This is a genomic window from Gordonia gummivorans (assembly GCF_022513585.1).
Lineage (GTDB): Bacteria > Actinomycetota > Actinomycetes > Mycobacteriales > Mycobacteriaceae > Gordonia.
In genome coordinates this window covers 1-102,619 of the sequence record NZ_JAKWBF010000020.1, presented here as the reverse complement: position 1 = coordinate 102,619, position 102,619 = coordinate 1, and the positions used below count along the sequence as shown (strand labels likewise).

Genomic DNA, 102,619 nt, shown 5'->3' with positions numbered 1-102,619 from the left:
GGCGCGGGATTCGGAGAGGTCGCCGGCCAGGAACGCTGCCCGTACTTGTGGGAGGTCTTGGAGCAGCCCGCCCAGGGTCATCCACCGTCCGGCGGTGGCCGGTGGGACGGCGAAGTGCAACGCCACTTCGCGGAGGGCGGCTTTGTCGGGCATGCGTTTGCGGTAGCGGTCGGAGTCGGCGGCCTGGACGCGGTCGAACACTTTGCGGCCCAGATGGTAGGCGGCCAGGATTCTGCGGGCCATCGCTTCGAACTCGATGCGGGTGAACGCCGAAGCTGCTGTGGCCAGGTCGGTTTCACCCGCGTCGGCCAGTGTGGCCTCGCTGGTGTCCCGCCCCGGTTCGAACATGTGTCCACTATCGCAGAGGGGTACGACAAGAAGTGTTGTCGGCGGTTCTGGTTATCAACAGTGATCTCGACACGGTGCCTCGCCCCAGGGGGCTCGGTACCGGCTCGATCCGGCGGATCTCGACACGGTGCCTCGCCCCAGGGGGCTCGGTACCGGCTCGATCCGGCGGATCTCGACACGGTGCCTCGCCCCAGGGGGCTCGGTACCGGCTCGATCAGCGTGACGAGGCCAGCGGTGGGCTCGACCAGCGTGGGGTTCGGTGTCGGCTCGATCAGCGTGACGGGGGGCTCGGAGTCGGCTCGATCAGCGGAAGGCGGCGGCGGAAGCTGGGCTCAGTCCCGATCTCCCGCTTCCATGTCCGCACGGTCCATCAGGCCGTCCCGTGCGCGTTGTTCCTGGTATACGAGGCGGCCGATGCGATGTGCGACCACCGGCGCGGTCATCAGGGCGAAAAGGCTTGCGAGGATGAGCATTCCGACGTCGACGTTGTGGCCGAGACGGAGCATCGCACCGAGGAGCAAAAGGAGCAGGCCCAAGGTTTGCGGCTTGGTGGCGGCGTGCATGCGGCTGAGTGTGTCGGGGAAGCGGAGGATGCCGATGGCGGCGGTGAGCGCCAGCGCGCTTCCGAGGAACATCAGTACGCCGCTGACGATGTCGATGATCATGTCTGGTCGTCCCGGACTCGGAAACGGGCGATGGCCACCGAACCGGTGAAGCTCAGCAGCGAGAGCGCGACGATCGCCGGGACCACCGTCGAATCAAGGCTGTAGGCAGCCCACAGGCCGAGGCCGCACATGCACAGGGCGATGATGACGTCGAGCGCCACCAGCCGGTCGAGGGTGGTGGGACCGCGGAGGACGCGGATCGTCGTCAGTACCGCCGAGATCAGCAGCATGCCCGCGCACAACAACCAGACAACCGTCACGATTCACCTCGCTTCACATCCATGACCCGTTCCCGGTCGGCGAACCGAACGCCGTGGAAATCGTCGTCGATGCCGTGATACGGGCTCGGATGCCACTCGCTGTCGCGCTCGAACGCCTTGACGAACATGCGCTCGACATAAGCGATCTGGTCGTAGAAGGCGCGCACCTGCTTCTCGGTGCGCACGTCGAAGACGTGGATGTAGAGCATTCGGCGCCGGTGATCGATCTCAACCACCATGGTGCCGGGCACGAGGTTGAGATAGTCGACGGCCAGCGTGAGCACCATGTCGGACTTGATCGCCACCCGCACCCGCATGACCGCACCGAGCGGCGGTGGTCCCGGTCGGATGGCCGTCCAGGCGACCTGCGCGCTGGACACGAAGAAGTCGAAGAACAGGCTGATCAGCAGGCGCAGCAGCGAAAGCGGGTGGATGCGGCCCTCCACCGGTACCCGCGGCAACGGCAGAACGGTGAGGATCAGTACCGCGAGAAGGAGTCCGGCCAGGATGTTGGCCCAGGAAATGGTGCCCCACAACAGGACCCACACAAACGTCAGCCATGCGATGGTCCAGAGCCGCACCGCGACCTCGCGGCTGTCGGTGCCGAACCAGCGCGGTACGCGCACGTGACCGCGAACCCAGACGAGGGCTCCGACGAAGTGCCAGAAGATGAACAGCAGCGAGACGCGCCACGCGTTGATGATGAAAGAGCGCACCGGTCCCTTCGTGGAGACCACCGGCGCGCGTGGCCGCGATTCTGAACTCATCTCGCGGCACCTTCTCCCAGCACGGCTTCGACGTACACATTGCGATCGACGATGTCGGTGGCCGCGCGATCGGTGAAGCCCAGGATGGGACCGGCCCACAGGGTGAGGACCAATCCGGCGGCGACCATGAGTGCGGTGGGGACCACCATGGTGATCGGCATGCGGCCGACGTCGGGACGGTCGTCGAAGGCGATGTCGGAGCTCTCGTCGATCAGCGCAGACGGCCCGCGATCGGCCATGTCACCCTCGGGGGCGTCGGCGCGCGGTCGCCAGAAGCCCTTGGTCCAGACGCGGGCCACCACATACAGGGTGAGCAGGCTGGTGACCACCGACCCGGCGACGAGCGCCCAGGCCAGCACCGAACCGTCCTGCACGCCCGCCTCGAGCAACGCGACCTTGCCGATGAACCCGGAGAACGGCGGAATACCACCCAGATTCAGCGCCGGGATGAGGAACAGGGCCGCCAGCACCGGGCTGGCGATCAGGCCACCGAGCCGTCGCAGCGACGCCGACCCGGCCTGCCGCTCGATCAGCCCGACCACCAGGAACAGCGTCGTCTGCACGAGGATGTGGTGTGCCACGTAGAAGATGGCCGCCGACATCCCGATCTCCGACGACAATGCGATACCGAAGATCATGTAGCCGATGTGACTGACCAGGGTGAACGACAACAGACGTTTGATGTCGGACTGGGCGATGGCACCGAAGATGCCCACCAGCATGGTCAGCAGCCCGGCTACGAGGAGCATGTTGTCCATTGACCCGCCAGGGAACAGCAGCGAATGCGCGCGGATGATCGCGTACACACCGACCTTGGTCAGCAAACCGGCGAACACCGCGGTCACCGGGGCCGGCGCGGTCGGGTAGGAGTCGGGCAGCCACGTCGAGAGCGGGAACACCGCCGCCTTGATGCCGAAGGCGACCAGCAGGACCGCGTAGAGCGCGTTGCGGGTGCCGCTGGGAACGTCGTCGAGCCGTAGGGCCATCTCCGCGAGATTCAGCGTGCCGGTGGTCGCGTACGCGAAGGCTATGCCTGCCAGGAAGATCAGCGACGACACCATCGAGACCATCACGTACGACGCCCCGGCCCGCACGCGTTCGGCGCTGGCACCCAGGGTGAGCAGTACGAAGCTAGCGGCCAGCAGCACCTCGAAGGAGACGTAGAGGTTGAACAGGTCGCCGGCGAGGAAGGCGTTGCACACACCCGCGGTCAGGATCAGGTAGGTGGGCAGGAAGATCGACACCGGCTGTTGCTCGGTCCCGTCCCGGATACCCTGCCCGATCGCGTACACGACGACGCACAGCAGCACGCTCGTCGACACCACCAGCATCAGCGCGGCGAGCTGATCGACCACCAGGGTGATGCCCAGCGGTCCGTTGGGATAACCCTTATCTCCCCACCCGCCGATGGTGAGCGACCACGTGCCGTAGCGGTTGGTGAGGTAGAGCAGCAGGCACGACGCGACGAACGCGGTGCCGATCGCGCCGGTCGTCACCGCACGCTGGAAGCGCGGGCTACGGCTCTGCAGCAGCGTCAGTGCCGCCGCGATCATCGGGACCAGTGTCGGGAGGACGATCAGGACCGGGAACCAGGACTCCTGCGGTGTCATCGACCATCACCTCCCGTGGTCACCGGGTTGGCATCGTCGGAGTCGTCGTCACCGATCTCGTCGATGACGTCGGCGTCCTCCGGCATGATGTCGGTCTCCAGCAGTTCCCGGTGCCGTGCGGCCGCTTCTTCTGCGGTGAGTGGGTTGCCGTCGTCGTCGAAGAAGTCGCCGGCCTTCGTGTCGGCGTGGGTGACCGGGTCGTCGGTGCGGTCGCGGTCGGGTGCGGTGTCGAGCGTGGTCGACTGGATCTTGACGTCCTCGGTGTCGTCATCGAGGTCGTCGTCGTCGCGGTTGAGGACGAACAGTCGGTACACCATGGCGAGCACGAAAGCGGCCACACCCATGGTGATCACGATGGCGGTCAGCACCATCGCCTGGGCGAGGGGGTCGGCGTCGGCGGGCCGGTTGTCCGACGACCGTCCCATGATGGGCGGATTGCCCATGCCACCCGAGATCGTGATGATCAGCAGGTTGATGGCGTTGCCGCAGAGCAGCAGCCCGAGCAGCATCCGGACCACGCTGCGTTCCATCAGCAGGTACGCACCACAGGCCGCCATCGAGCCGACGACGATCAGCAGGAACAGGTTGACGCTCATCGGCTCACCCGCTGATCCGATAGCGGTTGATTCGCCTCGACGGCGGTCTCGACATCCAGGCGTGCGCCCAGGCTGCGCAGCACGTCGAGCACCAGACCGACGACGATGAGGTAGATGCCCAGGTCGAAGAACAGGGCGGTGACCAGCTTGATGTCGCCGAGTACGGGGAGCGTGATGGTGAAGACCGCCGACGAGAGCGCGGGCGCACCCAGGAACAGCGAGACGACCGCGGTGGTCGCCGAGATCGCGAGACCGGCACCCAGGATGCGGCCCGGCTCCACGGGCAGCGCCTCGCCGAGTTCGTAGCGTCCGCCGGCGAGGTAGCGCAGCACCAGCGCCAACCCCATGGTGAGGCCGCCGGCGAAACCACCGCCCGGCGCGTTGTGGCCGGCATAGAAGAAGTAGACCGACAGCACCACCATGGTCGGGAAGATCAGGCGGGTGGTGGCCTCGAGCACCATCGACCGGTGTCGCGGATCGCGCAGGCCGCTGCCGAGCAACCAGGTGGTGCGGTCGGGCGGGATCGGATCGTCGTCCTCGGCGGTGTCGGTGTGTCCGTTGAGGGTGTTGCCGTTGAGTCGGGCGGCGTCGGCGACGCGGGGTGCGGCACCGAACCGGCGGTTGCGGAACACCATCGACGCCACGCCGGTCGCGGCGACGATGAGCACCGACACCTCGCCGAGCGTGTCCCACGCGCGGATGTCGACGAGCAGGACGTTCACCGCGTTCGCGCCGTGGCCGAACTTGTAGGCGGCTTCCGGGATGTCGACGTGCAGTGGCTGCGTGGAACGTGCTGCCGCGGCGAACAGGCCGACGGCCACGAGCATCGCGCCGTAGGCCACGCCGATCAGCGCGCGCAATGGCTTGAAGCCGGTGGCATGCCGCGGTTCGGGTTCGGCGGGCAGCTTGCGCAGCACCAGCACGAAGATGACCAGCGTGAGGGTCTCGACGAGGAACTGGGTGAGTGCGAGGTCGGGTGCGCCGTAGAGCGCGAAGAGCATGCCGCAGCCGTAGCCGGTGACGCCGACGATCAGCGTGCCGGCAAGACGGTTGCGCAAGACGGTCGCTGCCAGCGCCGACGCGATCATGATCCCGCCGATCACCACCTGTGGCGGCGACCCGAGGCCGTCGATGTCCAGACTGTTGCGGGCGCCCAGGAACAGCACCACGACCGGCAGCAGGATCGACGTCGCGAGGATCACACCCTGGGTCACCGGCAGCGATCCGCGCTGGGTGTTGCGGGTCAGCATCAGCGACAGGGTGTCGGCGCCGCGCAGCGTGGCGTCGTAGATGCGGTCGGCGTTGACCGGCTGGCGGTAGCGGAACAGGCGTCCGCGCAGCTGCCGGGCCACCAGGAAGACTCCGGCACCCGCGACGACGACGACGATCGAGAACACCACCGGCAGCCCGAAACCGTGCCACATCGCGAGGTGCTCGAGCTCGTGACCGTAGGTGGGCAGGGTCTCGGCGTACGGTTCGAAGAGGTTGCCGATCTGCGGGCTGACCAGCGCGGCGACGATACCGCCGATGGCAAGCACAACTGGAGACAGGAAGAACAGGGTGGCGGGCGGATGCATCTTGGCGACCGCCGGACTCGGCGTCGCACGGACCTTGCGGCCGAAGGCACCCCACAGGAATCGGCACGTGTAGGCGAAGGTGATGATCGAGCCGACCAGCAGGACGATGTCGATGGTCTCGGCCTGCCACGACGTGAACGATCCGGTGGTCCACACCGAACCGAAGGCCGTCTCCTTGCCGACGAAACCGAAGGTGAACGGGAGTCCGGCCATGCTTGCGCCCGCGATCGCCGCGATCAAGGCCAACGCCGGCAGCCGATGGCCGAGTCGAGCGAGTTTGCGGATGTCGCGCGTACCGGTGGAGTGGTCGATGATGCCGACCACCATGAACAGCGACGCCTTGAACATGGCGTGCGCGACCAGCATCGTCAGACCGGCCATCGCGACGTTCGCGTCGCCGATGCCGACCAGGACGGCCATGAAACCGAGCTGCGACACCGTGCCGAACGCGAGGATCAGCTTCAGGTCGAGTTCACGTAGCGAACGCCAACCGCCCATCACCATCGTCACGCACCCGAGCACGACGACCGCCACGTGCCAGCTCATCGTCGTCGCGAACGCCGGGGCCAGTCGGGCGATGAGGTAGATGCCGGCCTTCACCATCGCGGCCGCGTGCAGATACGCGCTGACGGGGGTGGGCGCCGCCATCGCGCCGGGCAACCAGAAGTGGAACGGGACGATCGCGGATTTGGTCAGGGCGCCGATCAGCAGCAGCACCACCGCGACGTCGACGTAGGACCCCGACGCGGGTGGGTTCGCGATGATCTCGGAGAGCAGGTACGTGCCGCTGCGTTCGCCGAGCATGATGATCCCGACCAGCATCGCCAGGCCGCCCGCGGTGGTCACCAGCAGGGCCTGCGTCGCTGCGCGGCGTGACGTCGCACGTACCGCGTAGAAGCCGACCAGCATGAACGACAGGACGGTCGTGAGCTCCCAGAACACGTAGAGCACGAGCATGTTGTCGGAGACGACCAGACCGAACATCGCGGCGGCGAACGCGATCATCTCGCCACCGAAGATGGCGACCCGCGGACGAGCGTCGTCGAAGTAGTGGGCGCAGTAGCAGAGCACCAGCGCGCCGACGCCGAGGATGAGCACCGACATGATGGCGGCGAGTGTGTCGAACCGGGTGGTGATGTCCATCTGCAGCGACGGAACCCACTCGAGCGTTTCGGTGCGCGCTTGTGCGGGGTCGGCGTCCGGCCATTCGGCGACGACCCAGGCGAGTGCTCCGGCGGGGGCGAGGGCGAGAACGTAGAAACCCTTTGTGCCCATCGCGTGGATCACTGCGGGTGCGACGACAGCACACACTGCCAGCGCGGCCAACACAGAAATCAAAAGGGCACTCCGTCTTCTCGATCGGCGGGGTGTCACGGACGTCTGCCCGCGCGACCTAGCTTACCGTTGCTCCCATGTTCAGGTTCGGGTGGCTCGTTCGTACCGCTCTCGCGATCGCCGCGATGGCCACCGCGATCGGTGTTCTCGGTGCTTGCGGAACCGCCGAGGAGTCGGCGCCCGACGGGGTCGCCCTGCCGGGTGACTTCCCCAAAGACCAGGTGCCCCTCCTCGACGGGACCGTGCTCAGTGCGTCGGGCACCCAGGAGCAGGGCTGGACGGTGACGATCCAGGGCCCGGCCAACGGTGGCAATCAACTCGACGTGGCCGTGAAGAAGCTCACCGACGACGGGTACGTCGAATCGTCGCGCAACTCCGTCGGCGGCCAGATGGTGGTGATCCTGTCCGCGGACAAGGACGGCACCAAGTACGTGGTGACGGTCGGGACCTCGCCGCAGGCCGCTGCAGGGGCGTCGTCGGTGATCTACCAGGTCACCGCTGCCTGACCCCGGCCGCCGGCTTCTGACGCCCGGACTCTGTGCTCACAGCCGATTGGCAGGCGCCCGGCAGTCCGGACATAGCGCCCGCGGGCACCGTGGTCTCACATTCACCGAGCCCGGCGATCGTCGGGCCACTGAGAAAGTGAGATCGACACCGATGTCCGACACCACACCTACGCACGACACCGGCACCGCTGCGACGGCAACGCTGACCGAACCGGCGCCGGTTACACCACAGCCCACCGAACCCGTCGATCGCGGCGGTGTGAATCTGCCGTCGAAGGTCAAGAACGCGATCGTCGCGGGCGGGGTGGGCATCGCCGTGCTCGCCGGCCTGCTCGGATTCGGGGCGGGTTACATCGTCGGCGACAACAGTTCGAGCAACTCGAACCAGATGAACGGACCGGGCGGCCGGGGTGGCATGAATGGCCAGATGGGGCCGGGTGGCATGAACGGTCAGATGGGGCCGGGTCAGATGCCGAATGGTCAGATGGGGCCGGGTCAGATGCCCAACGGGCAACAATCCGGAGGCCAGAACCAGCCGCAGGCGCCGACGGCAGCCAACTAATCAGTTCGCAGTGCGTATTTCCCACGGGTAAAGTGAGGCTTGCCAAAGCAGTTGAGGGCTCGACCTTCGACCACCCACCGGAGGACCGAGCGTGACTCAGACAAGCCCCAACTTCGCCGATACTGACAGCCTCACCGATACCGACAAGCTGGCACGGCACTTCCGCGACGCGATGCGATCGGTCGCGGAGGTGTCGGTGCTGGACGGCGAGTGCAAGCAATGGGAAGTGCGAACCTGGCGGCAGGTACATTCCCGCTCGGCGCAGATCGCAAAGCAACTGCTCGACGATGCGTCGTCGGCAGCGACCGGCCCGGCGCGACCCGGTGCCCTCGGCCTCATCGGCGACCCGACGATTGATCTCATCGCAGCAATTCAGGGCGCCTTCCTCGCGGGGGTCGCGGTGTCGATCCTGCCCGGTCCGGTGCGTGGAGCGGACCGCGACCGTTGGGCGGAAACCACCTACGAGAGGTTCGTCGGCGTGGGGGTGACCACCGTCCTCGGTGGCGGCACCGAACTCGCCCAACTCTCGGAGATCGACGGGACGCTGCGGGTGACCGATGCACGAACCTACGGCGTCGACGCGGATGCCGCCGATTTCGAACCGGTCCCCGCCTCCCCTGAGGATCCCGCGATCCTGCAGGGCACCGCTGGTTCGACCGGCGAGCCCAAGACCGCGGTCATCTCGCGGGCCGCGGCCCTCACCAATGCCGTCGAGATGGGTGAACGGCTGGGACTGAGTGCCGAGCATGACGTCGGGTTCAGCTGGTTGCCGCTCTACCACGACATGGGCCTGATGTTCCTGCTCGGCTCGATGGGGGTCGGCGGACACATCTTCGTCGTCCCCAACACGGCGTTCGCGGCATCGCCGTTCAGTTGGCCGAAATGGCTCACCGAGACCCGCGCAACGGTCACCGGAGCACCCAACTTCGCTTACGACCTGCTCGGCCGCTACGGGCGTCTTCTGCGCGATGCCGACCTGTCGCATCTGCGGGTGGCGATCAGCGGCGGCGAACCCATCGATCCGGACGCCTTCGACAAGTTCCTCGCGGAGGCGGCCAAGGTCGGGTTCGACCCTGCTGCCGCCACTCCCGCGTTCGGGATGGCTGAATCGGCGTGCGCGGTCACCATGCCGTCGGCGGGTGAGGGAGCCAACTACGACGACGTCCTCGTCACACCGCCGGGCGGTGGTGAGGCAATTCGACGACGCTACGCGATCCTCGGTGAGCCCTTGCCCGGCATGGAGATTCGGGTGGTGACGGCGGATGTGGCGGTCCAGGCGATCGCCGGACGCGACGTCGGTTCCGTCGAGATCCGCGGGACATCGATGATGTCGGGGTACCTCGGTCAGCCACCGCTGCGACCGGGCGAGTGGTTCGCGACCGGCGATCTCGGCTATCTGATCGACGGGCGACTGGTGATCTGTGGGCGGTCCAAGGAGATCATCATCGTGGCCGGCCGCAATCTGTATCCGGTGGAGGTCGAACGGGCAGCTGCGACGGTGAAGGGCGTGCGCAGTGGTGGTGTCGTCGCCGTGGCCCGCGCGGAATCATCTTCGCGCCCAGGGCTTGTGGTGATCGCCGAGTTCCGCGGCCGGGATGCCGACGCGGCACGGGCCGACGTCGGTACCGCCGTGGCCGCAGAGTGCGGGGTGCTGCCGACCGACGTGGTGTTCGTCGACCCCGGAACCTTGCCCCGAACCACGTCGGGCAAACTCCGCCGACTCGAGGCCAAGGAATTGCTGGAGTCGGGGACCTGGGGCTGACGCGACCCGCTCGGCGCTGGAGCGCCGCCTACTCCACGCGACGCTCGGCGTAGGCGCGGAGGTTCTCCACCTGGGCGGCGTCCAGCGACGGCCGCACCCGGCTACGGGCCTCGGTGACGTCGTCGGCGGTGACGGTCGCGGTGTCGATGTCGCGGCGCATCGCCGACAGCGCTGCCTCGCGGAGCAATGCCGAACAGTCGGCTGCGGAGTAGCCGTCGAGGTCGGCGGCGAGGTCGTCGATGTCGATGCCGTCGAGCGGGACGTTCTTACCGGTGGCGCGCAGGATGTCGGCGCGCGCCGCGGCATCCGGCGGCGGGACGAACACCAGTCGTTCGAGACGACCCGGCCGCAGCAGCGCCGGGTCGATGAGGTCGGGACGGTTGGTGGCGCCGAGGACCACCACGTCCTGCAGGGGTTCGACACCGTCGAGCTCGGTGAGCAGCGACGCAACCACCCGGTCGGCGACCCCGGAGTCGGTGGACTGACCGCGACGCGGAGCCAGGGCGTCGACCTCGTCGAGGAAGATCAGCGACGGCGCAGATTCCCGTGCGCGCGCGAACAGATCACGAACGGCGTTCTCCGAAGCACCGACCCACTTGTCCATGAGTTCGGCGCCCTTGACCGTGTGCACCGACAGCCGGCCCGACGCGGCGAGGGCCCGCACGACGAAGGTCTTGCCGCACCCGGGTGGGCCGAACAGCAGCACGCCGCGCGGAGGTTCGACACCGAGCCGGGCAAAGGTGTCGGGATGCTGCAACGGCCACAGCACGGCCTCGGTGAGGGCCTGTTTGGTCTCGACCATGTCGCCGACGTCGTCGAGCGTGATGGACCCCAGCGCGACCTCCGGCGAATCGCCGCGCGACACCGGCCGGATCACGGACAGAGCGCCGAGGAGGTCGTCGGTGCGCAGGGCGGGCGACGACTTGTCGTTGCTTGCGCGGGCCGCCGCACGCAACGCGGCCTCGCGGGTGAGCGCCGCGAGATCACCGGCGACGAAGCCGGGGGCGCGGGCGGCGACTGCGGCCAGATCCAGATCGCCGTCGGTGGGAACGCCTTTGAGTATCGCGGACAGCAGACGGGCGCGGGTCGCCGCGTCGGGCAGGCCGACGATGAGTTCGCGGTCGCAGAGGTCGGGGTCGCGGAGTCGGACGTCGAGGCGAGCGGGTTCGGCGGTCGTCGCGATCAGCGCGACCGCCCCGTCGGCGATGCCCGACCGCAACGCGTCGAGGATCAGCGTCGCCACCGGGTCGGGTTCGGCGGGCAGCAGGGCGTCGACGTCGGTGATGAGCAGTACGCCACCGCCGCCGCGGACCTGTGCGAGGGCGTCGGTCACCACACGGAGTCGGGCGTTGGACTCCATGGCGCCGGTCGTCGGACCGTCGACGCTGACGAGCGGGCGGTCGGCGCATACGGAACGCACCATTGTCGCCTTACCTGCGCCGGCCGGCCCGGAGATCAGCACGCCGAGTCGGGGTGCCGCGCCGAGTGTGCGCAGGACCTCGGGCTCGTCGAGGGTGATCTGCAGCCATTCGGTGAGTTTGCCGATCTGGATGTCGACGCCGACGAGTTCGGACACCGGACGCACCGGCACGCGGTCGGCAGGCGCGGTCGCCGCGCGCTGTGTCGAACCCGCTGGAACTATGCCCAGACCCGGGATGCTCGGCGAAAAGCCTTGTGTATCCGGCACTTCCGAACCGGTGGACCACAGCACCGCGGTGTTGGGCTGCACGCTGACGGGCGACGCGGGGTCGGTGCCCGACACCGTCAGCAACTCGTTGGTCCACGTGATGCCGACCGAGCGAGCCAGCGATCGGGTCGCCTCGGTGGCGGCGAGTTCCGGGCCGAGATCGCGCGGCAGCAACGACACCGCGTCGCCGACCGACAGCACCTTGCCCAGTAGCGCCCGGCGCAGCGTCGCCTCGTCGACCGACCGCGTCGCCAGCGCCGAACCGGTGACCACCACGCGACTTGCGCCGTGCACGATCACTCGTGAGAGCACCACGGGAGCGTCTTCTTTGACCCCGGCGTTGGAGAACGTGATGTCGTCGAGGAGCGCGACGCCGGTCGGGGTGCTCGACTCGGTCGCGGCGATCACTGCTGCGGTGACGCGGGCACCGATGATCGACACCGCGTCCCATTCGCGCAGCGCCAGCGCGGTGAGCACTTCGGGGTGTACGCGCACGAGACCGCGGCGGGAATCTGCTGCCGAGGTGTTCAGGCGCGCGGTGAGCGTGAGACCGGTCGGTGCGCTCACGGCGTCTCACCCGCATCGGTCGGCGACTGGGCGGGTGCCGGTGCCGTCGGCCGGTTCAGCCCGAGCCGTGCCTGCGACTTCCGTATCGCCGGCCGACGCCGACGACCGCCGGTCGCGCGGATGGCTCGACGCTGTGCGCGTCGCTCGGCCGGACGGTCCTCCCAGAACTCGGGCCGCGACGCCACCCAGCGTCGGGACCGCCAGGCGAACGGGATGTGTGCGGCGTACCCGGCGATCGCGATCATCATCAGCACGTACGGGAAGGTCAGCAGGAGAGCAGCGCCGATGGCGACCAGGATGAGCACAGCTGCCAGCGCACGCGGAGGAACCGACGCGGCCTTGAGCGATGCGGTCGGGATGCGACTGACCGCGAGGAACGCGACCAGCACCAGCCACCCGCCGACCGCGGGCAGCGAGGTCCACCACCCGTCGCCGAACTGTTGCGCCAGACCGATGGGGAGCAGCGCACAGATGGCCGCGGCGGGCGCCGGAACGCCGACGAAGAAGTCGCGTGTGTAGGCGGGCGCTTCGTCGTCGTCGAGCAGGGTGTTGAACCGGGCCAGCCGCAGCACGATCGCGCAGCAATAGATCAGGGCCAGCGCCCAACCGAGATCTTGCCCGTCCATGAGGTGGAAATACACGATCATGGCCGGTACGACGCCGAAGTTGATCGCGTCGGCCAGCGAGTCGATCTCGGCGCCGATGCGGGTGGTCGCGCCCATCATCCGCGCGACCCGACCGTCGAGTCCGTCGAGCAGTGCAGCCGCGACGACGAGACCCATGGCCGCGTTGATGTCGCCGGTGGTCGCTGCGCGCATCGCGGTCAGGCCTGCGCAGATCGCCAGGATCGTCAGGGCCGACGGCACGAACATGCGGCCGGCCGCGGCCTGTCGTCGTAGCCGGTTGCGTTCGGCCGGGGTCGGCCCGCCGGTGACCTTGGTGGTCGAGCGCGCCGCGCGACCGGCGGAACGGCTGGTCGGCGTGCGGGACGACCGTTTGGTGCGATCCGGCTTGGGGCCCGTCATCGTGAAATCGTCATCGTGTAGTCGCCATCGCGTCCGCGTCATCCCGCCAGGACGGCGAGTGGGGTTTCGCCGCCGACCGCGCGCTGGCCCACCGACACCAGGGGTCGAGTGCCGCGCGGGAAGTAGACGTCGACCCGGGAGCCGAACCGGATCAGGCCGTAGGTCGCACCGATCGCGAGCTGATCCCCGACCCCCGGCTCGCAGACGATCCGACGCGCGATGAGCCCGGCGATCTGCACGACCGCGATCTCCGTTTCACCGCCGGTCGCGTCGGCGCAGCGCAGGGTCATCGTGGTTCGTTCGTTGTCCGAACTCGCCTCCGGGAGGTCCGCGGACAGGAAGGCGCCGGGAGTGTGGGTGACCGACGTGACGGTGCCCGCGATCGGGGCGCGCTGGACATGGACGTCGAAGATCGAGAGGAAGGTCGAGACCCGGGGCAGCGGTTCGGTCCCCAGGTCGGCCTCGGCGGGCGGCACCGCTTCGTCGACCAGCGCTATCGTTCCGTCGGCGGGTGCCACGACGATGCCGTTCCCGGTCGGCGGCACCCGACTCGGATGCCGGAAGAACGCGGCGCACGCCCCCGCGGTCAGGGCGGCGGGCCGAGCGATCCAGGGATGTCGCCGCCCGAGCAGCGCCACCGCAGCGGGTCCGAGAACGAAGGGCAGTCCGGCGCGATGAATCGGCGGGATCGTCTCGCGTGCCAGGTCGAGCAGGTGGGCGAACGGGTTGATCTCACCCGCCGGGCTGTTGGTCGATCCGTCCGGTCGCGGACGTCTGGCCACCACTGCCTCCTGTTGCGTCGATGAATGTGCCAACGGGCACGGCTACAGCTTAGATCCCGTGGGTGTCCGCGGGGCGGGGTGGCATGCTGAGCATCATGCGTTCGGTCGTCGAGCACCAAGCTGTCGTCGCGGCACTGTTTCCGGCTCCGGAAGCGGTCCGCCTGCCCACGCCCGATGCCTTGGGTCTGGTCACGATGGGCGACGTTCATGCGCCCATCTCGCTTCCCGGTTTCGACAACTCCGCGATGGACGGTTACGCCGTCCGTGCTGCAGAGATCGCGTCGGCCACCCCCGAGCATCCTGTCGCACTGCCGGTGGCCCACGACATCCCTGCCGGCCGCACCGACTCGCTGGTCCTCGCGCCCGGCACCGCACATCGGATCATGACCGGTGCGCCGCTGCCCGAGGGGGCGGATGCGGTGGTACCGGTCGAGCTCACCGACGGCTCGACCAGCACGGTGTCGATCACCGCTGCTGTCGAGGTCGGCAAGCACATTCGAGCTGCGGGCTCCGACATCCTGCACGGCGAACGAGCACTGCCGAGCGGCACCGTGATCGGAGCGTCGCAGGTGGGGCTGCTTTCTGCGCTCGGGATCGCCGAGGTGACGGTGGCTCGGCGACTCCGGGTCGTGGTGCTGTCCACCGGGTCCGAACTCGTCGCTCCCGGAACCGAACTCGAGCACGGACAGATCTACGAATCCAACGGCGCGATGCTCACGGCCGCGGTGACCGAGGCGGGGGCCATCGCGCGTCATCTGCATTTCGTCCCGGACGACGTCGACGATTTCCTCGCCCGGCTCGACACCGTCGCCGACGACGCCGACGCGATCATCACCTCCGGTGGCGTCAGTGCGGGCGCGTTCGAGGTGGTCAAGGATGCGCTGTCACGCAACCCGGACGTCGAGTTCGTGAAGGTCGCGATGCAGCCCGGCATGCCCCAGGGCTGTGGTCACATCGCCGCGCCAGGTGGACGTCGGGTGCCGATCGTCACGCTGCCCGGCAACCCGGTCAGCGCGCTCGTGTCGTTCGAGGTGTTCATCCGGCCTCCGCTGCGGGCGGCCGCGGAGATGTCACCACACCGACCGCGCGTGCATGCTCGGCTCGGCTCGGCGGTGCGCTCGACGCCGGGCAAGCGGCAGTTCCTGCGCGGGGTGATCCGCTCGGACGACGGCGCTGCGCCGATCGTCGATCCGATCGGTCCGCCGGCGTCGCATCATCTCCGCTATCTCGCAGCGGCCGACGCGCTGATCGACATTCCTCCCGAGGTGACCGAGCTGGCTCCCGACGACGACGTCGAGGTCCTCCGGCTGGGGTGAGCTCCGTCCGCCGCGCTGCAACTCCCCGGGCGTCGCACTACATTCGGTGCCATGGCTTTGGGCATATTGCTCGACATCGACGGGGTGATGGTCACCTCGTGGAAGGCGCTGCCCGGCGCTGTCGACGCGGTGGCCGAACTCGCCGACCGCGGCATCCCGCGAATGTTCTTGACCAACACCACGTCCCGGTCGCGCGGGGAGATCGCCGAGGCGCTCGGTGAGTGCGGGTTCGAGGTCGACGCGAAGGAGATCCTCACGGCGGCCAAGCTGACCGCCGAATACGTGTCGTCGACCTTTCCCGGCAAACGCGTGTGGGTGCTCAACCAAGGTCCGATCGCCGAGGACATGTCCGACGTCGAACTCACCGACGACCCGTCCGCCGCGGAGGTGATCGTGCTCGGCGGCGCCGGTCCGGTCTTCAGCCACGACGCGTTGTCGAAGGTGCTGGAGATGATGATGGACGGCGTGCCGGCGATCGCCATGCACCGGTCGATGACGTGGTCGACCGCCGACGGCCTCAAGATCGACACCGGCGTGTACCTCGAAGGCCTCGAGAAAGCGGTCGGCCGCAAGATCAAGGCGATCGGCAAACCGTCGCCCCTCGGCTTTCGGGCCGCTGTGGAACTGATGGCGCTCGAACCGACCCAGGTGGTGATGGTCGGCGACGACATGCACAACGACGTCCTCGGCGCCCAGGCGTCGGCGCTGATCGGGGTGCTCGTGAAGACCGGCAAGTTTCGCGAGGAAGCGCTCCGGGCATTGCAGCGCGACGAATTCGGTCCGGTGCCTGACCACATCATCGACTCGCTCGCCGATCTCCCGGCGTTGCTGGACAAGATCAGCGGATAGCCACCGCACCCCGGCCCGCCCACACCCTGTGTCGAATCGGGTCAACTGGGTGCTGCAGCACACAGACTCTCCGACAGGACACAGAGTGTCCGGAGCGCCTCCGCGGCAGACTGCATCTCCCCAGGTCAGCGCGGTGGTCCCGTAACTCTCGAGTCAGCGTCCCTCCGTCGGCGTTGCCGATGTCATGGACGCGGGAAGAGCCACCCCACGCTGCCTGAGGTGCGAGCGGAGCGAGCCTCGAAGGCCAGGCGAACTGACATTGTGGTCTCACCAGCCCTTCGAGGCAGTCGGCTAGCGCCTCGGGCACCTCCGGGAGCGGAGGGCGTCGAAGGCGTTACCGCAGGTCAGGAGGCCCAAGGCAGTACTGTTCGGGTCAGGCCTCTGCGGCCTTCTTGATCTTCCCGAGCGTCTCGGCCATGCCGGCCTTGAGTTCGACGTCGAAGTTGTCGTTGCCGCCCATGAAGCGCTCGACGAGCGTGAACGAGATCTTGCTGGTCTTGCCGCCCGGTGCTTCGCGCCGTTCGGTGAGCTTGACGCCATTCTCCGACGGTGTGATGGAGTAGCTCCACACGGTGTTGTTCTCGGTGATACGCCAGCCGATGGTCTTGTTCGGCTCGAAGCGCACGACCTTCGAGGTGGTCGGCCAGACGAGCGCGCCGCGCCGGTTGATGTTGATCGTCTTGGTGTCGAGGTCGACGTCGCCGCCGCGGATGATCATCTTCACGCACTGCGGGCTCCACTCGCCCATCCGCTTGAGGTCGGAGATCACCGCCCACACCTTCTCCGGCGTGGCGTCGATGTCGACGGATTCCTCGATGAGTTCTGCAGGCATGCTGTTCCCCTCCATTGGGTGCGATTTGTGGTCACCCTATGGGCCTACTGTCTAACCGTCAATAAGCGGGTGACGTCAGACGAGCAGGGTCGCCCCGATGACCGCGCCGATCCCGACGAACACGGCCGCGGTGATCCAGCCGGCCGGATGGTCGTCGCCGCGGTGGGTTCCGCCCTCGAGCAGCAGCGTGCCGAGTTTGCCGGGGGTGAGCCAGTCGATGAGGACGAACGACCACATCATCACGGCGATCGCGAGGACCGCGTAGGCAGCGGTGTAGAGCACGGCCCGCCACAGGATGAGGTCGGCGGTGTCGACCACCGCACAGATCATCACCACCGACACCGAGATCACCATCGACGTCGTCAGGATCACGGCGTTGCGGTTGTGGTCGAGCCACACCAGATTGCGCAGGCGTCCGGGGGTGACGAGATCGAGCGCGAGGAACCCGATGATCAGCGCGACGATGCCCGCGAGGCTGAACGCGGCGGCGTGGCCGAGGTTGTCGCGCAGCAATGCGACCATGTCGATCTCTCCCATGCGGTAGGGCGGACTCTAGAACCCTATCGAGCATGGAACGCCGACGGGATGCTTTGCCGCCGATGGGCGTGCCGCGTCAGGCGAGCAAGGGGAGTTCGAGATTATCCCGCAGCGTCGAACCGGGGTACTCGCGCCGATAGACGCCGAGTTCCTGCAGCACGGGGACGACGTCGGCGACAAATCTGTCGAGTCCGCCGGGCGTGATGTGCGGGACGAGAATGAATCCGTCGCTCGCATCCGCCTGTACGAAGTCGTTGATCGCGTGTGCGACGGTGGTCGGCGACCCGACAAACGCCTGGCGGCCCGTCACCTCGATGATCACCTCGCGGGTGGTGAGGTTCTTGGCGGCGGCGAGATCGCGCCACTCATTGGCGACGTCGCGCGGGTCGCGGTGAATCCGCACGCTCGCACGACCTTTGGCGACGGTGTTCTCGCCCGGTAGCGGGTCGACGGTGGGTAGCGGGCCGTCCGGATCGTGGTCGGAGAGGTCGCGGTTCCACAGCTGCTCGAGGAACTTGATCGCGGTCTGCCCGCTCACCTGCGCGAGGCGCACCTCGTGTGCGAGCTCGGCGGCCTCGGCGTCCGTGTCGCCGAGAACGAAGGTCGCCGCCGGCAGGATCAGCAGATCCGACGGTGCGCGGCCGTACCGGCCGAGGCGCCGCTTGACGTCGGCGTAGAAGCGGGTGCCCGCGTCGAGGGTGGAGTGTCGGGAGAAGATGGCGTCGGCGCGTTGTGCGGCGAATTCGCGGCCCTCGTCGGAGTCGCCGGCCTGGAAGATCACCGGCCGCCCCTGTGGGCTGCGCGGGACGGGGAACCGGCCGGCGATGTCGAACTGGGTGTCGCGGTGGGCGAATGCTCCCGCGTCGGGTCGGGCCACGAACTGGCCCGACGCCTGGTCGCCGACGATGTCGTCGCGCTCCCACGAATCCCATAGTGCAGTGGCCACTTCGAGGAATGCCTTGGCGCGCACGTAGCGCTGGTCTTGCGGCAGGTAACCGCCGCGTCGAAAGTTCTGCCCGGTGAACTCGTCCCAGGAGGTCACCACGTTCCAGGCGGCTCGACCGTCGGAGAGATGGTCGAGTGTCGCGAATTGCCGTGCCACTTCGAAGGGTTCGTTGAACGTCGAGTTGATTGTGCCGGCCAGACCGAGGTGTTCGGTGACCGCGGCAAGGGCGGCGAGGACGGTGAAGGTGTCGGGTCTGCCGACGACGTCGAGGTCGTAGATCCGACCGTTCTGTTCCCGCAGGCGCAGACCTTCGGCGAGGAACAGGAAGTCGAACAGGCCGCGCTCGGCGGTCTGCGCGAAGTGAACAAAGGAATCGAACTCGATGTGACTGCCCGACGCGGGATCGCTCCACACCGTCGTGTTGTTGACGCCGGGGAAGTGTGCGGCGAGGTGGACCTGTTTGGTCATCGGGCAGCCTCCACCAATTCCGAAATGGCATAACGGCTTTCCGGTCGACCGAGTCCGAGTCGGGAACGCAGCGACTCGCCGTCGATGTAGGACTCCCGCAGGCGGTGCCGACGGCGGAGTTCGGGTGCCAAATCGGCGGCGATCCGCTGGAGGTCGTGCGGAATCGCTGCGGGGTGCAGGCGAACTCCGTCGGCTCCCAGATCCAGCAGTTCGGCGATCCGATCGGCGACGTCGGACGCGGTGCCCGCCACCACCGGGATGCCACCCGTGTAGACACTGCCGGCTGACTCGTCGAAGCGTGCGCGCCGGGCGCGGGCTTGCGCAGCGGTGTCGTCGACGACGACGAGCAGGTCGACGAGGATCGCGAGCGGACTGCCGGCACGCTCCGCCCGGGCCTCGGCTGTCCGTGCGGCGGTGATGGTGTCGGCGATCGCCGTGTCGTCGCTGCCGACGGCGAAGCCGATGTCAGCGGTCGTGCCCACGAAGGATGTGGATCGGTTGTCGAGGTCGGCGGCGATGATCGGCTGTCCCTGCGGCGGTCGCGGGGTGATCGACGGTCCGCGCACCGAGAACTGGCTTCCCTCGAAGTCGATGTAGTGCAGCTTGTTTCGGTCGATGAAGCGGCCCGTTGCGGTGTGACGGATCTCCGCGTCGTCCTCCCAGCTGTCCCAGAGTCGACGGAGAACCTCGGCGTAGTCGGCTGCCTCCGCGAGCAGATCGGCATGCGACACCGAATCGAGGGCGCGTCGGCCGAACAGCGCCGCGTGCTCCTGGCGTGGGTCGATGGTCACCACCACTCCGGCACGTCCTCGGCTGATGTAGTCCAGTGTGGCAATCGATTTCGACGCGTGGAAGGGCTCGGTGTGCGTGGTCACCACGGTGGGCAGCAGGCCGACACCAGTGGTGATCGGCGCCAGCCGCGCGGCGAGAAGCTGCGTGTCGAGCTGTCCCGCAACGACATCGGTGCGCGTAATGTCGGTCTCGTCCGTATCGAGTCGGTGCACCGAGAAACCGTCGTCGAACGTGACGAAATCGGCACGTGCGTCTTCGGCGGCGGCGATCACCGAACGCCAGTGTCGGGCCCCGAGTAACGTCGCGGGCGTCACGTCGGGCTCGCGCCAGGCCCCGGGATGGCGACCGGTCGGGGTCAGTGCGATCGCCACCAGCGGTTGCGTCGGCTCGTGAGTGGGTGCGGGCATGTACCGGACAACGTCGGGCATGCACCCGACAACTCCGCCGTGCGGGGAATCGATCACCCTGAGCCAAACCCTCGCGTCGTCGGCCGATCTGCGTCTGACTGGGATGTCGGCGACGGTGAGGAGGTGTTGTGGTGGCGTGGTTGGCGCGTGTTCTCGAACGCGAGCACCGGTGGCTGCTTCGCGGCGCGGAAAGCCTGATGCCGGAAGCCACGGGAGCGACGACGCTGTGTCCGGATTCATCCTGTCGATGCGCAGGCGAACGGGTGTTGCCCGATGTGGCCTACGCGGCACAGCCCGGTGGCGAGAGATGAGTGGGTATTCGCGGATCCCGTTGTCGGTGCTCGATCTTGCTCCGATCGCGGACGGATCCTCGCCGGCCGAGGCGATCCGACGATCGATCGAACTGGCGCGCGTCGCGGAGGGCGCGGGCTATCGCCGATTCTGGTTGGCCGAACACCATTTCGTGTCGGTGGCGTCATCGTCGACGGCAACTCTCATCGCATTGATCGCCGCCGCCACCCAACGCATTCGGGTCGGCAGTGCGGCAGTTCAACTCGGGCACCACACGCCGGCGTCGGTGGTGGAGGCTTTCGGCACCATCGATGCGGTCCATCCCGGTCGGCTCGACCTGGGACTCGGGCGGTCGGGCCAGCGACGGACCGAAGCCATCGCCACGGTACGTACCGGCGGCACCGTCACGCGGTCCGAACCGGAACGCGTGGTCGACGGGCTGTTGATCCCACGTGCCTTCCCGGTCGAGACCCTGTTGGCCTCGCCGCGGATCGCGGCGGCCGCCCAAGCTCTGGAGTTCGAGGGCGCAGCTCCGCAGGATTTCGCCGACGCTGTCGCGGATGTCCTTGCGCTGCTGAGCGGTTCGTACCGTGTCGACGACATCGCACTGCACGCTGTTCCGGGCGAAGGCGCTGATGTCGACGTGTGGGTGTTCGGAAGCAGCAAAGGCCAGAGCGCACAGGTGGCCGGTACCGAGGGGTTACCGTTCGTCGCGAACTATCACGTCAGTCCCGCAACGGTTCTCGAGGCCGTGGAGGCCTACCGTGCGGCATTCCGCCCTTCGGGGCGGCTCGACCGGCCCTACGTCGTGGTGTCGGCCGACGTGGTGGTCGCCGACAACGACGCCGCCGCACGCGAACTCGCGTCGACCTACGGTCACTGGGTGCACAGCATCCGGGCCGGCGGTGGCGCAGCTCCGTATCCCGATCCGGCGTCGACACCCCCGCTCACCACCGAACAGCGTGCCGTGGTGGACGATCGCATTCGGACCCAGTTCGTCGGCTCACCGTCGGCAGTGGCCGATGGGCTCGACACCCTCGCCCACGCCACCGGCGCCGACGAGCTCGTGATCACCAGCGTCACACACGATTTCGAGGCGAGGAAGCGATCGCACCAGCTCCTGGCGGCCGAGTGGGGGATCTCAACCCCCGCTGCCTGAGGTGCGACGAGCGCTAGCCCCTTCCGCTGCCTGAGGTGCGACGAGCGCTAGCGAGGAGCCTCGAAGGCCTGGTGACCGTTGCTCCGTGGTCGCCCAATTGCTTTGTCTCACCAAAGCCCTTCGAGGCTCTCGGCTAGCGCCTCGAGCACCTCAGGGAGCGGAAAAGGGGGCTCTCGGCTAGCGCTCGGCTTGCGCCTCGAGCGCCTCAGGGAGCCGGAGTCAGCCGACCGACACCATCTCGTAGGTGCCCACGTTCGCCGACAACCGGCTCAGGTGCGACGACGCATCGCCCAGGGTGTGCGAGATGCCGGTCAGGCGGCTCACGTAGTGCCCGACAGGGTATTCGGCGGTCATGCCGATACCGCCGTGCATCTGGATCGCTTCCTGGCCGATCGCGCGGCCCGAGGTGCAGATCTGCAGCTTCGCACGGGACGCGACGACCGGGTCGGCGACACCGTCGGCTAGTGAGGTGGTGGCGTACAGGCTCATGCTGCGTGCGAGTTCGAGCTGCACGTACATGTCGGCGGCGCGATGGCTCAGTGCCTGGAAGGTCGACAGGGTGACGCCGAACTGCTTGCGTGTCTTGAGGTATTCGGTGGTGAGTTCCAGCGAACGCTCCATCGCGCCGACCGCCTCGGCGCAGAGCGCGGCCTGGATCCCGACCTCGGCGTCGGCGATGAGGTCCGACGCGTCGCCGCTGCCGAGGCGTCGGGCGGCGGCGTTGGCGAACTCGATCTGGGCGCCACGACGACGGTCGTGCGTGCGGTACGGCGTGCGGGTGACACCCTCGGCGTCGGCGTCGATGAGGTACAGACCCACGCCGTCGGCGTCCTTTGCCGACACGATGAGCTTGTGGGCGCAATCGCCGTGTCCGACAAGACTCTTGAGTCCGGTGAGGTTGCCGTCGGCATCCGCGGTGGTCTCGATGGTGCTTTCCGGCCAGCGGTTTCCGGCCTCGTGATGGGCGAAGGCCATCAGCAACTCGCCCGATGCGAGGCCCTCGCGCAGCTCGACGCGGGTCTCGTCGTCGGCGATCGCGAGCAGCGACCCCGGCACGAGCACCGAATCCAGGTACGGCTCGGGAGCCAGCGCGCGGCCGATCTCGGTCATGACACTGGTGAATTCGACGGGGCCGGCGTCCATGCCGCCCTCGGCCTCGGGGAAGGTCATGCCGAGAATTCCGATGTCGGCCAGCGACTTCCAGACCTTCTCGCTCCAGCCGCGCTCGGTGTCGGTGACCGCGCGCAGGGTTTCCACGTCGTAGCTCTTGGTGAGGACGTCGCGGACGGTGTCGCGCAACATCTGCTGCTCTTCGGACAGCTCGAAATCCATGATGTTCCTTGGGTTGTGGCGGGTAGGGCTCAGAGACCGAGCACGGCTTTGTCGATGATCTGGCGCTGAACCTCGGAGGAACCGCCGTAGATGGTGACCTTGCGGTAGTTGAGGTATGTCGGGACGCTGCGCTGTGCCCATTCGGGGGATTCGATGTCGGCGCTGCCGTTGGCGGCCGCGGCGTCGAGTTCGGCGACGGGGAGGGAGTCGGGGCCGGCGATGTCGGCGATCAGCTCCATGGCGGCCTGCTGCAGTTGGCTGCCCAATAGTTTCAGCAGCGACGACGCCGGGTTGGGTTTGCCGTCGGCCGACGATGCGACCACCCGCAGCTGCGTGAGTTCCAGTGCCAGCAGCTGATTTTCGATCTCGGCGAGACGGGCCGCGAACAACGGGTCATCGAGGAGGGTGCCGTTGGCGGTCGGTGTCTGTGCGGCCAGTTCCTTGGCGCGCGCGAGCTTGGTCTTGGTGTAGCCGACGCGTGCAATACCGCTGCGCTCGTTGCCGAGCAGGAACTTGGCCTGGGTCCAGCCGTCGTTCTCCTCGCCGACGAGATTCTCGACCGGCACCCGGACGTCGTTGAAGAAGACCTCGTTGACCTCGAAACCGCCGTCGATCAGCTGGATCGGCCGCAGTTCCACGCCCGGGGTGTCCATCGGGAACAGGAACATGCTGATGCCGGCCTGCTTCTTGACGTCCGGGTTGGTGCGGGCGAGGCAGAAGATCCAGTCGGCGTACTGACCGAGTGTGGTCCAGGTCTTCTGGCCGTTGATCACGTAGTGGTCGCCATCGCGGACCGCCTTGGTCTTGAGCGACGCGAGGTCGGAGCCGGCTTCGGGTTCGGAGAACCCCTGGCACCACCAGATGTCGGCGTTCGCGGTCTTCGCGAGGAACCGCTCCTTGATCTCCTGCGACCCGAACTGCGCGATGACGGGGCCGATCATGCCGACGTTGAACGGCAGCAGGTCCGGCACGAAGTTGAGGCTCATCTCCTCGCGGTAGATGTGGTGCTGGATCGGGGTCCAGTCCTTGCCGCCCCACTCGACCGGCCACGCGGGCGTCGCGACGCCGTGCTCGTTGAGGATGCGCGTGGTGGTGACGATGTCGTCGGGATAGCTGATCTTGCCGGCCTCGTTGCGTTGCCGGATCTCTTCGGGAACCTTCGAGAAGATGCTGCGCAGCTCCTCGCGGAACGCCTCTTCTTCGGGGCTGTACTTGAGATGCATGGTTCCGTCTTACTCCTCACCGGCGGGTGCTGACGCGCAGACCTCGGAAACGGTTCGCGCGGTCGATCTTTGGGGGTTACCGCAGGCTGTCGCAGTGATTTGGGGGATGCTGTGACTGCCGTCTCGACCATGACGGTACGCGAAACGGGGTCACAAAAGCAACGATCTTTGCAATAATGGCCCGATCATGACCAAACCGACAACAGCGACCGGCATCGCCAAACGTCCCGGCGGCCGCAGCGAGCGTGTGAAGGCGGCCGTCTTCGACGCGGTCGGGCAACTCCTGGATCAGGGGCTGCGGGAGACGATGACCATCCCGCAGGTCGCCGAGTTGGCCGGGGTCAACCCGTCCAGCGTCTACCGGCGCTGGGGGTCGATGGACGTGCTGCTCGAGCAGGTCGCGATCGAGGTGCTCACCGCCGAAGAACCAGTCCCCGATACCGGTGTGTTCGCCGACGATCTGCGCGCATGGGCCCAGCGCATCGCCGCAGACCTCGCCACTCCTCGTCGTCGCAACTATCTGCGGGCCATGGTGTGGGCCCGCACCGACATCGTCGACGCCTACCCGCGCTGGGAAATCCGGCGTGACAAGGTGGAACAGATGCTCGCTCACGCGCGTGAACGCGGCGAATCAGTACCGGCCGTCGACCTCGTCCTCGACCACGTCGTCGCTCCGCTCTACCACCACTGCGCTTTCGGGATGCCGGTCGAGGAGGCGTGGGCAGAGCGGTTGGTGCGCGACGTGTTGTCGATGACGGCGCGCTGAACCGTAGGCGGCGTAACCTGGCGCCATGGCCGACCATGAGTCGGGTCGGGGGAGAACGCAGGCGGGTACACGGGCGCGCGACGTCGACCGGGTGACGTCGATGCAGATCCTCGACGACGCCCTTCTGGACGGGCAGCTCAGTATCGGTGAGCATCGCCAACGTGTCGAGGACGCCAAGTCGGCATCAACACTGGCGAACTCGATTCCATCGTCTCTGACCTGCAGCGTGGCACGGAGTCGCCCGCGGATTCGGCGTCGACGCGGTCGGTGGACCCGCGCGTGATCCTCGGCATCGTGGCGATCCTCGCAGTCGTGGCCCTGCTAGTGGGGGTGGTCGTCGTGACCCGCGCCTCGTCCGACGATGAGGCTGGCGCGCCGGTCCCATCTGATCCGCTGGTGGAGGGTGCAATGTTCACCGCCGGCGGGATACGCGGGATCATCGAGGCCACCCGTCAGCGATTCGGGACGACTGTCGTGCAAGGTGTCCACCTGTACCGCGACGACGCCGTACTGCATGTCCTCGATCCGAAGTCTCCCACCGGCGCTGTGCACTACGACTTCTCGCCCGGCGGTGAGTTCCACAATCCGCAGGTCTACAGCGGACTATCGGTGAACTCGACCGGATCGCCCGACGTGGTCGTCGATCTTGCCGACGTCGACGCCGACAGCGTGGCCGACCTCATCGCATCGGCTCGGCTCGGCTCGGCATCAGCGCAGCCACTGTAGGACAAGCCAAGTTCCGGGTGACGATCGGCGGGGACGACGGCGGCGAGATCTGGATGGGCGTCAACGACATCAGCCTCGATTCGCATCTGGTGGCCGGCCTGGACGGGCACATCAAGGGTGTGCATCGCTGCGGCTGGGGTTGTTGACGCTATGCTCGGCCTGCATGAAGCATGTGCATGCGTTTGGTGATGACTGTCTCGGCGATCTCGACGGTGTCGGCGTCGCACGGGGGATTGTGGCTGGCGAGTTCTCCGCGACCGAGGCCGTGGAGGCCGCGCTGGCCCGCATCGACGCGGTCAATCCGCACCTGAACGCCGTCGTCTACGACGACCGCGAACGTGCCCGCAAACGTGCCGTCGACAACGACTTCCCGGCCGGCTCGTTCGCCGGTGTGCCGTCGATCATCAAGAACAACACCCTGTTCACCGGCTTGCCGACGCGGCACGGGTCCGCTGCCGTGCCGGAGCGTCCGGCCGAGATCAACGAGGCCTTCACCGACCAGTGGCTCTCGACCGGCGTCAACGTCGTCGGGGCGTCGACGCTGCCGGCCTTCGGCCTCACCGCGACCACCGAGTTCGTCGACGGCGACCCTACGCGCAACCCCTGGGACACCGACTTCTCCTCGGGTGCGTCGTCGGGCGGTTCAGCGGCACTCGTTGCCGCCGGAGCACTACCGATCGCGCACGCCAACGACGGCGGAGGTTCGATCCGTATCCCGGCGGCCGCGTGTGGGCTGGTCGGTTTGAAACCGTCCCGCGATCGGGTCGTCGCATCGCGGGAGGGCGAAGCGGCACCGATCGACATCATCTCCAACGGCATCATCAGCCGGTCGGTCCGCGACACCGCGCACTTCATCGCCGACGCCGAGCGGTTCGCGGCCGCGCCGGATCTCGAGCAGGTTGGACTCGTCGAGGGCCCGAGTCAGCGTCGACTGCGGATCGCACTCATCACCGAACCGTTGACCGGCCAGTTGCTCGACAAGGACACCCAGCGAGCGGTGACCGGCGTCGCCGAGCTGCTGGAGAAGCTCGGTCATCGCACCGAGATGGTGCCGATGCCGGTCGATCGCGACTACATCCAGGACTTCACCGATTACTGGGCTCTGCTCGCCTTTTCGCTCGACCACTTCGGAAAACGCGTGATCGACAAGGGTTTCGACCGTTCGCAACTCGACCCCTTCACGCGCGGCCTGTCCCGGATGGCGTTGCGACGGTTCTGGCGGATGCCGTCGGCCATTCGAGGGCTCAAACGTTCGACGGCGGCCTTCCGCGGCATGTTCGACCGCTTCGACCTGGTCCTGACACCGACGCTCGCCCACACCACGCCCAAGATCGGATACCTCGACCCCGCAGGCGATTTCGCCGAGACCTTCGAACGACTCACCCGCTACGTCGCGTTCACCCCGGCCAACAACACCTCGGGCACCCCGGCGATCAGTCTCCCGCTCGGCCAGACCGCCACCGGCCTGCCGATCGGCATCCACTTCATGGCCGACCTCGGCAAGGAACGCTCACTGCTCGAGCTGGCCTTCGAACTCGAAGCGGCGCAACCGTTTGCGCGGATTCAGGATGCGTCAGGCCGCTGACGTCGGGTTCACGCCATACCGACGATGGTGTTGAGGCACTTCACCACAAGCGCCCCCGGCACCGATGTCACATACTGCAGCGGGTCCTCGCAGGGCACCGGCAGTGCGTGCGCGTGTCCGTCGATACCGATCGCCACGAGACCGGGCCAGTGCGGTGGTTCCGGTGTCGGCCGAGTCCCGACACTGACGTCGCCCAGTGCGAACCAACCGCCGTTCACCGAGGTCCACGACGCCTCCAGCGTGGTTGCCCAGGCGGACTCTGCCTGTAGCGGTGTGCGAACCGTCCGCGCGGAGTCGACCAAGTAGATCGATGAAGTGTCCTTCCGGTCCGATCGCCTGGTCACCAAGAGAATCGATTGGTCGTCGATGAACTGTGCGGCACCCGCAACGGACTTGGTGTCCAGCGTGTTCACGTCGACAAGGATGTCGCGTCGACCAACCGTCAGCAGGGCGTGTGGGCCCCGCGCGTCGACGAAAGACACCCGATCTGACTGTCGCGCACCGAGTATCGCGCGTGTGATCGTGCCGCGCCGGGTTCCGGTGACGGGATCGAGAATCGTCGCCAGTTCGCTCGAATCGCCCAGCAGCACGCCGCTGCGGCCGACATCGCTGCTGTCGCATGCGGTGATGATCACCGCATCGGTGGTGAGGGTACCGCAGGAATTGCATCCGTACCGAAATATGCGCTGCCACAGAACTTCGCCGGTGCGAGGATTGATCGCCGTCCAACGCTGCGAACGCGCCGACGCTGTGACGCCCGGCGGTTCTGGCACAGAATCGGCGATCAAGGCCACGTCCGGTGAGGTCCCGAAGACGGTGGCCGGTGCCTCGGAAGTTCTGGTCCAGAGAACCCGGCCAGTCATCGCGTCGATGCCGATGACCGACTCGGACTCGGCGACATTCCGGGCGAGTTTCGTTGTCACCGCGGTGATCACCACCGATCCGTGACCGACGCCGGTGCTCCGTGGTAGGTACGGGGACACCTGTGGGGCTGACAGCCACCAGCGCCGCTCCCCGGTGCGGCCGTCGTAGCCCTCGATCGTGTCGGGTCTTCCGGACATGGTGAAGTCGTACTCGACTCGGACGAACCCGGCGCCGGCCGGAACGACCCGGTCCGCGTCACCGACAGCAATGCGATAGCGTTCCTGGACTTCGAGGCCAATGCGGCCGCCAATCGTTGTCGGAGCGGCGGTTTCACCGGTCAACGGCCCATTCGACGACGAGCTCTGTGTGGCGGCAACGACGATCGCCGGAATCGAGATGAGGATCGCCGCAGCGACAGCCACCGCAACCGTCCAGCGCGGCCGGTGGCCAGGAGTGCGGTGCCGGTGGTGCTCACGCGGCGGTGGTTGGACAGCCAATCCGATCGCCTCTCGTGCCGGACCGTAGGAAAACAGAGCGACCACGACGAGCACAGCCAGCGCCGCGCAGGCAGACAACCAAGCTGCTGTCGCCGCGGCCGTAGCCAACGTCGATGCGGAGTTTCGCTGGGCATCAAAGGTATCGGTGAATGCGGCCATGGTTGTGCCGCGGAATCGGGTGATGATGACACAGACACCCGCGACGGCCAGGATCGGCGTGGACAGCGCGGCGATTCGGTGGCGAGTCCTGTTCGACCACATGTTCACCCTGCCGACGAAGTAGTAGAGGCCGACGAGGACGGTGGCCGTACCGACCATCCACCCCGTCCGGACAAGCACATCGTCCATGGCCACGTTCACCGGACCAGGCATCCCGGTCGGCCGCGCGATGATCGCGTAAGCGAGGCATGTCAGTGATGCGCCCAGGAATCCGATCACCAACGCCGACAGGATCGGTGACCATGGTCGTTCGATGTCTCTGTCGGTATCGGTCGGTTCCCAGACGTCATCGGCGATGGATGTTTCCGTGTCTGCCCCGTCCTGCACGAGCAGAGCGTACCTTCGCTGGGATGGCTCCGGAGAACTCGCTGCACAACGGTTCTGAGTTGTCCACAGCGAGGACTCGGCAGTGATCCGAACCGCCTGCGGCCGTTAGTCTATGCAGATGCCGGGGGACGACTCGATCATCGATGCCATCACGACGACGAGCAACCGATCACGGGACGGGTGGCGAACCCCGGCGTCGATCGCCGTGGCGACAGGATTGGCCGTGGCGGGCGTTGTGCTCACCGGTTATGCAGTGGCGCACCGGCATCCCGACAACTGGATCGGCGACTTCACCTCACCTCAGACGGACCGGTATCTGGTGATTGCGGCTGTGGCGGTTCCGCTGTTGGCGGCGGCCATCGCGATTACGGCTGTCGTGGTGTGGAGACGTCGGTCAGCCGACCTCGATCTTGCAGGGCCCGTCTTTGGGCTCCTGCTGTTGGCGTCCTTGGGTGTCGGCTGGCTGTGGCTGACTCCGATGGGTTCGACGGCGGACAAGGAGTTTGACGGGCCGCTGCTGCCACCGGTCGTGATGTGGATTCGAGTCTCGGGTGGTCTGCTGATGGCCGCCTGGTTCGTACTGTTGATCGGCGCGGTGCGGCCGACAACGATTCCGCGCGAACGCCGAGTTCGTGGCGCCGCAGTGTGCGTTGCCCTCACCTCGATCGTGGCGATCAGCGTCGTCGGTGCCGGCTATGCTGGTGGGAAAGGACTGGTGGGCAGGAGTATTCACCAGCCAAAGGCGGCGTCGGTGCCTGTGCCGCCGCTGCCGACAACCGTCGGAACCCGCGTCGCGTACACGATCCCAGCTCGCTCAGCGGGAGATGTCCTCGAGGCAGGCCCGGGCTTTGTGGTGCGTGGTGCGGACGGTCTGGTGGCCTATGACGGCTCGACCGGGGCGCGACGGTGGTCTATCGAGTCCTCAGATCTCGGAAGCCTGTGCGGGGGCGAGCTCCTGCGTCGCATGAGTCGCACATTGGGGATCGCGAGTCCGCGCGCCGAGGCGTCGGTCCGCACTACCGGTATCGGCCGCGATGCGACGGTCGTCGTGACCTGCAGTCGATGGATTGTCGGAGTCGACGCGATGACCGGGTCGGTGCGGTGGGTGAATTCTGAGGGTTGGGACGTCTACGACGCGACCCCCGATGTCATCGCGGTGACCAAGAACGATCGCAGTTCCCAGCACGCGGCGGTGGCGGCGATGGACCCCAGGACCGGCAAGGTGCGCTGGGTGATGGGAGCGTCGGACTGCACCGACGCCGAGAGCCTCATGGTCGTCGAGCGTGTGATCGTTCAAGAGGACCGCTGTTCGGTGAGCGGGCGGTGGCTGCGAATGCTGGACGTGCACAGCGGAATCGAACGCTACATCACCATGCCCGAGTGGGCGGTGCGGTCGCAAGAGTGGCCGCGCCGCGTGATTCGGGCGCTGGCGCGATCCGGTTCGGTACTGGCCATCGAGGTGTCCATGGGCGGCACCGACTACCGGACGTGGGACACCGGAATCGTGGCCGTCGACACCAGGTCGCGTGGAGTGCGCGAGGTCGTGCCACACAGCACGAAGAGTGAGTATTGGCTCGTGGATCGATACGGCAGCGAGTGGCCGCCGTCCGGTGCGATCACTCCATTGGCAAGCACGTCAGATCAAGTGATGTTCCTCAGGCTTCCTGCTGGTCGCGTCGAACATCATTCTGCGCGTGAGGTCTTCAGTAGCGACGTCCGGGCAGAACAGTGGTGGACTCTCGTCGGCGACACCGCAGTAACGGCCCTGGGTCGCCCCGAATCCGGAGCCATCGTGACCATCTCGCCCGACGGCCGCGTCGTGAGCCGACCCGGTCCGTGCGGACGCGACGAAGGCGGCGTGATGACCGTCCCTGGTGGGCTGTTGGTGCTGTGCATGCGGACAGACGCACACAGCTACAAGGTCACGAGCGTGGATGTCGTCGGATTGCGGTGAGCGCGGCATAGCGGTCCGACAACGACAAAGGTTGCAGTTCGACGCCTCACGCGCGTCAAACTGCAACCTCTGCGTCGAAATCGCTAGTGCGCGACCGCCTTCTCGGCGCCGACACCGGTCAGTGAACGAACCTCCATCTCGGCGTTGCGCTCCGGAGTGCCCTTGTCGGCGGGTGAGGTGAAGGTGCCGATGATGCCGAGGGCAAAGCCCAGCGGGATCGACACGATGCCCGGATTCGAGAGCGGGAACCATGCGAAGTCGGAGCCCGGGATCATCGAGGTCGACGCACCGGAGACCGCCGGCGAGAAGATGATCAGGATGATCGTCGAGCCCAGACCGCCGTAGATGCTCCACAGCGCGCCGCGGGTGTTGAACCGCTTCCAGTACAGCGAGTACACGATGGTCGGCAGGTTGGCCGCCGCGGCGATCGCGAAGGCCAGCGCCACCAGGAAGGCGATGTTCTGGCCGTTGGCGAGGATACCGAGGACGATGCCCATGATGCCGAGCACCACGACGGTGTAGCGCGACACCCGCACCTGATCGTCCTCACTTGCCTTGCCGCGCTTGATGACACTGCCGTAGATGTCGTGGGCGAAGGAGGCAGATGCGGTGATCGCCAGCCCGGCCACGACCGCGAGGATCGTCGCGAAGGCGACCGCGGAGATGATTCCCAACAGGACCACGCCGCCGAGTTCGAAGGCGAGCAGCGGTGCCGCCGCGTTCTGACCGCCGGCCGCGGCAAGGATCTTATCGGGTCCGACGAGGGCTGCCGCGCCGTAGCCGAGGATCAGCGTGAACAGGTAGAACGCGCCGATCAGGGCGATGGCCCAGACCACCGAGCGTCGGGCTTCCTTGGCGGTCGGCACGGTGTAGAAGCGCATCAGCACGTGCGGCAGACCCGCGGTGCCGAGCACCAGCGCGATGGCCAGCGACACGAAGTTGATCTGCGAGGTCATCGATCCGCCGTACTGGGCGCCCGGCGCGAGCACATCGCGGCTTGCGACCTTCTTCGACTCGGAGTCGCTGATCGCGTCCTGGGCCGAACCCAGGAGCGAGGAGATGTTGAAACCGAACTTGGCGAGAACGATGAAGGTCATGATCGCCGCACCCGCGATGAGCAGCACGGCCTTGATGATCTGCACCCAGGTGGTGCCCTTCATGCCGCCGATGAGGACGTAGACGATCATCAGGGCGCCGACGACGGCGATGACGATCGATTGTCCGAGGCGACCCTCGATGTCGAGCAGCAGCGCGACAAGCCCACCGGCGCCGGCCATCTGGGCGAGCAGGTAGAACAACGACACCGCGAGCGTGGAGATCGCCGCGGCCAGTCGCACCGGACGCTGCTTCAGGCGGAAGCTGAGGACGTCGGCCATGGTGAATTTGCCTGTGTTGCGGAGCAATTCGGCGACGAGCAGGAGAGCGACGAGCCACGCGACGAGGAAGCCGATGGAGTAGAGGAACCCGTCGTACCCGTAGACGGCGATGGCGCCTGCGATACCGAGAAAGCTTGCGGCCGAGAGGTAGTCGCCCGCGATGGCGATACCGTTCTGCGGCCCGGAGAAGCCGCGGCCGCCGGTGAAGAAGTCGGCGGCGGACTTGTTGTTCTTGCTGGCGCGGATGACGACGTACATCGTGACCGCCACGAACGCGAGGAAGATCGAGATGTTGGCGACGGGGCTGCCGACCGTTGCGGCGAGCACCATGGTGTTCTGGCCGGTCATGCCGATACCTCACTTTCCATCTGGTCGCGGATGGCCTCGGCCTTGGGATCGAGTTCGCGGTTGGCGAACCGCACGTAGAGGCCGGTGATGACGAAGGTGGTCACGAACTGCAGCAGTCCGAGGATGAGTCCGAGGTTGATGTTGCCCCAGACCTTGGTGGCCATAAAGTCGTGCGCGAACGCGCCGAGCAGCACGTAGATCGCGTACCAGGCCAGGAAGAACGCCGAGACCGGGAACACGAAGCGACGCAGGGTGCGCTTGAGGTCCTGGAACTGATCGCTCTCCTGCATGGCGAGATAGGCCTCGCCGGTGGGTAGGTGTGACTGAGGTGGTGGTTGGTCGACGGTCGACACGGGTTTCCTCCCAGCTGTGACGGGTAACTGGAGTCAGACTTGCTGAGGCGTGGATCACATCGCAATGCGTGGCGCGGGTCACACGCCGAAGTCCACCGGCTGTGCGCCGGACGGTCGAAATGTGCCGACGAGCGGTTGCCGTTCGCAGTGTGTGGGATCATGTGTAAGGAGGTACACAGATGGCCACAAATCTCGCGATCGACCCGGAACTGCTCGATCATGCTTTTCGGGTCGGCGGTGAACGCACCAAGAAGGACACGGTCACTCGCGCGCTTGAGGAGTTCATCGCCCGACGTGAACAAGCCAAGATCGTCGACCTCTTCGGTTCGCTCGATCCCGACGAGACCTTCGACTACAAGGCGCAGCGTTCGCGCGGATGAGCGTTCTCGTAGACACCAGCGTCTGGTCGCTGGCGTTGCGGCGCGACGCTCAGCTCGACAACCCGCACGTCGTCGAACTGCGACGGCTACTCGTCGGTGGTGACCTCGTCGTCACCACCGGACTCATCATCCAGGAGCTACTCCAGGGGTTCGTGCCGGAGCGCACGCGCGGGGTCATCCTCGAACGGTTCGCGTCGGTGCCGGTTGTTGCACCCGACCGCCACGATCACGTCGCCGCTGCCGACCTGAAGAACCTGTGCCGCAGTGCAGGGGTCCAGTTGGGCACGATCGATGCTCTGATCGCGCGACTCGCGATTGCCCACGGGCTCACATTGCTGACCGCGGACAACGACTTCGTCCATGCCGCACCACATGTCGGCCTCGCCGTCTGGACACCCTGAGCGTCGACCGGCCCGTCCATCTGGCCCGGCAGAAGCACCATCGATCCGCCGGTGCGTCCCCAAAAAGTAGGGGAAGAAACTCGTCCCCTACCCTCGGAGTCTTCCCCCAGAAAACTCTCGCGGACGACTGTGAACCTCGGGGAAGAAACTCTTCCCCTAAGTTTTGCGGGCCGGGTGGGCACGCATCTGCCCAGGTCACGAGCCTGGCCCACCATTCTCTTCGCGTCAGCCACCCGGCAGTCGCTCGACGCCCATGCCGAGGCGTTCGGGCACGTGCATTCGTGCAAACGTGCGTGACAGATCGGCGGGCACCCGGCTGCGGGTGGCCAGACTGACGCCGATCATGGTCCCGAACGCGAGCGGCACGGTGACTGCGGCCGGGTACCCGATGATGACTGCGAGCCAGCCGTTGAATGCGTCGTCGTCGGCGACACCGGCGATCGCGAGGCTGGTGGCTACGCCGGCCGACACTCCACCCACGATCAGGCCGGCGATCGCGCCCGGCGCGGTGAGCCCGCGCCACCAAATACCCAGCACCAGAAGAGGACACAACGTCGACGCGGCGACCGCGAACACCAGGCCGACGGTCCGCGACAGTTCCAGCGAAGTCGCCGCCAGGGACAGTCCCACCGGGATGACGCCGCCGATCACCGCCGCCAGCCGGAAGTCACGAACCCTGCCGCGCAGAACGTCGGTGGCCAATGCTCCGGCGACGCTGACGAGCAAGCCCGACGAGGTGGCCAGGAACGCGGCGATCGCCCCGGCGGCCACGAGTGCCGCCAGGATCTGGCCGCCCACACCGCCTACCGCAGCACTCGGTAACAGCAGAACAGCGGCGTCGGCCGTGCCGGTGATCAGGAGCTCAGGGACGTACAGGCGCGCAAAGACGCCGAGCAGCAACGGAAACAGATAGAACAGCGACAGCAGCGCGATCACGGTCAGCGCCGTCCGACGCGCAGTCCGGCCGTCGGGGTTGGTGTAGAACCGCACCAAGACGTGTGGCAGGCCCATGGTGCCGAGGAAGGTCGCAATGATCAGCGAAAGCACTTGGTAGAGAGCGTGATCGCCACCGAGACCGTGGCCGGGGGAGATCCATTCCGAACCGGTGGCCGGCGCGCCGGCGATGACCGGGGTCGCGGCTCCGGCGTCGAGGGCGATCACGCTGCCCGCCGAGATGTGGTGATGTCCAGGCGCTAGGATCGGCTCGTCGTCGACCGCGCGGCCATCCACGGTCCCGGAGATGCGCATGCCGGCCGGATCACTCACGGTGACCAGCACGTCAGTCGTGACGTCGACCGTGGTGGCGACCGAGACGCGAGGCGGTGCGGGCTCGCCGAGATGGGCTCGATCCCCGGCGAATACACCCAGCAGTACCAGTGCGGGGATCGCGATGGCCGTGAGTTTCAGCCAGTACTGAAAGGCCTGGACAAAGGTGATCGACCGCATGCCGCCGCCGACGACGTTGACGATCACAATGGCCCCGACCGCAACGGCGCCGACCCAGACCGGGGCGCCGAGCAGAATGTTGAGGGTCAGTCCGGCGCCCTGGAATTGGGGGATCAGATACAGCACGCAGACCACCACCACGACGATCATCGCCGTGGTGCGCACCGGCTTCGACGACAATCGGAACTCGGCGAAGTCGGGCACCGTGTAGGCCCCGGAGCGACGCAGGGGTGCGGCCACGAACAGCAGTAGCCCCAGGTAGCCCGCGGTGAACCCCACCGGATACCAGAGCGCGTCGGCGCCGTACTTCGCGACAAGTCCGGCAACGCCGAGAAAGGATGCCGCCGAGAGGTATTCGCCGGATACGGCGGCGGCATTCCACCGCGACCCGACCGTCCGCGAAGCAACGAGGAAGTCCGACGTGGTTCGCGAGAACCGTCCGCCGTAGGCGCCGACCGCGATGGTCGCCACCGCCGCGACGAGCAGGGCTGCCGCGGTCAGGGCGTCGACGTGCTGGCTCACGGGCCGTCACTGTCTGAATCGGTGTCGTCGTCGACGACACCCATGAAGTCGCGTTCGGCTTGTTCGGCGAGCCGTATGTACAGCCAGCCGGTCAGATACACGATCGGGTAGAGGAGGACACCGAGGACGATCCAGTGCAACCGGATGCCGAACACGGTGAGCTCGCCAAGTGAGGGAAAGGCCAGTCCCAGCAACGGAATTGCCACGATCAGAACCAGCAGACTACCGCCCAGCCGAAGTGCGAGCCCGAGCTGGGCACGCATCAGGCCACGAACCAGCGTGTCGCCGACCTCGGTCTGTTCCTGCACCTCCACCCGGGTCCGGACGGTACGTGCGCCGCGTCGGGACGCGAGGACAACCCGTTCACGTGGTGGCGGATTCGAGGTCATGTTCGCCCGCCTGGTTCCCCAGAGCGGTAGGTGCGGAGCGGGTCTCGAATGATGCGGTCCTTGATCTCACGCAGCTGACGTCGGCTGACCGGAAGCTCCACCGCTGGAGATCGGCCGTTCTCGCCGACGCTGACTACCGTCGTCGACCCCGACGTGCGCAACCCGGTGACCATCTTGAGAGCGACCAGATACGAGCGATGCACGCGGGCAAAGCCGTGATCCTGCCAGCGAGATTCCAAGGTGGACATCGGTATTCGCACAAGGTGTGCGCCGGAGTCGGCGTGTAGCCGGGCATAGTCGCCGACGGCCTCCACCCACGAGATGGAGTCGCGTCGCACCAGCGATGTGACGCCACTCATCTCCACCGGGATCACCTCGTCCGATGTGTCGGTGGTGCCGGTCATGTTGTCGCTCTGCGGTTGTGGCGTGGAATCTGCATTGTCCCGATTGCTCGTCACGCGGTCCACGGCCTGTGCCAGGCGATCCTCGCGCAGTGGTTTGAGGAGGTAGTCGAGTGCGCCGACCTCGAAGGCGTCGACCGCCTTGTCGTCGTGCGCGGTGACGAAGACGATGGCCGGCGGCTCGGTGTAGCGGCCCAGCACGCCGGCGAGTTCGAGTCCGGAGAGTCCGGGCATGTTGATGTCGAGGAAGATGGCGTCGATGCGATGGTCGTTGAGTTCGCGCAGCGCGCCAGTGGCATCGGACGCGGCGAGAACGGTCCCCACGGCATCTTGTCGCTCGAGGAGGTAGCACAGCTCGTCGAGCGCGGGACGTTCGTCGTCGACGGCGAGGACCACGAGATCGTCCATCGGTCACCTCCTAAACGTGCACGCCCGCGCGGAACTTCGGTACTCGCATCCCGACCTTGGTGCCCGCACCGACCGCGGTCTCGACCACTAGACCGTAATCGTTGCCGAAGGCCGCGCGCAGACGATGGTCGACATTCGTGAGCCCCACGTGAGCACCCTCGGAGGTCTCTCCCGAAGGGTTCGGTCCCGAGGTAGTTGGCGCAGACGGTTCCAGCGCGTCGAGCACACCTGAGCGCAGCATCTCCGGGTCCATGCCAACCCCGTCGTCTTCGACGGTGATCACGCAGTCGGTGCCCTCGTCGCGGGCGGTGATGGTGATGACGCCACCGCCCTTGCCGCCCAAACCATGTCGGACGGCGTTCTCCACCAGGGGTTGGAGGGCGAGGAACGGCACCACCACGTTGAGCACCTCGGGCGCGACGTGTAGACGCACCTCGAGCGCGGGCCCGAATCGGGCGCGTTCGAGGGTGAGGTAGCGGTCGATGTTGCGCAGTTCGTCGGCGAGCAGGGTGAACTCGCCGGCCGCGCGGAACGAGTACCGGGTGAAGTCGGCGAACTCGAGGATGAGTTCGCGGGCGCGGTCGGGGTCGGTGCGGACGAAGGACGCGATGGTGTTGAGGGCGTTGTAGATGAAGTGCGGGCTGATCTGTGCGCGCAGGGCGAGCACCTCGGCGCGGTCGAGGCGGGCTCGGGAGGCGTCGAGGTCGGCGAGTTCGACCTGGCTGGACACGTACCGGGCCACCTCGGCAACCGCGCCCAGCATGCCCGGCCCGGGTCGGCGCGTGGTCGCGACCACGAGGACGCCGAGCCGCTCATCCCCGGCGACCAGGGGTTGGGCGATGAGTGCCCGCACCGGTGATTCGGAGTACGACGGGTCGGTCGACAGGACGCGGCGCTGGTTGTCGGCGGCCGACGCGGCGGCCCGGTCGGCGTGGGCGAGCATGTCGGCGTCCCAGATGTCGTCGTCGACGGGGTCGTGTGCGAGGCGACGTGGTTCGTCGTCGTAGAGGGCCACGGCGTCGGCGGCGGTGAGCGATCGGAGGTGGGGCAGCGCTTCGGCGGCGGACTCCGCGGTCAGCCCGGTACGCAGCGACCGCGCGGCCCGCGATGCCGTGTGCAGGGTGGTGTGCACCGCACGCTCGGTCGGGGTCGCGACCACTCGCCGCGTCCGGATCAGCATGATCACGCCGACGACGACGATCGTCGCGAGCACGGCGATCAACACCGCCAATCCGCTGGACATGCACCCATCTTCGACGGTGCGGCGCCGGCGCGCTGTGACTCGGGCAGAAAACACTCACCACCGCCGGCTGCGAGCCTCGAAGACCCTGCCTACCGACGGCTGAGGTGCGAGCCTGCGAGCCTCGAAGACACTGCCTGCGGTGACATCGTTGTCTCACCAAGCCCCTTCGAGGCTCGCAAGCTCGCACCTCAGGGAGCGGGTGGAGGGTCAGCGAGCGGAGGTGGGGCGGGTGCAGGGTCGGCGAGCGGAGGTGGGGCGGGTGCAGGGTCGGCGAGCGGAGGTGGGGCGGGTGGAGGGTCAGCGAGCGGAGGTGGGGCGGGTGCAGGGTCAGCGAGCGGAGGTGGGGTGGGTGGAAGGTCGGCGAGCGGAGGGTGGAGGGGGGTCCAGGCGGTGGGGAATCAGTAAACAGTCCACTCACTCTGGGCGTACCGTAGGATGCGGGGGTCCATGAGCGTCGACGGCGGCATGTCGAGGGGTGGGCGGTCGAGCGGGAAGACGGCGGCCGACGCGAGTTCGTCGGGGCTCAAGAATCGCAGCGGTCTGGGAGCGTGCACGGCGAGTGGAACCGGCTCGTTCGCGGCGAGGTGGAAACCCCAGTCGCCGAAGGACGGTACGTCGACGTGGTACGGCTGCGTCCAGAGCCCTGCGTCGCGCAGGGTGGACTGTATGCACCAGAACGACTTCGGCGCGAAGTACGGTGATCCCGACTGCACCACCATCCGTCCACCGTCGGCCAGGTGCGCGCGGGCCAGTGCGTAGAACTCCGTCGAATACAGCTTGGCGGTGGCGGATTCGTCGGGGTCGGGCATGTCGATGATGATCGCGTCGTAGCGCTGGTTCGCCTGCCGCAGCCAGGTGAAGGCGTCGGCGGTGATCACCCGCGCGCGCGGATCTGTCATCGATCCGCGATTCAAGCGCACGAGCCGCTCGTCGTTCCGGGCGAGACGGATCATCTCGGGATCGAGTTCGACAAGGGTGATGTCCCCGGCGTCGGGGTAGGTGAGTACTTCCCGCAGGGCCAGGCCGTCGCCGCCACCGAGCACCAGTACCCGTGCATGTGCTCCCGACATCGCCGGATGCACCAGCGCCTCGTGATACCGGTACTCGTCGATCGACGAGAACTGGAGGTCGCCGTTGAGGTAGAGCCGAGTGTCCGGTCCCTCGGCGGTACGACGCTCGGTGATGACGATGTCCTGATATGGCGTGCGTTCGGCCGCGACGATCGGATCGCGGTACAGCGCCTGACGGGCGGTGACCTCGAACTTCGACGAGTAGACGAGAGCCGCGACCAGCGCCGCGACCACCGCTACGGCGGCGGTGCCGAGCAGTGCCATCCGCATCGGGCTCAACGACCGCCGGAACACCACGAACACCAAGAACGAACCAGCCGCGGCGTTCACCAGGCCGACCACGAGCGCACCCCGCAGCTGACCGAAGAACGGCAACAGCAGGAATGGGAAACACAGGCCGCCGACGAGGGCGCCGATGTAGTCGACGGCGAAGATGTCGGCGACCGCCGAGCCCGCCTCCTGCCGCCGAATCCGTTGCAGCAGAACCATGAGCAGCGGGATCTCGGCACCGATCAGCAGACCCAACACAAACGCGACCACCACGAGCGCCTGCGTGTACAGCGCAAGATAGGCGAACGCCGCGTACAGCGCCATCACCGACAATCCACCGAGCAACGCGAGGGCCAGTTCGATCACCGCGAACGCGGTGACCGAGTGCGGCTGAAGCGGTTTGGCGGCGAGCGACCCGACACCCATTGCGAAAACCATCACCGCGAGCACGATCGACGCCTGGGTTGCGGTGTTGCCGATCAGGAACGACCCCAACGACACCAGGGCCAGCTCGTAGACGAGACCACAAGCAGCGCAGACAAAGACGACGGCCAGGAGCGCGGATCGGGACCAGCGGGTAGCGGTCGTCTTCTCGCTCCCGGTAGCCTGCCCGCTCCCGGTCGTCCTCCCGCTCCCTGAGGTGTGAGGAGCGCCAGCGACGAGCCTCGAAGGGTCTGGCGACGTCATCTCACCAGGCCTTCGAGGCTCCTCGCTAGCGCTCGTCGCACCTCAGGCAGCGGAAGGAGCTCAGGCAGCGGCATTTCGGGGCGATCCATGCTCAGGGGTTGGCGTCACAAGATAGAGGCGGCGATGATCAACGCGGTGCCGACGTGGGTGACGCCGTGTACCCACACGGCCGGGTGACTTTCGGTGTCGACGACGAGTTCGCCGAGCTTGCCGGGCGTGAACAGGTCGACGATGACGAAAGTGAGTGCCATTGCGGCCATTCCGATGATGGTGTAGACCACTGTGTACGTGAGCCCCACCGCGAGCCGTCCCTCGCTGGACACGATCGCCGCGGTGACGATGATCGCGACCGACAGCAGGTTGGTGGCAACGAGGATGCCGGCGTTGCGATTTCGGTCGGCCCACAACTGGTGGCGCAGGTTGCCGGGCGTGAGCACGTCGAGGACCGCGAAGGAGATGAGCATCAGGAGGACCCCGACACCCGAGTAGGCCGCGGCGTAGGCGGCGTTGAGCGCGATGTCACCTATCGAGATCATGAGTATTCTCCGGTTCTTCGTGGTCCGTCGTGCTGTGAGGGTGATCGTCGTCGAAGGTCATTTTCCGCCTCCGTTGCTTCCGCCGCCGCGGTTGTCGCTCCCGTTGCCGCCGAAATTCGGTGTGGGAACCCAATATCCGCCGACGTAGTTGTGATAGTGGTTGTAGCCCGACCGGTAATCGCGACTGACCATCACGCGTGTCTTGTCGTTGCCGTAGGGGAAGAGGCCGATGAGGTAGTCGGGGTACTGCATGAACAGCGATCCGGCCACGGCGCCCGCTGCGGCGGCATCACCCTCGCGCCGGTCGTTGGGGTTCTCGGCGTCGCTGATCTCGTCTGCGACCTTCGACGGTGTGCCGTCGGCGATGTAGGCCTGCACGCCGCTCTCGTCCAGCGATGCGTCGCGCTGATAGTTCGACGTGACGTACTGGCGAGCATTGTTCTGCTTGAAGGCGTTGTAGCCACAGGAGCCGATCAGGATCAGGATGGTCACCCCGGCGATCACGGCGATGATGATGTTTCGGGTACGACGCAGCGAGCGGAGCGGATCGGGCTCGGGTGCGCCGAAACCGCCAGGGGGAGACACACTCACGCCGAAATCACCGCGCCCCGACCCAGCCTGCTCGTGGTCAGCACGACTTCACCGGCTTGCGGATAGGTATGCCAGGTGTGCCACGAGATCGCGTCGGGTTCGTCGTCGGCCACGATCGCGGTGACCGCGTGCGGCGCGCCCGGGAAATGTCCGATCAGCGCCGGCATGCCTTCGGCGATGCGGTCGGCGACGCGACGGTGAAGGTCGTCGACCAAGTCGGCCAGCGCATCGGGATGCACCGCGTCGACCCGGGAGGCGAAGTAGTAGTCGAGGTGCTGGAAGGACTCGGGCAGCGCGGACGTCACCTCGGGCAAGCAGGCCACGGTCTCGCACAGACGGTGATTCCCGTCGTCGACGATCACCTGATGACTCGCACCGAGCAATCGCAACGAGACAGTGATCCCACCGAGTTCGCCAGAGCTCGTGGCGAGTGCCGGCTGTTCCGGGGCGGTCAGCGAATAACCGAGCTGTCCGGCGCCGGTGTCAGCGAACGCGACGGCGAGTTCGGTCGAGCCGTCGGGCGGTGAAGCGGGACTCACGGCGGTCCAGGAGCAGAGCTGCTCGGATAGATCCGGTACTCACCCGCGTCGAGCACCTCGCCGCGCGCGCACTCCCAGCCGCCACCGAAGTCCTCGAAGGACAGACGCTCGTCGCCTGCCTGGTAGTCGTGGTAGCGCAGCGATCCGGTCGGGTTGAGGCCGGTGGTTCCCGTCGAGGTGAACGTCGCCGACCCCGATTCGTCGGATTCGTAGCGTCGGCCGCCGTCGAGTTCGATGGTCTGTGGGCCCGGGACCGTGGTCACGCCCTTGAGCTCACGCCACAGGATGACCTCGAGATCGGGGTCGTCCTCCACCGACAGCCATGCCTTGGAGCCGAGGCCGGTGTCGAGAAAATGCTCGGTCCATTGGAAGCTGCCCTGGGTCAGCACCAAGGTTCCGCGAACCGCGTGCGTCTGGCCGCGGAATTCGACGAGGTCGCCGGGTTTGAGGGTGCGCGGGTTGCCGTAGACGGAGTCGTCGTCGGCCGAGGAAAACGGGTCGGCCGGGCCGTGGGTGCGCTGGTGGAGGCCCTGTTCCTCGAGTTTGCGCAGTTTGCGATTGCCCAGGAAGTTGAAGATCACGACGACGGCGATGATCGCCAGCAAAGCGACGACGATCACGAGCAGATACTCCACGCGACCGACCCTAACCGACCCGGGATCGATGCACGTCGACTGTCATTCGGCTGGAGGCGAACGCCCGCGTCCCGACCTTGCACTCGCCTGGTCCGAGTGCTAAAACGGTCATTGGCACTCGCGTAGTGTGAGTGCTAGGTCGGGACGGTGAGACCGGTACCGAATGACACACCGGTCGTCCGTCGCGGGCACCGAAGTTCCGGCCATCAATACCTGGTGTCACCCCCTATCGGAGGATCACTTACCCATGGCCAAGCAAATCGCGTTCGACGAAGAGGCCCGCCGCGGCCTCGAGCGGGGCCTCAACAGCCTTGCCGACGCAGTCAAGGTCACGCTGGGACCCAAGGGTCGCAACGTCGTCCTGGAGAAGAAGTGGGGCGCCCCCACGATCACCAACGATGGTGTTTCCATCGCCAAGGAGATCGAGCTGGAGGACCCGTACGAGAAGATCGGCGCCGAGCTCGTCAAGGAAGTCGCCAAGAAGACCGACGACGTCGCAGGCGACGGCACCACCACCGCCACCGTTCTGGCTCAGGCTCTCGTCCGTGAGGGTCTGCGCAACGTCGCTGCCGGCGCCAACCCGCTGGGTCTGAAGCGCGGCATCGAGAAGGCCGTCGAGGCCGTCACCGAGTCCCTCCTCAAGAGCGCCAAGGAGGTCGAGACCAAGGAGCAGATCGCTGCCACCGCGGGTATCTCGGCCGGCGACCCGTCCATCGGCGAGCTCATCGCCGAGGCCATGGACAAGGTCGGCAAGGAAGGCGTCATCACCGTCGAGGAGTCCAACACCTTCGGGCTGCAGCTGGAGCTCACCGAGGGCATGCGCTTCGACAAGGGCTACATCTCGGGCTACTTCGTCACCGACGCCGACCGTCAGGAAGCCGTCCTCGACGACCCGTACATCCTGCTGGTCTCGGGCAAGGTCTCGACCATCAAGGACCTGCTGCCCCTGCTGGAGAAGGTCATCCAGGCCGGCAAGCCGCTGCTGATCATCGCCGAGGACGTCGAGGGCGAAGCCCTCTCGACCCTGGTCGTCAACAAGCTCAAGGGCACCTTCAAGTCCGTCGCCGTCAAGGCTCCGGGCTTCGGTGACCGCCGCAAGGCCATGCTGGCCGACATCGCCATCCTCACCGGTGGCGAGGTCATCAGCGAAGAGGTCGGCCTCTCGCTCGAGGGTGCAGGCGTCGAGCTGCTCGGTACCGCTCGCAAGGTCGTCGTGACCAAGGACGAGACCACCATCGTCGAGGGTGCGGGCGATCCCGACGCCATCGCCGGTCGCGTGGCCCAGATCCGCGGCGAGATCGAGAACAGCGACTCCGACTACGACCGTGAGAAGCTGCAGGAGCGTCTGGCCAAGCTGGCCGGCGGCGTCGCCGTCATCAAGGCCGGTGCTGCCACCGAGGTCGAGCTCAAGGAGCGCAAGCACCGCATCGAAGATGCCGTGCGCAACGCCAAGGCTGCCGTCGAAGAGGGCATCGTCGCCGGTGGTGGCGTGGCCCTGCTGCAGTCGGAGCCGGCCATCGACGGTCTGTCGCTCGAGGGTGACGAGGCCACCGGTGCCAACATCGTGCGCGTCTCGCTCTCGGCTCCGGCCAAGCAGATCGCCGTCAACGCCGGGCTCGAGCCGGGCGTCGTCGCCGACAAGATCCTCAACTCGCCGAAGGGTACCGGCCTCAACGCCGCCACCGGTGTGTACGAGGACCTGCTGGCCGCCGGCATCAACGACCCGGTGAAGGTCACCCGCTCGGCGCTGCAGAACGCTGCGTCGATCGCGGCTCTGTTCCTCACCACCGAGGCCGTCGTCGCCGACAAGCCGGAGAAGAACCCCGCCCCCGCAATGCCGGGTGGCGACGAGATGGGTGGCATGGGATTCTGATCTCGTCTCCGACGAGGATGGGCTTCTGAGTCCAAACCCCGTTTCGTAGCGAACAACCGAAGGCCGGTCACCCAGCAGGGTGGCCGGCCTTCGGCGTGAGACGAGGTCCTGGGTCAACGGTGACGCCCGACACGCGCCACAATGGTGAACGTGACCGAGCAGATCGACAAACCAGCGCTGACCGACATCGCCAACTTTCGCGATGTCGGCGGCTGGGACACTCGCGACGGACGACGCGTCGTCACCGGACGTCTGTTCCGGTCCGCTGCGCTCGACAAGGCGTCGGATTCCGACCGCGCATACCTCGCCGGCCTGGGCCTGCAGACCATCGCCGATCTGCGTTCGGTTGCCGAGGCCGACGCCGCTCCCGATCCGGTGATCGGCGATGCGCGCGCGGTGCTGCTCGACGTTCTCGCCGACGCCGCCGAGGTGGCGGCACCGGCGCACCTCGACGTCCTGATCGCCGACCCCGAGGCGGTGGCGAAGGCCAACGAGCGTCTCGCCGACGGCAGCGGCGTCGAGCACATGATCGGCTCCTACCGAGGGCTGGTGAACCTCCCGAGCGCCAAGCGCGCGTACCGGGATCTTTTCACCGGCATGCTCGACGGAACTCCGACGCTCTTCCACTGCACCGCGGGCAAGGACCGGACCGGTTGGGCGGCAGCGTCTTTCCTCACCCTCATGGGCGTCGACCGCGACGATGTGTACCGCGACTACCTGCTGACCAACGACCTGTTCCTGCCGGCGATGGCGCCGGTGTTCGACGGGTTCGAGGCGGCCGGCGGCGACGCCGACCTCCTGCGTCCCTTGCTCGGCGTGACAGCCACCTACCTCAACGTCGCGTTCGACGAGGTGGCGATTCAGTACGGGAGCATCGACGACTACTTCGGCGAGGCCCTCGGCATCGACGCCGACGCGCGAGACCGGCTGCGCGAGCATTACCTCGTCGAGTGAGTGCACGTGGTCGGGTTTGGGGCGTACCAATATCCGACGGGTGGCGGTGTGTTCCTGTGGTCTGACCGCACCTGGTCCGGCGCTGGTGCCGCAGGCGGCGGGCGGGTCGCTGATCGGATGAATTCCAGAAGCTGCGCGCGGCGCCGGTCTCGGGTCTGAAATGATCTCCGCATGAAGAGAACGCCTGGCCAGTCGATCGCTCTGTCGACCCTCCCGAACCTTCGTGACCTCGGCGGTTGGCGAACAGCCGACGGCAGGTCGGTGCGGGAGGGGCTGGTGTTTCGGTCGACCGATCTCAACCATCTCGACGGCGACGACCTGGCGGCGCTCGAGCGGCTGGGTCTACGCACCGTCTACGACCTGCGTACCTTGGCCGAACGCACGGCTGAGCCCGACGCCCGCATCCCGTCGGTGACGGAGGTGGTGCTCGATGTCCTCGCTGACGCGGCTGCGGCCCTGCCGGCCAACCTCGTCACGATCTTCACCGATCCGGCGCAGGTGGCGAAGGCGGGCAAGTACCTCGAAGACGGTGAAGCACTGGCGCTCATATCGGGCACCTACCGCGAGCTGATCACGCTGCCGAGCGCGACGACGTCCTATCGACGCTTCTTCCGCGGCCTGCTCGGCGAGGACGACACTCCGGCGCTGTTCCACTGCACCACCGGCAAAGACCGCACGGGATGGGCGGCCGCGTCGTTCCTGTCGTTGATGGGGGTATCGCGAGACGACGTGTTCCGCGACTACCTCCTGACCAACGAGCAACTACTCCCCGCACTGAAACCCGTATTCGACGCCTTCGCCGCGGCCGGCGGTAACCCCGACGACCTCCGGCCGGTGCTGGGCGTCGAGCGGAAGTATCTGGAGGCGGCCTTCGACGAGGTTGAACAGCGCTTCGGTGGTATCGACAGCTATTTCGCCGACGGACTGGGCATCGGTTCCGACGAGCAGGATGGCTTGCGGCTCAAGTATCTTGACCCAGCTTCCGATTCTCGATGACCGGCACGCTCGGCGAGGGTGACGAGTTCGCCGGATATCGGGTCGTCCGGCGGCTCGGTGTCGGCGGGATGGGCGAGGTGTACCTGGCCACCCACCCGCGCTTGCCGCGACAGGACGCACTCAAGGTGCTTGCACCCATGTATCAGCACGACGCACAGTTCCGGGAGCGTTTCGGTCGCGAAGCCGACGTCGCGTCAACCCTGTTGCACCCCAATATTGTTCCGCTGTACGACCGAGGGGAGCATCGCGAGCGGCTGTGGATCTCCATGGCCTACATCGACGGCTCGGACGTCGCAGCGCTCGCGGCCGATGCGCCTGGCCGGGTTCTGCCTGACGACCTGGTGATCGACGTGGCGGTCTCCGTCGCCGACGCGCTCGACCATGCCCACGAGAACGGTCTGCTGCACCGCGACGTGAAACCTGGGAACATCCTTGTCGGTCAGGGCCGACGACGCAGGGTCTACCTGGCCGACTTCGGGATCGCCAAGCCGCAGGACTCTGGTTCGGCGTTGACGTCGACCGGCGCGTTTGTCGGCAGCCTGGCCTACTGTGCGCCCGAGCAGGCCGCCGCAGAAAGGCTCACCGGGGCGGCCGACCAGTACCAGTTGGCGTGCACCATCTTCGAGATGCTCGTCGGAGCACCACCCTACTCGGGTCCCAATCTGGTTGCAGTACTCCACCATCACCTCACGACGCCGGTTCCCTCGCCGCGCGCCCATCGGGCCGGACTGCCGGTGGAACTCGACGCCGTCTTCTCCCGTGCACTGGCAAAAGCGCCGTCGCAGCGCTACCTCCGATGTGCCGACTTCGCGGACGATCTTGTCGCCGCGCTCACGAGCCGCTCGACGGAAGCCGTCGCGCCGGCACCCGGCCCGACTGCGCCGACGCCACATCCGTCCCGCGATGTTTGGCCGCAGTCGACCATTACCGGACCAGTTGCGCAGCAAACAATCACCTTTGCGGAGACGAGCGTGCCGGCGCCGATCCCGCCGGTGATCGGCCCACCGATCCCGTGGACCGGCAATCCGCATCCGCCCGAGCATCTGCGTGGGCTGGCGTGCGGTGCGTACTTCGCACTGTCGTCGACCGACGACCCGGTCGACGAACTCCTCGTGACCGGTGGCAAGCGCAGCCTCCGCAAGCAGCTGCGCGACACCTGGGGCATCATTGACGGCGAATCTGCCGAGGACACAATCGAACTGCTGATGCTCGGCCTGGACGCGCCGGACTACGATCCGGTACTGGCCGCCATCCGGTCGCGGGGGAGCTTCGGCCGCGACCGCATCTTGCACGACTTTCCGGCGCTCAATCCGGCCGTGCTCGACACCTGCCTGAGCATCGTCGGTTACGCACAGGGACGACCCGACGTCCCACCCGGAAGCGTTGCTGCATGGGACCTCTCGAGACTGGTGATCCTTGTGCGCTACTCCACGTATCTGGAGTTCCTGCATCCGTACCGGGCGTGGGAGGTCATTCTGGCGGCCGGGCGGAAGGCTGCGCAGGTGTATCCCGACTGGCGCGAGTACGCGGCGGGATTCGAATGGGGGCGCGCATTCACCGTCGCGGAGGGGGACGACCATCCGGTCCGTGCCGCCGAGGCCTCGTTCGCCGAGACGCGGCCGACAATCCTGCGACTGGTGATGGATCCGACCAGTCCGTGGTGCCGTCTTCCACTGCGCTGATTTGATCAATTGCGCTGCAGCGCAGATCTTTTCAAAGCTTCAGAACTGGGAGTTGCGCCTCCGACCGCCTTCATGTACTCTCGAACGTGAGTTCGAGTGATCCGGATTCGGGGGTGAGCATGGATCAGCAGATCGGCCAAGCGGCGGAGTCGTCGTTGTCGGAGGTTCCTGGTCTGCTCACCGAGATCGACGGGTTGCTGGATCGGTTGGCGGCCGCGGATCTGACGCGGTGTTCGGATGCCGAGTTGGTGGCTGTCGCGCAGGCTCAGGAGCGTGCGATCAATCGGATGACGTTTCAAGGTAATCGGCAGGTGCTGGAGCTGTCGGATCGGAATGTGCCCCGTGCGATGGGGTTTCGTAGTCTCACCAACTTCCTGAATGTCGAGTTGCGGGTGTCGGACCCGGCGCGACGCAAAGATCAGATGGCCGCGACCGGCCGCTTCCGGGAATTTGATGGGCAGTTGAGGGAGCCGAGGTATCCGACGCTGTCGGCCGCGTTCGCCGATGGGCTTGTGGGGCCCGGCCATGTACGCAAGACCGCGGAGATGTTGGATGCCATCCCGCACAAGGTGTCCCACGACAAGCAGGTCGCCGCGGAAGCGACGCTGTCGGGGTTGGCTGCCGAACACACGCCGGACGAGATCAACGCGTTGGGGCAGCGCCTGCTGGCGCATCTGGATCCGGATGGGGAACTGTCCGATGACGCCGATCGTAAACGGCAACGCAATCTGTGGCTGAATCGGCAGAACGCGCAACAGATGTCGAAACTGACCGCGCACCTCGACCCGGAAACCCGGGCGCTGGTGGACATGCTGTTGGCGGTGTGGGCCAAACCCGGCCTCAACAACCCGACCGATCCCGACTCGCCCAGTGGTGCCGAGGACGACGCCGACCCCGACCAGTTGAAAGCGGCCGCCGCCCGTGATGGCCGGTCGCAGGCTCAACGCAACCATGATGCGCTTTCGGCGTTGCTGAAAGCGGTGTTCACCGACGGCCTGTTGGGCAAGACCCATCGCGGGTTGCCGGTGCAGGTGATCATCAAGGTGCACCTCGAGGATCTGGTCGCCAAGGCCGGGTTCGGTACGACGGCGACCGGGTCGTTGGTGCCGATGGCCGATGTGGTGCGGTTGGCGGCCGAGGCCGACCAGTATTTGGCGGTGTTCGCCGACAGCATTCCCCTGGCCCTGTATGAGGGCCGGTCCAAGCGGTGCGCGACCCTGGCGCAGCGGTTGATGTCGTTTGCCCGTGAGGACGGGGAGGTGTGTTCGGCGCCGGGCTGTGATCAGCCGGCCACGCACGTGGAAATGCATCATGCGCACCGTGATTGGGCCGAGGGTGGGCGCACCGACATCGTCGACCTCGCACCTGCGTGTCCGAAGCACAATCGGATGGTCAGTGATCGGCTCGGGGATTACACCACCGGGGTGTATCGCAGCGGCGAGTTGGTCGGACGCACCTGGTGGCGGCGTAACCACCGACCCGGGGCGCCACCCAATCCGGCGCGCGTGAACCGGCGCCCCGACATCCGGGCACTGTTCGACCAACAACTCGAGAAGGCGCGCGGCCGAATCCACCACACCGAACCCGACCCGCCACCGTCGGCCGCATACCAACTCACCGAGACCATCCCACCACCGGTCTCGGCGGTAGAAGCACGCTTGGCCATGACACTCGTCGAGAACCTCCTTTGAGGACGGGACACACCACTAGGCTGCGACCATGAGCGCAGACACCGGCGCAGGTCGCCACGTCACCTCGTTGGTCCGTGCCTTCCTCAACTCGCCGCTGGCCGGACTGGCGCCATGGATCGTCATGTCGGTGTTCACCGGCCCGGGCCGGTACGAGGAAGCTGTCTCGGCGGCGCTCGGTCTGGCGATTCTCGTGGTGTTCGCCAACTGGCGGCTCGGAAACACCATCAAACTCCTCGAGTGGTTCGACACCGCGTTCTTCGCGGTGCTCGCCACCATCGGGTTGTTCGCGTCGACGGGGACCATCGAGTGGCTGGAGCTGTGGGGCGGCGAGATCGCCAACGTCGCGCTGGTCTGCTTCGCGTTGGGATCGATCGTGATCCGACGCCCGTTCACGCTGGAATACGCACGCGAACAAGTGGATTCGGAGTTCTGGGAGCAGCCGCTGTTCATCCGGACCAACTACGTGATCACCTGGGCGTGGGTTGCGGCGTTCGCTGTTTCCGCGATCGCCGGCGCGATCGGTGACGCGGTGCTCGACGACTCGGGGAACTTCTGGACCGGGTGGATCGTGCAGATCGGAGCCACCGTGTTCGCGATCGCCTTCACCGAGTTCTACCCCGACTACGGCCCCAATCGTGCGCTGGCGAAACAGGGCATCGAGACCGATCCACCGGCTTCGCTGGCGCGTCTGTTCGACTGGGTGCCGGTGTTCGTCCTGATCGTGGGGATCATCGGGTTGGTCACCGATTCGACGTCGACGACCCTCGGCGTCACCTTGATCGTCGTGGGTGCCGTCGGGATCGGCGCGATGCGGCGATTCTTCCCGCCGCAGCGTTCCGCTCCCGCCGACTGACGCTCAGCGGAAGACGATGCACGTCGTCGTGCCGTGCGCGACGAGCTTGCCGTCGTCGGAGAACACCTTGCCCTCCGCCGTGGCGGTCTTGCGGCCGGCGTGGATCACCGTGCCGACCGCGGTCAGTTCGCCGGCGTCGACGGCGACCGACCGGATGTAGTTGATCTTGAGTTCCAGGGTCGTGTAGCCGACCCCGGCCGGGAGAGTGGTGTGCACCGCGCAGCCCATGACCGAATCGAGCAGGGTCGCGCAGACGCCGCCATGCACGGTTCCGAGCGGGTTGGCGAAGTCGGGTTTGGGTGTGACCGCAAAACTCACGTCGCCCTCGTCGATGCGCACCGGCCGCATACCGAGCAGGCGTCCGATGCTCGGGTGATCGTCGCGATGCGGGTTGTCGCGCCACGCCCGGAGTAACTCGAGTCCGGACAGTTGCAGCGGGTCGTTTCTGGTCTCAGCTGTGGTCATGACTATGTATGCTTGCATAGAGACGGCCGATTATGAAGACCTACATAGGAGAGACGGTATGGCGTCACATTCCGCTGCGTCGGTGACGCAGGGCTCCGAGGCGCGCGGACCGCGCGAACGGATGGTGATCCACGCCGCCGATCTGATCGGCCGCGACGGGGTGGCGGCAACATCCATCGGCGACGTCATCGCCGCCAGTTCGGCGCCGCGCGGTTCGATCTACCACCACTTTCCGGGCGGCAAGACCCAGCTCATGACGGAAGCCGTGCGTTACGCAGGCGACTTCATCGCCGACCGACTCGGGACCCTGCGCTCGCATACCGCCGCCGACGCGGTCACCGACATCGGCGACGTGTGGCGGCGCATGCTCATCAACAGCGACTACCAATTCGGTTGCCCGGTGCTCGCCGGAGGCCTGGCCCGCCGCACCGAACCTCAGGTCGCCGACGTGGCCGAGGAAGTCCTCACACAGTGGACCAAGCTGGTGGCATCGCGGCTCGTCGTCGAGGGGGTTGACGTGGACCGGGCGGGCTCGCTCGCGAACCTCATCGTCGCGGCCATCGAGGGGGCGGTCGGCCTCTGTCAGACGCAGCGCAGCGTCGAACCCCTCGACAACGTCATTCGCGAACTGGCACTGCTGACCCAAAGCGTCGCCACCGCCTGATGGCGTCCGCCCCAGCGGATTTCGTTCACGAACCTGCATTTGTGCAGGTCGATTCATGCTTCTGTGTTCAACTGTCGTGCCGGTCGTAGTAGGTTCTTCCCTCAAGTGAGGCGCCCGTCGGGGGTCGGCGTTGCTTCGATGGTGCTTGTGCGGGCAAGTGGCCCGCCCGAACGGTTGGGGAGTGTGAGAGATGACGCCGGTGTTCATGCAGGCACTGGGGTCTGACTTCGACCGCTTGCACCCGAACCTGGCGTGGCGGTACAGCATCGACTCGACATCCGGGGTAGCGCTGATGGCCACCGGAATCATGGAATCGATCTACGTGAGTTCGGCGGTGCCGTCGCCGCTGTTGCGCCACTACGGAAATCGAGCAGCGCTACCGCGTCGGTCGAGCCGGATGGTGCCGTTCTGCGAGTCGCACTACTGCTACCAGGACGAACTGAAGCGTGAGAGTCTGGCGATCCTGCGGACGTTCGACTACTCGTCCGGACCGCACCGATTCAACTCGGTCAAGGTGTTCGCCAAGAATGGCGTCATCCGCGATCACTTCGGCGACGGACCCGAACTGCTGACCGATCTTGAGGTGTCGGTGAACTCCCGGGGCGATCTCCTGTTGGAGAGCGGCCCGCTGCACTGGCTCGGCAAGGGGCCAAAGCTGGGCATGCGCCGCCTGTTCGACGCCCGGATGAAGTACATGGAGGGTTGGGACGAGCGCAACGACCGGTTCCGGTGCGACGCCACCGTGCGCGCGCCGATGTTCGGCGAGATCTTCCATCTCCGTGGATGGTTCACCGCGAGCGACCAACTCTGCTCACTCCAGGAGATCCCCGACGAGGCATGGACCGAACGCCTCGTCGATCGCGATACTTGAGTCGACGCGGTGGTTCCCTGCAACCGCTCGACGGCGCCGAGGTAGGTTCACCTCATGGCTGTCTCCGCGAAAATCGAATTCGACGTCGCCGCACCCCCGTCGGTGGTCATGGAAGTTCTGATGGACATCGAGTCCCTCCCGGACTGGTCCGGGCCGCATCGGGAAGCGGAGATCCTCACCGAGCATGAGGACGGCACCCCGGACACCGTCCGGATGGTGGTCACCGCTGCCGGGATCTCCGACGAGCAGCGCTGCAACTACGAATGGACCGACACCACCTGCGAGTGGCACCTCATCGAGTCGAATCAGCTGAGTCAGCAGCACGGCAAGTACACCGTCACCGAGAACGGCGACGGTGCGCACGTGGAATTCATCCTCGAAGTGGATCTGAAGATCAAGCTGCCCGGTCTGATCGTGAAGCGGGCGCAGAAGATGGCCGTCGACACCGCCAAGAAGGGACTGACCGCCGAAGCTCAGCGACGCGCGGCCGACTGACTTCTCGCCGCGGAACGGCCACGACGGGACCCGGGTGACGGGTGTGGCGCGGCGTTGCGGATCCGTGACTAGGCTGCTGCGCCGTCGGGTCTTGTTCGGGCGGCATCGACAGGTACCCTGGCGTCCAACCGCAAAACCCCCGACCCCCGCATTGGAGCCAAATAAATTGCGAATCAACAGGACTGCAGCCCGAGCCGCCGTCGCCGTGATCGGTGGAGCCGGTCTGATGTGGCTGGCCGGGATCAGTGGCGGACAGGCTGGAGCGGCCACCTGTAATGCGGCGAACGGGCAGCAGGTCGAGCGGGTCCACGGCACGAGCGGGTGCGGCGCGAAGGCCGGACCTGGGTCGGCGGCAAGTGCCGAGGAGCGTAGTTCGGGCGGCACCGCCGTCGCCGTGGCGGCCAACCGAGGTCATGCGCGGGCACTGAACCTGCAACCCGGGTCGTCGGCCCTCGCCGGTGCCAACACGGGCGGCAACGCCTTCGCCGTGACGACCGGACCCAAGGGGCTGTCGGTGGCGCAGGCGCGTCAGGGCGGCAACGCCATCGCGATCGGCGGGTGGGGCGGCCAGGCCTACGCCGGTCCCGCCGGTGCGGCCTGCTCGGGCGGATTCGCGGCCGCCGCCGACACCACGACCGGCAAGGTGTGCCTGCACGCGGGGTCCATCGACTACCGCAATTGACCTCGTGAGGGGTGAACTCGGTAACGCACGCCGCCGAGTTCACCCCTTCGCAATGTGTCGTTCGATGGCTCGACCTATCGTTGAGTGGTGACCGAGTTACACGACCTGGATCAGATCGGCCCCGACTTCAGCGTGCTCAATGGCAGGGAAGCGCTGCAGCAACTCGTCGACCTCCACGACACGACGCAATTCACCGTCAACGACGATGACGACGACGACCCCGTGCTCCTGACGCTTCCCGAGCGCAACGTCGTCGACACGTGGCGGCAGGACTACCCGTACGACGAGCGGATGAGCCGCCGCGAGTACGAGGTGACCAAGCGGCGCCTGCAGATCGAGCTGCTCAAACTGCAGAAGTGGTCCAAGCAGAACGGCCAGCGGCACCTGCTCGTCTTCGAAGGACGGGACGCCGCCGGCAAGGGCGGCACGATCAAACGCTTCAACGAACACCTCAACCCTCGTGGCGCGCGTGTGGTCGCCCTGGAAAAGCCCAGCGCACGCGAGTCCACCGAGTGGTATTTCCAGCGCTACGTCCAGCACCTTCCGGCCGGCGGCGAGATGGTGTTCTTCGACCGATCCTGGTACAACCGCGCCGGCGTCGAGCGGGTCATGGGTTTCTGTACACCCGAGCAATACGACCAGTTCATGACGCAGGTGCCGGCCTTCGAGAAGATGCTCGTCGACGACGGGATCAACCTGGTCAAGTTCTGGTTCTCGGTGACCCCGCTCGAACAGCGCACCCGATTCGCGATCCGGCAGATCGACCCGGTCCGGCAGTGGAAACTGTCGCCGATGGATCTCGCCTCCCTGGACAAGTGGAACTCCTACAGCGAGGCCAAGGAGGCGATGTTCGCCATCACCGACACCGACCACGCGCCGTGGACGGTGGTCAAGAGCAACGACAAGAAGCGCGCGCGGATCAACGCCATGCGCCACGTGCTCAGTCTGTTCGACTACGAGGGCAAGAACACGGAGCTGGTGGGTGCACCCGACCCCTTGATCGTCGGGCGCGCACGCGACGTCGTCGGGGAGTAACTGCCGGGTGCGATCGGTCCGACGCGCGTCGGTAGCCTCGTGTCGTGCGTAGCTTTCTCAGCGGTTTGCTGACCTTGATCGCGATGGTCGCGTGTGTGTTGGCAGTACCGACGATGTGGATCTCCGAACGACTCGTCGACCAGGACGGGTTCGTGTCGGTGGTGAGTCCGATGTCGACCGACGAGCATGTCAAGGACTTCCTGGCCGACCGGATCACCGAGCAGGCGGTGGCCCGGGCCGATCAGCTCAACACCGACGTCCTGAACGCACCGATAGAGGCATTGGTCCGACCGGTCGCGCAGCGATACACCGACAGCCCCGGTTTCCAGGCTGATTTCGTCAGCCTTGTGCGGCAGCAGCATTCCTGGCTGTTCGACGAACCCGCACCGGGCACCGATACGCAGGTGATGCGCGTCGACATCACGCCGATGGTGAATCGTGTGATCAGCCAAGTCATTCCGGGTGCACAACCACTCGCCGGGCCGATCGAGGTGGAACTGGTCAACCGCGAGAACGGGCTCGAGGCCGGGCAGTATCACCGTGTCGGCCAACAGATCACGACGCTCGGCTGGTCCTCGACCATCGTTGCGGCCGTCGCCGCACTGCTGGCGCTGCTCGTGGCGCGACGACGCGGAACCGTGCTCGCCTGGCTCGGCATCGGACTGATGCTGTCGTGTGCGGCCGCATGGGCGGCGGGAACCTACCTGGCCGACCAGGCCCGCGATCGGGTGTCGACGGCAGCGGAGACGACGCGCGATGTCGCGGAACTTTTCATCGACCGTTGCGCCGACGACCTCACGCAATTTGCGCTGATCGTGGGCGGCGTCGGACTGGGCGTGGTGGTGCTCGGCATCGTCGTGCGACTGGTGCTCCCGGGCGGGCGTTAGGCCTCAGCGCAGAATGCGGGCCAGGAAGGGCGTCGAATCCGGCATCGATGCGAGGACGGCGCTGGAGTGGTCGTCCTCGGGGTACACGTGCAGGGTGACCGGCTGACCGTTGGCCTTCATCTGGGCATACAGCGAGAGTGCCGATGGCGCCGGGACATCCACGTCCCGAAGTCCCTGACCGAGGAAAATGGGACGGTCGTAGCCCTTGTACGGGGTGGCCATGTAGGTGTGTAGAGCCGCCGACAGACCGGGAATCGACAGCAGGGGCCTGGTGAACCACGTACGCACGTCGTCGCCGGCGAGGGACTTCATCAGGATCGGATAGCAGGTGGACCGACCCTGCGCCAGTCGCTCGATTCCCTTGCGGCTCATGACCGATGCGACGCGGAGGTCCGGCCGGGTCTCGTTGAATCCGGCCAGGATGTACGCGGTGTAGGCGTTGAGCCCGCCGGGCAGCGTCACCGGCGGAACGAGCGGGCCGAGATTCTGATACAGGTACTCGAGATTGGCCGGGATGCCCGTGGCGACAACCCCGCGGTAGTCCAGACCGGTGCCGCGGCTGAAGCTTGTCGCGTACCGGGCGCCGTTGAGCGCGGCGGCCGCTCCTTGCGACTGTCCGATGATCGCCCACCGTTTGGCGAGTGGGAGACGCATCTGATGGCTGGCGACCACGACGTCGACGATCGCGTGCGCCGCGGTCACTCCGTTCAGATAGGCCATCAGGCCCGGCGTGCCCAGCCCGACGTAGTCGGCGGCGACCACCGCGTAGCCCTGCTGCAACCAGTGCCCGAGGTACTTCTGGTCCCGGGCACTTCGTGGAAACGCCGACGGGGTGCACGCGTCGGCCATTCCGACGGTGCCATGTGCCCAGGAGATCACCGGCCAGCCGCCGCGCGGCGGTGTCCCGGGCGGCAGGAACACGGCTCCGGTGGACGAGGCCATGCGGCGATGCTGGTTCAGCGACGAGAACTGGATGCGATAGGCGTTGCCCGCGCCCGGAATCGAGAGTGCGGGGTCCAACGGAACGGACGCCAGGAGGACGCCACCGCGTGCCGGCAGCGGTCCGCGGAAGTCGGTCACGTTCAAGCCCGACCAGTTCGGGGCACCCACCGAGACCTCGTCGTCCGCGCGGGCCACGCCGGGCCCGGCAGCCGGCATGCCGAGGATGAGCAGGGCCGCCACGGCTGGGCACAGGTGGCGGAACAGGGCGCGAGATACCGGCAACATGATCGGTGAGCCTAGATGCGCGTGCCGGTGGATTCGGTCTCGCTTCGACGATCTGGCACTGGACTGTGCGCAACATGTCACGACACCGACCACAGTGGGACACTGACACAAGGTCGTCGACGAGAGGTGTTTGCATGGTTCGCGCGCAGCGCCACGCACTCCGTGCGACGTGGGGTGTGCTCGCGTCGGCGCCGCTGACCTGTGGTTGGCTCGCGATCCTGCTAATGACCACCATCATCGGGCGCACTGTGAGCCCGGCAGAGCTCGACCGGATTCTCGGTGAGCGGTCCACCAACCTGCACAACCTGACCACCGACCCCGTGCATGTGCTGTTCACCAGTCTGTTCTGGATCGACGGCGCGTTCTGGCTTCCGTACCTGGTGTCGTTCTGCGTCTTTCACATCCCCGCGGAGCGCTGGCTGGGGTCCCTACGGTGGCTGGCGGTCGGACTGAGCGCGCACATCCTGGCGACCTTCGTCAGTGAGGGGTTGCTCGGTCTCGCCATCCACGATGGCGTGGCCGACGAGTCGATGGTCAACGTGCTCGACGTCGGCGTGAGCTATTTCCTCGCGGGCATCGTCGGTGTGTTGACCTACCGCATCGCACGTCCGTGGTGCTGGGTGTATCTCGGCGGCGTACTCGCGGTCTACGGTCTCCCGCTGATCGTGGCCTTCGACTTCACCGCGATCGGTCACTTCACATCGGTGCTCATCGGCCTGGCCTGGTACCCGATGGCACGACGACGTGGCGTGCCGCCGTGGAATCCGAAAGTCACTCTCAGTCGTGTCACCCGATGGTGCGCCACAGGAATTCGTAGGCGAGCGCGGACTTGAACGCCGCCTGCTTGTTGTCCGCCGCGCCGCCGTGCCCGCCCTCGATGTTCTCGTAGTACTGCACGTCGTGCCCGGTCTCCTCGAGGCGTGCCACCAGTTTTCGGGCGTGCCCCGGATGGACGCGATCGTCGCGGGTGGACGTCGTGACCAGGATCGGCGGGTAGGTGACGTCGGCGCTGATGTTCTGATACGGCGAGAACGGCTTCATGAACGCCCACTGCTCGGGATCGTCGGGATCGCCGTACTCGGCCATCCACGATGCTCCCGCGAGCAGTAGGTGATAGCGCCGCATGTCGATCAGCGGCACCTGGCATACCAGCGCCCCGAACAACTCCGGGTAGCGGGTCAGCATCACTCCCATGAGGAGTCCTCCGTTGGAACCACCTTGCGCGGCAAGCTGCTTCGGCGTCGTGAGACCGGAGTCGACGAGAGCGCGCGCCACCGCCGCAAAGTCCTCGTACACCTTGTGTCGGCCGGCCTTCTGCGCCTGGGTGTGCCACGACGGACCGTACTCGCCGCCACCCCGGATGTTGGCGATGACGTAGATGCCGCCGCGCGCGATCCAGCTTTGCCCGGCGATCGCCAGATAACCTGGCGTCAGGGCGTTCTCAAATCCGCCGTAGCCGTAGAGCAGCGTCGGACCGCTGCTGGTGTCATTCCTGCGCACCACAAAGTAGGGAACCTGCGTTCCGTCGTCGGAGGTGGCGAAATGCTGTTCGGCACTGATGTTCTCGGCGTCGAAGAACTCCGGACTGTGTTTGATGACGGTTGCGTCTACTCCGCTGTCGCCGTGCAGCAGACTCGGCGGATCGGTGAACGACGTTGCCGACCAGAAGACCTCGTCGCTCTCGTCGGGGTCGGTGTCGAGGACCGAGATGGTGGCGAGCTCGGGAAGTCCGGGCTGCGGCACGGTCTCCCAGTCGCCGACACTGCGCACCTCGACCCGCGTGTGGACGTCGTGCAGCGTCACGATGATGAGATGTGAACGGGTGAAGGAATAGTCGACCAGACTCGTGTGCGCGTCCGGGGTGAACAGGACCGTCGCGTCACGGTCGCCGGCCTGGTAGCGCGGATAGTCGAAGACGAGCAGCGTTCCCGGTGCATGGGTCACGTCGCCGACGGACCACTCCGACCGGGTCAGCACCAGCAGCCAGTCCCGGTGTACCCCCGCGTGTGCGTCGGTCGGCACATCCACCAATTCTTGCGTGTCGTCCGATAATTGGTACAGCAGCGAGTTGAAGAAGTCGGTGGCCCGGCTCACGAAATGACGCTCGAACCCCGGGGTGTCGTCGTACACCGCCCGGATCGACACGTCACCGGTCTCCCCGGCGAAGACCGTCACGGCGTCCTCGAGCGGGGTGCCGCGGGACCAGCGCTTGACGATGCGTGGGTACCCGGAGTCGGTCAGTGCCTTGCGGCCATCCGGCTGGACCCCGAAATCGGTCCCGACATAGACGGAATCGCGATCAATCCACCCCACGCTGGATTTGTTCTCGGGGAGCCCGAAGCCGTCGGCGACCCAGGTGCGAGTGGTCAGGTCGAATTCTCGGACGACGGTGGCGTCGGCGCCGCCGCGAGACAGTGAGATGAGTGCCCGATCGTAGTGGGGCCGTAATGCCGTGGCGCCGGACCACACCCAGTTCTCGTCTTCGTCGCGGGCCAGCTCGTCGACGTCGATGAGCACGTCCCAGTCCGGTGTGTCGGTGACGTAGGACTCGAGCGTGGTGCGGCGCCAGAGACCGCGCGGGTTGGCGGCGTCCTTCCAGAAGTTGTAGAGGTACTCGCCGCGGCGTCGGACGTAGGGGATCCGGTCGTCGGTGTCGAGGGCCGCGAGGGTTTGCGATTCCATCTCGCGGAACCGGTCGGACGACGTCAGTTCGTCGACCGTCGGCTGGTTGTGTTCACGCACCCAGGCGAGTGCGTCGTCGCCGGTCACGTCCTCGAGCCAGAGGTAGGGGTCGGGCGGCGTCGTGCCGTCGTGCTGCGTCATGGCATTCAACCTACGTGGGCTCGCTCGACCGCGTCATTTGGCCTGTTCAAACCGCATACGTGCAGGTCATGCGTCCGGTAACCTTCCGAGCGAGGGTCGGAGATATCAGGAGGGCGCCATGTTGGCCGTAATCCGTCCCGAAACCCGACATCGACGGCGCTGGCCGCTGGTCGCGACCAGTGTGCTCGCCGTCGCCGTGCTGGCCGCGGCCTGCGACTCCGGTTCCACGTCGTCGCCCAGCAGTTCCGCGGTCCCGGCGTCGGAGGAGAATCCCAACGCCCAGGTCGAGGGTGCGCTGCCGGACAACGCGGTCGCCGACGCGGTGTCCAAACTCGACGGTCTCGTCCAATCGATGATGCGCGACACCGGTATACCCGGTATGGCCGTGGCGGTGGTGTCGGGCGGGGAAACCAAGTACGCCAAGGGATTCGGGGTCGCCGATGTCACCACGGGTGCCTCCGTCAACGCCGACACCGTCTTCCCGCTCGCCTCGATGTCCAAGTCCATCGGTTCGACGGTGATCGCGTCGCAGGTCACCAACAAGACCGTGTCGTGGGACGACCAGGTGGCGGCTGCGCTGCCCGGTTTCGCGCTCGCCGACCCGTATGTCACTCGCACGGTCACCGTCGCCGACATGTACACGCACCGTTCCGGTTTGCCCGACCACGCCGGCGACAAGATCGAGGATCTCGGTTATCCCCGGGCGGTGGTCCTCAACCGATTGCGCTACGCGCCGCTGCAGCCGTTCCGAATCACATACGACTACACCAACTTCGGGATCACCGCCGGCGCCGAATCTGTGGCCAACCGGTCGGGTCGCGACTGGGAGACGCTCTCGGAGGAGTCGATCTACCGGCCGCTCGGCATGACGCGCACGAGTTCCCGCTTCCGGGATTTCACGGCACGCGACAACCGGGTCGTCGGGCACGTGCAGGTCGACGGCAAGTGGGTCGTGACGTTCAAGCAACGTGATCCCGACGCGCAGGCGCCCGCAGGTGGTGTCAGTTCGTCGGTCAACGACCTCACCCACTGGCTCACGATGTTGATGGCTCAGGGAACGTATCAGGGCAAGCAACTCGTCGCGCCCGAGGCGTTGTTGCCCGCGATCACGCCGCAGATCGTGTCGTCACCGTCCTCGGCGCCGGACGCGCGGGCCGGGTTCTACGGCTACGGATTCAACGTCTCGGTCACCGCCGGCGGGCGCACCCAGGTGAGCCATTCAGGTGCCTTCGGGTCGGGAGCGGCAACCAACTTCCTCGTGCTGCCCTCGGCCGACGTGGCGATCGTGGTGTTGTCCAACGCATCTCCCATCGGGGCGGTCGAAGCGATCACCGGCGAGTTCGCCGATCTCGTCCAGTTCGGCGAGGTGCGTCACGACTGGCGCACCCTCTACCGGCAGGCGTTCGACGCGGAGAACCAGCCGTCGGGCAGCCTGGTGGGTAAGCCGCGTCCAGCCAATCCTGCACCGGCGCAGGCGCTCTCGTCCTACGTCGGAACCTATGCGAACTCCATGTACGGACCGGCGGTGGTCCGCGAGCAGGGCGGAAAGCTGGTCCTGGCGATGGGTCCGGGTGGTGTGACGACCCACGAACTCACCCACTGGGACGGCAACACCTTCACCTTCACCTTGCGCAACGAGAACGCCGAGCTCGGGTCGATCTCCAAGGTCACCTTCGACGGGCCGCGCATGGTGATCGAGTACTACGACGACGAGGAGAACGACGGGGTCTTCACCCGGCAGTGAGCGGAATGACTAGCCCGCGGGCACCTCGCCGGTGCGCACCGGGCAGCGGGTGTGCGAGTAGATCGTCGGCATGCAGAGGTTGCAATGCGTGCACTGCGACGTGGTCGCCGGGTCGGACGCGATACGCAAGGGCAGGTCGGGTTCGCGCAGCAATGCACGCCCCATCGCGACGAAGTCGAATCCCTCACCCAGCGCGAGATCCATTGATGCGCGGTCGGTTACGCCGCCCAGCAGGATCAGCGGAAGGTCGACGGCCGCGCGCAGCCGGCGGGCGAGTGGCAGGAGGTAGCCGTCGTGGTAGTCGTAGTGCTTGAGGAAGAACGGGCCGGCCGCCTTGAGGCCCCAGTGCATGGCACCGCGGAAGGCGTCGGCGAACGCGGCGCGCGGGGCGTCGCCATGGAAGAGGTACATGGGGTTGAGGAGTGACGACCCAGCGGTCGGTTCGATGGCGTCGAGGTGACCGTCGCGTTCGAGCAGCCGGGCCACCTCACAGGCCTCGTCGATGTTGAATCCCGACCACCGCCGACCGCCACCGCCGGGCTTTCCCACACCGTCGAACATGTTGAGCTTCACCCAGACCGCGGCCTCGTCGCCGACCTCCTCGCGCACCGACTCGGCGACCTCGCGGGCCAGGCGGGCCCGGTTGACGAGCGTGCCACCGTAGCCGTCATGTCGGTGATTGAGCAGTGGCGACAAGAAGCAACTGATCAGATAGTTGTGGCCGCAATGGATTTCGAGACCATCGAATCCGCTGTCGACGGCGATACGGGCCGCGCGCCGGAACTTCACCCGTAGATCCTTGATGTCCTCGGCAGTCACCTTGTGTGTCAACGACATTCCCATCGGCGCCGGGATCCTTGACGGGCCGAGCGCCTTCGCGCGGTTCGACACCGAGTTCGCGACCGGGCCGGCATGACCGAGTTGGGCGGCCGCGAGCGCGCCCTCACCATGGATGGCGTCGGTGAGCTTCCGCAGGCCTCCCATGGCCTCCGGGCGCATCCAGATCTGGTGTCGGTCGGTACGGCCCTCCGGAGAGATCGCGCAGTAGGCGACGGTGCTCATCGCGACACCGCCCGCGGCGACCTCGCGGTGGAACTCGATCAGGTCGTCGGTGACGAGGGCGTCGGGCGTCACGCCCTCGAAGGTGGCGCATTTGATGAGGCGGTTGCGCAAGGTCAGCGGGCCGAGCGGCGCCGGGCTGAAGGGGTCGGATCGTTGGGGGTTCGCGTTGGTCATCGAGTCTCTCCGTGAGTGGGCTGGGCTGATGTCGAGAGGTCTGGTGCCGGGGAGGTGAGGCCCGCGGCGACAAATGCCCGCAGCGCGTCGACCGTGCGCGGCGACGGCGTCGACGGCCCGCCGAAGCGCAGCAGGATGAGTTCGAACGCGAGCGACCATCGTCGGCGCGCGTCGTCGGGAGACAAGCCGTCGACCATGCCGATCAGTACGGTTGCCCAGTGGTCGAGCCGGAACCACGGCTTGCTCCACGGCGCGACGGGATGTGTCAGCGCGAACCTGGCGAGCAAGCGCAGGTGAAGATGGCCGACGGGGTCGTCGGCGGTAGCGACCAGCGGGGTGATCACCGCGTCTACCAGGGTGGCTACCGAATCGGTCGCCGGGTCGATCCGGTCGAGTGCGACGACCCAGATCGGGGCGAGCCGATCCTCGAGGAGCGCGACGGTGAGTTGATCCTTTGAGCCGAAGTGGTAGTGCACCGCGGCCGGATTCGCGCCGGCCGCCGCGCAGATCGATCGCACCGACACGGCGTCGTATCCGTCGGCGAGGAACAGCCGCTCGGCGCAGCGCAGCAGTTGCGCGCGGGTTTCGTCGGCTCGTGTGGGGGCGGTCACACCCGCCATGAGACCACAGAATCAATCATCGTTTCAATCATTGATTGAAAATGCGGGTGGGGTTACCGCCGAGTAGCGGGACGCCATGCGCCGACCCCGGGCCCCGACGTAGGCTGGCAGTCGTGGCTGAACACTTTCAAACAGTTGTATTGGGTGCAGGTCCAGGTGGGTACGTCGCCGCGATCCGGTCGGCTCAGCTGGGCATGAAAACCGCCGTCATCGAAGAGAAGTACTGGGGCGGCGTGTGCCTCAACGTCGGGTGCATCCCGTCAAAGGCGCTCCTGCGCAACGCCGAACTCGCGCACATCTTCAACCATCAGGCCAAGACCTTCGGTATGTCCGGCGATGTGTCCTTCGACTTCGGCGCCGCCTTCGACCGCAGCCGCAAGGTGAGCGACGGCATCGTCAAGGGTGTCCACTTCCTGATGAAGAAGAACAAGATCACCGAGATCGACGGGTACGGCAAGTTCACCGACGCCAAGACCATCGTCGTCGGCGATCGGGAGATCACCTTCGACAACGTCATCATCGACACCGGCTCGACGGTGAAGCTGCTGCCGGGCGTCGAACTGTCCGACAACGTGGTCACCTATGAGACCCAGATCCTCACCCGTGAGCTGCCCGAGTCCATCGTGATCGTCGGCGCCGGTGCCATTGGCATGGAGTTCGGTTACGTCCTCGCCAACTATGGCGTCGACGTGACGATCATCGAGTTCCTCGACCGCGTACTGCCCAACGAGGACGTCGACGTCTCCAAGGCCATCGCCAAGGAGTACAAGAAGCTCGGTGTGAAGGTCCTGACGTCGACGGGTGTCCAGACCGTCACCGACAACGGCGACAACGTGACGGTCACCTACAAGGATCCGAAGGGCAACGACGGCGAGGTCACCGTCGACAAGGTCCTCATGTCTGTCGGCTTCGCGCCGCGCGTCGAAGGTTTCGGCCTCGACAAGACGGGGGTCGAACTCACCGAGCGCGGCGCGATCGCGATCGACGACTTCATGCGCACCAACGTCGACGGCATCTACGCCATCGGCGACGTCACCGCAAAGCTGCAGCTCGCGCATGTCGCCGAGGCGCAGGGTGTGGTCGCGGCCGAGACCATGGCCGGTGCCGAGACGATGACGCTCGGCGACTACCGCTTCATGCCGCGCGCCACCTTCTGCCAGCCGCAGGTGGCCTCCTTCGGGCTCACCGAGGCGCAGGCCAAAGACGAAGGCTACAACGTCAAGGCCACCACCTTCCCGTTCAGTGCCAACGGCAAGGCGCAGGGCCTCGCCGAGACGGCGGGCTTCGTGAAGCTCGTGACCAACGCCGACACCGACGAGCTGCTCGGCGGACATCTGGTGGGCGACAACGTTTCCGAAATGCTTCCGGAGATGACGCTGGCGCACAAGTGGGACCTCACCGCCAAGGAACTCGCCCGCAACGTGCACACCCACCCGACGATGTCGGAGGCACTGCAGGAGACGTTCCACGGCGCCATAGGGCACATGATCAACCTGTGAGCAGAGAGCCATCCCGCTCCCTGAGGTGCGAGGAGCGCTAGCGACGAGCCTCGAAGGGCAGGTGAGACGACAGTGTCAGCTCGCCACGGCTTCGAGGCTCGCTGCGCTCGCACCTCAGCCATCGGATGATGTACCACCGTGAGTGGAATCCGCCGTGGCCGTTGAACATCCGAGCCACCGTCGGACTGCATCGTCGCGGAAGCGGCGACCCGGCGTTCACGTACGCGCGCGACGGATCGATCTGGCGGTGTGTGCACACTCCCGACGGACCGGGCACGTTGACGGTTCGATCCGATGCGACCTCGGTGATCGGTCGCGCATGGGGGCCGGGGGCGTCGTGGCTGCTCGATCGGATGCCGGATCTTCTCGGGGCGCGTGATACCCCGGAAGCGCTCGCGCCTCGCGATCAGGTTGTGGCGCAACTGGTTGCGCGATCCGAGGGTTTGCGGATGGGCCGCACCGATCGGGTATGGGAGGCGTTGGTGCCGGCGATACTCGAGCAAAAGGTTGTGGGACGCGAGGCGTGGCGGGCCTGGCGATACCTGCTGCGGCGCTACGGTGATCGGGCTCCGGGGCCGGTTCCTGATCGGATGCGGGTCCCGCCTCCGCCGTCGGTCTGGGCGCAGATCCCGAGCTGGGAGTGGCATCGCAGCGGGGCCGAACCGGTGCGGATGCGGACGATTCGCGGTGCGACGTCGATCGACGTCGAACGGCACGCCGACAGACTGACCGTCTTGCGGGGTGTGGGCCCGTGGACCGAGGCGGAGGTACGGATGCGCGCCGTCGGCGACGCCGACGCCGTGCCGGTGGGTGACTATCACATCCCGTCACTGGTGGGCCAGACACTCATCGGTGAACCGGTCGACGACGACGGCATGCTCGAGCTCCTCGAACCCTACGCCGGACAACGTGGTCGGGTGGTTCGACTGTGCGAGCTGCACGGCACCATGCCGGAACGACACGGGCACCGGATGTCGGTGCGCGACTACCGATCTCTCTGACACGCGACTACAGGTCAGCCGATCTCGTCGAGCTGGCGCAGGAGATCGGCCCGCACCGTGGCGGCCACCTCCCGATGGTGTGCCGCCGCGGCGGAGTCGCCGATGAGATCTGCGAGTCGGGCGAGATGGTCGTCCATGTAGCCGAATACGATGCTGCCGGAGTTCAATCCGGCCACGGTCCCACTCCACCGCCGGAGTTCGTCGTAGAGTGCGGCGGCAGGCTCGGCCATCTGCAGACGGACCAGGGTGTCTGCATGGAACGCCTCGAGCGCACTCCAATAGTAATCGCGCACAGTGCGATACCCGATCTCGGCGACCGCACGGGCCTCGGTTTCCCGCCCGGCGTCGATGAGGGCCGCGGCATAAACCCAGGCGACCGACTCTGGCGCGGTGTCGTATATCTGTTGAATACCGTCGACCAGATGGCCGATCGAGCCACGATTGAACCCGACGCAGAGCGCCCCGATCAGTTCGAACTGCTCCTCGGCGGGATTTCCGGCGGCCCGGAGCTGCCAGGCGATCGCCTGATAGGGCTGTTCTGCCTTGTCCAGATTGCCGCGGAGGGTATCAAGGGCGGCGCCGAAGGTGGCCTGCACAATCACCAACTCGGCGACTTTGCCGCTCGTCGCGGTCTGCAGCGCCGTACGCATCTCGGCATGGGCGGCGGCGATCTCGCCCCGACCGGCTCGCGTGATCGCCATGAAGAAGTGGGCGACGGCCGTGTAGTCGACGATGCCTGCCGACTCGGCGGTCTCCACGAACTCGATCGCCGCCGGTAACAGCTCCTCGCGATCGTCGGGTCCGGTGGCCGTGTGAACGCGCGCATTCAGTGCTGCACAGAGCAATTCGGGGTCGCCGGAGGCCCGCGCGATCTCGACGGCCTCGCGCGAACAGGCAGCGGCGTAACGTTCCTCGTTGCCTTCGAACTCGGCGACCGCCGTGACGAGAAGGCGGGCGCGGTCGACGCCTTCGGTGTGCGGCAGCATATCTCGCACGGCCTGACTGATGATCGGGTCGAGCAGTCGGTCGGGACGTGTGGTCCAGATCGACGGTGTCCGCCAGGAGATGAGCACGGCCAGTTCCAGCGATCTGTCGCCGACCGTGCGAGCCAGCGTCAGTGCCTGTTCTCGTCGCGCGCGTGCCTCGCCGATCTCGCCGGCATGGGCGAGTGCGGTCACCAGTTCGCACAGTGCGTGTACCGTCGCGGTGCGATCCGGGTCGGCGGCCTCGACGCTGCCGTGGCCGGCCATGGTGTGCAGGTCGACGGCATCGCGCCACAACCCGACAGCATCGGCAGACAGGGTGAACCGCTCCCGGGCAGCCGATTCCACGATCTCCAGCGCCCGGGGCACGGTCGTGGGGCCGGCGCCGAGCGCGGCGTGATAGGCCAACTCGTCAGCTCCGGTTCGGGGGATCGTCTCGAGGATTTCAAAGACCCGCCAATGTAGCCTGCGCCGCCGCAAGGACGGGATGCTGTCGTGGATCGCGTCGTGCATGAGCACGTGGTTGAACCGCACCCGGTCACCGGCGGCGGTCAGCAGTCCGGCCACCACCGCGGAGTCGATGGCGTCGAGCACGGCGTCCTCGGAATCGTCGGGCCACAGCGCGACGAGGGTGTCGATCTCGGACTCGCGTCCGCACACGGCGGCCAGCCGCATCACCGAGACCGCGTCCTCGGGCAGACGTTCGACCCGACTCAGCAGCACCTCGCGCACCCCACTGGGAATTGCTCGCTGCGCCTCCCGCGGTCCACGGGAGGCAACCAGCTTGGCCAATTCCTTGACGAACAACGGATTTCCGTCGGTGCGTGAGCGCAACAGTGCCACCGTGGTGTCGTCGATGGGATCGAGGCCGGCGTCGGCGGCCAGCTGACGGATGCCTATGTCGGAGAGCCCGGCAAGCGTGAGCTGATCGGCGGTGATGGCGATGAGTGCCGCACCGGTGGCGAGCAATTCGACCCCGGCCTCGGATGCCCGATAGGTCGCCACCACCAGGATCGGGTGTTCGGCCAGCCAGGTCATCGTCTGACGCAGGATCTGAAGTGTGGCGCTGTCGGCGCGGTGCACGTTGTCGAGGACGAGGAGCGCTCCGGTGTCGGTGAGTGCTTCGGTCGCCGCGGTCACCTGGCGCGCGATGGCGAAGGGGTCATCAGCGGCCGGACCCTGGCCCAGGGCCTCCACGATCTCGCGCCATGCCCACGCGGTGGGCGCACCGTCGACCTCGGGGCAGTGTCCGATGGCGGTCGTCCATCCTTGGGCGCCAAGCCGATTGACCAGTCCACGAGCCAGTGTCGACTTCCCGCCTCCGGCCTCGGCGGTGATCCACACCATGCGTAAACCGGTGTGACGCGCGGTATCTGCATGCGTCGTGAGCTTCTCCAACTCCGCTTCGCGTCCGGCGAACTCGGTGTATGAAGCGGTCGGTGTGGGCAGGACAGTGGGTCTGCTCGGCGGTGCCGCCGAAGCGAGCGTCGTGGAACCCCCGAGGTTCGGATCATGCTGCAGGATGGCGCTTTCCAGATCACGCAGCGCCGGCGTCGGGTCGACGCCGAGTTCGTCGGAGAGAAACAGCCGGACCGTCCGAAGTGTTTCCAGGGCGTCGGCCTGCCGGCCCAGCCGGTACTGGGCGAGCGCCAGCAGACGGAAGAGCTCTTCGCGGGTGGGGTGGGTGCCACACAGAGAGGGAAGCGTCGCTGCAACGTCCGCGGCGCGGCCGAGTTCGAGTGCGGCGGAGGCACGTTGCTCGATGGCGGCCAGGTGGAGCTCGCCGAGACGAGCGACTTCACCGCGGGCCCAGTCATCGGCGGCGTGCGCGCCGTATGGTTCGCCCTGCCAGAGGGCGAGCGCGGCGTCGAGCTGCGCCAATCGCTCGCGTGCGTCGTCGTTCTGACTGGCGACGACATCGTCGAACTGCCACAGATCCACCGCCGACCGGGACAGCCGCAGCGCGTATCCCGGTGCTTCGCTGATCAGGATGCGCGCGGGCGTCCGCGGTGCTCGGTCGGGTTCCAGGATGCGACGGAGATTGGAAATGTGCACCTGCAGCCCGGCGAGCGCTTTCGGCGGCGGCTCGCCGTTCCAGAGGTCGTCGATGAGGCGATCGGTGGACACCACATGTCCGTTCGCGGCGACGAGTCGCGCAAGCACCGCTCGTTCGCGACGTGACTTGATCTCCGCGCGCTCGCCGTCGACCTCCACGCGGACCGTACCCGACATCCTCACCGAGACGGCGCGAGGCGAGGTCCCGGCGTCCGCCGACATCGCTCACCCTCCTCGCTGCGGCGTCGATCTGAGTTGGGCCGCTTCCGTACAGTATCGCCGTGTCGAGGGTGGCGTGTGTCGTTCAGGTGTGCGAATGGACGTTGCGTCAGCGCCGACGCAGCGTGAGCACGCCGCATCCGAGGACGAAGACGGCCGTGGCAATCGCCGCGACGTATGCCAGTGCGCCGTCGACGCCCCACGGCGGCAGGAACGCGAGTTCCTGTCCGGTGGCGTAGACGCCGTTGAGGAAGGGCATGTACGACTGCAGCGTGTAGCCGTTCGGGATGAGGCTGATCGCATTCTCGACGATGTAGGTCCAGCCGAGAAGAATCGCGACCGAGGTGGCCGGGTGCCCGACGATCGCGGCGAGTCCCACCCCGATGCCGACGGCGAACACGCCGTAGATCGGCACGGTCACGATGAATCGCACACCTGCCGCAGAGGCGATGTCGACGCCAGCGTAAACGCGGGGAAAGACGTTGGGCAGCAACAACATCACCGCAGATACCAAGAGCGCCGAGCAGAGTGCAGCCCACGCTCCGTAAACGATCCACCGGACCAGCGCAGCCGTGGCCGACCGCGGATACAGGTAGCGCGACATCTCGCCCACCGCGCCGCGCTCGCCGGTGGCCTGCGCGAACGTCGCAATCACCGCCCAGGCGATCACGGTGAAGGTGATGACCCAGTAAACCGAGTTGGTGGTCGCCACCGACGTGACCTGGATGGTGCTCGAGATCGACGCGAAGCGCTCGCTCACCATCGCCACTCCCAGCGTGATGATCAGCGGGAGCAGCACGGCAGCCGGGATGGCGCCGAAGAGCAGGATGCTTCGGCGGCCGCCGGATCGGGTGATCTCCGCACGTACTGCGCGTCCGAGTTGGCCAGTGGCGCAGCGCAAACGATCAGTGGCCATGCGTCGTACCGCCGACCGCCGCGACATACGCGTCTTCGAGAGAGGCGTGCCCGACGACGAAGTCGTCGACACCTGCGTCGGCGATGATCCGTCCACGGTCGAGGACGATCACCCGATCGCCGGTCCGGGCCACTTCGTCCATGAGGTGCGATGCGGTGAGCAGGCAGCGGCCCTCGGCGGTGAGCTCGCGCAAAAGATTGCGCAGCCAACGGATTCCGTCGATGTCGAGGCCGTTGACCGGCTCGTCGAGCAGGATCGTCGGTGCGTCGCCGAGGAGTGCGGCCGCCAACCCGAGACGCTGCGTCATGCCGAGAGAGAAGTCGGAGACGCGTCGCGTCGCGGACTCTGCCAGCCCCACCTTGTCGAGGAGTTCGTCGGCCCGGCGCCGATCGACTCCGCCCGCGTCGGCGAGCCCGTGCAGATGGCGTCGCGCGGTGTGGCCGGGATGATGGGCATCGGCGCCGAGGTGGATGCCGACCTCCGTGAGCGGACGACACTGCCGCGCAAGGTATCTGCCGTTGACCCTGGCCGTGCCGCCGTCGGGCCGGGTGATGCCGGAGACGGTGCGCAGCAGGGTGGACTTTCCGGCGCCGTTGCGGCCCAGGAGATACACGAGTTCTCCCGGGCGCACGGTTGCCGACACCTCGTCGAGGACGGTCTGCCCACCGAGGCGGACCGTCAGGCGATCGATCTCGATCATTCTCGTGGCCGAGCGCCTCAGCGGTTGCAGTAGATGTTGAGGCCCACTGTCTTGACGCCCTGGCACAGGGAGTTCGCCGACAGCTTCCAGTTGCCGTCGAGCTTCTTGAACTCGACGGTCATCATGATGGTGGGGCGGCCGACGGAGCCGCTGTTCAGGGTCGCGGTGACGCTGTTGCCGCGCTGGACGAGCGGTCCGGTGACCTCGTTCCAGCCGCGGGGCGCTCGGAACAAGCCGAGGCTGTAGACGGTCTTGGGAACGACGACGGCGTTCATCCCGCCTTCCACGTTGGCGGCCTTGGCCTGGTCGGACGCCGGTGTTTCGACCAGGAATTCGACGATGTCGTTGAGGTCGGCCAGGGTGGGGCGGTCGGTGGTGACCTTGAAGTTCGGCGGGAAGGTCTTGGCTTGTGCGGGTCCGCCGGCGACCAGGACTCCGGTGATGGCGAGCATCAGGGCGACGACGGCGATCAGGGCGGTGCGGAATGTGGACATAAAAAGGAATCTAATCCTCTAAATATGAGGCAACCCTTATCGCTGTGTGACATCCGTCGCCGCGGGTTCTGTCGCGCGCACCCGCGACAGCCGAAGGGTGATCTCGCAGTCGCCCGCGGGATCGGGTACGACGTCGACCAGGTACTGCGACGCCAAGGCGGCAGAACTCGACGCCAGGGTCTGTTCGATGACGCCGCGGGCCACCCCGCGCGCGACTTCGGGATGATGGCGCCCGATGTCCTTGAGGGGGCAGGAGCAGATGCGGAGTTCGTGGGTGCCGAACGCGCTCATGACGATGGACACGCGGAATCCGAGAGCGGTCAGGGTCTCGACCGCGACCGTGATCGGATCCGGCAGTGCCACATCGGCATGCGACGGTGGGTTGAGGCGAGACAGCGCGTTGACGTCGGCCCACACGCGGCCGGCGTCGGCGGCGGCGTGTTCTCGTGCGGCCGAGGTGGAACCGAGTTGTGCCAGCAAGTGTCCGATGAGGTCGTCGACCGGTGGCGCGGACACGGCCCGATAGCCGATCCGGGGTCGGCCGGCGGTCGTCGAGCGTAGTTCGACGGTCGACGCGGCGTCGTCGGACACGAGTTTGTTCAGATGGAAACGCGCGGTGGTCACGTGGATGTCGAGGGCGTCGGCGACCTCGCGCGCATCCACCGGCGCGCCGCGATCGGCAAGGATGGCGAGCACCTTGTCGCGTTGCGCGTTGTCGCGCGAACGGGATGCGGGCATGGGCTGCTCCTGGGGTGAATCTGGGCTGTGTCCAGGACTTTACGGGCTTGCGCTCATCCGGTCTCGGCTACGTCTTCGAGGATGAGCAGGGTGACGACGGCGTCGGTGACAGCGGTGAGCGCATGGGTGACGCCGGTCTCGACGTGGACGGCCGAGCCCGGGCGCACTGTCACGTTCTCGTCGCCGATCGTGAACTGCACCTCGCCGACTTGTCCGAGCACCAGGATGGGGCGTCCGGCCCGATGATCGGCCATCGACTGCCCCGCCCGAAACGACAGGCGGAGGATGTTCACGCCGGTGGCGCGGGCCATCGCGGTGATGTCGGGTCGCGGGCCGGTGCCGTCGCCGGTCAGGTCGGCGAGACCTGTCACGGTGGTCGACGTGCGGGTGTGTGCGGGGCTCATGACTGGTTCGGTTTCACGGCAATGACCTCGATGGCCGCGAGTTGGTCCCGATACTTGGTGAACGTGGCGCGCATGCCGAGGACGCGGCTGCGTGCGTCCTTGTCGCGCAGCACGTTGCGACGAACTTGAGCGTTCGCAGCGGCCCCTCGTCGGCGAGCACGCGCCGCGGCTGCAACAGCGCCATCTTGGCGAAGCCTACCTTCGCGATCTCGAAACCGGCGTCGGTCAACAGCTTTCGCCATTCCTGCTCGGTGAGCGGTCGGGCGTTGACCTTGATCGAGCGCGCGAGTTGTTTGCGGATCTCGGTCTTCGCCTCGTCGGGCAGGGTGTCGGGATGGAGTGCGAGTTCGTGGATGGCGTAGCGTCCGCCGGGCCGCAGCACGCGGAAGGCCTCGGCAACGATGTCGGCCTTGGCCCGGTCCGATTGCATCGTCAGCATCGCCTCGCCGATCGCTACGACGACGCTGTCGGCGTCGAGTCCGGTTGCCGCGGCGTCGCCGGGGATGACGCGCCCACGATCGCCGACGACGTCCTCGGTGAGCCCGGCGGCCGCAGAGTCGGATTCGACGCCCACATAGGTTTTCGGGTTTCGATCGATGATGGACCGTGCGGTCTTGCCGAGACCCGGCGCGATCTCGAGGACGTCGGCGTCGCTCAACTCGGCGTCGTCGAGCAGTTGCTCGGTGAGCTCACGACCACCGGGCCGCAGCACCAGCTTGCCCAGTCGTGCCAGCAACCAGTGACCGGGCATGTCCTCGGTCTTGCGTGCGGCAAACGGCAGTTCATCGTGGCTGGCCTGCTGACCGGACATCACTACTCCTCGGGATCGGCTATTTAGAGGATAGCTCTACTCCAAATGGTCGACAATTCTGGCTGCCTGCTGATAGGTGTCGATATCTCCTCGCTACCCGTGCTGATTGAGTAGGCGAGCCCCTCGGGGCGAGCCGTATCGAAATCCGGTGAGACTTCCATGTCCGCACCCCGTGGTCGCCGACATTCTCGGCTTACGTGGTTTCGATACGGACTCGGCTGGCGCCTCGTCCTACTCAACCACCAGGTGGAGGGCGGCGGTCGACGCATTGGCCCAGGTCAACAGAGGGACACGACTTCGTCGGATCAGGGTTTGACGCCGATAACGTACTGACCCTGGCCGGTGATGGTCTGCTCGACGTCGTCGAGTCCGGCGTTGCGCAATCCGTCGACGATCTCGTGGCGATCGAAGATCCGGTAGCCGGTCGCGCCGGCCGCTTCGCGGACCCCGGGCAGCGCGCTGACCCTGGTGACCACGGAGGTGAAGATGATGACCTCGCCGCCCGGCTTGGTCACCCGGGCGAGCTCATCGAGCACGGGCAGGGGGTCGGGGATCAGGTAGAGCGCCGCGAGGCAGGTCACCGTGTCGAAGGTGTTGTCGGCGAACGGCATCGCGTGTGCGTCACCACGCACGTACCCGGTCTTCTCGGTGGTGTTGGTGCGTGCTGCCTGCGTGAGCATGGGGGCGGAGTAGTCGATGCCGATGCACCGTCCGTCGCCGGTGAGGCCGTCGGCGATGCGTCGGGTGTAATTTCCTGGGCCGCAGGCGACGTCGAGGACCAGGCGCTCACCGGGACGGCACAGGTAGGCCTGCAGGGCGCGGTCGTAGTCTTCGGTCGCGGTGCCGCCGAAGCTGAACAGCCGGGTGAACGTCGGGCGCCAAAGATGTTCGTAGACTTGGGCAAAGAGTGGGTTCTGCATGAACCGCTGGCTCAAGGACTCCATGTCAGACCCGGGTGTCGCGCTGGATGCGCAACGTGTGGATGGTCGTGGCGAGCGTGTCGTACTGTCCGGCCAGCAGGACGAACGCGATCAGCCGGCGATCATCGAGGTGGCGCGTAAGCGCCGACCACGCGGTGTCGGAGATGTCCTGATTCTCGATCAGCTCGTCGACCGCCCGCAGCATCGCGCGTTCCCGATCTCCCCAGCCCGCGTCGCCGGGCCCGGCGAGGATCTGGGCGAACATCGCGTCGTCGATGCCCGCACGGCGTCCCAGGCGACGGTGATGATCGAGTTCGTAGTCGCACTTGCGCAAGTGTGCGACGCGGATGATGATCATCTCGGATTCCTTGCGCGACAAGGTGCCGAACGGCATCAGGCGTCCCGAGTAGTGCAGCCAGGCACGGAACACACCGCGGGTGCGGCCCAGTGTCGAGAATATGCGGGCGTTGTCGACGCCGATCACGCGGGCCGCGCCGCGCGCGAAGACCCAGTTGATGGGTCCCAGATCCCAGAATTCTCCCGGAGTGACGCGAGGGGTGCTCATGGACGCAACGGTAGACTACGACGCCGGACATCCACGAGACCCAGATCACGAAACATGGAGAACGCAATGGCGCGCACATTCACATCCGTCGAAGAACTCACCGCCGCGATCGGCGAGGACCTCGGATCGGGCGAATGGCTCGAGATCACGCAGGATCGGGTCAACGCGTTTGCCGACGCGACCGGCGATCACCAGTGGATTCACGTCGACCCCGAGCGCGCGAAGTCGGGTCCGTTCGGCGCTCCGATCGCCCACGGCTACCTCACGCTGTCCTTGTTGCCGATGCTGGCCGGCGGAATCTTCACGGTCGAGGGCCCCAAGTTGGTCATCAACTACGGACTGAACAAGGTGCGCTTCCCCAACCCGGTCGTCGTGGGTTCACGCATCCGCGCCAACGCGGTCATCACCTCGGTCGACGAGACCCCGGCCGGAGTCAACGTCGTGGTGAAGAACGTCGTCGAGATCGAGGGTGCCGACAAGCCGGCGTGCGTCGCCGAGAACGTGCGCGTGCTGGTTTTCTGACTCGACGGGTGGGGTGGCCGACGTTCCCCTCAGCCCCGGCAGTTCGACTGCGCCGGAACACCCTGCAACCGCGCGTCGAGCCAGGCCAACGCGTCCCGGAACGCGACGAAAACGGTGGTCATGTGTTCCCCAGGGTATTCGCGGTAGGTGGCGTCGACGTCGAGGCGACACTGTTCGGCGAACAGTGATCGGGCCTGGCTCGCCGGAATCCACCATTCCTGCGCGCCGTGATAGATGAAGATCGGCATCGCGGCCTTGTCGCCGGCCATCTCCGTCACCTCGAAGACGTGCTCGGCGGCCGGCGTCCGGAACGGGTCCGGGTCGGTCGACAGCATCTGGGTGGCACCGAAGGTGAAGCCGAAATAGCCCATCGTTCCGGTGCACAGATTCTTGAGGAAGTCGTTGGTGGCGAGTTGCCGGGCGAGATTGTTGGCCAGCGTCAGCAACTCGGGCCGCTCACGCGCTATTCCCAGGATCGCCGCGTGGAAGACGCCCGACGCGAGGTTCGCGTTCATCGCACCGGCCAAAGCACGGTAGTCGGCCGGGACACCGCCAATTGCCGCACCCACGAACCGCTTCGCCACATCCGGTGCATACGACGACGCGAGTTTCGCGGTCGCGTTGGTGGCGATCGCGCCCCCGGAGTAGCCGAGCATCACCAGGGGTCCGGACCCGAAGTTGTTCGGGTCGTAGACGCTTGCGGCCCGGACCGCGTCCAGAACCACATGCGCCGCGACATAGGGCTCCGCATACGCCATCCGTGCACCGGTGTGGTCGGGGACGATCACCGCGTACCCGCGTTTGAGCGATTCCTGCGTCGTCTCCGGTCGTAGGTCGGTGCTGTTGGTGTCGTCGGTCTTCCCGTGCGCGAAGGTGTATCCGGTGGTACAGCGCGTGCCCAGTGCGACGATCGGTGGGTTGTTCACCATGACCGGACGCTTGCCGCGACCTGTCCACGTGGTCGGCGGCACAAACAGTGTGGCGGTGGCGAACAACGGACGGCCGGCAGCGTCGACGGTGCGGAATTTGATCTGCCGTGCATAGCGCACCCGGACCTCGAGTAGAGGCGCGGCGACGGGTGCGACGTCGCGTGTGGACATGATCGCGCCGGGGCGGTACCTCGCCAGGTCTGCGGGCCAGTCGTCGAAGAACCGGTCGCCGGTGGGCGACGGCATGATTGCTTCGCGCAGCTCCTGGAGTGCGCGGTCGGCGCCGGGCGTCTGCGCGCGCATCGGGATCCGGGCGAGTCGCGGAATGTTCGGCGCCGGCACAGCGTCCTCGATGTCGTGGGACAGTTGACCCGGTGCAGGCATGAGATTCGGCGGGTCGGCCGCCGCGGTGGCGGTGGTCGTCGCCAGTGCGACGATCGTGACCGTCGTGACGATCGTGCGCAGCTTCCAACGACGCGACCAGGGTCGACCCGGCATCGACAACTCCTCCGTGCTCAGCCCCCGCCCGGAGTCTAGAGTGTGCCGAGATCGGGTGCACGACAGCCCTGTCGGACATTCGGCCAAGATGGTTCCTGCCAGCTGCGTTGTTGTCTCACCATGCCCTTCGAGGCTCGCAAGCTCGCACCTCAGGGAGCGGTAAGCGGCAGGGAGGTGGATCAGCAGAAGCTTCGCATCACCGACGGCACGTCGACCGCGCGGGGATGCCACGCAGCCGTGCGTCGAGCCAGGTGATCGCGTCCGGGTAGCCGACCATGATGCCGGTGAGGTGTTCGGCGAAGACCTCGCGGTAGGTGGCGGTGGCGCCGAGGCGGCACTGCTCGCGGAAGAGATTGCGGGCGCCTGCCGCGGGGATCCACCATTCATAGGTGCCGTTGTAGATATAAAGCGGCACAACGGATTTCCGGTCGGACATCTTGGTGACCCGGTAGATGTTCTCGGCCACCGGGGAACGGAACGGGTCGGGGTCGTTGGACATCAACTGCATGGGCATGAACGTCTGGCCGGCCAGGGCAGCCGGTAGCACGCACACGTTCTTCAGCGGAGAACTGGCAATCCATTGCGCCGCATGGTTTGCCATGGTGAGGATCTCCGGTCGCTCGCGGGCGATGCCGAAGGTCGCCGCGTGGAACAGTCCGGTCGCGAGATTGGCGTTCATGCTGCCGACGAGCATCCGGAAGTCGGCGGGCACGCCGCCGAGGGCCGCACCGACGATCCGGGGCGCGACGTCGGGTGCGTAGCCGGCAGCCAGTTTGGTGGCGCCGTTGGTGGCGATGGCGCCACCCGAGTAGCCGGTGATGCCGATTCTGCTGCGCCCGAACAGCTTCGGATTGTACGCGGCGGCCGCACGCAGGGAGTCGAGAACGATATGGCCGGCGGTGGTGGGTTCGGCATAGGCCATCCGCGGCCCCTGGTGGTCGGGCACGATCACCGAGTAACCGCGAGCGAGGGCGAGTTGTGAGCTGGGCGGAAAGAAGTCGGTGAAACCCGTTGCGGCACCGAGGCCGTGCGCGAGGGTGGCACCCGGGGTGCAGGCCGCGCCGAGGGAGTCTATGGGCAGGTTGTTGACCAGGATGGGTCGAGGACCGCGACCCTGCCATGCCTGCCTCGGAATCAGAATGGTGGCTGTCCCGAAGGACGGGCGACCGATGGCATCACGGGTGGCGAACTTGATCTGGCGGGCCGACGAAATCGGTGCGGTCACCAGCAATCCGGCCGGCCAGGTCACGTCGCGGGTCGCCAGCAACTCGCCCGGTCGGCGTTGCGCCAGGTCGGGTGCCCACCTGTCGAAGAACGGATCGCCGGTCGGAGTGGGCAGGACGGCTTCGCGCAGCTCCTGGAGTCGTCGACTCATGCCGGGTGTCACGGCCCGCTGTGGAATGCGGCGCAGGTGCGGGTACGGGGGAGCGGGCACCGTGCCGTCGATCGCATGGGGAATCTGTGGCGGAACGCCGATCATGTTGGGCGGGTCGGCTGCCGCGGGCGCGGCGCCGGACACCAACAGGGGAACTGCCAGCACGGCAGCAAAGGTCGAGATCAGCGCTCCGGAACGGCGTGCTGAGATGGTGTTCAGAACACGGTGCACAACCATGAGGAATCCCCTCTGACGTGGGAAATCCCCGCGATCGCCCCACATCTCGGAGGCTAGGACGATCTGCTGGTCAACCGTCCGGGACACGCGACTGAGTCGGGCGACCGTTACGGGATTGTGACGTACGTCACTCCATCTCGGTGTTCATGTACGGCGACACGGTGCTGCGGTGCTCCTGGACCCGCAGGGGTGCGCCCAGCGCAGGAAAGGCGCGCTGTGGACACTTCAGCCGTTCGCACACGCGACAACCCGCACCGATCGGGGTTACCCGAGCCTGCGGCCCGATCTCGAGGCCGTCGGAGTAGACGACGCGTCCGGCATGGCGCAGCTCGCATCCGAGGCCGATGGCGAAGGTCTTGCCGGACTGCCCGTATCGCGCAGCGCGTCGCTCCACGGTGCGCGCCACCCACAGGTAGTTACGACCGTCGGGCATCTCGGCGACCTGCGTGGAGATCTTCCCGGGCGACGCGAAGGTCTCGTACACGTTCCACAGCGGGCAGGTGCCACCGCTCGACGAGAAGTGAAAGCCGGTGGCAGACTGTCGTTTCGACATGTTCCCGGCACGGTCGACGCGCACGAACGACCACGGGATACCGCGAAGGTTCGGCCGCTGCAGGGTCGAGAGTCGATGGCAGATCGTTTCATAGGACACCGCGTAGAAAGCCGAGAGCCGCTCGATGTCGTACCGGAAATCCTCTGCAGCGCCATGGAATTGGGTATACGGCAGGACGGCTGCGGCGGCGAAGTAGTTGGCCAGACCGAGCATGGCGAGCGATCGGGCGTCGTCGCTTGTGAAGTTCCCCTCGTCGATCAGCGCGTCGAGGAGATCGCGGTACTCGAGCAAACAGAGTTCGGTGGCGAGCTTGAACGTCCGCTGCCCGGCGGACAAGGCGGCGGAGAACTCGAGCCGTCGGGTCTCGGGGTCGTATCGGTGCAGGGTGTAGTCGCCGAGGTCGACGCGGCGCACGATCCGGACGCCGTGCAGCGCCTCGAGCCGGTTGGTGATCTCGCGTCGGATGTCCGCCGAGTGCATGCGCATGCGCGCGGTCATGTCCTCGGCGGCGACGTCGAGTTCGTGAATGTAGTTGCGGCGATGCGAGAAGTAGTCGCGAACCTCCTCGTGGGGCGCGGTGATGGTGCCACGCATACTGCGGTCGCCGCGCTCGTCGGTGGCCGCGGCGAGCTGATCGGTGGCCACGCGGTAACGACGGTGCAGGTTGACCATCGCCTGCGCCATCTCCGGGTGGGCCGTGACGAGCGAACTGATCTCGTGGGCGTCGAGCGTGCCTGATGCTGCTTCGACGTCGTCGTCGAGCAGGACCTCGCGGAGTTCGGCCACGAGCCGAACGTCGTCCTGGGAATCGAAGAAGCCCGCGTCGACGCCGAAGGCCTCGGTGATCTTGGTGAGCACCTTGGCGGTGAGGGGGCGAGCGTCGTGTTCGATCTGATTGAGGTACGACGGTGATATGGACAGCGCCTGGGCGAGGGCGACCTGCGACAGCCCCCGTTCGGAGCGGAGCTGTCGGAGCCGTGATCCGACGTAGGTCCTGGTCATCGTGCCTGCCCTCGAAATACGGATGTGTTCTCAGGGTACGGTGACGGCGTGCGGGTGCTCAGGGGGACGACGATTGTGCGGATCCTTCTGTGCGTGATTGTTCTCGTCGTCGTTGCCGGCTGCGGCCGGACGGCCGATGTGCCGGACCGGCGATTGGCGCCGGCCGATCTGCTCCTCGCGCCGTCGGATCTTCCTCCGGGTTTTGTGGTCACGCCGCTCTCGGTTGCCGATCTGGCCGCGAGCAATCGCGTTGCCTTCGACGACGCCAAGACGGCGCGATTCGCGCCCGATTTCTGCCGGCCGACGGCCGACGCCACGCTGAACGACCAACTGCGCGCCGACAACTCGGCGGTCCTGGCAGCTCGTCGACTCAACACGGGGCTGGTGGAGCTCGTGACGACGCAGCGGCGCGACCTGGGTGCCGATCTCTTTGCGACCTCGGGGCGATGTGCCCGGACCGAGACGACCATCACCAAGGGCAACCTGGCGGGAACCCGCATCGTCACCGAGTACACCGCGCTGCCCGTGCCGCCGATCGACGGTGGTCTGCGTTCGGGTGAACGTGCCGTGCTTGTCCGCTCCACGGTCACCACCACGTTGCCCGACCGCGGGGTCCGCACCCAGATCGGCTTCGCCGGGTACGCGTTGCTCAACCGTGCGTCCTCCGGAGAGGTGACCGTGCAGTTGACCGTCGCGGGCGAGGCATCCCGCGCAACCAACCCGCCGACGCCGGGCCTCGCGCCCCTCTCCGACGCCGGCTTTGTCGACCTCTTCGGCAAGGCGCTGCAGAAGGTAACCAACTCCGACCGGTGATCGTCGGGAACTCGGGCCGACGGACATACCGTCGCCCTTGTGAAAATGCTCACACCAACCTCCCGATGGACGACGCGGTGTCCAGGTGTCCCGCACGCCGATGGGTACTCGCGGGTAGCTTCGCGATCGCGAAAAACGCAGTACGCGCGTACTTTTTGGCGTCCGGGGCCCATGTCTTCACACCTCAAGATTTGCAAACTTTGCAAACCGGCGTCAAAAACTTGCCCACTTTTGCATCCTAAAGCGATTGGACCTGCAGGTTTGTCCTATGGCACCCTAGGTGCAGGCACCACCGAGGGATGCCGTCGGTTTCGCAAATGTTCGGCTTTGAGTCACCTGAGCCGAAAGGCTCGCGGACCCGAGCGCGCCGTCGGATGTCTGTCAGCCGATACCCGGCGGCCCCGCCGGGTCGTCCCGACCGAACCGGTCGGGAGGAGCAGGACAACGAAAGCGAAGTAGGCAATGAGCAACGTCGGAAAGCCCCGCACCGCCGCGGAGATCCAGCAGGACTGGGACAGCAACCCGCGCTGGGACAACGTCAAGCGTGACTACACCGCCGAGCAGGTGGCGCAGCTCCAGGGTTCGGTCGTCGAGGAGAACACCCTCGCCCGCCGTGGCGCCGAGATCCTGTGGGAAGGCGTGAACCAGAAGGACGGCAGCTACATCAACGCGCTCGGCGCGCTGACCGGTAACCAGGCCGTCCAGCAGGTCCGTGCAGGCCTCAAGGCCGTCTACCTCTCGGGCTGGCAGGTCGCCGGTGACGCCAACCTCTCCGGCCACACCTACCCCGACCAGTCGCTCTACCCGGCCAACTCGGTCCCGAACGTGGTGCGTCGCATCAACAACGCGCTCCTGCGCGCCGACGAGATCTCGCGCGTCGAGGGTGACGACTCCGTCGACAACTGGCTCGTGCCGATCGTCGCCGACGGTGAAGCCGGCTTCGGTGGCGCCCTCAACGTCTACGAACTGCAGAAGGCCATGATCGCCGCGGGTGCCGCCGGTACCCACTGGGAAGATCAGCTCGCGTCGGAGAAGAAGTGCGGCCACCTCGGTGGCAAGGTGCTCATCCCGACCCAGCAGCACGTCCGCACCCTGAACTCGGCCCGCTTGGCCGCCGACGTCGCCGGTGTCCCCACCGTCGTCATCGCGCGCACCGACGCCGAGGCCGCCACCCTCATCACCTCCGATGTGGACGAGCGCGACAAGCCGTTCATCACCGGTGAGCGCACCGCCGAGGGCTACTACAACGTCAAGAACGGCATCGAGCCGTGCATCGCGCGTGCGAAGTCCTACGCTCCGTACGCCGACATGATCTGGATGGAGACCGGCACCCCCGATCTCGAGCTCGCCCGCAAGTTCGCCGAGGCCGTCAAGTCCGAGTTCCCGGACCAGCTGCTGTCCTACAACTGCAGCCCGTCCTTCAACTGGAGCAAGCACCTCGACGACAGCACCATCGCCAAGTTCCAGAACGAGCTCGGCGCCATGGGCTTCACCTTCCAGTTCATCACCCTGGCCGGCTTCCACTCGCTCAACTACGGCATGTTCGACCTCGCCTACGGTTACGCACGCGAGCAGATGAGCGCGTTCGTCGACCTGCAGAACCGCGAGTTCAAGGCCGCCGAAGAGCGTGGCTTCACCGCCGTCAAGCACCAGCGTGAGGTCGGCGCCGGCTACTTCGACAGCATCGCCACCACCGTGGACCCCAACACCTCGACTGCAGCTCTGAAGGGCTCCACCGAAGAAGGCCAGTTCCACTAGAACTGGACCGCCTCCATTCCGCCTCTCCGGGATTTTGGCGAACTAGTCAGGCGGCTCGCGGCTTGCGCTGCGGACTAGTCCGCCTCTCCGGGGCTCTTGCGAACCAGTCAGGCGGCCCGCGACTACCGTTGCGGGCCGCCTGTCGGTTTGTTGAGGGCTTTGTTCGTACCCGGGGAGTTACCCATGTACTTGCGAGATCAGTTGTTGCGTTTGGTCTTTGGTTGCTGTTAGGAGTTCCTGGTGGTTAGTCACGGGATCACGCGGGTGGGTGTGGTCGGTGCGGGGCAGATGGGTGCGGGGATCGCCGAGGTCTGCGCGCGTGCGAACACCGACGTGCTGGTCTTCGAATCCACTCGTGAGCTCGCCGCGGCCGGACGGACGCGGGTGCTGCGCTCGCTCGACAGGGGAGTCTCGAGCGGCAAACTCACCGAACGGGAGCGCGAGCAGGCTGCGCTGCGACTCCGATTCACCTCGGATCTCGGCGAGTTCGCCGACCGTCAACTCGTGTGCGAGGCCGTCGTCGAAGACGAGGACGTCAAGGCAGAGCTGTTCGCGCAACTCGACAAGGTCGTCACCGACCCGGAGGCGGTACTCGCCTCCAACACGTCGTCGATCCCGATCATGAAGCTGGGCATGGCAACTCAAGATGCCGGACGCGTCGTCGGGTTGCACTTCTTCAACCCGGTGCCGGTGCTCCCGCTCGTCGAACTGGTCACGACGCTCGCCACCGCCCCCGAGGTCGGCAATCGTGCCGAGGCCTTCGCCCACGACGTGCTGGGCAAACAGGTGGTGCGATCGGCAGACCGATCGGGGTTCGTCGTCAACGCACTGCTCGTGCCATATCTGCTCTCGGCGATTCGCATGGTGGAAAGCGGATTTGCGACCGTCGAGGACATCGACAAGGCGATGGTGCTCGGCTGTGCCCATCCGATGGGGCCGCTCAAACTCGCCGACCTGGTCGGCCTCGATACGGTGAAGGCGATCGCCGACAAGATGTACGAAGAATTCAAGGAACCTCTGTACTCGCCGCCGCCGGTACTGCTTCGCATGGTCGAGGCCGGGCGGCTGGGCAAAAAGGCCGGTCGGGGCTTCTACCAGTACTGATAGGACTCCTGGGTGGTGAGCTATGCCACACTGCTAGCAGATTGCTTGCATTTGCTAGCAGGGCGTGGATACTGGGTAGTGGAAGCACCAATACCGAGAGCGCCGCGGGTTCACCCCCTGACGATGGCTATCTCCCTTCCCCGGCATTGACGCCGGAGTGTGACGAGACTGCCACTGCCGCAGCGTGATTGGTGACCACAATCAAAGGAGTCCACCAATGACCACCGCAGAGCGTACCTACGCAAACCCCCTCTATGCTGCCGTTGGTGCAGGCGATTACGCCTACCAGCAGGTGACCGAAGCGCTGACCGACCTGCGCGAACGCACCGAGTCGGCCGCCGAGACCGCCCAGGCGCGTCTCGAAGCCCGGTACGAAGAGGCCAAGACCCGTTTCACCGCGCTGCCCGAGACTGCGCAGGCCCGGTTCGAGGAGACCAAGACCCGCGTCGAAGGACTCCCCGAAGAAGTTCCCGCGACCGTCGAGGATCTGCGCGCCAAGCTGACCGTCGACGAGCTGCGCAAGTACGCAGATCCCTACGTGGACAAGGCAACCGAGTTCTACAACTCGCTCGCCGAGCGTGGCGAGGCAGCCGTCGAGAAGTTGCGCACCCGCCCCGTGGTGCAGGAGAACCTGACCCGCGCGGAGAAGGCCTACAACGACGCCGTCGACCTCACCGAGGACGCGCTGGGCGTTGTCTCGAGCCAGACTCGTCTCGTCGGTGACCGTGCTGCCAAGATCGCCGGCCGCGTGAGCGGTAAGGTCGAAGACGCCGCAGTCGCCATCGAGGAAGCCGGTGCAACCCTGAAGTCCGAGGCCGACGATGTCGCCGAGGAGATCAGCGGCGCCGCCGGAACCGTCGAGGCCAAGGGCCGTACCGCCAACGCCTCGCCCGCGAAGAAGATCGCGGCTGCGAAGAAGGCACCGGCCAAGAAGGCTCCCGCCAAGAAGGCCCCGGCCAAGAAGGCCCCGGCCAAGTAAGACCCCGGCCAAGTAAGACTCACAACTTCAGAAGCCAACGGCCCCTGCGGTGTTCACCGCGGGGGCCGTTGCCTTTCGGCTTCGGTGCCGACGCACCCTATGCTGACCGCATGACCACATCCACGCCTTCGTCGCTCAGCGAACCCATCGTCGCGGGTGTGGTCACCGCGCTCGTCGGCTTCACCTCATCGTTCGCCGTCGTGGTGGCCGGTCTGCGGGCAGTCGGAGCAGATCCGGTCGAGGCGGCATCCGGGCTGCTCGCCCTCACTGTGACCTTCGGGATCGGGACGGCCCTGCTGTGCGTGGTCTATCGCCGGCCGATCACCCTGGCGTGGTCGACTCCCGGAGCGGCGATGCTCGCGTCGATGGGGGCGTCGTATCACGGCGGCTGGTCGGCGGCAGTGGGAGCGTTCGTCGTCGTCGGATTGCTGATCGTGGCCACTGGCCTGGTTCCGGCACTCGGCGAGTTGATCGGCCGCATCCCCACGCCGATCGCCCAGGCGATGCTCGCCGGTGTGCTCCTCACCCTGTGCCTCGCTCCGATGAAATCGCTTGTGCTGGAGCCTGTTCTGACCATACCGATACTTCTGGTGTGGCTCGCCGCGACCCGATGTGCGCCGCGGTGGGCGTTGCCGCTGACCCTGGCGACCGCACTCGTCGTGATTACCGTCTACTTGCTGATTCACGGGTACGACGACGCCGGTCAGACATCGTGGTGGCCCCAACTGGCATGGACCACACCGTCGTTCGATCTTTCGGCGATCGTAGGGATCGCGGTGCCGTTGTACATCGTCACCATGGCGTCCCAGAACGTGCCCGGGGTGGCCGTACTGAAGTCCTTCGGGTACGAAACGCCCTGGCGGGCAGCGATGCTCGTGACCGGAGCAACCACCCTCGTCAGTGCGCCCTTCGGTGGACATGCCAACAACCTCGCCGCCCTGTCGGCCGCGTTGGCCGCCGGGGAGGAAGCGGGCGCCGATCGGTCGAGGCGATGGATCGCGGGCGTGTCGGGCGGAATCAGCTACCTCGTCCTGGCGGTGCTGTCGGGAACGCTGGTCACGATAGCCACCATCGCGCCGGCCGGACTGCTGGAGGCGGTGGCCGGACTGGCGCTGTTGATGACCTTCGCGAACGCACTGCTCGGAGCGCTGGGTCACGTCGAGTACCGGATCCCCGCGGCCCTCACATTTGTCACGGCGGCCGCGGGCGTCACCTTCGGCGGGATCGGTGCCGCGTTCTGGGCGCTGGTGGTCGGGCTGATCGCGCACTTCGGGCTACGACGATCGTGATGTTGCCGGCGTCCACCACCTCTGCGCTGCCACTCAGTCGAGCGCGGCAACCCGCTTGCGTTCGGTCTCGACGTCGAAATCGGCTTTGGGCCAATCGAGATCGAGTCCCTGGAGTGCGCCGACGAGGAGTTCGCACACGGCGAGCCGTGCAAACCACTTCTTGTTCGCCGGGATGAGATGCCAAGGGGCGGAGTCGTTGTCGGTCAGGTCGAAAATCGCCTGATATGCCTCGAGGTACTGGTCCCAGAAGCCTCGTTCGTCGATGTCGCCCGGGTTGTACTTCCAGTACTTGTCGGGGCGATTGAGTCTCTCGGTCAGCCGCACCTTCTGTTCGTCCTTGCTCACCACGAGACAGCACTTGATCACGGTGGTGCCCGTCTCCACGAGATCCCGCTCGAACTGGTTGATCATCTCGTAGCGCTTCTCCCATTCCGCTTGCGGCACAAGGTTGTGCACACGCACAGGCAGGACGTCCTCGTAGTGCGAGCGGTCGAAGATGCCGATCCGGCCCGCCGGTGGCAACGCCTTGTGGATCCGCCACAAGAAGTCGTGTTCGAGTTCCTCCGGGGTGGGTTTGCCGAAGCCGCGGATGACCAGACCCTGCGGGTCGAGGAGGCCACCCACGTGGCGCACGATGCCGCCCTTGCCTGCCGTGTCCATGCCCTGCAGAACGAGCAGCACCGACCGGTTGTCACCGGATCGGCCATTGGCGTACAACAACTCCTGCAGGTCGGCGAGGACTTCACCACGCTCGACGAGGAGTTGTTCGCCAAGTGCCTTGTCGCCGGTGAAACCGGGCGTCGACTCCGGGTCGAAGGAGGCGATCGGGCCGAGCGAGCTGACCCGCAGCGCCTCCGACGCGGGCGTCGACCAACCGGTCTTGTTGTGGTTCTTGCTCATTGGACCTCTTCTCCAGTGAAGTGGTCTCGACTCGCCGCCTCGCCCAGGGGCTCGGTGGCGGCTCCGCCGGATCGAGCCGACACCGAGCGGAGCGAGGAGTCGTGTCGAGATCGACCAGCGTGATGACCAGCGGGTGTTGAGGAAGACGCCGTCGGCGGGAACATCGGCCCACCACCGAACGCCGCGCGATGGGAGTCCGGTGGCGTCCCGTCGTTGTTGACGATGCCGTAGCCGGCGCCGAGTTCGGCGGTCACCAGGGTGTGGCCGTTGTATCCGCACAGTTGCGGATCGCGGGCGAGGGCTGCGATCACGCGGCCGACGAACTCGGGGTCCTCGGCACGGTCCAGTGAGAAGCCGGCGAACTCGTCCACCCCGAGCGACAGCAGCAGCTCGGTGCGAATCAGGCCGAGCCACAACGACACTGCGGTGACGCCGGTGCCGACGAGTTCGGTGCCCATGTCGTAGGCCATCTTGTCCAAGGCGCTCTTGCTCATGCCGTACAGCACCGAGTGCAGGTGTCCGCGGGAACCGAACGACGAGATGTTGGCGATGAGGCCGGAACCGGCGGCGGTCATCATCGCCGCCGCGTGCACCGACGCGACGTAGTGCGCGCGCAGCCCGACCCCGATCAGCGTGTCCCAGTCGTTCACCGGGCGTTCCCAGAACCGGTCGGAGAATCCGCCGAAGCCACGCGGCGCCGCCCAGGCGTTGTTCACCAGCAGATCCAGGCGGCCATGGTCGGCGGCGATCCGGCCGAAGACCTCGGCGACCGCGTCGTCGTCGGTGTGGTCGCAGCCCACGGCGATCGCGCCATCGGGTCCCGCGCCCTTGCGGGAGGTGACGTAGGTGGTCCAACCGTCGGCGATCAGAGCGCGTGCGACCCCGTGGCCGACGCCGCGGCTGGCACCCGTAACCAATGCCACTGGACTCACGCCTGCCTCCTCGCTTCGGTGTCCGGCGTCTCGCCGATCGGTGGGTCGGGCAGCGGCGGGGGAGATGCGACGAACTCTTCCCGCGAACCATTGACCGCCGCGATCCCGACGATTGCGCTCCACGCCATCATCGTCAGGTAGTCGATGACGGCCTCGACGTCCATCGTGCGATCCGCCATCCACCAGTCGACGACGCGCTGGATGCCGCCGACCAGCACATTCGACCAGACCACGGCACCGTCGGTGTCGGCAGCTCGCTCGGTCATCCGCATGACGATGGTCGCCGACAGCAACTGCGCGACCAACTTCTCGGATTCGGCGGGAGCCGGCGACGAGGTCGGTGAACTCGCCAGCGCGAACTTGTACAGGTTCGGTTCGTCGGCGACAGCGTGGACATAGACGGCGATGACGGTGCGGGTCAGCGTGTACTCGTCGACGTCGTCGTGAATGGCCTCGATCAGACGCGGTAGGAGCACGGTCTCGAAGAACCGGACGGTCGTCGCCACGCCCAGATCGCTCTTGTCGGCGAAATAGCGGTACAGGACTGTCTTGGAGACGCCGATGTGGCCGGCGATCTCGTCCATCCCGACGTCCGGCCCGAGCTCACGGACCGCGTCGATGACGCCGTCGGTCAGTTCGGATCGTCGGGCCTGCTTGTGCTTCTCCCAGCGCTGGCGTCGTCCGTCGGGTTTGGTCCCGTTCTCGCTGACGGTGCTCAGCAGCGCTTGCTCGAGGCCCCGGGTGACACTGGCCGCCGCCGTCAGCGCGGCGCGCGCGGCCGCCGCGGGTTTGGGACGGGTGGGCTTCATGGGGCAAGCGTAATTGACGTCGCATTCACCGAGGTACGCGATGAAGGTCTCGAACCGGCCTGTTCGACGGCGTCGGAGCATGTGCAGGCTCGCCGCGACGGGTAAGACTGGATTCATGTCTTCCACAGTGGTCCCGGAAGTGCGGGACGAACCCGGGAGGCCGGCACCGCGATCGGCACCCGGCTTTGCCGGTGATGGTGCCGGCGACGCTCGCCGGCGTCGAGACCTACGCAAGATGAAGGTGGTCGCGACCAGCTTCCTCGTGTTCGCGGCGATCGTCTACCTGTTCGCCCGCTACCTCGAACACCGCGACGGCGCGGACGTGGCCGCGTGGGTCGGGTATGTGCGGGCCGCGGCCGAGGCCGGCATGGTCGGCGCCCTCGCCGACTGGTTTGCGGTGACCGCGCTGTTCCGGCATCCGTTGGGCCTGCCGATTCCGCACACCGCATTGATCCGCAAGAAGAAGGACGACATCGGCGACCAGCTCGGCGAGTTCATCGAAGACAACTTCATGACCCCGGAGGTGGTGGTCCACCGCGCCGAACAGCTGGACCTGCCGCGTCGTCTGTCGACGTGGCTCGCCGATCCGCGCAACGCCCCCCGGGTGTCCGACGAGGCCGCGCGGCTGATCCAGCTGGCGTCGGAGATGCTGCGCGACGAGGACGTCGAACAGCTCATCCAGGCGGCGCTGAAGTGGGCTGCCGAGCCGGAGTGGGCGCCGCCGACCGGTCGCATCCTGGAGCAACTGATCGCCGAGGATCGTCTGGACCCGGTGTTCCAGTTGCTGTGCGACCGCGCGCACGAGTGGGCGCTGGGCAGCCAGGACCTCATCGACCGCGTGGTCGACAAGGACGGTCCGTCGTGGACACCGAAGTTCGTCAACAACTTCGTCGGCGACAAGATCTACCGCGAACTCGTCGACTTCACCTACAAGGTCCGCACCGACCCCAATCACGAGCTTCGTCGGTCGATGCACGAGTTCGTCGAGCAGTTCTCCCAGGATCTGCAGCACGACCCGGACATGATCGCGAAGTTCGAAGGCATCAAGCAGGAGCTCGTGGGGCGCGACGAGGTGACCGGAGCCGCGTCGACCGCGTGGAAGACGGGCAAGGCCGTGATCGAGCAGATGCTGGCCGACCCCAACAGTACGTTGCGAAACACGTTGTCGGACTCAATTATTCGGCTGGCGGTCCGGATTCGCGACGACCGTCCGCTGCAGGAGAAGATGAATGGATGGGTGGCCCGGGTGGCCCATCACGTCGCTGCGAACTATTCGCAGGAGATCATCTCGGTGATCACCGAGACCGTCCGCGGGTGGGATGCCGACGACACGAGCCGCAAGATCGAGTTGCAGGTCGGACGGGATCTGCAGTTCATCCGGATCAACGGCACGGTGGTCGGTTCGTTGGCAGGACTCGCGATCTATACGGTGTCGGTGCTGATCTTCCATTGATCCAAGCATTTCGCGCCGGCCAGGAATCGAGTTGAGTTGGAGAACGCGAGTGCTGCAGCACTCTCGTTCTCCAACTCGGCTCCGGTTGTCGCGGGTGCCATGCGAGCAGGCGTCTCGTCCTCTCCTCGCGGGTTAGCGCTCTGCTTGCTTCTGCTAGCACGCGAGGTCGATACTTGGCAGGACAGGTGATCGACGACGATGGGAACACGATGCACGCGGAGCAGCCCGAGGAGCCTGCACCCCAGCCGGACCCAGCCGGGGTGACTGCAGCCGGGGTGACTGCAGCCGGGGTGACTGCAGACGGGGCCGATGCCACCGACGACGACGGCGCGTCGAATGCGGTTGAGGCAGTGGCCAATGCGGCTCAGGACATCGGTGCGTTCATCCGTTCGCAGCGTGTGGCGGCGGAGGTGTCACTGCGTCAGCTCGCCGAACGTGCCGGGGTGAGCAATCCGTATCTGAGTCAGATCGAGCGCGGACTTCGTAAGCCGTCGGCGGACGTGCTCGCTCAAATCGCCAAGGGGCTGCGCGTTTCTGCCGAGGTCCTCTACGTGCGGGCGGGGATTCTCGAGGAACGTCCGGCGAGTCCGGTGCGCGACGCGTTGATCGCCGACGACTCGATCAACGAGCGGCAGAAGCAGATGTTGTTGGAGATCTACGACTCTTTCCGAAAGGAGAACGCAGCAGACGGCAACTCGTGATCTCCTGAACACGAACGTCCTTTCCCTGTCGCAATCTCCACCCTGCAAGGAGCTACCGATATGACCGACAATCCGTTGGCGACCGCCGTCGCCCAGGTGTCCGCTCTGCTCGCGGAAGCGCGCGAGCGTGGTGAGGCGGCCGGCGAGCAAGCCCAGTCGAAGCTTGCTGAGACTGTCGGAAGTACCCAGTCGAAGCTCGCTGAGACTGTCGAGTCCACGCAGGCCAAGTTGGCCGAGACGGTGGAGACCACCCAGTCGAAGCTTGCGGAGACTGTTGAGACCACCCAGGCGAAACTGACCGAGAGGGTCGAGACCACACAAGCGAAGCTCACCGGGTCGCGGGACGATGCGCAGGCGCGGATCGACGATGCGCTGGCGACGGCGTTGGCGTTGTTCGAGGAGGCCAGGGTCAAGCTGTCGTCGTTGCCGATCGAGGTGCCCGCGGAGCTCGAGGAGTTGCGGACGAGGTTCTCGTCGGACGAGTTGCGCAAGGTCGCCGAGGCGTACCTGGCGGTCGCTGCCGGATTGTTGACGTCACTGTCGGAGCGCAGCGAAGAGGTTGTCGAGAAGCTGAAGTCGCAGCCGGTGGTCGAAGCGAATCTGCCGAAGCTGGAGAAGGTGTACAGCGACGCCGTCGGGCTCACCGAGGACGCGCTCGGGGTGGTGTCGGCGCAGACGCGTCTGGTCGGAGAGCGCGCCGCGAAACTGACGGGTGGGTCGTCGAGCTCTCCCGCACAGAAGAGTCCCGCCAAGAAGGCTCCCGCCAAGAAGGCGGTCGCGAAGAAGACCCCAGCGAAGAAGGCAGCTCCGACGAAGCCGGCGGCGACGAAGGCCGCACCTGCACAGAAGGCGCCTGCGAAGAAGGCGGCAGCAAAGCAAGCTCCGGCAAAGAAGGCGCCTGCAAAGAAAGCTCCGGCAAAGAAGGCCCCCGCCAAGAAGGCAGCTGCGAAGAAGGCCGAGTCGGTGAAGGCGCCCGCGAAGAAGGCTGCAGCGAAGAAGGCTGCCGCGAAGAAGACCGCAGCGAAGAACACCGCAGCCAAGAAAGTGGCAGGGAAGAAGGCGCCGGCCAAGAAAGCGGGCGGGCGCACCGCCGGCTGACATCGTCGCGACCCCGGGGCGGCTTGCCGAGTCACAATCGGCGGTCGATTCGTCGGGGCTACTACAGTGATGGCGTGGATTTCTTCTCAGTCATGTCCGCCGGACAGAACCTGATCCTGTGGGCGTTGACCGTCGTCGCGGGTGTGGCGTCGTTGATCGCCCTCATGCACGCAGCGATCCAGCGCAAAGATGCCTTCCCCGCGGTCGATCGGCAGTCGAAGGTCATCTGGGTGGCATTGCTGGCCGGTGCGACGCTGTTCATCTGGTTCTTCCAGGCGCCGTCGCTGCTGTACCTGGTCGGCGTTGTCGCCATGCTCGTGTACATCGTCGACGTGCGACCGCGAGTCGACGCGATCCAAGGCAAGTCGTGGTTCAAGAAGGCGTGATCACCGCTGCAGAGAGGCGCTGACGTCGTGGCCGAGTATCGGATCAACGAACTGGCCGAGGCGTCGGGCGTGAGCGTCCGCAACATCCGCGTCTACCAGGACCGAGGATTGCTGCCCGCACCGATCATTCGGGGTCGGGTCGGCTGGTACTCCGACGAACACCTCGTCCGGCTCAATCTGATCTCACGGATGCTCGAACGCGGCTACACGTTCGCGACGATCAGCGAACTCCTGCACGCCGCTCACCATGGGATGCGCGTGGAGCAAGTGCTCCGCGGAACCCCGAAGACCGGGCGGTTCCGCAACTTCAAGCGCGCTGCGACGATCACCATCACCGAGTTACGCAAGACCCTCAACGCGAGCGACCGGTCGATCGCACTCAGCCAGAAACTCGGCTTGCTCGCCAAGGACGGCGCGCACTATGCGATCAAGAACCCGGAACTGCTCGAGGGCGCCGAGGTGCTGGTGAAGAGCGGCATCGACATCGACGTACTGCTCGACCGCTGGGTGCGCGTCCAGGGCGACCTCGAAGACGTCGCACAGAGCTTTGTCTCCATCATCACCGACCGGTACTTCGACGAGAACCTGCCCGACCTCGGTGAGGCCGGCGTCAGCAGAATGGCCGAACTGATCCAGACGGTGCGGCCGATGGCCCACGAGATCGTCGAGACCACCTTCCGCAAGGCGCTCGACGAGCAGATCTCGAAGGCGATCGGCGAGGCCGCGACCTACTTCGATGCTGCCCAGGAAACCCCCGCAGAGCCGGACCGGCCTTGAGGTTGCCATCGCGCTCGGAAACCGAGCGCGATTGCAACCTCGTCGACGGACGCCCAGCAGCCCATCGCATACGACAATGAGCATTGGTACATTGGAGGCCGATGCACGTGGGCAGCGACGCCGGACGTGAGTAGGGAGTGTGCGGTGAAGAAGAGTTCAACGGCCGCGGTTGTTGGTGCGGCGCTCGGCGCGGGCGTTGTCGGACTCGGTGTGGGCACCATCTTCGCCGGCATCGCACGCGATGCCTTTCGCGCGGAACCGGCTGTCGACGACGGTCCCGACGACCTGCTCAAGGCGCCCAGCACCTCACCGACGCGTCCGGTGGTGCACACCGCGGACCGCACGCGGCTCAACGTCGAGGTGCATGGCCCGTCGATCGACGATCACGACCACGACGTCCTCGTGATGGTGCACGGCTGGACCTGTAACACCGCGTATTGGTACCCGCAGATCAACGCGTTGGCCGGGGATCGGACCGTGGTTGCCTACGATCAGCGTGGACACGGCACCAGTGAGCGTGGTCGGCGGCGGCCGACCGTCGCGATGCTGGGTGAGGACCTCGACGCGGTGCTCGACGCGGTGGTCCCCGAGGGTCGACGAGCGGTTCTGGTCGGACACAGCATGGGCGGCATGACCATCATGTCGTGGGCGGCCCAGTTCCCCGACCGGGTCGCCGACCGCGTGTCCGGGGTCGCGCTGACCTCGACCGCCGCCAAGGCCGTGCTCCAGAATCACGCGCTCGTCCCGGTGAACCTGCCGCGCTACACACGGCCGTTCGAGGCGACCGTGGGCAAACTGTTCACCTCGACGCCGGTGCCGATTCCGAAGACCCCCTACGGTGGTCGGCTGTCGCACTACATCGCCCTGGGCCCCAACGCACGCAAGTCGCATGTGGACTTCGTGGACGAGATGATCGGCGCCTGCCCTCCGCGGTCCCGGGCCGGATGGGGTGCCGCGATGGGCAAGCTCGACGTGACCGCCGGGTTGGAGGCGCTCTCGGTCCCGACCACGGTCATCGTCGGCACCGACGATCGGCTGACGCCGCCCGCGCATGCCGAACAGATGGCAGAGGTGTTGCGGCGCAACGGGAATCTCCGCGACCTCGTGGTCTACGACGGTGTCGGGCACATGTCGAGCATCGAGGCCGCCGAGCGGTTCAACGAGTTGCTGGGTGACATTCTCGCGGACGTGGCGAAGGAGCGGGTCGAAGTCTGAGCCCGGCAGCCAGGCAGAAGCGCTACAGCTCGCAGTTGACGAGCACGGGTTCGGGACGCAACGTCACACCGAAGGCGTCGTGGACCCCGTCGCGGACGTCGCGTGCGAGGGAGAGTAGTTCGTCGGTGGTGGCGTCGCCCCGATTGGTCAGCGCCAGAGTGTGTTTCGTGGACAAGCGCACCGGCGAGTCGGGTCCCGGATAGCCGCGGGCGAAGCCGGCCCGCTCGATGAGCCAGCCCGCCGAGAGCTTGATGCCGGCCGAGGAGTCCGCTGCGTCAGCCGGGTACGACGGCACGCTGATGTCGGCGCCGAGCACTTCGGTGATCCGACGCACGGCCATTGCTGCCTCCTCGGCGTCGAGGATGGGATTGGTGAAAAACGAACCGGCACTCCAGGTGTCGTGGTCGTCGGCGTCGAGGACCATGCCCTTGGCGCGCCGCAGCCCGACCACCTGCTCGCGTGCCGCAGCGGCGTCGACCCGTTCGCCGGGCTCGACCCCGAGCAGCGTCGACAGTTCGCGGTAGCGGATGGGCTGGCTGAGTCGATTCTCGTTGAGCCAGAACGAGACTGCGACGACGACGAAGTCGTCACGATGCTTCAGATTGCTGGTCCGGTAGCCCAGTCCGAGTTCGGCTGGCGCAACCCAGCGGAGTCCGCCCGAGCGGCGGTCGAGCACCTGCACCTCGCGCAACACATCCGACACCTCGACGCCGTAGGCCCCGACATTCTGTACCGGTGTCGCACCAGCCGCGCCGGGGATGCCCGACAGGCATTCCAGCCCGCCGAACCCGGCATCGAGCGTGGCTGCCACAAGGTCGTCCCAGGTCACGCCGGCGTCGGCGGTCACGTGGCTGCGGCCGGATTCACGGCCGGTGCCGAATTCGATCTTCTCGCTGCCGATCACCACGGCGGTGCCGTCGAACCCCTCGTCGGCGATGACGAGGTTGGAGCCGCCGCCGATGATCAGGACGGGTTCGGCCTGCCGGTCGAGGTCGATGACGGTCTCCACGACGCCGCGTGTGTCCGGACAGCGGACCAGGTCGCGGGCGGGACCGCCGAGACGCAGAGTGGTCAGGTCGGCCAGCGGGGCGGCGTGGCGGATGTCGGTCACGCCCCAACGGTAGCTGTCTGCGTCCTCGGTAGTGGTCTGGGTCATCGGTTGCTGTTGGACGTGCTCGGTCACCCGGTCGCGTCCAACCGGGTAGCGTTGCGCCCATGTCGAGCAAGCTGCAGCATTCGGTCTCCTATCCCTTTTCCACGCAGCGGTTGTGGGAGATCGTGTCCACCGAGCAGTACTGGCACGACCTGGTCGCGCGCATCAATTCCAGCCACGGCCGGGTCGACTCCTTCACCCTCGACGGCGACACGGTGGTGGTCGAGATGCATCAGGGTGTGCCGGCCGACAAGCTGCCGTCGAGCGTTACCAAGATCAAGCCCGGCGACATGGAGATCCCGCGTCGCAACACCTATCGGTTGGTGGGTGACAAGGTCGACGGTGAGATCAGCGCGACCGTCGACGGCGCGCCGGTGAAGATCCGCGGGACGGTCGTGACCACGGGGGATCCGGCCCGAACCGACTACACCGCGGACGTCGCGGTGAGCATTCCGCTGCTCGGTGGGAAGATCGAGAAGTCGGTTATCGGTCAGTTGATCGACTTGCTCGACGCCGAACACGGGCACACCGTCGATTGGGAGCAGGAGAATCGCCTGACGTAGCCTGGTGCCTATGGCACGACGGCTCAGCTATTCCGCACGTTACAAGCACCCTGCGGAGAAGCTCTATCAGGCGCAGAGCACCCGCCAGTACTGGGAAGACATGATGGCGGGGTTCCAGATGATCTCCCCGCACTGCGAGGTCGCATCGTTCACGTCCGACGAGACCGGGCTGCGCGCAACTCTGAAGCAGACGATCGGACGCGACCAGCTTCCGGCGCTGGCGCAGACGGTGTTGATGAAGGACATGGTCATCACCCGTGAGGAGTCCTTCGGTCCGTACGACCCGGACAACACCAAGGGCACCTACAACGCGTCGATCCCGGCCGGACCGGGCAGCCTCAACGGCTGGCAGGAGCTGTTCCCCACCGACACCGGCTGCACGATCCGCAAGACCACCGAGGTCAAGGTCTTCATCCCGTTCGTCAACGCGAAGCTCGAGCAGATGATGCTGGTGAACCTCGTCGACCTGTTCCGGGCCGAGGCGGAGTACGCCAAGGACTGGATCGACAAGAACTTGTGACGTCGGGCGGGTCGCGGCAGGGGAGGATCACCCGCGGCACCACCAACATCAATCGCCTGCGCCGCATCGACCGGTGGATGGCGCACGAACCGCGAGTCCTGGCTGCGCTGTCGAGGTCGACGCCACTCGTCGTCGACCTCGGCTACGGCGCGCGTCCCGACACCACCCTCGAGATGGCTTCCCGTCTGCGGACCGTCGCACCCACGGTTCAGGTCGTGGGGTTGGAGATCGATCCGGAGCGGGTTGTCGAATCCCGCGACGGCGTCCGTTTTGCCCTCGGCGGGTTCGAACTGGCCGGTCTGCGGCCTGACGTCGTCCGCGCGTTCAACGTCCTGCGTCAGTACGACGAAGACGAGGTCGCGGCGGCGTGGACGCAGATGCGGGCCGCACTCGCCCCGACCGGTGTCATCGTCGAGGGCACGTGCGACGAGATCGGCCGACGTTGCGCCTGGATACTGCTCGACGCCGACGGTCCGGTCAGCCTGACGCTGAGCTGGGCGCCCGAGCACACCGACCGGCCGTCGGACATGGCCGAACGCCTTCCCAAGGCCCTCATTCACCGCAATGTGCCGGGTGAGCCGATCCACCGGCTGCTCACCGTCGCCGACCAGTGTTGGGATATCGCGGCACCGCATGCGCCCTACGGGCCGCGAGCCCGGTGGCGGGCGGCGCTGGGGCTGCTCAGACAGCGCGGGGTCGATTGCGCGGTGCCACGTGGCCGGTCCGTCGACAACATCCTGTCGGTTCCTTGGAGTCTGGTTGCCCCCCTGCGCTCCCGTTAGGGTGGCCGGTATGCGTGTGGCGATGGCCCAGATCAGTTCCGGCGACGACCCGGCGGCAAACCTGTCGACGGTGGTCGCCGGGATTCGCGACGCGGCCGCGCAGGGCGCCGACCTGGTGGTCTTCCCCGAAGCCGCCATGTGCCGGTTCGGGGTGCCACTGAAGCCGATCGCCCAGCCGATCGACGGGCCGTGGGCCGACGCCGTGGTGGCAGCCGCCGTCGAGTCCGGGATCACCGCGGTGGCCGGCATGTTCACCCCCGCCGACGACGGTCGGGTCTACAACACGCTGCTGATCGCGCAGCCCGACGGCACCCGGGTCGGCTACGACAAGCTCCATCTCTACGACGCCTTCGGCTTCCAGGAGTCGCGGACGGTCGCACCTGGCACGACACCGGTGACCTTCGACGTCGGCGGCACGACGGTCGGCGTTGCCACCTGCTACGACGTGAGATTTCCGGGGTTGTTCAGCGGGCTCGCGCGTCTGGGCGCCGACGTCATCGTCGTGCCGACATCATGGGGTGCGGGCCCGGGAAAGCGTCACCAATGGGAGGTTCTGGTAACGGCTAGGGCGCTGGATTCGACGTCATTCGTGGTGGGTGTCGGACAGGCGGTACCTGCCGATCCCGACGTGGCCGACTCCGGTGCACCCACCGGAATAGGGCACAGCCAAATCACAGATCCCTTCGGTACGGTGGTCGCCGCGTACGACGAGAGCGTCAAGCTCGACGTTCATGAGCTCGACCTGGCCCTGGTGGAGAAGGCCCGCAAGCAATTGGCCGTTCTCGCCAACGAGATTCACCTTCCCACCGCGTTGACACCCCATCGCATTGACACCGAGAACCCCGACGGGCGGGCGTGAAGCCCACCCACCGAGGACGGAATCCATGACTGACGACAACACCGATCGACCGTCGCCCGCCGAACCGGCATCGCCCGGGTCCGGCGGCGAACACGACGCGCCGACCACCGAGCAGCCCACTGCGGACACCACGTCTGCGGAAACCACGTCGGGGGCCGGGACGACGATCGGGCCCTCCATGCGCAACGACGATTCCCCCGCGACGGAACAGTTCGAGCGGGCGTCGACAGCGCCCTCTCCACGCGCCTACTCCAGCGTGGCGGGCTCTCCAGCAGTCGGCTCGAGTACCGCCCAGTTCGAGACCGGCGCCAACCCGGCCGATGACTTCGGACCGATCCCGCCGGCGTCCGGTCCGCAACCGGCCGTCACTCCGGCAGGAGGGTCGCGCGCGGTTCGGTCGGCACCCGGCAGGAAGAAGCGCAGCGTGACGCAGATTGTCATCGCCTCCGTGGTTGCGGTGGTGCTCGTACTGGTCATCGCCGGCGTCGGTAGCGAACTGTATTTGCGGAATCGACTGACGAACTGTGTGTCGGACTCCATCAGCAAGTCGTCGGGATTCCCCGTCGAGGTGTCGTTGAGCAAGAAGCCGATCGTGTTGCAGTGGATCAGCGGCAAGGCGCCGTGGGCCGAGCTCCACGGCAGTGGCGACAACGGCGAGCTCATCGATGCCCGTGTCGAGAACGTCGCGACGTCCGGCGGTGACATCGGCAGCGTCGACGGGCGGATGAACATCAACGGCATCGCGCTCGACGGTCGGGCCGAGAACATCACCAACGACGGTTCGGACGCGGTACGGTTCGGCAGCCTCGATGCCACCGGAGCGGTCACCTTCGATCGCGTGGTCGCGGCGGGCAAGGAGCAGGGGAACGGCACCGATCCGAACGGTCAGCCCACCGGCATGGCCGGTGGCATCGAGAAGATCACCGGCAACCCGGCCGACCAGACCATCGAGGTGGTGTCGAACTTCCCGGCGCTGTTCATGATGATCCCGGTGATCACCGTCATCAAACCGATCCTGACCGACGGCAAGGTGACCTTCCAGGCCGTCAAGGTGACCGCCGACATCCCGATCCTGAGCAGCATCGCGATCCCGCCGAACTTCGCCCAGCAGATCATCGACCAGGTGACTCCGCAGATGTTCGGGTCATTCTTCAACGAGGTCACCATGACCAACCTCAAGGTGACCGCGACCGGTGTCGATTTCGCGCTGAACGGCAAGGACGTTCGGTTCGAGAAGACGATGATGGCGAATTCCAGCGAGTCGGTGGACTGCTCGATCGTCTGACGTCGCTCGGTTCGTCGGTACGCTGGAGGTGTCCGGTTTGTCGGGCCGTCGGCCCGCCTGATCGGGTCCGACCGCCGTCAACCCTGGAGTTTCGATGCCGACCCTCATCCTGATCATCGTCGTTGTTCTGATCGTGGTCGCGGTGGTCGTCGTCGCGCAGAATCGGTCGGGCACCAGCCGTGCCGAAGCGCTCGACGACGCCAAGGCCGACGCCCGACAGGCCATCGAGCGTCTCGGTGGTCAGGTCTACCTGCTGGTGGGGGATTCGCCCGCGTCCAAGGCGGCGCTCGCCGACGCCGCGGAACGGCACACTGCTGCGGGGTCGCAGATCGACCAGGCCGCGACGCCCGCGCAGGCGCGTCTGGCCAAGCAGACGGCCATCGAGGGGCTCTACTACATCCGCGCGGCGCGAACCGCGATGAACATGGATCCCGGTCCGCCCATCCCGGAGCTCGACGGTCAGAAGAGCGCGGGCGCGGTGACCGAGGACCGGTCCGTCGAATTCGAGGGCCGCGAGGTGGAGGCGTCGCCCACTCCGTCGTCGCGCACGCCGAACTACTATCCGGGCGGTCGGGTTGCCGGACGCCCCGTGCCCGCAGGCTGGTACTCCGAACCGTGGTGGAAACCCGCACTGGTGGCCGGCGCCTGGGGCGTCGGCTCGATGCTCCTGTTCTCGACGCTGTTCGCCGGAATGGCCGGAGTCAATTACGACGCAACGGCTTTCGAGAACGGCGCCGGTGATGGATCGGACGCGAGTGCGTTCGACGGGGGAGACATGGGCGGTGGTGATCCCAGCGGCGGCGATCCCGGCGACTTCGGTGGCGGCGACTTCGGAAGTGACTTCGGCGGTGGGGATTTCGGGGGCGGTGACTTCGGAGGCTTCTGACTTCTGATCCGAAAGTACTGCTTTCGGCCCCCTGAACTGCGGCAATCTGTACCTGGGAGCCCAGTCAAATGCACAGTGCACGTGGCCGGGCTCAGGCGTACAGACAACCGACCGGGGTGGTCGACGTGTTCCTGTGGCCTCACCGGCTCGCCGCAGCTTTTGTGTCCGAAACGGTCTTCCTGAGGTGTCTCCGAGGGCAATATGCCCTCGGAGACAGCTGACGCGGACCGTTCTGGACGGCTCAACTCTTCCCGCCTCCACGATCGTCGCGCAGGGCAAATCCGAGGAAAGGGTCAGGCAATTCGAAGAGTTCGGATGCCGAGGTCCTGGTCCTCAGTTGAACACCACGGTCTTGCGTCCGTGCACCAGGACGCGATCTTCGAGGTGCCAGCGCAATCCCCTTGAGAGAACCAGGGTTTCGATGTCACGACCCTGACGCACCATGTCGGAGACGCCGTCGCCGTGATCGACGCGGATGACATCCTGCTCGATGATCGGTCCGGCGTCGAGGTCGGCGGTCACGTAATGGCAGGTGGCGCCGATGAGCTTCACGCCGCGGGCGAAAGCCTGGTGATAGGGCCGTGCCCCAACGAAACTCGGCAAGAAGCTGTGGTGGATGTTGATCGCGCGGCCTGCCCAGGCGTCGCACAGCTGCGGCGGCAGGATCTGCATGAAGCGGGCGAGAACGATGGCGTCGGGCGAATAGCCATCGACGATGCGACCGACCTCGGCGAACGCGTCGGCCTTGCGGTCGGCGGCGAACGGGACGTGGTGGAAGGGGATGCCGAATCGCTCGGGCAGTTCCTGGAGGTCGCGGTGGTTGCCGATCACCGCGTCGATCGTGGCGGGCAACTCGCCGCGGTAGGAGCGACCCAAGAGGTCAGACAGGCAGTGGCTTTCCTTGCTGACGAGCAGCACCACCGATTTGCGATGCCCGGTGTCGGTCAGCTTCCAGTCCGTGTCGGCGCCGAGCTCGTCGGCGACCTCGGCGGCGAACCGCTCGCGAACCGCGTCGGCGTCGAGGTCGGTGGAGTCGGCGCGAACAGCCTGCCGGGTGAAGAACCAGCCCGTCTCGGCGTCCGAGTGGTAAGCCGCCTCGGTGATCCAGCCGCCGATGTCGGCGAGGAAGGTCGAGATTCGCGCCACGATGCCGGTGCGGTCCGGGCATCCGAGGGTCAGCACATAGCGGTCGTCGGACGAGGCAGATGGGGACACGCAGTTCAGTGTGCCAAGCTCGACGTTGTGACCAAAACCGACCTACGACGTGGTGACGTCGCCGCGATCATCGACCACACCCTGCTCAAGCCGGAGGCCACCCGCGCCGACGTCGAGGCGACCCTTGCCGAGGCGGCCGATCTGGGTGTTTACGCCGTTTGCCTGTCGCCGTCGATGCTGCCCGTCGACAGTGGTGCCCAGAAGCTGTGCGTGGTCGCGGGCTTTCCGTCCGGGAAGCATCACTCGCTGGTCAAGGCGTCGGAGGCGCGTCTCGCAGTCGACACCGGTGCCGAGGAGATCGACATGGTGATCGACGTCGGTGCCGCGGTCGCCGGCAACTACGACGAGGTCTTCAGCGACATCCTCACCGTGCGCGAGGCGATCGGCGACGGTCCATTGCTCAAGGTGATCATCGAGTCGGCGGTGCTGCTCGACCGCGTCGGCCCCGACGCCGTCACCCAGGTGTGCCTCCGCGCGGCGACCGCCGGGGCGTCATATGTGAAGACCTCGACCGGCTTTCACCCCGCTGGCGGCGCCACCGTCGAGGCCGTCCGGCTGATGCGCGACGCCGTCGGCGACACCGTCGGAGTCAAGGCCAGCGGCGGCATTCGCACGGCCGACTTCGCCGAAGAACTCATCGAGGCGGGCGCGAGCCGACTGGGGTTGTCGGCGTCGCGCGCGGTGCTCGACGGTTTTCCTGACTGAGGAGCTGGTCGCTGACATGGAGCGTCTCGAAGTCGACGAGCCTCGAAGCCGCTGCCGCCGAGAGCGTCGAGATCTCTGTCCACACCCCTCCGAGTCCGACAACAATTCTTGTCGTACCCCTCTGCGATAGGGGACACATGTTCGAACCGGGGCGGGACACCAGCGAGGCCACACTGGCCGACGCGGGTGAAACCGATCTGGCCACAGCAGCTTCGGCGTTCACGCATATCGAGTTCGAGGTGATGGCCCGCAAAGTCCTGGCCGCCTACCACCTGGGCCGCAAAGTGTTCGACCGCGTCCAGTCCGCCGACTCCGACCGCTACCGCAAACGCATGCCCGACAAAGCCGCCCTGCGCGAAGTCTCCCTGCATTTCGCCGTGCCCCGGCCACCGCCGGACGGTGGATGACCCTGGGCGCCCTGCTGCAAGACCTGCCGGCGGTGCGGGCAGCGTTTCTGGCCGGGGATCTCTCCGAGTCGCGGGCA

At 66.6% G+C, this 102,619-nt stretch carries 98 protein-coding genes and 2 pseudogenes; 50 read left to right on the top strand and 50 right to left on the bottom strand.

The genetic code is table 11. The features are described from left to right. The 7 genes and pseudogenes from MKW15_RS15675 to MKW15_RS15645 all read right to left on the bottom strand — a co-directional run. Positions 1–348 (bottom strand): annotated as a pseudogene (locus MKW15_RS15675) (HNH endonuclease); the annotation flags it as partial. Positions 349–680: 332 nt separating this feature from the next. Then, positions 681–1,013: a monovalent cation/H(+) antiporter subunit G gene (gene mnhG, locus MKW15_RS15670; RefSeq protein WP_240859897.1), complete on the bottom strand. Its 333-nt coding sequence runs from the start codon at positions 1,011–1,013 to the stop codon at positions 681–683. Continuing rightward, positions 1,010–1,273, bottom strand: a complete 264-nt coding sequence (locus tag MKW15_RS15665) for a monovalent cation/H+ antiporter complex subunit F (RefSeq protein WP_240859895.1) — start codon at positions 1,271–1,273, stop codon at positions 1,010–1,012. Before MKW15_RS15665 ends, mnhG begins: the two co-directional genes overlap by 4 nt. Then, positions 1,270–2,040 (bottom strand): Na+/H+ antiporter subunit E, encoded by a 771-nt coding sequence (locus MKW15_RS15660; RefSeq protein ID WP_240859894.1) that lies wholly within the window; start codon positions 2,038–2,040, stop codon positions 1,270–1,272. Before MKW15_RS15660 ends, MKW15_RS15665 begins: the two co-directional genes overlap by 4 nt. Then, the gene (locus tag MKW15_RS15655) at positions 2,037–3,650 is read right to left on the bottom strand and encodes a Na+/H+ antiporter subunit D (RefSeq protein ID WP_240859892.1); all 1,614 of its coding nucleotides are present in this window, start codon (positions 3,648–3,650) and stop codon (positions 2,037–2,039) included. The genes MKW15_RS15660 and MKW15_RS15655 overlap by 4 nt, the downstream gene beginning before the upstream one ends. Beyond that, complete coding sequence (locus MKW15_RS15650; RefSeq protein ID WP_240859890.1) at positions 3,647–4,246, bottom strand: Na(+)/H(+) antiporter subunit C; 600 nt, start codon at positions 4,244–4,246, stop codon at positions 3,647–3,649. The genes MKW15_RS15655 and MKW15_RS15650 overlap by 4 nt, the downstream gene beginning before the upstream one ends. After that, positions 4,243–7,161, bottom strand: coding sequence for a Na+/H+ antiporter subunit A (locus MKW15_RS15645; RefSeq protein ID WP_240859887.1), 2,919 nt, complete (start codon positions 7,159–7,161; stop codon positions 4,243–4,245). Before MKW15_RS15645 ends, MKW15_RS15650 begins: the two co-directional genes overlap by 4 nt. Before the next feature lie 74 nt (positions 7,162–7,235). On the opposite strand from MKW15_RS15645, the gene MKW15_RS15640 reads away from it, so the two are divergent. From MKW15_RS15640 to mbtM, 3 genes are all read left to right on the top strand, one after another. Next, entirely contained in the window at positions 7,236–7,664 is a 429-nt protein-coding gene (locus tag MKW15_RS15640; protein ID WP_240859885.1) for a hypothetical protein, read from the top strand. 151 nt (positions 7,665–7,815) lie between these two features. Beyond that, complete coding sequence (locus tag MKW15_RS15635; protein WP_240859883.1) at positions 7,816–8,226, top strand: hypothetical protein; 411 nt, start codon at positions 7,816–7,818, stop codon at positions 8,224–8,226. A 148-nt stretch (positions 8,227–8,374) separates the two neighbouring features. Then, positions 8,375–9,988, top strand: a complete 1,614-nt coding sequence (gene mbtM / locus MKW15_RS15630) for a long-chain-fatty acid--ACP ligase MbtM (protein ID WP_276615059.1) — start codon at positions 8,375–8,377, stop codon at positions 9,986–9,988. Positions 9,989–10,016: 28 nt separating this feature from the next. Here mbtM and MKW15_RS15625 read toward each other — a convergent pair whose 3' ends face one another. Genes MKW15_RS15625 through MKW15_RS15615 form a run of 3 tightly spaced genes read right to left on the bottom strand, consistent with a single transcriptional unit; the run spans position 10,017 to position 14,049 of the window. Then, on the bottom strand, positions 10,017–12,242 hold the full coding sequence (locus MKW15_RS15625) for an AAA family ATPase (protein WP_240859882.1): 2,226 nt from the start codon (positions 12,240–12,242) through the stop codon (positions 10,017–10,019). Continuing rightward, the gene (locus tag MKW15_RS15620) at positions 12,239–13,267 is read right to left on the bottom strand and encodes a CDP-alcohol phosphatidyltransferase family protein (protein ID WP_240859876.1); all 1,029 of its coding nucleotides are present in this window, start codon (positions 13,265–13,267) and stop codon (positions 12,239–12,241) included. Before MKW15_RS15620 ends, MKW15_RS15625 begins: the two co-directional genes overlap by 4 nt. Before the next feature lie 38 nt (positions 13,268–13,305). Next, the gene (locus MKW15_RS15615; protein WP_240859874.1) at positions 13,306–14,049 is read right to left on the bottom strand and encodes a phosphatidylserine decarboxylase; all 744 of its coding nucleotides are present in this window, start codon (positions 14,047–14,049) and stop codon (positions 13,306–13,308) included. Between the two features lie 95 nt (positions 14,050–14,144). Here MKW15_RS15615 and moeA point away from each other — a divergent pair, with 95 nt between their 5' ends. Next, the gene (gene moeA, locus MKW15_RS15610) at positions 14,145–15,365 is read left to right on the top strand and encodes a molybdopterin molybdotransferase MoeA (RefSeq protein WP_240859872.1); all 1,221 of its coding nucleotides are present in this window, start codon (positions 14,145–14,147) and stop codon (positions 15,363–15,365) included. 51 nt (positions 15,366–15,416) lie between these two features. Continuing rightward, on the top strand, positions 15,417–16,214 hold the full coding sequence (locus MKW15_RS15605) for an HAD-IIA family hydrolase (protein ID WP_240859871.1): 798 nt from the start codon (positions 15,417–15,419) through the stop codon (positions 16,212–16,214). 373 nt (positions 16,215–16,587) lie between these two features. Here MKW15_RS15605 and MKW15_RS15600 read toward each other — a convergent pair whose 3' ends face one another. The 4 genes from MKW15_RS15600 to MKW15_RS15585 form a co-directional block, all read right to left on the bottom strand. Further along, a complete protein-coding gene (locus MKW15_RS15600; RefSeq protein ID WP_240859869.1) occupies positions 16,588–17,046 on the bottom strand; it encodes an SRPBCC family protein in 459 nt (152 codons plus the stop codon). A 75-nt stretch (positions 17,047–17,121) separates the two neighbouring features. Beyond that, the gene (locus tag MKW15_RS15595; RefSeq protein ID WP_240859905.1) at positions 17,122–17,568 is read right to left on the bottom strand and encodes a DUF350 domain-containing protein; all 447 of its coding nucleotides are present in this window, start codon (positions 17,566–17,568) and stop codon (positions 17,122–17,124) included. 91 nt (positions 17,569–17,659) lie between these two features. Beyond that, positions 17,660–18,997: an NtaA/DmoA family FMN-dependent monooxygenase gene (locus tag MKW15_RS15590; protein WP_240859868.1), complete on the bottom strand. Its 1,338-nt coding sequence runs from the start codon at positions 18,995–18,997 to the stop codon at positions 17,660–17,662. Further along, positions 18,994–20,217: an LLM class flavin-dependent oxidoreductase gene (locus MKW15_RS15585; RefSeq protein ID WP_240859863.1), complete on the bottom strand. Its 1,224-nt coding sequence runs from the start codon at positions 20,215–20,217 to the stop codon at positions 18,994–18,996. Before MKW15_RS15585 ends, MKW15_RS15590 begins: the two co-directional genes overlap by 4 nt. Before the next feature lie 286 nt (positions 20,218–20,503). Between MKW15_RS15585 and MKW15_RS15580 the strand changes: the two genes are divergently transcribed. Further along, positions 20,504–21,646 (top strand): LLM class flavin-dependent oxidoreductase, encoded by a 1,143-nt coding sequence (locus tag MKW15_RS15580; RefSeq protein WP_240859862.1) that lies wholly within the window; start codon positions 20,504–20,506, stop codon positions 21,644–21,646. 219 nt (positions 21,647–21,865) lie between these two features. Here the strand turns inward: MKW15_RS15580 and MKW15_RS15575 are convergent, their stop codons facing one another. Together MKW15_RS15575 and MKW15_RS15570 are read right to left on the bottom strand one after the other, a co-directional pair. Continuing rightward, complete coding sequence (locus MKW15_RS15575; protein ID WP_240859861.1) at positions 21,866–22,978, bottom strand: acyl-CoA dehydrogenase family protein; 1,113 nt, start codon at positions 22,976–22,978, stop codon at positions 21,866–21,868. A 29-nt stretch (positions 22,979–23,007) separates the two neighbouring features. Next, positions 23,008–24,201, bottom strand: a complete 1,194-nt coding sequence (locus MKW15_RS15570; RefSeq protein WP_240859860.1) for an acyl-CoA dehydrogenase family protein — start codon at positions 24,199–24,201, stop codon at positions 23,008–23,010. A 187-nt stretch (positions 24,202–24,388) separates the two neighbouring features. On the opposite strand from MKW15_RS15570, the gene MKW15_RS15565 reads away from it, so the two are divergent. Genes MKW15_RS15565 through MKW15_RS15550 form a run of 5 tightly spaced genes read left to right on the top strand, consistent with a single transcriptional unit; the run spans position 24,389 to position 27,278 of the window. Further along, the gene (locus MKW15_RS15565) at positions 24,389–24,967 is read left to right on the top strand and encodes a TetR/AcrR family transcriptional regulator (protein WP_240859856.1); all 579 of its coding nucleotides are present in this window, start codon (positions 24,389–24,391) and stop codon (positions 24,965–24,967) included. Between the two features lie 25 nt (positions 24,968–24,992). Then, complete coding sequence (locus MKW15_RS15560) at positions 24,993–25,250, top strand: DUF1707 domain-containing protein (protein WP_240859855.1); 258 nt, start codon at positions 24,993–24,995, stop codon at positions 25,248–25,250. 11 nt (positions 25,251–25,261) lie between these two features. After that, positions 25,262–25,693: a hypothetical protein gene (locus MKW15_RS15555; RefSeq protein ID WP_240859854.1), complete on the top strand. Its 432-nt coding sequence runs from the start codon at positions 25,262–25,264 to the stop codon at positions 25,691–25,693. A gap of 17 nt (positions 25,694–25,710) precedes the next feature. Next, the gene (locus tag MKW15_RS24455; RefSeq protein WP_276615043.1) at positions 25,711–25,839 is read left to right on the top strand and encodes a hypothetical protein; all 129 of its coding nucleotides are present in this window, start codon (positions 25,711–25,713) and stop codon (positions 25,837–25,839) included. 17 nt (positions 25,840–25,856) lie between these two features. Then, complete coding sequence (locus MKW15_RS15550; protein WP_240859850.1) at positions 25,857–27,278, top strand: amidase; 1,422 nt, start codon at positions 25,857–25,859, stop codon at positions 27,276–27,278. An 8-nt stretch (positions 27,279–27,286) separates the two neighbouring features. Here MKW15_RS15550 and MKW15_RS24585 read toward each other — a convergent pair whose 3' ends face one another. Beyond that, positions 27,287–29,185: an outer membrane protein assembly factor BamB family protein gene (locus tag MKW15_RS24585; RefSeq protein ID WP_240859848.1), complete on the bottom strand. Its 1,899-nt coding sequence runs from the start codon at positions 29,183–29,185 to the stop codon at positions 27,287–27,289. A 118-nt stretch (positions 29,186–29,303) separates the two neighbouring features. On the opposite strand from MKW15_RS24585, the gene MKW15_RS15540 reads away from it, so the two are divergent. Beyond that, complete coding sequence (locus MKW15_RS15540) at positions 29,304–31,139, top strand: PQQ-like beta-propeller repeat protein (protein ID WP_240859847.1); 1,836 nt, start codon at positions 29,304–29,306, stop codon at positions 31,137–31,139. A gap of 83 nt (positions 31,140–31,222) precedes the next feature. Here the strand turns inward: MKW15_RS15540 and MKW15_RS15535 are convergent, their stop codons facing one another. Together MKW15_RS15535 and MKW15_RS15530 are read right to left on the bottom strand one after the other, a co-directional pair. After that, complete coding sequence (locus MKW15_RS15535) at positions 31,223–32,863, bottom strand: solute symporter family protein (RefSeq protein WP_240859846.1); 1,641 nt, start codon at positions 32,861–32,863, stop codon at positions 31,223–31,225. Beyond that, positions 32,860–33,216: a DUF485 domain-containing protein gene (locus MKW15_RS15530; RefSeq protein ID WP_240859845.1), complete on the bottom strand. Its 357-nt coding sequence runs from the start codon at positions 33,214–33,216 to the stop codon at positions 32,860–32,862. Before MKW15_RS15530 ends, MKW15_RS15535 begins: the two co-directional genes overlap by 4 nt. Positions 33,217–33,395: 179 nt before the next feature. On the opposite strand from MKW15_RS15530, the gene MKW15_RS15525 reads away from it, so the two are divergent. Together MKW15_RS15525 and vapC are read left to right on the top strand one after the other, a co-directional pair. Beyond that, positions 33,396–33,596 (top strand): type II toxin-antitoxin system VapB family antitoxin, encoded by a 201-nt coding sequence (locus MKW15_RS15525; RefSeq protein ID WP_240859844.1) that lies wholly within the window; start codon positions 33,396–33,398, stop codon positions 33,594–33,596. Then, on the top strand, positions 33,593–33,997 hold the full coding sequence (gene vapC / locus MKW15_RS15520) for a type II toxin-antitoxin system VapC family toxin (protein ID WP_240859843.1): 405 nt from the start codon (positions 33,593–33,595) through the stop codon (positions 33,995–33,997). Before MKW15_RS15525 ends, vapC begins: the two co-directional genes overlap by 4 nt. A gap of 225 nt (positions 33,998–34,222) precedes the next feature. On the opposite strand, the gene MKW15_RS15515 is transcribed toward vapC, so the two are convergent. The 9 genes from MKW15_RS15515 to MKW15_RS15475 all read right to left on the bottom strand — a co-directional run bounded on the left by MKW15_RS15515 (position 34,223) and on the right by MKW15_RS15475 (position 42,734). Further along, a complete protein-coding gene (locus tag MKW15_RS15515) occupies positions 34,223–35,965 on the bottom strand; it encodes a sodium/solute symporter (RefSeq protein WP_240859835.1) in 1,743 nt (580 codons plus the stop codon). Then, complete coding sequence (locus MKW15_RS15510) at positions 35,962–36,354, bottom strand: hypothetical protein (RefSeq protein WP_240859833.1); 393 nt, start codon at positions 36,352–36,354, stop codon at positions 35,962–35,964. Before MKW15_RS15510 ends, MKW15_RS15515 begins: the two co-directional genes overlap by 4 nt. After that, positions 36,351–37,163, bottom strand: a complete 813-nt coding sequence (locus MKW15_RS15505) for a LytR/AlgR family response regulator transcription factor (RefSeq protein WP_240859831.1) — start codon at positions 37,161–37,163, stop codon at positions 36,351–36,353. Before MKW15_RS15505 ends, MKW15_RS15510 begins: the two co-directional genes overlap by 4 nt. A 10-nt stretch (positions 37,164–37,173) precedes the next feature. Beyond that, on the bottom strand, positions 37,174–38,406 hold the full coding sequence (locus tag MKW15_RS15500; protein ID WP_240859830.1) for a sensor histidine kinase: 1,233 nt from the start codon (positions 38,404–38,406) through the stop codon (positions 37,174–37,176). Between the two features lie 398 nt (positions 38,407–38,804). After that, on the bottom strand, positions 38,805–40,433 hold the full coding sequence (locus tag MKW15_RS15495) for a polyamine aminopropyltransferase (protein ID WP_374247286.1): 1,629 nt from the start codon (positions 40,431–40,433) through the stop codon (positions 38,805–38,807). Between the two features lie 104 nt (positions 40,434–40,537). Beyond that, positions 40,538–40,969 carry a DUF350 domain-containing protein gene (locus MKW15_RS15490; RefSeq protein ID WP_240859829.1) on the bottom strand — a complete coding sequence of 144 codons (432 nt, stop codon included), beginning with the start codon at positions 40,967–40,969 and terminating at the stop codon, positions 40,538–40,540. A gap of 57 nt (positions 40,970–41,026) precedes the next feature. Then, positions 41,027–41,560, bottom strand: coding sequence for a DUF4247 domain-containing protein (locus MKW15_RS15485; protein ID WP_240859827.1), 534 nt, complete (start codon positions 41,558–41,560; stop codon positions 41,027–41,029). Continuing rightward, entirely contained in the window at positions 41,557–42,099 is a 543-nt protein-coding gene (locus tag MKW15_RS15480) for a DUF2617 family protein (RefSeq protein WP_240859825.1), read from the bottom strand. The genes MKW15_RS15485 and MKW15_RS15480 overlap by 4 nt, the downstream gene beginning before the upstream one ends. Continuing rightward, positions 42,096–42,734, bottom strand: coding sequence for a DUF4178 domain-containing protein (locus MKW15_RS15475; RefSeq protein WP_240859823.1), 639 nt, complete (start codon positions 42,732–42,734; stop codon positions 42,096–42,098). Before MKW15_RS15475 ends, MKW15_RS15480 begins: the two co-directional genes overlap by 4 nt. Positions 42,735–42,981: 247 nt before the next feature. Between MKW15_RS15475 and groL the strand changes: the two genes are divergently transcribed. The 6 genes from groL to MKW15_RS15445 all read left to right on the top strand — a co-directional run bounded on the left by groL (position 42,982) and on the right by MKW15_RS15445 (position 50,783). Continuing rightward, complete coding sequence (groL, locus tag MKW15_RS15470) at positions 42,982–44,607, top strand: chaperonin GroEL (protein WP_240859821.1); 1,626 nt, start codon at positions 42,982–42,984, stop codon at positions 44,605–44,607. 141 nt (positions 44,608–44,748) lie between these two features. After that, complete coding sequence (locus MKW15_RS15465) at positions 44,749–45,561, top strand: tyrosine-protein phosphatase (RefSeq protein WP_240859812.1); 813 nt, start codon at positions 44,749–44,751, stop codon at positions 45,559–45,561. Positions 45,562–45,732: 171 nt separating this feature from the next. Further along, positions 45,733–46,557, top strand: a complete 825-nt coding sequence (locus MKW15_RS15460) for a tyrosine-protein phosphatase (protein ID WP_240859811.1) — start codon at positions 45,733–45,735, stop codon at positions 46,555–46,557. Then, on the top strand, positions 46,554–48,239 hold the full coding sequence (locus tag MKW15_RS15455; protein WP_240859809.1) for a protein kinase domain-containing protein: 1,686 nt from the start codon (positions 46,554–46,556) through the stop codon (positions 48,237–48,239). Before MKW15_RS15460 ends, MKW15_RS15455 begins: the two co-directional genes overlap by 4 nt. An 86-nt stretch (positions 48,240–48,325) precedes the next feature. Further along, complete coding sequence (locus MKW15_RS15450; RefSeq protein ID WP_240859808.1) at positions 48,326–49,930, top strand: HNH endonuclease signature motif containing protein; 1,605 nt, start codon at positions 48,326–48,328, stop codon at positions 49,928–49,930. Between the two features lie 28 nt (positions 49,931–49,958). Next, positions 49,959–50,783 carry a hypothetical protein gene (locus MKW15_RS15445; protein ID WP_240859806.1) on the top strand — a complete coding sequence of 275 codons (825 nt, stop codon included), beginning with the start codon at positions 49,959–49,961 and terminating at the stop codon, positions 50,781–50,783. A 3-nt stretch (positions 50,784–50,786) separates the two neighbouring features. On the opposite strand, the gene MKW15_RS15440 is transcribed toward MKW15_RS15445, so the two are convergent. Then, on the bottom strand, positions 50,787–51,266 hold the full coding sequence (locus MKW15_RS15440; protein ID WP_240859804.1) for a PaaI family thioesterase: 480 nt from the start codon (positions 51,264–51,266) through the stop codon (positions 50,787–50,789). A 40-nt stretch (positions 51,267–51,306) separates the two neighbouring features. Between MKW15_RS15440 and MKW15_RS15435 the strand changes: the two genes are divergently transcribed. The 6 genes from MKW15_RS15435 to MKW15_RS15410 all read left to right on the top strand — a co-directional run bounded on the left by MKW15_RS15435 (position 51,307) and on the right by MKW15_RS15410 (position 55,882). Beyond that, complete coding sequence (locus MKW15_RS15435; protein ID WP_240859802.1) at positions 51,307–51,912, top strand: TetR/AcrR family transcriptional regulator; 606 nt, start codon at positions 51,307–51,309, stop codon at positions 51,910–51,912. 190 nt (positions 51,913–52,102) lie between these two features. Beyond that, positions 52,103–52,783, top strand: a complete 681-nt coding sequence (locus MKW15_RS15430; RefSeq protein WP_240859799.1) for a DUF4166 domain-containing protein — start codon at positions 52,103–52,105, stop codon at positions 52,781–52,783. Positions 52,784–52,837: 54 nt separating this feature from the next. Next, on the top strand, positions 52,838–53,278 hold the full coding sequence (locus MKW15_RS15425) for an SRPBCC family protein (RefSeq protein ID WP_240859797.1): 441 nt from the start codon (positions 52,838–52,840) through the stop codon (positions 53,276–53,278). Between the two features lie 166 nt (positions 53,279–53,444). Further along, entirely contained in the window at positions 53,445–53,960 is a 516-nt protein-coding gene (locus tag MKW15_RS15420; protein WP_240859795.1) for a DUF6764 family protein, read from the top strand. A gap of 87 nt (positions 53,961–54,047) precedes the next feature. Then, on the top strand, positions 54,048–54,995 hold the full coding sequence (gene ppk2 / locus MKW15_RS15415) for a polyphosphate kinase 2 (RefSeq protein WP_240859794.1): 948 nt from the start codon (positions 54,048–54,050) through the stop codon (positions 54,993–54,995). A gap of 44 nt (positions 54,996–55,039) precedes the next feature. After that, positions 55,040–55,882, top strand: a complete 843-nt coding sequence (locus MKW15_RS15410; RefSeq protein WP_240859789.1) for a hypothetical protein — start codon at positions 55,040–55,042, stop codon at positions 55,880–55,882. Between the two features lie 3 nt (positions 55,883–55,885). Here the strand turns inward: MKW15_RS15410 and MKW15_RS15405 are convergent, their stop codons facing one another. Next, positions 55,886–57,109: an alpha/beta hydrolase family protein gene (locus MKW15_RS15405; protein WP_462476166.1), complete on the bottom strand. Its 1,224-nt coding sequence runs from the start codon at positions 57,107–57,109 to the stop codon at positions 55,886–55,888. 134 nt (positions 57,110–57,243) lie between these two features. Between MKW15_RS15405 and MKW15_RS15400 the strand changes: the two genes are divergently transcribed. After that, positions 57,244–57,942 (top strand): rhomboid-like protein, encoded by a 699-nt coding sequence (locus tag MKW15_RS15400; protein ID WP_240859788.1) that lies wholly within the window; start codon positions 57,244–57,246, stop codon positions 57,940–57,942. Here MKW15_RS15400 and MKW15_RS15395 read toward each other — a convergent pair. Next, the gene (locus MKW15_RS15395) at positions 57,896–59,941 is read right to left on the bottom strand and encodes a prolyl oligopeptidase family serine peptidase (protein WP_276615042.1); all 2,046 of its coding nucleotides are present in this window, start codon (positions 59,939–59,941) and stop codon (positions 57,896–57,898) included. The two genes, MKW15_RS15400 and MKW15_RS15395, sit on opposite strands and share 47 nt — an antisense overlap. Before the next feature lie 109 nt (positions 59,942–60,050). On the opposite strand from MKW15_RS15395, the gene MKW15_RS15390 reads away from it, so the two are divergent. Next, positions 60,051–61,676 (top strand): serine hydrolase, encoded by a 1,626-nt coding sequence (locus tag MKW15_RS15390; protein ID WP_240859785.1) that lies wholly within the window; start codon positions 60,051–60,053, stop codon positions 61,674–61,676. Between the two features lie 9 nt (positions 61,677–61,685). Here the strand turns inward: MKW15_RS15390 and MKW15_RS15385 are convergent, their stop codons facing one another. Both MKW15_RS15385 and MKW15_RS15380 read right to left on the bottom strand, forming a co-directional pair. Next, a complete protein-coding gene (locus MKW15_RS15385; RefSeq protein ID WP_240859783.1) occupies positions 61,686–62,912 on the bottom strand; it encodes an NADH:flavin oxidoreductase in 1,227 nt (408 codons plus the stop codon). After that, positions 62,909–63,532 carry a TetR/AcrR family transcriptional regulator gene (locus MKW15_RS15380; protein ID WP_240859781.1) on the bottom strand — a complete coding sequence of 208 codons (624 nt, stop codon included), beginning with the start codon at positions 63,530–63,532 and terminating at the stop codon, positions 62,909–62,911. The genes MKW15_RS15385 and MKW15_RS15380 overlap by 4 nt, the downstream gene beginning before the upstream one ends. Positions 63,533–63,645: 113 nt before the next feature. Here MKW15_RS15380 and lpdA point away from each other — a divergent pair, with 113 nt between their 5' ends. Then, positions 63,646–65,031: a dihydrolipoyl dehydrogenase gene (lpdA, locus tag MKW15_RS15375; protein ID WP_240859779.1), complete on the top strand. Its 1,386-nt coding sequence runs from the start codon at positions 63,646–63,648 to the stop codon at positions 65,029–65,031. Between the two features lie 128 nt (positions 65,032–65,159). After that, a complete protein-coding gene (locus MKW15_RS15370; RefSeq protein ID WP_240859778.1) occupies positions 65,160–66,032 on the top strand; it encodes a DNA-3-methyladenine glycosylase family protein in 873 nt (290 codons plus the stop codon). Between the two features lie 14 nt (positions 66,033–66,046). On the opposite strand, the gene MKW15_RS15365 is transcribed toward MKW15_RS15370, so the two are convergent. The 9 genes and pseudogenes from MKW15_RS15365 to MKW15_RS15325 all read right to left on the bottom strand — a co-directional run bounded on the left by MKW15_RS15365 (position 66,047) and on the right by MKW15_RS15325 (position 74,837). Next, positions 66,047–69,292: a BTAD domain-containing putative transcriptional regulator gene (locus tag MKW15_RS15365; RefSeq protein WP_240859776.1), complete on the bottom strand. Its 3,246-nt coding sequence runs from the start codon at positions 69,290–69,292 to the stop codon at positions 66,047–66,049. 106 nt (positions 69,293–69,398) lie between these two features. Continuing rightward, positions 69,399–70,205, bottom strand: coding sequence for an ABC transporter permease (locus MKW15_RS15360; protein ID WP_240859774.1), 807 nt, complete (start codon positions 70,203–70,205; stop codon positions 69,399–69,401). Beyond that, on the bottom strand, positions 70,195–70,905 hold the full coding sequence (locus tag MKW15_RS15355) for an ABC transporter ATP-binding protein (RefSeq protein ID WP_240859772.1): 711 nt from the start codon (positions 70,903–70,905) through the stop codon (positions 70,195–70,197). Before MKW15_RS15355 ends, MKW15_RS15360 begins: the two co-directional genes overlap by 11 nt. Before the next feature lie 17 nt (positions 70,906–70,922). Further along, positions 70,923–71,399, bottom strand: a complete 477-nt coding sequence (locus MKW15_RS15350; protein WP_240859767.1) for a hypothetical protein — start codon at positions 71,397–71,399, stop codon at positions 70,923–70,925. Between the two features lie 36 nt (positions 71,400–71,435). Further along, on the bottom strand, positions 71,436–72,137 hold the full coding sequence (locus MKW15_RS15345; RefSeq protein WP_240859765.1) for a helix-turn-helix domain-containing protein: 702 nt from the start codon (positions 72,135–72,137) through the stop codon (positions 71,436–71,438). A 53-nt stretch (positions 72,138–72,190) separates the two neighbouring features. Next, positions 72,191–72,541 (bottom strand): cupin domain-containing protein, encoded by a 351-nt coding sequence (locus MKW15_RS15340; RefSeq protein WP_240859763.1) that lies wholly within the window; start codon positions 72,539–72,541, stop codon positions 72,191–72,193. After that, positions 72,538–73,352 (bottom strand): annotated as a pseudogene (locus MKW15_RS15335) (class I SAM-dependent methyltransferase). The gene MKW15_RS15340 and the pseudogene MKW15_RS15335 overlap by 4 nt, the downstream one beginning before the upstream one ends. A 305-nt stretch (positions 73,353–73,657) precedes the next feature. Further along, positions 73,658–74,296 (bottom strand): class I SAM-dependent methyltransferase, encoded by a 639-nt coding sequence (locus tag MKW15_RS15330; protein WP_240859761.1) that lies wholly within the window; start codon positions 74,294–74,296, stop codon positions 73,658–73,660. Between the two features lies 1 nt (position 74,297). Further along, positions 74,298–74,837 carry a carboxymuconolactone decarboxylase family protein gene (locus MKW15_RS15325; protein ID WP_240859760.1) on the bottom strand — a complete coding sequence of 180 codons (540 nt, stop codon included), beginning with the start codon at positions 74,835–74,837 and terminating at the stop codon, positions 74,298–74,300. A gap of 66 nt (positions 74,838–74,903) precedes the next feature. Between MKW15_RS15325 and MKW15_RS15320 the strand changes: the two genes are divergently transcribed. After that, the gene (locus MKW15_RS15320; RefSeq protein ID WP_374247269.1) at positions 74,904–75,359 is read left to right on the top strand and encodes a MaoC family dehydratase; all 456 of its coding nucleotides are present in this window, start codon (positions 74,904–74,906) and stop codon (positions 75,357–75,359) included. Positions 75,360–75,388: 29 nt separating this feature from the next. Here MKW15_RS15320 and MKW15_RS15315 read toward each other — a convergent pair whose 3' ends face one another. The 3 genes from MKW15_RS15315 to ramB all read right to left on the bottom strand — a co-directional run bounded on the left by MKW15_RS15315 (position 75,389) and on the right by ramB (position 79,953). Continuing rightward, entirely contained in the window at positions 75,389–76,786 is a 1,398-nt protein-coding gene (locus MKW15_RS15315; protein ID WP_240859758.1) for a lipase family protein, read from the bottom strand. A 196-nt stretch (positions 76,787–76,982) separates the two neighbouring features. Next, positions 76,983–78,398 carry a lipase family protein gene (locus MKW15_RS15310; RefSeq protein ID WP_374247266.1) on the bottom strand — a complete coding sequence of 472 codons (1,416 nt, stop codon included), beginning with the start codon at positions 78,396–78,398 and terminating at the stop codon, positions 76,983–76,985. Between the two features lie 127 nt (positions 78,399–78,525). Next, entirely contained in the window at positions 78,526–79,953 is a 1,428-nt protein-coding gene (ramB, locus tag MKW15_RS15305; protein ID WP_240859757.1) for an acetate metabolism transcriptional regulator RamB, read from the bottom strand. Positions 79,954–80,046: 93 nt separating this feature from the next. Here ramB and MKW15_RS15300 point away from each other — a divergent pair, with 93 nt between their 5' ends. The 5 genes from MKW15_RS15300 to MKW15_RS15280 all read left to right on the top strand — a co-directional run bounded on the left by MKW15_RS15300 (position 80,047) and on the right by MKW15_RS15280 (position 85,896). Then, a complete protein-coding gene (locus MKW15_RS15300) occupies positions 80,047–80,766 on the top strand; it encodes a hypothetical protein (protein WP_240859751.1) in 720 nt (239 codons plus the stop codon). Positions 80,767–81,228: 462 nt separating this feature from the next. Next, entirely contained in the window at positions 81,229–82,524 is a 1,296-nt protein-coding gene (gene aceA, locus MKW15_RS15295) for an isocitrate lyase (protein ID WP_240859749.1), read from the top strand. Positions 82,525–82,764: 240 nt separating this feature from the next. Then, on the top strand, positions 82,765–83,628 hold the full coding sequence (locus tag MKW15_RS15290) for a 3-hydroxybutyryl-CoA dehydrogenase (protein ID WP_308221057.1): 864 nt from the start codon (positions 82,765–82,767) through the stop codon (positions 83,626–83,628). Between the two features lie 217 nt (positions 83,629–83,845). Next, positions 83,846–84,607: a heparin-binding hemagglutinin gene (locus MKW15_RS15285; RefSeq protein ID WP_240859746.1), complete on the top strand. Its 762-nt coding sequence runs from the start codon at positions 83,846–83,848 to the stop codon at positions 84,605–84,607. A 110-nt stretch (positions 84,608–84,717) separates the two neighbouring features. After that, positions 84,718–85,896, top strand: coding sequence for a benzoate/H(+) symporter BenE family transporter (locus MKW15_RS15280; protein ID WP_240859744.1), 1,179 nt, complete (start codon positions 84,718–84,720; stop codon positions 85,894–85,896). Positions 85,897–85,929: 33 nt separating this feature from the next. On the opposite strand, the gene MKW15_RS15275 is transcribed toward MKW15_RS15280, so the two are convergent. The 3 genes from MKW15_RS15275 to MKW15_RS15265 are packed head-to-tail and all read right to left on the bottom strand — an operon-like array spanning position 85,930 to position 88,537. Beyond that, on the bottom strand, positions 85,930–86,796 hold the full coding sequence (locus tag MKW15_RS15275; protein ID WP_240859742.1) for a PPK2 family polyphosphate kinase: 867 nt from the start codon (positions 86,794–86,796) through the stop codon (positions 85,930–85,932). Beyond that, positions 86,793–87,728 (bottom strand): SDR family NAD(P)-dependent oxidoreductase, encoded by a 936-nt coding sequence (locus MKW15_RS15270; protein ID WP_240859741.1) that lies wholly within the window; start codon positions 87,726–87,728, stop codon positions 86,793–86,795. Before MKW15_RS15270 ends, MKW15_RS15275 begins: the two co-directional genes overlap by 4 nt. Then, positions 87,725–88,537, bottom strand: a complete 813-nt coding sequence (locus MKW15_RS15265) for a TetR/AcrR family transcriptional regulator (protein WP_240859737.1) — start codon at positions 88,535–88,537, stop codon at positions 87,725–87,727. The genes MKW15_RS15270 and MKW15_RS15265 overlap by 4 nt, the downstream gene beginning before the upstream one ends. A gap of 115 nt (positions 88,538–88,652) precedes the next feature. On the opposite strand from MKW15_RS15265, the gene MKW15_RS15260 reads away from it, so the two are divergent. The 6 genes from MKW15_RS15260 (at position 88,653) to MKW15_RS15235 (ending at position 94,167) form a co-directional block, all read left to right on the top strand. After that, entirely contained in the window at positions 88,653–89,990 is a 1,338-nt protein-coding gene (locus MKW15_RS15260; protein ID WP_240859736.1) for a DUF445 domain-containing protein, read from the top strand. Positions 89,991–90,199: 209 nt separating this feature from the next. Then, complete coding sequence (locus MKW15_RS15255) at positions 90,200–90,691, top strand: helix-turn-helix domain-containing protein (protein ID WP_240859900.1); 492 nt, start codon at positions 90,200–90,202, stop codon at positions 90,689–90,691. 60 nt (positions 90,692–90,751) lie between these two features. Beyond that, entirely contained in the window at positions 90,752–91,789 is a 1,038-nt protein-coding gene (locus MKW15_RS15250) for an apolipoprotein A1/A4/E family protein (protein ID WP_240859735.1), read from the top strand. Positions 91,790–91,881: 92 nt separating this feature from the next. Continuing rightward, complete coding sequence (locus MKW15_RS15245) at positions 91,882–92,175, top strand: DUF2516 family protein (protein WP_276615046.1); 294 nt, start codon at positions 91,882–91,884, stop codon at positions 92,173–92,175. A gap of 27 nt (positions 92,176–92,202) precedes the next feature. Then, a complete protein-coding gene (locus MKW15_RS15240) occupies positions 92,203–92,952 on the top strand; it encodes a MerR family transcriptional regulator (RefSeq protein ID WP_240859732.1) in 750 nt (249 codons plus the stop codon). Positions 92,953–93,096: 144 nt separating this feature from the next. Next, positions 93,097–94,167, top strand: coding sequence for an alpha/beta fold hydrolase (locus MKW15_RS15235; RefSeq protein ID WP_240859730.1), 1,071 nt, complete (start codon positions 93,097–93,099; stop codon positions 94,165–94,167). A gap of 22 nt (positions 94,168–94,189) precedes the next feature. On the opposite strand, the gene MKW15_RS15230 is transcribed toward MKW15_RS15235, so the two are convergent. After that, positions 94,190–95,323 (bottom strand): UDP-N-acetylmuramate dehydrogenase, encoded by a 1,134-nt coding sequence (locus MKW15_RS15230; RefSeq protein WP_276615039.1) that lies wholly within the window; start codon positions 95,321–95,323, stop codon positions 94,190–94,192. Between the two features lie 59 nt (positions 95,324–95,382). On the opposite strand from MKW15_RS15230, the gene MKW15_RS15225 reads away from it, so the two are divergent. The 6 genes from MKW15_RS15225 (at position 95,383) to MKW15_RS15200 (ending at position 100,215) form a co-directional block, all read left to right on the top strand. Then, a complete protein-coding gene (locus tag MKW15_RS15225) occupies positions 95,383–95,883 on the top strand; it encodes a DUF2505 domain-containing protein (protein ID WP_240859729.1) in 501 nt (166 codons plus the stop codon). A 10-nt stretch (positions 95,884–95,893) separates the two neighbouring features. Then, positions 95,894–96,403, top strand: coding sequence for a DUF2505 domain-containing protein (locus MKW15_RS15220; RefSeq protein ID WP_240859728.1), 510 nt, complete (start codon positions 95,894–95,896; stop codon positions 96,401–96,403). 77 nt (positions 96,404–96,480) lie between these two features. Then, positions 96,481–97,185, top strand: coding sequence for a class I SAM-dependent methyltransferase (locus tag MKW15_RS15215; RefSeq protein WP_240859898.1), 705 nt, complete (start codon positions 96,481–96,483; stop codon positions 97,183–97,185). A gap of 10 nt (positions 97,186–97,195) precedes the next feature. Then, a complete protein-coding gene (locus MKW15_RS15210) occupies positions 97,196–98,044 on the top strand; it encodes a carbon-nitrogen hydrolase family protein (protein WP_240859727.1) in 849 nt (282 codons plus the stop codon). 25 nt (positions 98,045–98,069) lie between these two features. Continuing rightward, the gene (locus MKW15_RS15205) at positions 98,070–99,329 is read left to right on the top strand and encodes a hypothetical protein (protein WP_240859726.1); all 1,260 of its coding nucleotides are present in this window, start codon (positions 98,070–98,072) and stop codon (positions 99,327–99,329) included. A 94-nt stretch (positions 99,330–99,423) separates the two neighbouring features. Then, positions 99,424–100,215, top strand: a complete 792-nt coding sequence (locus tag MKW15_RS15200; RefSeq protein WP_240859722.1) for a DUF1542 domain-containing protein — start codon at positions 99,424–99,426, stop codon at positions 100,213–100,215. Between the two features lie 333 nt (positions 100,216–100,548). Here the strand turns inward: MKW15_RS15200 and purU are convergent, their stop codons facing one another. After that, positions 100,549–101,430 (bottom strand): formyltetrahydrofolate deformylase, encoded by an 882-nt coding sequence (purU, locus tag MKW15_RS15195; RefSeq protein WP_240859720.1) that lies wholly within the window; start codon positions 101,428–101,430, stop codon positions 100,549–100,551. Positions 101,431–101,457: 27 nt separating this feature from the next. Here purU and deoC point away from each other — a divergent pair, with 27 nt between their 5' ends. Both deoC and MKW15_RS15185 read left to right on the top strand, forming a co-directional pair. Beyond that, complete coding sequence (gene deoC / locus MKW15_RS15190) at positions 101,458–102,135, top strand: deoxyribose-phosphate aldolase (RefSeq protein ID WP_240859717.1); 678 nt, start codon at positions 101,458–101,460, stop codon at positions 102,133–102,135. 137 nt (positions 102,136–102,272) lie between these two features. After that, on the top strand, positions 102,273–102,542 hold the full coding sequence (locus tag MKW15_RS15185; protein ID WP_240859715.1) for a hypothetical protein: 270 nt from the start codon (positions 102,273–102,275) through the stop codon (positions 102,540–102,542). The last annotated feature ends 77 nt before the right edge of the window (positions 102,543–102,619 follow it).

Excerpts from the sequence above, each read along its gene's own strand:
- MKW15_RS15490 (WP_240859829.1), bottom strand. The coding sequence starts at position 40,969 with ATGATCTCGATAGGTGACATCGCGCTCAACGCCGCCTACGCCGCGGCC.
- MKW15_RS15265 (WP_240859737.1), bottom strand. The coding sequence starts at position 88,537 with ATGAAGCCCACCCGTCCCAAACCCGCGGCGGCCGCGCGCGCCGCGCTG.
- MKW15_RS15405 (WP_462476166.1), bottom strand. The coding sequence starts at position 57,109 with ATGTTGCCGGTATCTCGCGCCCTGTTCCGCCACCTGTGCCCAGCCGTG.
- MKW15_RS15510 (WP_240859833.1), bottom strand. The coding sequence starts at position 36,354 with ATGACCTCGAATCCGCCACCACGTGAACGGGTTGTCCTCGCGTCCCGA.
- MKW15_RS15230 (WP_276615039.1), bottom strand. The coding sequence starts at position 95,323 with ATGACCCAGACCACTACCGAGGACGCAGACAGCTACCGTTGGGGCGTG.
- MKW15_RS15460 (WP_240859811.1), top strand. The coding sequence starts at position 45,733 with ATGAAGAGAACGCCTGGCCAGTCGATCGCTCTGTCGACCCTCCCGAAC.
- MKW15_RS15385 (WP_240859783.1), bottom strand. The coding sequence starts at position 62,912 with ATGACCAACGCGAACCCCCAACGATCCGACCCCTTCAGCCCGGCGCCG.
- MKW15_RS15185 (WP_240859715.1), top strand. The coding sequence starts at position 102,273 with ATGTTCGAACCGGGGCGGGACACCAGCGAGGCCACACTGGCCGACGCG.
- ramB (WP_240859757.1), bottom strand. The coding sequence starts at position 79,953 with ATGACCAGGACCTACGTCGGATCACGGCTCCGACAGCTCCGCTCCGAA.
- MKW15_RS15595 (WP_240859905.1), bottom strand. The coding sequence starts at position 17,568 with ATGGTCGCATTGCTGCGCGACAACCTCGGCCACGCCGCCGCGTTCAGC.
- MKW15_RS15315 (WP_240859758.1), bottom strand. The coding sequence starts at position 76,786 with ATGCCGGGTCGACCCTGGTCGCGTCGTTGGAAGCTGCGCACGATCGTC.
- MKW15_RS15425 (WP_240859797.1), top strand. The coding sequence starts at position 52,838 with ATGGCTGTCTCCGCGAAAATCGAATTCGACGTCGCCGCACCCCCGTCG.
- MKW15_RS15370 (WP_240859778.1), top strand. The coding sequence starts at position 65,160 with ATGTACCACCGTGAGTGGAATCCGCCGTGGCCGTTGAACATCCGAGCC.
- aceA (WP_240859749.1), top strand. The coding sequence starts at position 81,229 with ATGAGCAACGTCGGAAAGCCCCGCACCGCCGCGGAGATCCAGCAGGAC.
- mnhG (WP_240859897.1), bottom strand. The coding sequence starts at position 1,013 with ATGATCATCGACATCGTCAGCGGCGTACTGATGTTCCTCGGAAGCGCG.
- MKW15_RS15360 (WP_240859774.1), bottom strand. The coding sequence starts at position 70,205 with ATGGCCACTGATCGTTTGCGCTGCGCCACTGGCCAACTCGGACGCGCA.
- MKW15_RS15310 (WP_374247266.1), bottom strand. The coding sequence starts at position 78,398 with ATGGTTGTGCACCGTGTTCTGAACACCATCTCAGCACGCCGTTCCGGA.
- MKW15_RS15525 (WP_240859844.1), top strand. The coding sequence starts at position 33,396 with ATGGCCACAAATCTCGCGATCGACCCGGAACTGCTCGATCATGCTTTT.
- MKW15_RS15205 (WP_240859726.1), top strand. The coding sequence starts at position 98,070 with ATGACTGACGACAACACCGATCGACCGTCGCCCGCCGAACCGGCATCG.
- moeA (WP_240859872.1), top strand. The coding sequence starts at position 14,145 with ATGCGTTCGGTCGTCGAGCACCAAGCTGTCGTCGCGGCACTGTTTCCG.
- MKW15_RS15560 (WP_240859855.1), top strand. The coding sequence starts at position 24,993 with ATGGCCGACCATGAGTCGGGTCGGGGGAGAACGCAGGCGGGTACACGG.
- MKW15_RS15660 (WP_240859894.1), bottom strand. The coding sequence starts at position 2,040 with ATGAGTTCAGAATCGCGGCCACGCGCGCCGGTGGTCTCCACGAAGGGA.
- MKW15_RS15200 (WP_240859722.1), top strand. The coding sequence starts at position 99,424 with ATGCCGACCCTCATCCTGATCATCGTCGTTGTTCTGATCGTGGTCGCG.
- MKW15_RS15380 (WP_240859781.1), bottom strand. The coding sequence starts at position 63,532 with ATGGCGGGTGTGACCGCCCCCACACGAGCCGACGAAACCCGCGCGCAA.
- MKW15_RS15445 (WP_240859806.1), top strand. The coding sequence starts at position 49,959 with ATGAGCGCAGACACCGGCGCAGGTCGCCACGTCACCTCGTTGGTCCGT.
- MKW15_RS15570 (WP_240859860.1), bottom strand. The coding sequence starts at position 24,201 with ATGCATCTCAAGTACAGCCCCGAAGAAGAGGCGTTCCGCGAGGAGCTG.
- MKW15_RS15505 (WP_240859831.1), bottom strand. The coding sequence starts at position 37,163 with ATGGACGATCTCGTGGTCCTCGCCGTCGACGACGAACGTCCCGCGCTC.
- MKW15_RS15585 (WP_240859863.1), bottom strand. The coding sequence starts at position 20,217 with ATGCCCGACGTTGTCCGGTACATGCCCGCACCCACTCACGAGCCGACG.
- MKW15_RS15600 (WP_240859869.1), bottom strand. The coding sequence starts at position 17,046 with ATGCCTGCAGAACTCATCGAGGAATCCGTCGACATCGACGCCACGCCG.
- MKW15_RS15220 (WP_240859728.1), top strand. The coding sequence starts at position 95,894 with ATGGCACGACGGCTCAGCTATTCCGCACGTTACAAGCACCCTGCGGAG.
- MKW15_RS15540 (WP_240859847.1), top strand. The coding sequence starts at position 29,304 with ATGCCGGGGGACGACTCGATCATCGATGCCATCACGACGACGAGCAAC.
- MKW15_RS15655 (WP_240859892.1), bottom strand. The coding sequence starts at position 3,650 with ATGACACCGCAGGAGTCCTGGTTCCCGGTCCTGATCGTCCTCCCGACA.
- MKW15_RS15440 (WP_240859804.1), bottom strand. The coding sequence starts at position 51,266 with ATGCAAGCATACATAGTCATGACCACAGCTGAGACCAGAAACGACCCG.
- MKW15_RS15340 (WP_240859763.1), bottom strand. The coding sequence starts at position 72,541 with ATGAGCCCCGCACACACCCGCACGTCGACCACCGTGACAGGTCTCGCC.
- MKW15_RS15345 (WP_240859765.1), bottom strand. The coding sequence starts at position 72,137 with ATGCCCGCATCCCGTTCGCGCGACAACGCGCAACGCGACAAGGTGCTC.
- MKW15_RS15330 (WP_240859761.1), bottom strand. The coding sequence starts at position 74,296 with ATGGAGTCCTTGAGCCAGCGGTTCATGCAGAACCCACTCTTTGCCCAA.
- MKW15_RS15435 (WP_240859802.1), top strand. The coding sequence starts at position 51,307 with ATGGCGTCACATTCCGCTGCGTCGGTGACGCAGGGCTCCGAGGCGCGC.
- MKW15_RS15255 (WP_240859900.1), top strand. The coding sequence starts at position 90,200 with ATGCACGCGGAGCAGCCCGAGGAGCCTGCACCCCAGCCGGACCCAGCC.
- MKW15_RS15260 (WP_240859736.1), top strand. The coding sequence starts at position 88,653 with ATGTCTTCCACAGTGGTCCCGGAAGTGCGGGACGAACCCGGGAGGCCG.
- MKW15_RS15210 (WP_240859727.1), top strand. The coding sequence starts at position 97,196 with ATGCGTGTGGCGATGGCCCAGATCAGTTCCGGCGACGACCCGGCGGCA.
- MKW15_RS15355 (WP_240859772.1), bottom strand. The coding sequence starts at position 70,905 with ATGATCGAGATCGATCGCCTGACGGTCCGCCTCGGTGGGCAGACCGTC.
- MKW15_RS15285 (WP_240859746.1), top strand. The coding sequence starts at position 83,846 with ATGACCACCGCAGAGCGTACCTACGCAAACCCCCTCTATGCTGCCGTT.
- MKW15_RS15320 (WP_374247269.1), top strand. The coding sequence starts at position 74,904 with ATGGCGCGCACATTCACATCCGTCGAAGAACTCACCGCCGCGATCGGC.
- MKW15_RS15250 (WP_240859735.1), top strand. The coding sequence starts at position 90,752 with ATGACCGACAATCCGTTGGCGACCGCCGTCGCCCAGGTGTCCGCTCTG.
- MKW15_RS15215 (WP_240859898.1), top strand. The coding sequence starts at position 96,481 with ATGGCGCACGAACCGCGAGTCCTGGCTGCGCTGTCGAGGTCGACGCCA.
- MKW15_RS15565 (WP_240859856.1), top strand. The coding sequence starts at position 24,389 with ATGACCAAACCGACAACAGCGACCGGCATCGCCAAACGTCCCGGCGGC.
- MKW15_RS15275 (WP_240859742.1), bottom strand. The coding sequence starts at position 86,796 with ATGAGCAAGAACCACAACAAGACCGGTTGGTCGACGCCCGCGTCGGAG.
- MKW15_RS15605 (WP_240859871.1), top strand. The coding sequence starts at position 15,417 with ATGGCTTTGGGCATATTGCTCGACATCGACGGGGTGATGGTCACCTCG.
- MKW15_RS15280 (WP_240859744.1), top strand. The coding sequence starts at position 84,718 with ATGACCACATCCACGCCTTCGTCGCTCAGCGAACCCATCGTCGCGGGT.
- MKW15_RS15580 (WP_240859862.1), top strand. The coding sequence starts at position 20,504 with ATGAGTGGGTATTCGCGGATCCCGTTGTCGGTGCTCGATCTTGCTCCG.
- MKW15_RS15365 (WP_240859776.1), bottom strand. The coding sequence starts at position 69,292 with ATGTCGGCGGACGCCGGGACCTCGCCTCGCGCCGTCTCGGTGAGGATG.
- groL (WP_240859821.1), top strand. The coding sequence starts at position 42,982 with ATGGCCAAGCAAATCGCGTTCGACGAAGAGGCCCGCCGCGGCCTCGAG.
- MKW15_RS15350 (WP_240859767.1), bottom strand. The coding sequence starts at position 71,399 with ATGTCCACATTCCGCACCGCCCTGATCGCCGTCGTCGCCCTGATGCTC.
- MKW15_RS15635 (WP_240859883.1), top strand. The coding sequence starts at position 7,816 with ATGTCCGACACCACACCTACGCACGACACCGGCACCGCTGCGACGGCA.
- MKW15_RS15650 (WP_240859890.1), bottom strand. The coding sequence starts at position 4,246 with ATGAGCGTCAACCTGTTCCTGCTGATCGTCGTCGGCTCGATGGCGGCC.
- MKW15_RS15535 (WP_240859846.1), bottom strand. The coding sequence starts at position 32,863 with ATGACCGGCCAGAACACCATGGTGCTCGCCGCAACGGTCGGCAGCCCC.
- MKW15_RS15390 (WP_240859785.1), top strand. The coding sequence starts at position 60,051 with ATGTTGGCCGTAATCCGTCCCGAAACCCGACATCGACGGCGCTGGCCG.
- MKW15_RS15325 (WP_240859760.1), bottom strand. The coding sequence starts at position 74,837 with ATGAGCACCCCTCGCGTCACTCCGGGAGAATTCTGGGATCTGGGACCC.
- MKW15_RS15455 (WP_240859809.1), top strand. The coding sequence starts at position 46,554 with ATGACCGGCACGCTCGGCGAGGGTGACGAGTTCGCCGGATATCGGGTC.
- MKW15_RS15640 (WP_240859885.1), top strand. The coding sequence starts at position 7,236 with ATGTTCAGGTTCGGGTGGCTCGTTCGTACCGCTCTCGCGATCGCCGCG.
- MKW15_RS15495 (WP_374247286.1), bottom strand. The coding sequence starts at position 40,433 with ATGACGTCGCCAGACCCTTCGAGGCTCGTCGCTGGCGCTCCTCACACC.
- MKW15_RS15590 (WP_240859868.1), bottom strand. The coding sequence starts at position 18,997 with ATGACCAAACAGGTCCACCTCGCCGCACACTTCCCCGGCGTCAACAAC.
- MKW15_RS15245 (WP_276615046.1), top strand. The coding sequence starts at position 91,882 with ATGTCCGCCGGACAGAACCTGATCCTGTGGGCGTTGACCGTCGTCGCG.
- MKW15_RS15620 (WP_240859876.1), bottom strand. The coding sequence starts at position 13,267 with ATGACGGGCCCCAAGCCGGATCGCACCAAACGGTCGTCCCGCACGCCG.
- MKW15_RS15430 (WP_240859799.1), top strand. The coding sequence starts at position 52,103 with ATGACGCCGGTGTTCATGCAGGCACTGGGGTCTGACTTCGACCGCTTG.
- MKW15_RS15465 (WP_240859812.1), top strand. The coding sequence starts at position 44,749 with ATGGTGAACGTGACCGAGCAGATCGACAAACCAGCGCTGACCGACATC.
- MKW15_RS15575 (WP_240859861.1), bottom strand. The coding sequence starts at position 22,978 with ATGGATTTCGAGCTGTCCGAAGAGCAGCAGATGTTGCGCGACACCGTC.
- vapC (WP_240859843.1), top strand. The coding sequence starts at position 33,593 with ATGAGCGTTCTCGTAGACACCAGCGTCTGGTCGCTGGCGTTGCGGCGC.
- MKW15_RS15500 (WP_240859830.1), bottom strand. The coding sequence starts at position 38,406 with ATGTCCAGCGGATTGGCGGTGTTGATCGCCGTGCTCGCGACGATCGTC.
- MKW15_RS15400 (WP_240859788.1), top strand. The coding sequence starts at position 57,244 with ATGGTTCGCGCGCAGCGCCACGCACTCCGTGCGACGTGGGGTGTGCTC.
- MKW15_RS15225 (WP_240859729.1), top strand. The coding sequence starts at position 95,383 with ATGTCGAGCAAGCTGCAGCATTCGGTCTCCTATCCCTTTTCCACGCAG.
- MKW15_RS15550 (WP_240859850.1), top strand. The coding sequence starts at position 25,857 with ATGAAGCATGTGCATGCGTTTGGTGATGACTGTCTCGGCGATCTCGAC.